Source organism: Actinomadura formosensis, assembly GCF_050948385.1.
GTDB lineage: Bacteria > Actinomycetota > Actinomycetes > Streptosporangiales > Streptosporangiaceae > Spirillospora > Spirillospora formosensis.
Window position 1 is genome coordinate 3500682 of the sequence record NZ_CP192011.1, and the last position, 110146, is coordinate 3610827.

The window sequence follows — 110146 nt, forward strand, 5'->3', positions numbered from 1 at the left end:
GAACAGGTACCGCAGCGCGCCGAGGCTCGTCACCGCGTACACGACCAGCAGGCCGATCACGCCGAGCGTGGCCCAGTAGAAGTACATGTCGAACGGCGAGGTACCGGCGATCGCGTGGGCGAGCGTGGCCACCACGGACACGGCCGCGACCGTGAGCAGTGCCGGGATCGGTGTGCCGCCGCGCCGGGGTTCCCGGCCCCAGGCGGCGAACCCGAAGCCGTCGCGGCCGAGCGCGAACAGGATCCGGCTCGCCGCGGTCACGCACCCCAGCGCCGCCGCGAACGAACTCACGGTCGCGGCGCCGGAGAACGCGGTGGCGACGGTACTTCCGGCGTAGGACTTGGCGACGTCCGCGAGTGGCGCGCCGGATTCACCGAACGCCTTCACCCCGGCCGCGTCCGTGCCGAAGCCGAGCGTCTGGGCCAGCATCACCACGAAGTACAGCACGCCGGTCAACAGCACCGCGCCGATGATCGAGCGCGGGATGTTGCGCCGAGGGTCACGGGTCTCCTCGCCGAGAGCCGCCGCGCCCTCGATGCCGGCGAAGGACAGGAAGGCGTAGACCGTGGCCGCCATGATCGCGCCGAAGGAGACTCCGCTCGGCACGAGCACGTCGGAGCTGAAGGTCTGCCCGCGCGGCGCGTCTCCCCCCGCGAGCTTGGCGAACACCACCACCACGATCACCAGCATGAGCACGATGCCGATGGACTCGATGGTCAGCAGCACGCGGGTCGCGTTGCGGGTGTCCATGGTGGCCAGATAGGTCGCGAACGCGAGTGTCGCCAGCGCGATGACCGGCCAGGGGATGTCGAGATGGACCCCGGCGTCGGCGAGGAACACCTTCGTGAACTGGGCCGTCGACCCCAAGGTGCTGATCGCGAGGGCGGTGTAGACGCCGAGGAGCGCGAACCCGCCGAAGAAGCCGGCCCGCGGCCCCATCGTCACCCCGGCCAGCGCGTACACCGAGCCCGCGTGGTTGAAGTAGCGGGTGAGCCGGACGAACCCGTACATCACCGCCGCCACACCGACGAAGCCGATGAGGAACACCAAAGGTACTGCGGAGCCCGCGAGCTTCGCGGGCAACGCGCCGTTGAGACCCATGGCCAGGGTGGGGGCGGTGATGGCGAGGGATAGCCCGAGCGCCCCCCACAAGGTGAGATTCCGACGCACGACTTGCCTCCTCAGCGGCTTGTGAGCTTGTGGGCGTACATATTTGTTTCGTTACAGGTTGCCTGTCAATAGGAGTCGATGTAATGATCTGCACCATGACGGAGTCCACCGAGCCGAGCCGTATGCTGGCCGAGCGGCTGCGCGCCCTCCTCGGCACGCTGCCCCCCGCCGAGCAGAAGGTCGCCCGTACGCTGCTGGCGGGCTACCCGACCGTCGCGCTCGAACCCGTCGCGGCGCTCGCCCGGCGGGCCACGGTCAGCGCCCCGACCGTGCTGAGACTCGCGCAGCGGCTGGGCTTCGCCGGTTACGCCGACCTCCAGACCGCGCTCAAGATCGAGCTACAGGACCGGCTGACCTCGCCGCTCACCCAGTACGACACCAGCTTCGGCGAAGCCGCGGGCCCGCGCTCGCGCGACGTGTTCAGCCGGGGGATACGCGAGACGTTCGGCCAACTGCCCGACGGGGAGCTGGAACGGGCGGCGGCGCTGCTCGCCGACGGCCGCCGGCCCGCGTGGACCATCGGGGGATACTTCAGCACGCTTCTCGCGCGCTATCTGGTCATGCACCTGCGGCAGTTGCGCCCGCGCGCCACGTACGTCTCCGGCGGCGTCCACGAGCACGCCGAATATCTGATCGACATCCGCCGGTCCGACACGGTCGTCGTGTTCGACTACCGGCGCTATCAGTCCGACATCGTCCGCTTCGCCGAGCAGGCCGCGGCTCGCGGCGCCAAGGTCGTGCTCTTCACCGATCCCTGGCTGTCCCCGGCGGCGGCGGTGGCCGACGTCGTGCTGCCCGCGACCGTCACCACGCCGTCGCCGTTCGACGCCCTGACCCCGGCGATGGCCCTGGTGGAGGCGCTCGTGGCCGCGATCGTCGACGAGATGGGCGAGGTGCCGCGCGAGCGGGTTTCGGAGTTCGACCAGCTTCTTACGGCCGACCGGGAGGTACGAGAATATTGACCAAGGACCTTGTCTGCGTCGCGACGAGCGATCTGGTGGCGGTCTGCCGCGGACGCACGTTCCCCGTCGAGGATCTGTCCGACCGGCTCACCACCGGGGTCGGCTGGGTGCCCGCCAACCTGGCGCTCACCGCCTTCGGTGAGATCGCCGACCCCAACCCGTTCGGCTCGGCGGGCGACCTGCGGCTGCGCCCCGACCCCGCGACCCGGGCCGAGATCGAGCCCGTGCCCGGCGGCGGCGCCCTCGCCCTCTACCTGGCCGACTCCGTGACCTGCGACGGAGAGCCATGGGACTGCTGCGCCCGTACGACGCTCCGCGACACGGTACGCGACTTCGAGGCGGCCACCGGGTTGCGCCTGCTGGTGTCGTTCGAGCACGAGTTCACCCTGGACGGCCACGAGCCGTACCCGGCATTCTCGATCCGTGGCCTGCGCGCGGCCGAACCCTTCGGTTCGACGCTGGTCGCGACGCTGGAGGCGGCCGGGCTCGAACCCGAGAACTGGCTGCCCGAGTACGGCACCAACCAGTACGAGGTCACCCTCCGGCCCGCACCGCCGGTGGCAGCCGCCGACCAGGCGATCCTGCTGCGCGAACTCGTCCGCGACGTCGCGGCGCGACACGGGCGACGCGCGTCGTTCACGCCGATGCCCGTCTCCGGGGGCACGGGCAACGGCGTGCACGTGCACGTGAGCCTCCTCCAGCCGGACGGGACACCCGCGACCCACGACCCGACCGGGCCGGGCGGGTTGTCCGCGCCCGCCGGGGCGTTCGCCGCCGGGATCCTCGACCACGCGCAGGCGCTGGTCGCGCTGACCGCGTCGAGCGTGATCTCCTACGACCGGCTACGGCCGCACAAGTGGAGCTCCGGCGGCGCCTTCCTCGGGCTGCGTCACCGCGAGGCGATGGTGCGGATCTGCTCGCCGCTGAACGGCGCGGCCGGCACCGCCAACCTCGAATACCGTGCCGCCGACGCCACCGCCAACCCCTGGCTGCTGCTCGCCGCGCTGATCCGGGCCGGCGCCGCGGGCATCGCCGGCGGCCTCATCCCACCGGAGCCGGTCACCGGGGAGGTCGGCGAGCTCACCGAGCACGGCCGGGCCGCCGCCCGGTTCGCGCCACTTCCGGCGTCGCTGCCCGACGCGCTGCGCGCGCTCGCCGCGGACGAGACCGTACGCGGTTGGTTCCCACCGCGCCTGCTCGCCTGCTTCGAGGCCGTCAAGCACACCGAGCTGGCGCTGGCCGAGACCACCAAAGACGTCCACGAGGTGCTCGCGCATGTCTACTGACTCCCTGGCCATGGTCGACCACCACTGCCATGGACTCGTCCGCACCGACCTGGGTCGCGAGGAGTTCGAGCAGCTCGCGACCGAGGCGACGACACCGCCGGCCCCGGGCACGAGCCACTTCGACAGTCCGGTCGGGCTCGCGATTCGGGCGCACTGCGCGCCGGTCCTCGGCCTGCCTCCGCACGCCGCGCCCGGCGACTACCTCGCCCGCAGGAACGAACTCGGCTGCGCCGAGGTGGCCAGGCGGCTGCTCGCCGCGGCCGGGATCGACACGTTCCTCCTCGACTGCGGATTCCGGGCGGCCGACCTGCTCACCCCGGCGGAGATGGAGCGGATCGGCGACGTCGGCACCCGCGAGATCACCCGGCTGGAGGCCGTACTCGAGAGCACCGCCTGGGAGGGGGCCGAGCACCTGGCGGACGGCTTCGGCGCGACGCTCGCCGCCAAGTGCGCCGAGAGCCGCAGCGTCGGGCTGAAGTCCATCATCGCCTACCGCCACGGGCTGGACTTCGACCCGGCGCGGCCCGGCCGCCGGGAGGTGCTCGCCGCCGCGGACGCCTGGCTGCGCGCCGGCGGGCGGGTCGAGGACCCGGTGCTGCTCCGGCACGCGCTGTGGTGCGGGGTCGACCTCGGGCTGCCGCTGCAGTTCCACGTGGGCTACGGCGACCCCGACATCGTGCTGCACCGCAACGACCCGACGCTGATGACGGAGTTCATCCGGGCCGTCTCCGTACCGATCATGCTGTTGCACTGTTACCCGTACCACCGTGAGGCGGGGTATCTCGCGGCCGTGTACCCGCACGTCCACCTCGACGTGGGGCTCGCCGTCAGTTTCACCGGCCCCTCGGCGGAACGGGTGATCGCCGAGTCGATGGAGCTGGCGCCCTACACCAAGGTGCTGTTCAGCTCCGACGCCTTCGGCCTGCCCGAGCTGTACCTGCTCGGCTCCCTGCTCTTCCGCCGGGGGCTGGCCGCGACACTCGCCCGATGGCAGGACGATGGGCACGTCGACGCCGCGGACGTCGCGCGGATCACATCCCTGGTCTGCGGGGGAAACGCGATTCGGGTCTACGGGCTGGATGTCCATGGGTGACCTGGCCGGGCGCCTGTTCGAGGCGCTCGGCGAGGAGATCCCCCAGGCAGTCGAGCTGCGGCGCCGCCTGCACGCCGACCCCGAGCCCGGCGGCGCGGAACGCGCGACGGCCGAACGGGTCGCCGCGTTCGTCCGCGAGCCCGGCGTCATGGTCGCCGAGACCGGCCGCCTGCTGCGGGTGGGGCCCGTCGGGCCCGCGATCGCGGTACGCGCCGAACTCGACGCGTTGCCGATCAACGAGCGCACCGGGGTGCCGTGGGCCGCACGCGACGGCTACATGCACGCCTGCGGCCACGACGTGCATCTCGCCGCGCTGGCCGCGCTGCTGCGGGCGGCCCGGCGTACCGGGCTGCCGGTGCTCGGCATCCTGCAGCCGCGCGAGGAGGTGTACCCCTCCGGCGCCCTCGACGTCGCCCGTGACGCGGCGCTCGCGGCACAGGCCGTACGCGCCTACATCGCGGTCCACGTGCACCCCGGCATCCCCGACGGCACCGTCGCCGTGGACGCGGGGCCGATCAACGCCGCCGCCGACGAGTTCACGATCACGATCGAGGGGCACGGCGGGCACGGCGCCTATCCGCACCTCGCCGCCGACCCGGTGCTCGTGCTCTGCCAGTGCGTGACCGCGATCCAGCAACTCGTCAGCAGGCACACCGATCCCACCCACGCCGCCGTGGTGACCGTGGGCGAGCTGTCCGCCGGGACCGCGCCCAACGTCATCCCGGAGGAGGCCCGGGCGCGCGGCACGATCCGGACCCTGCACCCGGACGACCGGGATCGGCTGCACAAGGACCTCGTCCGTACGGTCGAGCACACGGCGGCGGCGCACGGGTGCGCCGGTGTCGTCGAGGTGACGCCCGGCGAGCCGGTGCTGACCAACGACCCGGGTCTGAGCGCGGCCGTGCGGGAACGGCTGCACGCCCAGGCGATGCCGGTCAGCGCGCCACTGCGGTCCTGCGGCGCGGACGACTTCTCCTACTTCGGCGCACTGGCGCCCGCGGTGATGATGTTCGCGGGTGTGTCCTCGGCCGGCGCGGCGTTGCACCACGCGGAGTTCCTGCCCGCGGACGACGCGGTCGAGCTGACCGCCCGGGCCATGGCCGCCGGGGTGCTCGCCGCGCTGCCCCTCGTCGACGACGCCTGACAGTGATGATGTGAGTGGTGGTTCTGCTGATGCGTCTGCCCCTCCGCCTGACTGACGCCTTCGGCCGTCCTGTTTGGGATTTGTCGGCGTGTCGGCGGGGCCGCCACGCACGCGGCCGGACGGGCGTTTGTGACCTCATAGGAGCTTGGTCCAGAAGCCCCGTCACTGTCTTGTCCACCCGCCCGACCGGCGCGCGGCTGCGGCCCGGGGCGGACCTGTCGGATCCCCTGGCGGCGACCCGGGCGGCGCTGCGCCGCCTGGCCCGCCGGTACCAGGCGATGGACGCCGAGATCACCGACCTGGACGCCTAGATCGGCCCGCTGGTCCAGCAGGCCGCTCCCGTGCTGCTGGAGCTGTTCGGCGTCGGCGCCCGGACCGCCGGGCAGCTGCTGGCCTCGGCCGGCGACAACCCCGAACGGATGTGCTCAGAGGCGGCGTTCGCACACCTCGCCGGGGTCGCACCGATCCCGGCGTCCTCGGGCCGCACCCGCCGCCACCGCCTCGACCGCGCCGCCAACAACGCCCTGCACACCATCGTGCTGGTCCGCATGCGCCACGACCCGCGCACCCGCGCCTACGTCCAACGCCGCACCACCCAAGGGCTGTCGAAGAAGGAGATCATCCGCTGCCTAAAACGCTTCGTCGCCCGCGAGGTCCACCGCGCTCTGACCGGCACACCAACCGAACAAACCACTCAAAACGATCTCGCTCCTGCAGCTTGACATCTATAGGAGTCAGCCGTTCGCCTGCGGCGACGCCCCGCGGGCGTGAAAATTCGGTGCGGGGCTGCCCGCCGACGCCGCTTGATGTTTGGGTCGTGAGCCCGCATAGGAGTCTGGTGAGGGAGCCGTCCGAGGGGCCGCACACTGTCGCCTTGAGCACGCCGTTCAGCTTCTCCGTTTCCCCTCAGGCCCCCCGGGCGGCCCCGCCCGCACGATCGGCAAAGGGGAGGAAGACCATGCAGGAAACCGGAGAGGATCACGACGACGGAACGGTAGCCCGGGTCGCGGCGATCGATATCGCCAAGGCATCGGGCATGGTCTGTCTGCGAGTCCCGCACGACACCATCGAGGGCCGGCGGGTCCAGCAGGTCTGGAATGTCTCCTCGACCACGAACTCGATCCTGGAACTGGGTGACCGGCTGGTCTGCCAGGGCGTCCAACGCGTGGTGATGGAGGCGACGGGCAGCTACTGGCGGCCCTTCTTCTACCTTCTGGAGAACCGGGGGCTGGAGTGCTGGCTGGTCAACGCGCGTGATGTCAAGAACGTCCCCGGGCGGCCCAAGACCGACAAGCTGGACGCGGTCTGGCTGGCCAAACTCGCCGAACGCGGCATGGTGCGGGCCTCGTTCGTGCCCCCGAAACCGGTCCGTCAACTGCGGGACCTCACCCGCACCCGCACCGTCTTCGTCCAGGAACGCACCCGTCACAAGCACCGGGTGGACAAGGCCCTCCAAGACGCGCAGATCAAGTTGTCCGATGTCGTCTCGGACCTCTTCGGTGTTTCGGGCCGGTCCATGCTGGACGCACTGGTCGCCGGCGAACGCAACCCCCGGACTCTGGCGGACCTGGCCAAGGGCAGCCTGGTCAAAAAGACACAGCCCCTCACCGAGGCCCTCACCGGACAGTTCGAGGACCATCACGCCCACCTGCTGCGGATCCTGCTGGGCACCGTCGACCACCTCACCGCACAACTCGGCGAACTCGATCGGCTGATCACCCAGACCCTGGGAGAGATCACCGGCCCGCACGATGACGCCCCGGCCGCTATCACGTCCGGAACCGACACCACCCCTGGCCACACCGCAGCCGACGTGGCCGAACGCCTAGACAACATCCCAGGCGTCGGAGCGACCACCGCCCACATCATCCTCGCGGAGATCGGCCTGGACATGAGCCGCTTCCCCACTCCCGAGCACCTGGTCTCGTGGGCGAAGCTATGCCCCAGAACCATTCAGTCCGGAGCCAAGAACACCGCCGGTCCCGCCGGACAAGGAAACCCCTGGCTCAAAGGAGCCCTCGGCGAAGCCGCCACCGCCGCCGCACGCACCGACACCTTCCTCGGCGCCCGCTACCGGCGCATCGTCAAACGCCGCGGCCACGCCAAGGCCATCGTCGCCGTCGCCCGCTCCATCCTCGTCATCACCTGGCACCTGATCAACGACCCCGACACCCACTACCAAGAACTCGGCCCCGACTGGCACCAACGCCATCTCAACCCCACCCGCAAAACCCGCGACCTCGTCCGCCAACTCCAAGCCCTCGGCCACCAGGTCACCCTCGAACCAGCAGCCTGACCGCAGTTGAGCAACCGTTCCGCTCCCGCAGAACGGACGCTGACGCCTGCCCGGCTGGGGTTCCATTTTCCGTTCAGCATCCACCGGCCGCTGAGCCGCCGCTCGTGCGGCACCGCACCCACTGACCGCGTAGCGCGTTCCTTCCCGGGCACCATCACGCCATCGCGTTCACGCGGCGGGGTGCGATGGGCGACGCTTGGTGCCGGTATTGCCGTCACGTAACCCGCCGCCCTGTCTCACCGGGCGTACTTACGTCCGTGGCGGTTATGTCTTGCGTCACACCTTCCTGGAGGAGGAGAGATGACGCGATGGCCGAAGCTCCCCGAACTCGCCCGGGAGATGACGGCGGAGTTCGCCGGCACGCTGATCCTGATCCTGTTCGGCGTCGGCGTGGTCGCGCAGGTCATCGCGGGCGGGCCCGCCCTCGGCGACCACGACAGCATCGCCTGGGCGTGGGGGGTGGGCGTGACGCTGGGCGTGTACGTCGCCGCCAGGATCAGCGGTGGGCACATCAATCCCGCGGTGACGCTGGCTCTCGCCGTCTTCAAGGGATTCCCATGGCGCAAGGTGCTCCCGTTCTGGTTCGCGCAGACGCTCGGGGCCTTCGTCGCCGCGCTGATCGTCCGGTGGGACTACACCGAGATCCTGCACAAGTTCGATCCGGGCCTGACCATCAAGTCGCAGTTCGTGTTCTCCACGCTGCCCGGCAACGGCTCGCTGCCGGTCGGCACCTGGGGCGCGTTCCGCGACCAGGTCATCGGCACCGCCATCCTGCTCTTCCTCGTCCTCGCCCTCACCGACGTGCGCAACGCGCCGCCGCTGGCGAACCTGGCCCCGCTCATCATCGGGCTGGTCGTGGTGGGGATCGGGATGGCGTTCGGCAGCGACGCCGGGTACGCGATCAACCCGGCCCGCGACTTCGGGCCCCGGCTCGCCCAGTACCTCACCGGATACGAGAGCGCGTGGCGGGACCAGTACGGGAATTTCTACTTCTGGGTGCCCATCGCCGGGCCGCTGATCGGCGGCCCGCTCGGGGCCGGCCTCTACATCCTGCTCATCGGGCGGAACATCCCCGAAGAGGAGGAGGGCACCGGTATGACTGAGCCGAGGCCGGAATACGACGTTTCCTGACGGGGCCCGGCCCCGCCGGCAGAAAGGGAGAGCCATGGCCGACTTCGTCGGAGCGCTCGATCAGGGCACGACCAGCACCCGCTTCATGGTCTTCGACCACGGCGGCAACGAGGTCGTGCGCCACCAGCTGGAGCACGAGCAGATCCTGCCGCAGAGCGGCCGGGTCGAGCACAATCCGACCGAGATCTGGGAACGGACCCGCGCCGTCATCCAGTCCGCTTTGAACAAGGCGAACCTGAGCCATGGCGACCTGGCCGCGTTCGGGATCACCAACCAGCGGGAGACGACCGTGGTGTGGAACCGGCGCACGGGGCGCCCGTACTACAACGCGATCGTCTGGCAGGACACCCGCACCGACCGCATCGCGTCCGCGCTCGAACGCGACGGCAGGGGCGAGACGATCCGGTACCGCGCCGGCCTGCCGCCCGCCACGTACTTCTCCGGCGGCAAGGTCCAGTGGATTCTGGAGAACGTCGACGGCGTCCGGGAGGCGGCCGAGAACGGCGAGGCGATCTTCGGGAACATCGACACGTGGGTGCTGTGGAACCTCACCGGCGGGACGGACGGCGGCGTCCACGTCACCGACCCCACCAACGCCAGCCGCACCATGCTGATGAACCTGGAGACCCTCGACTGGGACGAGGAACTCCTGTCGTTCTTCGGCATCCCGCGCCCGATGCTGCCCGAGATCAGGCCGTCCTCGGCGCCCGAGCCGTACGGGACGACCCGCGCGGACGGCCCGCTCGGCGGCGAGGTGCCGCTGACCGGCATCCTCGGCGACCAGCAGGCCGCGACGGTCGGGCAGGTGTGCTTCGCACCCGGCGAGGCCAAGAACACCTACGGCACCGGCAACTTCCTCCTGCTCAACACCGGGGAGGAACTCGTCCGGTCCAAGGCGGGGATGCTCACGACCGTCTGCTACAAGTTCGGTGACCAGCCGGCCGTGTACGCGCTGGAGGGGTCGATCGCGGTGACCGGGTCGGCGGTGCAGTGGCTGCGCGACCAGCTCGGCATCATCTCCGGCGCCGCGCAAAGCGAGGCACTGGCCCGGCAGGTCGACGACAACGGCGGGGTCTACTTCGTGCCCGCCTTCTCCGGCCTGTTCGCCCCCTACTGGCGCTCGGACGCCCGCGGCGCCATCGTCGGCCTGTCCCGCTACAACACCAACGCCCACCTGGCCCGCGCCACCCTGGAAGCGATCTGCTACCAGTCCCGCGACGTGGTCGAGGCCATGCGCGAAGACTCCGGCGTCACCCTGGACGTACTCAAAGTCGACGGCGGCGTCACCGCCAACGAACTGTGCATGCAACTACAGGCCGACATCCTGGGCGTCCCGGTCTCCCGCCCCGTGGTGGCCGAGACCACCGCCCTGGGCGCCGCCTACGCCGCCGGCCTGGCCGTCGGCTTCTGGAACACCACCGACGAACTACGCCAGAACTGGAACGAAGACAAACGCTGGCACCCCACCTGGACCGACGAACAACGCAGAACCGGCTACACCGGCTGGAAAAAGGCCGTCGAACGCACGTATGGCTGGGTGGAGGTCGACTGAGGGTGCGCCTGCCGGGGGCGGGGGCGTCCTCTCGTCCCCGGCGGAGGCCGTGCGCTCACCCCTCCGCCAGCAGGCCCACGCGGAGCCGGTCGAGGGTGGCGCGGAGCAGCCGCGAGACGTGCATCTGCGACAGCCCGATCTGCTCGGCGATCTGCGTCTGCGTCTTGTTGCCGAAGAACCGCAGCAGCAGGATCGTCCGCTCGCGCTCGGGCAGGCCGTCGATCAGCGGGCCCAGCGAGTGCCCGTCGATGAAGGCGTCCAGCGCCGGGTCGTCCGACCCGAGATACTCGCCGACCGTGCCGCTCTCGCCGCTCGCCGACCCGTCCGCCGGCGCCTCCAGGGACAGCGGGCGGTAGGCGTCGCAGGCGATGATGACCTCGACCGTCTCGTCCTCGGTGATGTCCATGAGGGAGGAGATCTCCGCGGTCGTGGGGGAGCGGCCGTGCCCGCGGGTGAACTCCTGGACGGTGCGCTGCAGGATCGGCCGGAGCTCCTGGATGCGGCGCGACACCCGGATTCCCCACGTCTTGTCGCGGAAGTGCCGCTTCACCTCGCCGGTCACCACCGGGTAGGCGTAGGTGACGAACCGGTCGCCGACCTCGGGGTCGAACCGGTTGATGGCCTTCACCAGCCCCAGGTAGGCGACCTGCTGGAGATCGTCCAGGGGTTCGCCGCGGTGGGCGTACCGGCGCGCGACGCCACGGACCAGCGGGGCGTGGATGTCGACGATGCGCGCCCGCAGCCGTTCCCGGCGGGGATCGTCCTCCGCCAGCCGGTTCATCTCCGCCAGCAGGACCTCGGTCTGGCCGTCGTCGAACCGGGTGGTCTGCGCCGATGTCATACGAAGCATCTCCTTTGCAGACGAGTGCAGACGAGGGCTGGAGGGCGATTGTTCGGTCCCGTTTCTTTACCCGTCAATCAAGGGGTCACACGGCGCGGCCGGGGACCGGGCGGGTAGACGCATGTCAGGCGGGTAACGGGGCGGTGAACCAGGAGGTGGAGCCGTGAGCACGATCACCGAATCGGTCAACGTCACCGTCCCTATCCGCGCCGCCTACGACCAGTGGACGCAGTTCGAGACGTTCCCGGAGTTCATGGACGGCGTCCAGGAGATCCGCCAGCTCGATGACACGACCCTGCACTGGACGACGCGGATCGCCGGCGTCACCCGCGAGTTCGACGCGCGCATCACCGAGCAGCTCCCCGACGAGCGCGTCGCCTGGAAGTCCCTGAACGGCCCCACCCACGCCGGCGTGGTGACCTTCCACCGGCTGGACGAGACCACGACCCGCGTCACCGCGCAGATGGAGATCGACCCGGAGGGCCTCGCCGAGAAGGCGGGCGACCGGGGCGGCGCGCTGACCCGCCGCGTGAAGGGCGACCTGCAGCGTTTCAAGACCTTCATCGAGTCGCGTGGCGTGCAGACCGGAGGCTGGCGCGGCAGGGTCGACCGTCCCGAACCCTGACCCCGCTACACTCGGAAAGGCCCCGGCGGACGGGGACGCGGCGGTGGGGCCCGCCGTGCCCGATACGGGGTGAAACCGCGGACGACGTCCGCCAACGGTCCCTACCGGTGAACGCTGTCGCTACTGGTAGGAGTACGCCCATGGCCCGCCCTCCCGTGGACCCCGATGTCGATCTGCACGTCCCGCGGCAGCGCGCCGAGCTGCGGCAGGCGCCCTGGGAGACGCTGGGGGCGATCGCGGCGGGCGGGGCGCTCGGCGCCCTCGCGCGGTACGCGGTGAGCGGCGCGTTCCCGTACCGGCCGGGGGAGTTCCCGTGGGCCGTCTTCTGGATCAACGTCTCCGGCTGCCTGCTGATCGGCGTGCTGATGGTGCTGATCACCGAGGTGGGGGGCGCGCACCGGCTGGTGCGGCCGTTCCTCGGCACCGGGGTGCTCGGCGGCTTCACCACGTTCTCGGCCTACAGCGTCGACATCCAGCGGGCCGCGGCGCACGGCGCGCCTCGGGTGGGGCTGGCGTACCTCGTGCTGACGCCGGCCGCCGCGCTCGCCGCCGTCCTGGCCGGGGTGCGGCTGACCAGGTCGCTGGTCCGCCCGCGGACGGTGGAGGACGGCGAGTGACCGTCCTGCTGGTCGCGCTGGGTGCGGCGTTCGGTGCTCCGCTGCGCTACCTGGCCGACCGGGCGGTGCAGGCCGCGCACGATTCGGTGTTCCCCTGGGGGACTTTCACCGTCAACGTCGCGGGCTCATTCCTGCTGGGCCTTCTGGCGGCGCTGCCCGTGAACGGTGATGTGATGGCCTTCGCCGGGACGGGGTTCTGCGGCGCCCTCAGTACCTACTCCACGTTCGGCTACGAGACGTTCCGGCTGGCCGAGGACGGGGCCCGCTCCTCCGCGCTGCTCAACGCCGCCGCGAGCGTCGCCGCGGGCTTGGGGGCCGCCTACTGCGGCATGGTCGTCGCCGAGGCACTGCCCGCGATGTGAAGTCCCGGGGAGAAATGTGGTGCGGCCCAGGCTCGAAGGTCGGGGCACTTGGCTCCGAGCCGGCGAGTGGGCCGCGAGGTGACTGTGCCCATGAGCCCGTGTCCGTAAACCAGAAGGTGTCTGAAGTGTCACGCGAAGGGCAGGGCACCGTGCCACTCCGGCTTCGGACCGGCCGGCCTGGACCCCGACCACGCCGATCCCGCGTCCTACCCGCACCTGGTGTTCGCCTGCGGGCCGCTGCACGGCCCGCCGCCCGTGGAGGCGCCCCGGCACGTTAAGAACTGGACATAACGGGCAGTTCCTGCATCTCGGATATGCAGGAAGGAGCGTCCGTCATGCGGCACGAAGAGTTCATCGGACAGGTCCAGAACCGGGCCCGCCTCTCCGGCATGGGCGAGGCCGAGCGGGCGACCCGCGCGGTCCTGGAGACGCTCGGCGAGCGGATCCCCGAGGGGCTCGCCGACAACCTCGCGGCGCAACTGCCACATGAGATCGGCGAGCATCTGCGGCGCACCGAGGTCTACGGCGGCCGGGGCTCGGGGGAGCGGTTCGGCCGGCACGACTTCCTGGAGCGGGTGGCGGCCCGGTCCGGCGCCGACGAGCCGCGCTCGGCGTACCTGGCGCGCGTCGTGCTGGAGGTGACCGACGAGGCCACCCAGGGCGCCGTCGCGCAGAAGGTGCGCGACAGCCTCCCCGCCGACCTGCGGGACCTGGTGGGGGCCGGGCACACCGGCTGACCCGTCCGGCCGGGACAGGGCTCGCGCCCGTACGCGGCGACGGGCCGGCACCGGCGCGCCACCTCGTGCTCGCCGGGGCCCCAGGCGGGCACGTCGGCGGGCGCCGTGAGCGTGATCGTGGCGCCGGGCACCGCGCGCCGCAGCCCGCGCAGCACCAGGACGCGGCGGGCCGTTACGGCCACGACGGGTCCCGCGACGGGCAGACGACCAGTTCCCGCACCTCGCAGCCGGCGGGCTGGGAGAGCGCGAACGCGATGGCCGCCGCCACGTTCCCGGGCGGGTTCAGTTCGGCGTCCGGGCCCGGCCTGTACCGGTCGGCGCGGTCGTCGAAGAACGCGGTGTCCATCCCGCCGGGCACGATCATCGTGACGGCGACCCTCCCGGCCGTCTCGGCGGCGAGCGCCCGGGTGAACCCGACGACCCCGAACTTGGACGCGCAGTACGCGGTGGCGTCGCCCAGCGCGCGGAACCCGAGCGTGGACGCCACGGTGACGACCCGCCCCTGCGGCTCGTTCTCCAGATAGGGGAGCGCGGCGCGGACGACGGCGGCGGTGCCGAGCAGGTTGACCTGGACGACCCGCTCCCAGTCCTCGGCGGGAACCTCGCACAGCGTTCCGCACGCGTCGATGCCGGCGGCGGTGACGACGGCGTTCAGCCCGCCCGCGGCGCGCGCCAGGCCGTGCACGGCGAGTTCGGTGCGCCGCCGGTCGGCCAGGTCGGCCTGCATGTACTCGACGTCGTCCTTCGGCGGGTGCCGGTCGAGGACGAGAGGACGCCCGCCGTCGTCTGCGATCCTGCGCGCGACCGCCGCGCCGAGCCCGGAGGCGCCGCCGGTGATGAGGACGTTCATGACGCGTTTCCCTTCGTGGTCGACAACAGGCGCGTGGTGAGCGCCCTTCCAGCGGGGGAAGCAGCACGATCTCGCCGTCGTGGGCGCGGACCGTCTCCGCCTCGGGCAGCGCCGTCCCGGTGTAGGCCGTGCGCATGCCGCATCAGGACTCTCATGAGGTGGGGACCTCCTCGACCGATGCCACGATCTCTACCGCCGCGGCGACCTCGTCGGCGGTGACGGACGACAGGCAGGGGTGCCCGTCGACGGGGCAATCGCGGGCGCGGCTGTCCTTGCAGGGCGCCCGCTGGTCGCCGAGCAGCGCCAGCGGGACGCCGAACGGGGCCCACCGGGCGGCCGGCACGGTCGGCGCGAACAGCGACACGACGGGGGTGCCCACGGCCGCAGCCAGATGCGCGGGGCCGGTGTTGCCGGCGACGACGGCGCACGCGCCCGCCAGCACGGACGCCAGCTCCGGCAGCGTGGTGCGCCCGCCGAGGTCGAGACCGGCCTCCCCGGCGACGAGCGCGGTCAGTTCCTTCTCGTCCCCGTGGCCGGTGACGGCGACGCGGTGCCCGGCCGCGTCCAGCAGCCGGACCGCCTCGGCGCAGCGCCCCGGCGGCCAGGCGCGCGCGGGGACCGACGTCCCGGGATGCACCACCACGTACCCGGGCCCGCCGGTCAGGTGGCCGGTGTCGGGCAGCGGCCCCCGGACCCGCAGCCGGGTGTCGGCCGGGGACGGGAACCCGGCGTCCTCCGCCAGCGCCAGCATCCGCAGCGGCTCGGGGAGGTCGGTGTCAGGCCGGTGCCGCAGGTCGAGCAGCGACCCGGAGTAGTCCTCGCTGATGCCGCCGATCCACGGGGTCCCGGCGAGGCGGAGCAGCAGCGCCAGCGGCAGCGGCGACTGATGGAACGAGGTCAAGATCAGCGCCCGGTCGAACCCGCGCAGGTCGCGGACGAGCCGGTCGACCGCGGCCCGCTCGACGGGCACGTGGTCGGGGTCGATCCAGGGGGCGCGCCACTCCAGCACGCGGTCGACACCGGGCAGCAGGTCGGCCGCGGCGCGGCCGCGCGGCCCGCACAGCAGCACGACCTCCTCGGCGCGCCGGGCGACCGCCCGCACGGCGGGCCCGGCGAGCAGCACCTCGCCGATGTTGTCCTGGCGTGCGACGAGAACCCTCATCGGCGCCGCCCTCCGCCGAGGAGGAGATCGACGGCGTCCAGCGGCGGCGCCGTCCCCACCGCCGCGACGGCCCCGCCGCCCGCGACCAGCGCGGCGGCCGGGTCATGGAAGATCGCATTGATTCCGAGCACGCGCATGTGAGCCCCGTTCCGGCGCGGCATTCGGTGAGATGCCGATGGCTCCGTCGTAGACACCGGCTCTCGGCGGTCTCGCGCGAGTGAATCCCCTATGGGTAATTCGGCATTGCCGATAATCATGGACCTAAACGCTGAAGCCAGTAAGGTCGCCGACCGGGCGAAGTGCCAGGCAGTACGGGTACATGGAGGGCAGAGGCCGGGGACGCGCGGGCTCGTGCGCCGCACCGCCGTCATGACCCGGGGCGGGCGGTAGTCCCTCTGGCCGCCGCCGGGCGGGGCTCGCCTGCGTGCCGGAACCCGCCGTCCACCACCACCCGTCGCGGGAGGTCCGCAACCGGCTGCTGACCGCCTGGCCGCGCCGCCCGCTCCCGGCGGCCGCCCGCGCCCGTCCCGCCCACAGCCGAGGCGGCCCGGGCGCGGCCGGCGGGGCACTTGCGCGGTCAGGCCCGCGCCGGGGTCCGGCCGCGGGCCAGGAACAGGGCGCACGCGGCGCCGGCCAGGGTCGCGGCGGCGAGCGCCCAGCCGGTGCCGTACTCGGCGTGCCGGGTCGAGCCGCCGGACTCGGCGGCGGTCAGGAACAGCGTGCCGATGGTCGCGATGCCGATCACCTGTGCGAGCTGCATCAGCGTGAGCAGCAGGCCGCTGGCGTCGGCGGCGTCCCCGAGGGGGACGTGCCGCAGCGCGACCGTCATGATGATCGGCATCACGCCGAGGCCGGCCCCGATGACCACGGTGAGCGCCTCGTAGGCCGGGCCGCCGCCGGCGAGCGGGCCGATGCACAGGTAGCCGGCCGCCGCGAGCGCGAAACCCGCCGGGATCACCCAGCGTTGCCAGCGGTCGGGCAGCCGCTGCCAGTTCAGCCCGACCAGCGCGAACGCCATCACGCACGGCACGAACGCGAGGCCCGACCGCAGCGGCGACATCCCCAGATCGCCCTGCAGGTGCAGGGTGGTGGTGAACAGGAACGCGCCCCAGCTGCACGGCCCGAACACGATCGCCACGCAGGCCGGGACGAGCAGCGGCGCGCGCAGTACCCGCGCCGAGATCAGCGGGCGCCCGCCGGCGGCGCCGGCGCGGCGCTCCACGGCGACGAAGGCCGCCATGAACACCGCGCTCGCGGCCAGCGCCCCCCAGCCCCACAGCGGCCACCCCAGCTCGTGGCCCATGATCAGCGGGACGACGAACAGCAGCACCGCCGGCGCCAGCGTCAGCACGCCCCGCGCGTCCAGCCGGCCGCGGAGGTTCCCCGCGCCGGACGCGACCTCGTCCCGGGGCAGCACGCGCGGGCCGGCGAGCAGCAGGGCCACGCCGATCGGCACGTTGACGAGGAAGACCGTCCGCCAACCGGTGCCGAACAGGTCCGCGCTGACCAGCAGGCCCCCGGCCGCCTGCCCGACGACGACGCCGCCCGCGACCACGGCGGAGTAGAGGCCGAGCGCCCGCGCCCGGGCCTCGCCGGTGAAGTCCCGCTGGATCATCGACATCACCTGCGGCGTCAGCAGCGCCGCCGCCGTGCCCTGCAGGAACCGGAACAGCACCAGCGTGCCGGTGGACGGCGCCAGCCCGCACGCCAGCGATGTCACCACGAAGCCGGCGAGGCCGAGATGGAACATGCGGCGGTGGCCGGAGAGGGCGCCGAGCCGCGCGCCGGTAATGAGGAGAACGGCGTAGGAGATGATGTAGCCGGCCACGACGAGCTGCAGCCCCGCCCCCGAGGCGTGCAGGTCCGCGCGCATCGTCGGCAGCGCGACGTTGACGATGCTCACGTCGAGGATGGCCATGAACTGGCCGAGCAGGATGACGGCGAGCGCGAGGCCGCCGGACCCGTTCCGCGACCCCCGTTCGGGAACAGTCCCACGCAGATCGGTTGTCTGTGTCATGGGGTCAAGCGTGCAGCGACACCGGTACCCGTAACGAGAGCCTGCTGATACTGGTACTGACAGCACCTGGAACACATCGCCGACCGGAGGCAGGCTGGGGACGTGACGACGACCAGTGCGGAGAACACCGCCACCGGCGGACCGCTCGCGCGCCCGCGGACCGGGCCGCGCCGCCGCACCGAACTGGCGGCGTTCCTGCGCAGCAGGCGCGAGCGGATCACGCCCGAGGACGTGGGGATGGCGCCCGGGCCGCGGCGCCGCACGCCCGGCCTGCGCCGCGAGGAGGTCGCGCAGCTCGCCGGGGTCGGTGTCACCTGGTACACGTGGCTGGAGCAGGGGCGCCCGATCAACGCGAGCACGCAGGTGCTGGACGCGGTGGCCCGCACGCTCAGGCTGGACGGCGCCGAACGCCAGCACCTGTACCGGCTCGCCGACGTCCCCGACGGCACGGCCGGCGAGGAGGCCGGAAGCCTGCCCGAGGACGTCCGGGCGGTCCTGGACGCGCTCGTGCCGATGCCCGCCTCGGTGGTCAACGGCCGCTCCGACATCCTCGCCTGGAACGCCGCCTTCGCGGCGATCTTCCCGCACGTCATGACCGCGCGCCCGTGCGAGCGGAACTCGATGTGGATGGCGTTCACGCTGCCGCCGTGCTGCAACCCGATCGCGAACCTCGCGGAGACGGGGCCCCTGCTCGTCGCGACGTTCCGGCACCGCTACAGCCGCCACCTGGACGAGCCGGGCTGGAAGGAGATCGTCCAGCGGCTGCAGGCGGTCAGCCCGGAGTTCGCGCGGCTGTGGGCGTCGCACGACGTCGCGCTGCCGCAGTCGGGCACCAAGGTGTTCCGGCACCATGCAGCCGGGGAGATCCGGACCCGGACCATGAGCTTCGACATCTCCGCCTCGCCGGGCGCGCGGCTCATCACCTGCACCCCCACCGACGAGGAGAGCCGCGAGCGGGTCGCCTGGCTGCTCGCCCATCCGGAGGCCGCCGCCACCGACCACCGCCACTGACGGCCGAGCCCCCCGGGGCGCTCAGGAGCGGGCGCGCCTGGCGATGACGACCAGGTCGATCGCGGCGATGACGGCGACGGCCGCGCAGATGGCCGCCGCCGCCAAGGCCCCGTCGCCCCGCACGCCGACCGCGAACACGATCGCGGCGGCCGCCGCCGCGACCAGCGCGATCCCGGACAGGATCGCCCGCAGCCGCAGCGGGCTGCGGGCGTTCAGCGGCTCGCTGCCGCGCGGCTGCTCGTGCGGGTAGGGCCCGTGCGAGCCCGGCCCGTGCCACCCGGGCCCGTACGGCTCGGAACCGCGCCGCCCGGTGTCCCGCCTGTCAGGCCGGTGCCCGTCGGGCTCGTGCCGGTCGGGTCCGCGCCCGTCGGGTCCGCGCCGGTCGGGGGTGCCCATCACGTCACCTCGCGCGCCGGTGACCGCGCCGGCGGCATCGGCGTGTGCTCGCCGGACGCGGCGTTCCGCGGCGTCATCTCGTCCATGTGCTGCTCGTGCCCGGCCGTGCCGCGTCGATGCGCGGATGATCAGTCCGTGCTGGAGTCCGCCCAGATGTTGATGCCCGCCTCCACGGCGTCCCGGTCGATCGCGGCCAGCTCGTCCGCGGTGAAGCCGAGCCGGTCGAGGGCCGCGATGTTCTCCTCCAGCTGCGCGACGCTGCTCGCGCCGATCAGCGCGGAGGTGACCCGGCGGTCCCGCAGCGACCAGGCCAGCGCGAGCTGGGCGAGCGACTGGCCCCGCTCCTTGGCGATCTCGTTGAGGGCCCGGACGTGCCGCAGGTTCTGCTCGGTGAGCAGGCTGGAGGAGAACGACGTGTCCCTGCCGGCCCGCGACCCTTCCGGAATCCCGCCGAGGTACTTGCCGGTGAGCATGCCCTGCGCGAGCGGCGAGAACGCGATGCAGCCGGCGCCCTCCCGGCCGAGCGTGTCGAGGAGCCCGTTTTCGATCCAGCGGTTGAGCATCGAGTAGGACGGCTGGTGGATCAGCAGCGGCGTCCCCATCTCCCGCAGGATCGCGGCCGCCTCCGCGGTGCGCTCCGGGGAGTACGACGAGATCCCCGCGTACAGGGCCTTCCCGGACCGGACGGCCCGGTCCAGCGCGCCCATCGTCTCCTCCAGCGGCGTCTCCGGGTCGAAACGGTGGCTGTAGAAGATGTCGACGTACTCGACGCCCATCCGGCGCAGCGACTGGTCGAGGCTGGCCAGCAGGTACTTCCGGGAGCCCCAGTTCCCGTACGGGCCGGCCCACATGTCATATCCGGCCTTGGTGGAGATGATGATCTCGTCCCGGTACGGCGCGAGGTCCTCCCGCAGGATCCGGCCGAAGTTGATCTCCGCGGACCCGTACGGCGGCCCGTAGTTGTTCGCCAGGTCGAAGTGCGTGACGCCGAGGTCGAACGCGCGCCGCAGGATGGCCCGCTGGACGTCCAGCGGACGGTCGTCCCCGAAGTTGTGCCACAGCCCCAGCGAGATCGCGGGGAGCAGCAGCCCGCTGCGCCCGCACCGCCGGTAGGGAATCCGCTCGTACCGTTCACTGTCCGCCGCATAAGTCATGTTCAGGAGTATTTCAGGACATGCTGGGGACCTCGCCGACCCGGCCGTCATGTCCGCGGGGCGTGAGCGAGGCCCGAAGATGGCAGGAGGACTCACGAGACAGGGACGAGGAGCTTCCGATGGTCGTGCTGCGCAGTTATGTGTCGGGTTCATGGCGTGCTCCGGAGGACGAGGGGGCGCCGCTGCATGACGCCGTCACGGGGGAGGAGATCGCCCGGATCTCCTCGGCGGGGATCGACCTGGGCGCCGCCCTGCGCTACGGGCGGGCGGTCGGCGGCCCGGTGCTGCGGGAACTGACGTTCCACCAGCGTGCGGCGCTGCTGAAGGCGCTCGCCTCCCACCTCAGAGAGCATCGCGAGGAGCTGTACGCGCTGTCGGCCCGGACGGGCGCGACGCTGAACGATGCGAAGTTCGACGTGGACGGCGGCATCGGGGTGCTGTTCGGCTATGCGGGCAAGGGGAAGCGGGAGCTGCCGAACGACCGGGTGCTGATCGAGGGGGACGTCGAGCCGCTCGGCAAGGGCGGGACGTTCGTCGGGCAGCACCTGTGCACGCCGTCGCGCGGTGTCGCGGTGCAGATCAACGCGTTCAACTTCCCGGTGTGGGGCCCGCTGGAGAAGCTCGCGCCCGCGTTCCTCGCCGGGGTGCCGAGCCTGATCAAGCCGGCGAGCCAGACCGCGTACCTGACCGCGCGGCTGGTCGAGCTGATCGTCGAGTCCGGGATCGTGCCGGAGGGGACGGTGCAGATGGTGTGCGGGGAACCCCGCGACCTGCTCGACCACCTCACCGAGCAGGACATCGTCGGGTTCACCGGGTCGGCGTCCACGGCCCGGCTGCTGCGCACCCACCCGGTGGTCGCCGGCAACGCGGTGCGGTTCAACGCCGAGGCCGACTCGCTGAACTGCTCGATCCTCGGGCCGGACGCCGCGCCGGGCACGCGGGAGTTCGACCTCTACGTCAGCCAGCTCGTCACGGAGATGACCGTGAAGGCGGGCCAGAAATGCACCGCGATCCGGCGCGCGCTCGTCCCCGCGGCGCTCATCGACGACGTCGCCGAGGCCGTCCGCGGCCGGCTGGCGGAGGTCACGGTCGGGAACCCGTCCGACCCGGACGTCCGGATGGGCGCCCTCGCCACCCTCGACCAGCGTGCGGAGGTGCGGCGCTCCCTCAAGGCGCTCAGGGACGCCGGCCGTGTCGTCTTCGGCGACCCCGAGCACGTCGAGGTCATCGGCGCCGACGCCGAGCGCGGCGCCTTCATGTCCCCGATCCTGCTGCGCGCCGACGACGCGAACCGCGCCGAGCCGCACGAGGTCGAGGCGTTCGGGCCGGTCAGCACGCTGCTCCCGTACGAGGGCGCCGAGCAGGCCGTCGAGCTCGCCGTGCGCGGACGCGGCAGCCTCGCCGGGTCGGTCGTGACCGGCGACACCGGCTTCGCCCGGCACATCGTCCTCGGCACCGCGCCCTGGCACGGGCGCCTCCTCGTGCTGAACTCCGAGGACGCCGGGGAGTCGACCGGGCACGGGTCGCCGCTGCCGTCGCTCGTCCACGGAGGTCCCGGACGCGCCGGCGGCGGTGAGGAGATGGGCGGAATCCGCGGGGTCGTGCACCACATGCGCCGCACGGCCGTCCAGTCCGGGCCCGCGACGCTCACCTCGATCACCGGACGCTGGGTCCCCGGCACCGACCGCACCGTCACTCGCGAGCACCCGTTCCGCAAGTACCTGGAGGACCTGCGCGTCGGCGACACCGCCGTCGGCGGCCCCCGCACGGTCACCCTCGACGACATCGAGCACTTCGCGGGGTTCACCGGCGACACCTTCTACGCCCACATGGACGAGGAGTCGGCGAGGGCGAACCCGTTCTTCGGCGGCCGCGTCGCCCACGGCTACCTGGTCGTCTCGTTCGCGGCGGGGTTGTTCGTCGAGCCGTCCCCGGGGCCCGTCCTGGCGAACTACGGGCTGGAGAGGCTGCGGTTCCTCACGCCGGTCAAGCCGGGCGACGAGCTGACCGTCACCCTCACCGCCAAGCAGATCACGCCCCGTGAGGACGCGGACTACGGTGAGGTCCGCTGGGACACCGACGTCACGAACCAGGAGGGGGCCTCGGTCGCCAAGTACGACGTGCTGACGCTGGTGGCCAAACGGCCGAGGCACGACTGACCCTTTGCGAGAATCTCCCCATGGCCGATGTCCTGCTGCTTTCCGCGGCCGACGTGCGCGCGGTGTTCGACCTTCCGGCGGCGATCGCCTCGCAGCGCGCCGCGTTCGGCGCGCTCGGCCGCGGGGAGGCACGGCTCGCGCCCCGGGTGCTGCTGGACGGCCCGGACGGCGACGTCGCGTTCTGCTACGTCTCCCGGCTGCCCGGCACCGGTGCCGTCTCCAAGTTCGGCAGCGTCAATCCCGGCAACGCGGCGCGCGGGCTGCCGACCGTGGCCGCGCTCGTGACCGTCCAGGACCCGGTCGACGGGCGGCCCGTCGCGATCATCGAAGGCGAGGCCGTCACGACGCTGCGCACGTCGGCGGCGAGCGCGGTCGCCGCCGACCATCTGGCGGTGCCGGACGCGTCCCGGCTCGCGGTGATCGGGTGCGGCGTGCAGGGGCGCGCCCACGTCCGGGCGATGGCGGCGGTGCGTCCCATCGGCCGGGTGCGCCTGGTGTGCCGCCACCCGGACACGTGCACCGCCGCCGGGCTCTCGGACGAGCTGGGGATTCCGGTCGAGCACGCGGCGTCCGTCCGGCGGGCCGTCGAGGACGCGCAGCTCGTCGTCACCGCCACCACCAGCACCGAACCGGTCGTCCTCGGCGCGTGGCCGCCCCCCGGCTGCACGGTCCTGAGCGTCGGCTCCTTCGCCCCGGACCGGACGGAGGTGGACGGCGGCGTCCTCGCCCGCGCCGCCGCCGTCGTCGTGGACGACGTGCCGACGGCGCTCGATCATGCCGGGCCGGTCGTGGCCGCCGTCCGCGCCGGGCGCCTGAGCCCCGGCGACGTGCGCCCCCTCGGACCCATCGTCGCGGGCCTGGCCCCCGGCCGGGACGGCGCCGGCGACATCGTCTTCTACAACAGCGTCGGCGTCGGCGTGCAGGACACGGCGGCGGCCTCCGTCATCGTCGAACGCGCCCGCGCGGCCGGCGTCGGCCGGCACGTGGACCTGTGACGCGGATCAGCCGACCCACACCGCCTTGGTGTTGCAGAACGCGCGCAGGCCGTCCGCCGACAGCTCGCGCCCGTACCCGGACCGCTTCACCCCGCCGAACGGCAGCTCCGGATACGACGTGGTCTTCCCGTTGACGAAGACCTGGCCGGCGTCCAGTTCCCGGACGAAGCGCTCCCGCTCGATGTCGTCCCGCGTCCAGGCGTTGGAGCCGAGGCCGAAGCCCGTCGCGTTCGCGAGCTCGACCGCCTCGCAGACCCCGCGGACGCGGAACAGCGACGCGACCGGCCCGAACACCTCCTCGTGGTACATCCGCATCTCGGGTGTCACCCCGCCGAGCACGGTCGGCGGGTAGAACCAGCCCGGCCCGTCCGGGCGCCGCCCGCCGCACAGCACCGTCGCGCCCTTCGCCACCGCGTCGGCGACCAGCTCCTCGACCTCGGCGCGTCCCCGCTCGCTGACCAGGGGGCCGACGTCGGTGGCGTCGTCCATCGGGTCCCCGACCCGCTGCACGCGCATGTGCCCGACGAACAGCCGCTCGAACTCGTCGGCGCAGCCGATGTCGACGATGAACCGCTTCGCCGAGATGCAGCTCTGCCCGTTGTTGAGGCACCGCGACTCCGCCGCCGTCCGCGCCGCCGCCCCGATGTCGGCGGACGGCATCACCACGAACGGGTCGCTGCCGCCGAGCTCCAGCACGGTCGGCTTGATCTCGTCGCCGGCGATCGACGCGACGGACCGCCCGGCGGGCTCGCTGCCGGTCAGCGTCGCGGCCTTCACCCGCGGGTCGCGCAGCACCCGCTCGACCTCGGCCGAGCCGATCAGCAGCGTCTGGAACGCGCCTTCGGGGAACCCGGCGCGGCGGAACAGGTCCTCCAGGAACAGCGCCGTCTGCGGGACGTTCGAGGAGTGCTTCAGCAGCCCCACGTTGCCCGCCATCAGCCCCGGCGCCGCGAACCGGATCACCTGCCAGAGCGGGAAGTTCCACGGCATCACCGCCAGCACCGGGCCGAGCGGCTGATAGCGGACATAGGCGTTGGACGCCCCCACGTCGGCCGGGTCGGCGGGCCGCCGGTCGGCCAGGAACCCCGCCGCGTGCTCGGCGTAGAACCGGCAGGCCGTGGCGCACTTGCGCGCCTCCGCGACGGCGGCCTTCAGCGTCTTGCCCATCTCCGTCGTCAGCATCGCGCCGATCCGCTCGGCCTCCCGGTCGAGGATGCCGGCCGCCGCGTTCATCCACTCCGCCCTCCGCTCCACCCGCGTCGTCCGGTAGGAGGCGAACGTCTCGGCCGCCCGCGCGATGCGCCGGTCGATCTCCTCGCCGGTCAGCGCGTCGAAGGTCTTCTCGACCCGCCCCGTCGTGGGATTGGTCGTGGCGATCGGTGTCATGTCGGGATACTCCCTGGATGTCCGGCCTGTTGCCCGGGAGGTTCCCGCGCGCCCCCGCAGGAAACGCCGCTCGGGGCCGGGCGGCCGCCTGCGCGGCGGGGGGACGGCCTGATACGGTCACGCGCGGTCGACCTATGATCGCCGGGGGACGGCGCCCGGGGGATTCGGCGCCTCCCGCGAGGAGATGAGAGAGGCATGGCAGATATCACCGAGTCGCCCGAATGGTCCGCGCTGGCCGAGCATCACGCGACGCTCGCCGGGCGGCATCTGCGCGAGCTGTTCGCGGACGATCCGGGCCGCGTCGACCGCATGACGGTGACCGCCGGGGACCTCCACCTGGACTACTCCAAGCACCGGGTCACGAGCGAGACGATGACGCTGCTCGTGGCGCTCGCCGAGCGGGCCGGGCTGCGCGCCCGGATCGAGGCGATGTTCACCGGGGAGCACATCAACGTCAGCGAGGACCGCGCCGTCCTGCACACCGCGCTGCGCCTCCCGCCCGGTGAGGCCCTGACCGTGGACGGGCAGGACGTCGCCGGCGACGTGCACGCCGTCCTCGACAAGATGGCCGATTTCGCCGCCCGCGTCCGCTCGGGGGAGTGGACGGGCTTCACCGGCAAGCGCATCACCACCGTCGTCAACATCGGCATCGGCGGCTCGGACCTCGGCCCCGCCATGGCCTACGAGGCCCTCCAGGACTTCGCGGTTCTCCCCGGCGGAGCGGCTCCGGACGGTCGGCCCGGCGCGGGCGTCTCCTGCAGGTTCGTCTCCAACATCGATCCCGCCGACATCCTCGGCAAGCTCGCCGGGCTCGACCCCGAGCAGACCCTCTTCGTCATCAGCTCCAAGACGTTCGGGACGCTGGAGACCCTCACCAACGCCAAGGTCGCGCGGCGGTGGCTCACCGAGCGGCTCGGCGACGACAAGGCCGTCTCCCGGCACTTCGTCGCCGTCTCGACGAACGCCGAGCGGGTCGCCGGCTTCGGCATCGACCCCGCCAACATGTTCGGCTTCTGGGACTGGGTCGGCGGGCGGTACTCCTTCGACGGCGCCATCGGCCTGTCCCTGATGATCGCGATCGGCAGCGAGGCGTTCCGCGAGATGCTCGCCGGGTTCCGCGAAATCGACGAACACTTCCGCGGTGCGCCCTTCGAGGCGAACATGCCCGTGCTGATGGGGCTGCTCGGCGTCTGGTACACCGACTTCTTCGGCGCGCAGACCCGGGCCGTGCTGCCCTACAGCCAGCGGCTGTCGCGCTTCCCCGCCTACCTCCAGCAGCTCACGATGGAGTCCAACGGCAAGTCGGTGCGGGCCGACGGCGCGCCCGTCGTCGCGCAGACCGGCGAGATCTTCTGGGGCGAGCCCGGCACCAACGGCCAGCACGCCTTCTACCAGCTGCTGCACCAGGGCACCCGGCTCGTCCCGGCCGACTTCATCGGCTTCGCCGAGCCGTTCGAGGACCCGGCCGTGGACGGGGCGGCCGGCATGCACGACCTGCTGATCGCGAACATGCTCGCGCAGACCTCGGCGCTCGCGTTCGGCAAGACCGCCGAGGAGATCGCCGCCGAGGGCACGCCCGCCGCGCTCGTCCCGCACAAGGTCATGCCGGGCAACCGCCCGACCAGCACGATCCTCGTGCCGAAGCTCACCCCGAAGACCCTCGGCTCGCTCGTCGCGCTCTACGAGCACATCGTGTTCGTCGAGGGGACGATCTGGGGCATCGACTCCTTCGACCAGTGGGGCGTCGAACTCGGCAAGGTCATGGCGATGGACCTCGCGCCCGCGCTCACCTCGCCGGAGCCGCCGTCCGGGGCGCCCGACCCGTCCACGGCCGCACTCGTCCGCCGGTACCGGGAGCTGCGCGGCCGCCGGGTCTGACCCGCGCACGAGAAAGGGCCCGCCGGCCGCGCCGGCGGGCCCGCCCGCCGATCAGGCGCGGGCGCCCGGCAAGGGCCCCTCGGCCCAGCCCTGGGACTTCAGGATCGCGCGGAACTCCTCGTAGGAGATGAACCCGTCGAGGTTGCCGTCCGCCCGCTCGAACCTGTCCTGGGTCTCGGCACGCGTCCAGGCGAGCCCGAGCTCGTCGAGCACGAGCGTGAACTCCATCAGGTCGAGCTTCTGGTCGCCGCCGAGGTCCGCACGCGTGAACAGCGCAAGAAGGTCGTCCTCGGTCGGTCGTGTCGTCATCTCGCTCCTCGTTCCGTCTGAATGTAGCCACGCATCATGTCACAGGGAGCGAGCCGGACCCTATGCAAAACGCCGCAGGAAGACCCCCGTTCCCCGGCTATTCATCCCCGGTCAGTTCGGGGACGCGGTGCCGGTAGCGGGCCAGCAGCGCGGCGTTCCCCTCGTCGCCGCCGGGGACGTTCGCGCTCGTCCAGCGCGGCAGGTCCACGCCGCGCGCCGCCGCGAGGTCGTCGAGGTCGGCCAGTACCCGCGCCCACGCGTACGCGGCGAGGACGGTGGACACCGCCGCGGTGCGCGGCGCCGCCGCCGGATGCAGCACGTCGCCGGGCGGGACGCGGGTGTCCAGCACGATCTCGGCGTGGTCGGCCAGCGTCGTCCGCGTCCGCGCCGCCGCGCCCTGCGACGCCCGCGCCGAGGTCACCGCGATGACCGGCACGCCCCGCGCCGCGCACTCCGCCGCGACCTCGACCGGATACGGGTTGCGGCCGCTGGTGGAGAACACCACCGCCACGTCGGGCGGGGCCGGCGCCGCCCGGCCGGCCACGGCGCGCCCCACCCCCGCCTCCCGCTCCATGCGGGTGCTGCGCACCGCGTCGTCGAGCGGGAGGCCGGACGGCGACGGCCCGGGAAGCCCCTACAACGTCGACGTCTACGACAACGACGGCGCCTATTTCGCCGCGATGGGCGGCCCGGCGTTCCGCGAGCAGCTCACCAAGATGAAGATGTTCCGCAAGTCGTTCACGTTCGGCAAGCGCGGCTGGCTCACCGCCGAGCTCGCCGCCCGTGACCACGACGGCGACGGCAGGCCGGACCGGCCGCCGGCGCTCACCTCCCGCGAGGGCGTCGCGCACCTGGAGGAGCCGAGCCATCAGGCGGGCGTCGTCTTCGGCGGGCGGCGGGGCGGCTCCTGGGACTACCCGGACGGCCGGATCAACGGTTACTCGCCCGCGGGCTGCAAGACCAACTTCCCGTGGGCCTCGGGCGGCGACTTCGCCAGGCCGGAGTGCGAGTGGGCGGACGTCCGCACCGACTCCAACGGCTTCTACTACATGTCGATCATGGACTACCGGCAGGTGGCGCCGCACAACAACGTCTTCGTCCACGGCCACCGGAAGGTCGCCATGGACGGCTACAACCGGTACAAGTACCGGGGCTCCGGCCTGCTGTACTGCAACCTGGCCACCGGCAAGTACGAACCGTACTCCGCCGGGACGGGCAACGGCGTCAACGCGATCTTCATGACCGACGACCGCCGGTATGCGGCGATGCCGGGCACCGAGTACCTGATGGAGAGCGAGTGCGGCCTCAAGAAGGGCGGCGCGATCGTCTCGACGGTCGACCTGCGGCCCGAACTGCTGCCGTCGGAGCCTTACACGTTCGCGGTCGAGCGGCGCGGCGGCGCGTACACGATGGAGATGTCCGGAGTGTTCGCGCACGCCGGCCGCGCCACCTTCCGGTACACCCGCGCGTTCGTGCAGGACGGTGAGCCGATCTGGCACTACAACCAGCGGCCGGAGGAGTACGACGGCCGGTTCAACGCCGACTGGAAGTGGGAGGGCCGCGGCGGGACGCTCATCGACCGCGACACCTGGCCCGCCGGATCCGGCTACCCGGACCGGTTCATGATCGGTGATCCGCACATGAACTTCTACGAGGGAAGTGCCCAGGTGGACGACATCCGCCTGTACGTTCCGAGGTAGCAACCGGATATCGAAGGCGCGGGCCCGGAGCCCATGGCGATGTGCCCGCGCCTTGCCTTGGGGGCTTCGTGACTCAGCAGACCGCGCCCGGCCGGGCGCCCCAGCCGTCCGTCGCCGACCCCTGCGCCGAGCGGGGGCCGGCGGGGGAGCGGCTGCGCGGGGATGGTGCGGGCCCGCCGCTCGATGTGTTCCTGTCCGGCCGGGTCTTCATGGACATGATCTTCACGGGGCTGCCCGGGCCGCCGCAGCCCGGCGCCGAGATCGCCGCCGGCGGGCTCGGCTCGGCGCCGGGCGGCGCGGCCAACATCGCGGTCGCGATGAGCCGGCTCGGCCTGCGGGTCGGCCTCGCGGCGCCGTTCGGCGACGACATGTTCGGCGCCTACCTGTGGCGGACGCTCGCCGAGCAGGAGGGCATCGACCTCGGGCCGTCGCGGCGGGTGCCGGGCTGGTCCACGCCGGTGACGGTGTCGATGGCCTACGACTCCGACCGCAGCATGGTGACGTTCGCGCAGCCCGACCCGTGCCCGCCGGGCGACCTCGGCGGGCCGCCGCCGGCCGCGCGGGCGTGCTTCGTGGACGTCGACCGCCCCGTGCCGCCGTGGGCGGCGGGGATGCGCGAGCGCGGCGCGCTGGTATTCGGCGACCTCGGCTGGGATCAGACCGGCGCCTGGCCGGCCGAGGTCCTCAACCGGCTCGCGCACGTGGACGTGTTCCTCCCGAACGCCGCCGAGGCGATGTCCTACACCCGCACGCGGACCCCGGCGGACGCCGCCGAGGCGCTCGCCGAGCGGGTGCCGCTGGTGGTGGTCAAGCGCGGCGGTGACGGCGCCATCGCGCTGGACGCGGCGACGGGGGAGCGGGCCGAGGTCGCCGCGCTGCCCGTCGAGGCGGTCGACCCGACCGGCGCGGGCGATGTGTTCTCCGCCGGGTTCGTGTTCGCCACCCTCGCGGGACTGCCGCTCGCCGAGCGGCTCCGGTTCGCGAACCTGTGCGCCGGGCTGTCGGTGCGGCACCTCAGCGGCTCGCTCGGCTCGCCCTGCTGGGGGGACATCGCCGCGTTCGGCGAGTCCGGGGAGGTGCCCGAGTCCGTCCTGGCGGAGTACGCGTTCGTGGTCCCGTTCATCCCGGACACCGCCGGTGACCCGGTCGTCCGCGCCGAGCCCACCCTGCGGGGAAAGCGCTGACCGCGGCTACGGCGCGGGGTACGGCTCCGGGACGGCGCGGTACTCCTGCGGGCTGACGCCGTGCTCGCGCTTGAACGCCGTGCTCAACGCGAACGCGGTGGCGTAGCCGACCCGGCGCGCCACCGCGTCCAGCGTCGCGTCGCTCTCGCGCAGCAGGTCGGCGGCCTGCGCGAGCCGGACGCCGGTCAGGTACGCCATGGGCGGCTCGCCGACCAGTTTCGTGAACCGCTGCGCGAGCGCCGCGCGGGACGCCCCGACCCGGGCCGCCAGCCCGGCGACGGTCCACGGGTGCGCCGGGTCGGCGTGCAGCAGCCGCAGCGCCGGGCCGACGACCGGGTCGCCGTGGGCGCGGTACCAGCCGGGCGCCTCGGCGTCCGGGCGGGCGAACCAGGCGCGCAGCGTCTGGATGAGCAGCAGGTCGAGCAGCCGGTCGAGGACGACCTCCTGGCCGGGCTCGTCCCGGCCGATCTCGTCGGCGAGGACGCCGGCGAGCGGCGACCGGAGGGCATCGCCGGGCACGACCGCGATCGGCGGCAGCGCGGCCAGCAGCCGCCGGGTGACGGCGCCGCGCATCGGATAGGTGCCGATCAGCATGACCGCCGGCCCGTCCGGGGCGTTGCCCCAGGCCCGGACGCCGAGGGCCATCTCCCGCGACAGGCTCGTCCCGTCCGGGGCGGTGCAGACCTGCCCGGGGTGGACGACGACCCGCGGCTCGGTCGCCGGGTCGTCGCTGACCGTGTACGGGTCCGGCCCCCGGAAGATCACCATGTCGCCCGGGCGGGCGCGCCGCGGCTCCCCGCCGTCCGGGATGAGCCACGCGTCGTCCCCGACCATGGACATCAGGGTCAGCGGCGCCTCGTCCTGGATCCGGATCGACCAGGGCGGGGCGAGGGTGGAGCGGAGCAGGAACGCCCCCCGGGCGCGCGGACCGTCGAGGAGGTCGGCCAGAGCGTCCATGCGGCAAGCGTAGACGCTCGCGTATGCGGGCGAGCGCCTCGGCGATGTCCGCCGGGACCGCCCGCCGGTTGACTCGGGGACATGACGAACACCGTGATCGAGACGGAAACCGCCGCGACCGGCAGCTGGAACACCTGATCGGAAGAGCCTCCATGAAATTCTCCTTCGCCGCCGTGTCGGCGGTCCTGTCCATCGTCATGGCGGCCGGAATGGCCGGGACGTTCTTCGGCTTCTCGTCCGGGGTGATGCCGGGCCTGAACGCGGCGAAGCCGGGCTCGGCGATCGACGCCATGCAGGGCGTCAACCAGAAGATCCAGAATCCGGTCTTCATCGCCGCGTTCCTGCTGGTGCCGGTGCTGGCGATCACGGCGGGAGCACTGCTGCTGTCCCTCGGCCGCAAGCCCGCGGCCGCCCTCTTCTTCGCCGCCGCCGCGGTGTACCTCGCCGGCGCGCTCCTCCCGAGCTTCGCGGTGAACATCCCGATGAACGAGAGCCTGGACCGCGTCACGGTTCCGGGTGACCCGGCCGAGGCGGCACGGATCTGGTCGGACTACGCGGGCCGCTGGACGGCCTGGAACACCGTCCGCGCCCTCGCCTCCTGGGCGAGCCTCCTCGCGATGAGCCTCGGCCTCTACCTCTGGGGCGCCGACACCTGACCGGCCGCCGCCGCGGGGACGGGGCTTACGATCACGGGATGGGCGGTGTCTACGCAATCAGCGATCTGCACGTGGGCTTCCCGGAGAACCGCGCGTTCGTCGAGGGGCTGCGACCGGCCGCCGGCGGCGACTGGCTGATCGTCGCCGGCGACGTAGCCGAGCGGTTCTCCGACGTGGAGTGGGCGCTCCGCACGCTGCGCGAGCGGTTCGCGACCGTGATCTGGACGCCGGGCAACCACGAGCTGTGGACCGTGAAGGACGACCCGGTGCGGCTGCGCGGCGAGGCCCGCTACCGCGGGCTCGTCGACATGTGCCGCGCCGCGGGCGTCCTGACCCCGGAGGACCCGTATCCGGTGTGGGAGGGCGACGGCGGCCCCGTGACGATCGCGCCCCTGTTCGTCCTGTACGACTACACGTTCCGGCCCGAGGGGACGTCCACCAAGGAAGAGGCCCTGGCGGTCGCGCACGAGGCGGGCGTCGTGTGCACCGACGAGGTCTATCTTCACCCGGACCCGCACCCTTCACGGGACGCCTGGTGCGATGCCCGCGTCACCTACACCGAGGCGCGGCTGGCCGCCCTGGAGCCGGGGACGCGGACCGTGCTCGTCAACCACTGGCCGCTCGTCCGCGAGCCCACCCGCGTCCTGTGGTACCCGGAGTTCGCGCAGTGGTGCGGCACCGAGCGCACCGCCGACTGGCACGACCGGTTCGGGGCGGCGTCGGTCGTCTACGGGCACCTGCACATTCCCCGGACGATCTGGACCGGCGGCGTCCCGCACATCGAGGTGTCGGTCGGCTATCCCCGCGAATGGCGCAAACGGGGAGGGGCGCCGCGCGGGCCGCGCCGTGTCCTGCCCGTCCCGGAGACGGGCTGACCTACCGCCTGCCCGGCACCATTCCGGTGGCGGCGAGCGACAGCAGCCGGCCCGCGGCCTCCGGTTCCCGCTCGGTGACCGCCGCGATCGCGCCGGTCAGCCACAGGACGTCGGTGAACGCCGCGTCCGCGGGCGCGTCCCCGGACCGCTGCGCGCGGGCGAACAGCGCCTCGCCCGCCTCGCACATCGCCCGGCGGGACGGCTCGGGCCGCTCGTCGCGCAGCGACACCACCGCCGAGGCCGCCATGCCGCGGAACACCGTCACCTGTGAGATGAACGCCCGCAGCCACGTCATCAGCGCCTCGCCGGGGGCGGGGGAGAGCAGCAGGTCGCGGGCCGCCGCGGCGAGCTCGGCGTAGACGTCCGCGAGCAGCGCCTCCAGGAGGTGCTGGCGGGTCGGGAAGTGGCGGTAGAGCGTCCCGATGCCGACGCCGGCGAGCCGGGCGACGCCCTCCAGGGACGCATCGGCCCCGTCGCGCTGGAACGTCTCGCGGGCCGCGGCGAGCAGCCGCGCGCGATTGCGGCGCACGTCGGCGCGCACCGCACGGGCGGGGGCCTTCGGCGTGTCGTCGCTGGTCACGTGGGTCGTCGGTCCTTTCCCGGCGGGGCTGGGGTCTGCGGCGGTACAAGGGAATCCGCGGCTTTGGAACGGTCCCTCGATACTATCCGCGCCGACAGCCCCGGCCCGCGCCGGGATGCGCGGGTCCGCCGCGGACGCCACCGCGGCGGACCCGCGCGGCCGTCAGGAGCCGGACGGGGAAAGCGGCAGGTAGACCTGCCCGCCCGCGGCCTTGAACTCCTCGGCCTTCTCCCGCATCCCGGCGGTGAGTGCCTCGCCGGCGGCCAGCCCGCGCTCGTCGGCGTACCGCCGGACGTCCCGGGTGATCTTCATCGAGCAGAAGTGCGGGCCGCACATCGAGCAGAAGTGCGCGGTCTTCGCCGGCGCCGCCGGCAGCGTCGCGTCATGGAACGCGCGGGCCGTGTCCGGGTCGAGGGACAGGTTGAACTGGTCCTCCCACCGGAAGTCGAACCGCGCGTCCGACAGCGCGTCGTCCCACGCCTGCGCCCCCGGATGCCCCTTCGCCAGATCGGCGGCATGCGCGGCGATCTTGTAGGCGATCACGCCGGCCTTGACGTCGTCGCGGTCCGGCAGCCCGAGATGCTCCTTCGGCGTGACGTAGCAGAGCATCGCGGTCCCGTACCAGCCGATCATCGCGGCGCCGATCGCCGAGGTGATGTGGTCGTAGCCGGGCGCGATGTCGGTCGTCAGCGGCCCGAGCGTGTAGAACGGCGCCCCGTCGCACCACTCCTGCTGCAGGTCGACGTTCTCCTTGATCTTGTGCATCGGGACGTGGCCCGGCCCCTCGTTCATCACCTGGTTGCCGTACTCGGCCGCGATCCTCGTCAGCTCGCCCTGCGTGCGCAGCTCGGCGAACTGCGCCTCGTCGTTGGCGTCCGCGATCGAGCCGGGGCGCAGGCCGTCCCCGAGCGACCAGGTGATGTCGTAGGCGGCGAAGATCTCGCACAGCTCCCGGAAACGGGTGTAGAGAAAGTTCTCCTTGTGGTGCGCCAGGCACCACGCGGCCATGATCGACCCGCCCCGCGACACGATCCCGGTCTTGCGCCGCGCCGTCAGCGGCACGTACGGCAGCAGGACGCCGGCGTGCACGGTCATGTAGTCCACGCCCTGCTCGGCCTGCTCGATCACCGTGTCGCGGAAGACCTCGTAGGTCAGCTCCGCCGGATCACCGCCGACCTTCTCCACCGCCTGATACAGCGGGACGGTCCCGACCGGCACCGGCGAGTTCCGCAGGATCCACTCCCGTGTCGTGTGGATGTCCCTGCCGGTCGACAGGTCCATGATCGTGTCGGCGCCCCACCGGGTCGCCCACGTCATCTTCTCGACCTCGTCCTCGATCGACGACGCCACCGCCGAGTTGCCGATGTTGGCGTTCACCTTGACGAGGAAGTTCCGGCCGATGACCATCGGCTCGATCTCCGGGTGGTTGACGTTCGCGGGCAGCACCGCCCGCCCCGCCGCCAGCTCGTCGCGGACGAACTCCGGCGGCACGCCCTCCCGCAGCGCGGCGAACTCCATCTCCGGCGTGATCTCCCCGCGCGCCGCGTAGGCGCGCTGTGTCACCGCGCCCCCGGTCGCCCGCCGGGGCCGGCGCGGCGGGAAATGCTCGCGGGCCCCCTGCGAGGTGCCGCCCTGCGCACCCCCCGCAGGAGCGGTCCGGGCGGGTGACGGCCGCCGCCCGTCGTCCTCGGGCCGCACGGCCCGCCCGTCGTACGGGGCCGTGTCGCCGCGCTCGGCGATCCACGCCTCCCGCAGCGCGGGCAGCCCCCTGCGGACGTCGGTGTCCTGCTCCGGATCGGTATACGGCCCCGACGTGTCGTACAGGACGACGACGTCCCCGTTGGTCAGCGGCACCTCCCGCATCGGAACCCGGATGTCCGGGCGCGAACCCTGAAGGTAGGTCTTGCGGGCGGCTGGAACCACACGTTCTGTCATGACGACTCGATCTCTCCCTACGCCGGCATTACCCGGTCAGGTTCATGCGGTCAGCGGCCGTCCCAGCCGCTATCTCAGCCCGGTTCGCCGGGCCCCCGCGATCTGTCGTGCCCGACGCTAACCCGGCACACCCCGGTTGCCGCAACCGCCGATCATGGGATAGAACGCGCCCGCGCGACGGCCTGAGAGGATCACCTCATGTCCGACCTTCACCAAGAGTTCACGCTGACCCCGGTGGGGTATGTCTCCTCGCCGCTGACCGACCGGGCGTCCGCGCCCAAGCAGGGAACGGAGGGCGCCCCCGAGGCGTGGCTGGTCTTCGAGCCGGACGTCCTCCCGGCGCTGGAGGGCCTGCGCGCGGGCGACCGGATCTTCGTGCTGACCTGGCTGCACCGGTCGGCCCGCGACGTCCTGCGCGTCCACCCGCGCGACGACGCGCGGGCTCCGCTGCGCGGCGTGTTCGCGACCCGGTCCCCGGACCGCCCGAACCCGATCGGCCTGCACCCGGTCGAGGTCCTGCAGGTCACCGGCCACCGCGTCCGCGTCCGCGACCTGGAGGCCCTGGACGGCACCCCCGTCCTGGACGTGAAGCCGATCCTCGCCCGCGAGCCGGGCACGTGACGCCGGGCGGCCGCGCCCGCGCCCGCGGGCGCCGTCAGCCCACCGCGGCAAGGTAGAGCAGACCCGCCAGGGTGGACGCCGAGCCGATCTCCCCGCGCGCCGCGAGCGCGGGGACCGATGCCAGCGGCACCCACTCGATCCGCTCGGCCTCCACGTCGGCCGGCTCGCCGACGCGCTCGGCGCCGTCCGCCCGGTAGATGTGATGGATGCCATCGTGAACACCCGGTGAGGGCCGTACGTCGAGCAGGTGCCGCAGCGTCCCGGCGCGGTATCCGGTCTCCTCGATCAGCTCCCGCGCGGCCGCCTCGGCGGGATCTTCGCCCGGTTCGACCCGTCCGCCGGGAATCTCCCAACCCCATTGGCCGGTGATGAACCGGTGCCGCCAGATCAGCAGGACCCGGCCGTCCCCGTCGACCGCCGCGACGCCCGCGGCGGGCCGCACCCGCAGGAGGTGGTGGTCGAACCGGCGTCCGTCCGGCAGTTCGACATCGGCCAGCCTCACGCTCATCCAGGGGCTGTCGTAGACCGACCTCTCCCCGTGCACCGTCCAACGCATGGACGGACGCTATCGGGGTCTTTCGAACCCTTACCGGTAGGGTCAGGATCTAGGGGGAGCTGGGGGAGGCGAACGCGTCGGTGAGCACAGTGCAGGAGGCCCCGCAGGACCGGATCTTCACGGTGCCCAACATGCTCAGCATGGCACGGCTCGTGGGTGTCCCGCTGTTCCTTTGGCTCATTCTGGTGGAGGCGGACTGGTGGGCGCTCGGCGTGCTGGTGTTCGCCGGCCTGTCCGACTGGCTGGACGGGAAGCTGGCGCGGGCGCTGAACCAGACCAGCAGGCTCGGCGTGGTGCTCGACCCGGCCGCCGACCGCCTCTACATCCTGGCCACGCTCGTCGGGCTCACCATCCGTGACGTCATCCCGCTGTGGTTGGTGCTGCTGCTGGTCGCCCGCGAGTTCGCGATCCTGCCGATAGCGCCGATCATCCGGAGGCTGGGGTACGCCAGCACGCTTCCCGTCCATTTCATCGGGAAGGCGGGCACCATGTGCCTGCTGTACGCCTTCCCGCTGCTGCTGCTGGGCGACCATGACGGCGGTGCGGCGACGGTGGCGAAGGTCATCGGATGGTCCTTCGCCATCTGGGGAACGGGCCTGTACTGGTGGGCGGCCGTCCTCTACTGGACGCAGACGCGGCAACTGGTGCTGGCCGGCCGCGGCTCGTCCCCGGCCCCCGAGCCGGTACCGGGGGCGGGGCCGGCACGAGAGCCGGACGGCCGGGGCGTCCCGCGCGCGGAACCGCCGGCCGGCGACCAGAAGGGAGCTGAGACCCCCCGATGAAGGCCGTCGTGATGGCGGGTGGCGAGGGGACGCGGCTGCGTCCGATGACCGCCAACCAGCCCAAGCCGCTGCTGCCGCTGGTCAACCGGCCGATCATGGAGCATGTGCTCCGGCTGCTGAAGAAGCACGGGTTCACCGAGACGGTCGTCACCGTCCAGTTCCTGGCCGCGCTGATCCGCAACTACTTCGGCGACGGCGAGGAACTCGGCATGTCGCTCAGCTACGCGACGGAGGAGATCCCGCTCGGTACGGCCGGCAGCGTCAAGAACGCCGAGGAGGCGCTGCGCGACGAGCGGTTCCTCGTCATCTCCGGGGACGCGCTCACCGACATCGACCTCACCGACATGGTGCGGTTCCACAAGGAGAACGACGCGCTCGTCACCATCGGGCTCAAGCGGGTCCCCAACCCGCTGGAGTTCGGCATCATCATCGTGGACGACGAGGGCCGCGTGCAGCGGTTCCTGGAGAAGCCCACCTGGGGCCAGGTCTTCTCCGACACCGTCAACACCGGCATCTACGTGATGGAACCGGAGGTCCTCGAACACGTCGCCGAGGGCGAGCCGGTCGACTGGTCCGGTGATGTGTTCCCCAAGCTGCTTTCCGAAGGCGCCCGCCTGTTCGGGTACGTGGCCGACTGCTACTGGGAGGACGTCGGCACCCACGAGAGCTACCTCAAGGCCCAGGCGGACATGCTGTCCGGTCAGGTCGGCATCGACCTGGGCGGGTTCGAGATGTCCCCGGGCGTGTGGGTCGCCGAAGGCGCCGAAGTGGACGCCGAGGCCGTCCTCAAGGGCCCCCTCTACATCGGCGACTACGCGAAGGTCGAGGCGGGCGTCGAACTGCGCGAGTTCACCGTCCTGGGCAGCAACGTCGTGGTGAAGGAAGGCGCTTTCCTGCACCGGGCCATCGTCCACGACAACGTGTTCGTCGCGCCGTCCACGAACCTGCGCGGCTGCGTCATCGGCAAGAACACCGACATCATGGCGGGCGCCCGCGTCGAGGAGGGCGCGGTCATCGGGGACGAGTGCGTCATCGAGGCGGAGGCGTACGTCTCCAGCGGGGTGAAGGTCTACCCGTTCAAGACGATCGAGGCCGGCGCGGTCGTCAACACCAGCGTCATCTGGGAGTCGCGCGGGCAGCGCAACCTGTTCGGGCCGCGCGGCGTGTCCGGGCTCGTCAACGTGGAGATCACGCCGGAGCTGGCGGTCCGGCTCGCCAGCGCCTACGCGACGACGCTGAAGAAGGGCTCGACGGTCGTCACCGGACGCGACGTCTCCCGCGCCGCCCGCACCCTCAAACGCGCGGTGAACAGCGCCCTGACCGCCAGCGCGATCAACGTCAACGACCTGGAGGCGACACCGCTGACCGTCACCCGGTTCGAGACCGGGCGGGAGGACGCCGCCGGCGGCATCTACATCCGCACCACGCTCGGCGACCCCCAGGGCGTCGACATCCTGTTCCTCGACCCGGGCGGCGCCGACCTGTCGCTGGCGGCGCAGCGCAAGCTGGAGCGCGTCTTCGGCCGCCAGGAGTACCGGCGCGCGTTCCCCGGCGAGATCGCCGAGCTGACCTACCCGCCGCGCGTCGTGGAGAGCTACACCCGCGACCTGCTGCGCCGCGTCGACATGCGGGGCGTCCGCGAGGCCGAGCTGAAGATCGTCCTGGACTGTGCGGGCGGCGTCGCCTCGCTCGTCCTGCCGAACCTGCTCGGCAAGGTCGGCGTGGAGGTCCTCACCCGCAACGCCGGGCTGGACGAGGCCAACCCGACCGAGACGCTCGCCGAGCGGATGCGCGACCTGGAGCGGCTCGGCGTCCTCGTCTCGTCGGCGCGGGCCGCGTTCGGCGTCCGGTTCGATCCGGTGGGGGAGCGGATCTCCCTGGTCGACGAGAACGGCGAGCTGGTCGGCGACGAGCGGGCCCTGCTGGTGATGCTCGACCTGGTCGCGGCGGAGCGGCGCGGCGGCAAGGTGGCGCTGCCGGTGACGACGACGCGGGTCGCCGAGCAGGTGTGCCGGTTCCACGGCGTGCAGGTCGAGTGGACCTCCACCTCCCAGGACGTCCTGACCAAGGCCGCCGCGCAGCCCAGCGTGATCTTCGCGGGGGACGGCCGGGGCGGCTTCCTGATGCCCGAGTTCAGCGGCACCGTGGACGGGATCGCGGCGTTCGTCCGGCTCGTCGGGCTCGTGGCGCGGACGCGGCTGACGCTGTCGCAGATCGACCGCCGCATCCCCGCGGCGCATCTGCTGCGCCGTTCCGTCCCGACGCCCTGGGCGGCCAAGGGCAGCGTCATGCGGCACGTCGTCGAGGCCGCCGGGGTGCGCACGATCGACACCACCGACGGCGTCCGCGTGGTCGAGGACGACGGACGCTGGACCCTCGTCCTGCCCGACCCGGCCGAGGCGGTCACGCACCTGTGGGCCGAGGGGCCGGACGCGGACGCCGCCCAGGCGCTGCTGGAGGAATGGGCCGCCGTCGTCGAGCGCGCGGGCACCTGAACGCCCGCGGCGCGGCGCCGGGTCAGTCGACGGGGAAGTCGTCGGGGCCGCCCGCGGCGATCTCGGCGAGGACGTCCAGCGCGTGCGCCAGGGTGTCCCGCGGCGGTGAGGCGAGGCCGATGCGGACCGCGCGGGGGGCGGCGCCCGTCCCGGCGACGAACGCGGCGGCGGGCGTGACGGCGATCCCGCGCCGCGCGGCCGCCGCCACGAACGTCTCCGCCCGCCACCGCGGCGGCAGGTCCCACCAGCAGAAGTAGGAGCACGGGCCGGACCGGACGGCGGCGCCCGCGAGACGTTCGGCGACGATCCGCCGCCGGGCGGCGGCGTCCGCGCGTTTGGCGCGCGTCACCGCCTCGACCGTGCCGTCGGCCATCCACCCGGTCGCCGCCTCCAGCGCGAAGCGCGAGGGGCCCCACGCGCCCGACCGCAGCGCGGCGGCCACCCGCCCGGCCAGCGGCGCGGGCGGGACGGCGAACCCGAGGGTCAGGCCGGGCGCGAGCCGCTTGGACAGGCTGTCGACCAGCACGGTGCGCCGCCCGGCCAGGGCCGCCAGCGGTTCCGGCCCGTCCGCGCGCAGGAACGCCCAGACGCGGTCCTCGATCGCGTGGAGGCCGAGCCGCTCCAGGGCGGCGGCGAGTTCCGCGCGGCGCCGCTCCGGCATCGTCGTCCCCAGCGGGTTGTGCAGCGTCGGCTGGACGTAGAGGGCGCCGAGCGGGGCGGCGCGGTGCGCGGCGGCGAGGGCGTCGGGGCGCAGCCCGTGCTCGTCGGCCGGGATCGGGACGAGCGTGACGCCGAGCCGCGCCGCGATGCCCTTGATCACCGGATAGGTCAGTGCCTCGACGGCGAGCCGGCCGCCCGGCGGGACGAGCGCGGCCACGGCGCCCGCGAGCGCCTGCCGGCCGTTGCCGGCGAACAGGATCCGGGACGGCTCGGGGGCCAGGCCGGGCGTGGCCAGCAGCGCCGCCGCGGCCTCGCGGGCGGCGGGGGTGCCCGCGACGCCGGTGGGGCCGAGCGCGGCGGCGAGGACGTCCGGGCGCAGCAGCCGCTCCATCCCGGCGGCCGGCAGCGTGCCCTGTTCGGGCACCAGGGGATAGCTCAGCTCAAGGTCGACGGGCGCACCGGCCGGCTCCGCCAGCGCCGGGACGGCGGGGCGCTCGGCCGCGCGGACGAACGTGCCGCGCCCGACCTCGCCGACCACGAGGCCGCGCCCGGCCAGCTCCCGGTACACGCGGCTCGCCGTGGAGGCGGCGATGCCCCGCTGGCGGGCGAACGCGCGCTGCGGCGGCAGCCGGTCACCGGGGCGCAGCCGGCCCGCCGCGATGTCGGCCGCCACCTGATCGGCGACCCGGCGAAAGTCCTCCACCCGTCCTCCATTTATATTGCACCGAGATCAATTTAGATTATTGCACCGAGAAAGGAGGAGTTCTAGCATCGGATCATTCGACTTCATCGGGAGTGCAATGATCTCGCTCAGCGCCGCCGCGGCGATCGCCGTCGTCGCCCTCGGCCTCGTTCTCACGCCCGGACCCAACATGATCTACCTCGTATCGCGGTCGGTGGCGCAGGGCCGCCGCGCCGGGCTGATCTCCCTGTGCGGCGTCGCCGCGGGATTCCTCGTCTACCTCGCCGCCGCCACCGCGGGCATCACCGCGGTCTTCACGCTCGTCCCGGCGCTCTACACGGCGGTCAAGCTGGCCGGCGCGGGCTACCTGCTCTGGCTCGCCTGGCAGGCGCTGCGGCCGGGCGGGACGACCGCGTTCGCGCCGAAGGACCTGCCCGCCGACCCGCCCCGCCGCCTGTTCACCATGGGCCTGGTCACCAACCTGCTCAACCCGAAGATCGCGATCCTGTACGTGTCGCTGCTGCCGCAGTTCCTCGACCCGGAGCGCGGCCACCTCGCCGCGCAGAGCCTGCTCCTCGGCCTCGTCCAGAGCGTCATCGCGCTCATCGTCAACGGCCTCATCGTCCTCGGCGCCGGCGGCATCGCCGTCTTCCTGGCACGCCGGCCCGGCTGGCAGCGCGTCCAGCGGTACCTGATGGGCTCCGTCCTCGCCGGACTGGCCCTGCACATCGGTCTCCGCCCCGCCACCACCTGACCCGTGTCCGGTTCGCCGGTCCTTGCCATCATGGGGCGGTGCATGATGAGGCGGTGAACGCACGACGGGACGACCTCGGTGACCCCCGTCCGGACGGACCGGCACGCCCGCCCGCCCGGCGGCGGCCCGACGCCTCCATGTCGCTCCTGGCCGACCTGTTCGCCGGGAAGCTGCTCGACCACGGCTACGCGGAGGCCGCCGCCCGCCGCGCCGCCGGCGGCACCGGGCCGCGGGCCGGGCGGCTGCGGGGCGCCGGGGTCCTGCTCGTCCTCGTCCTCACCGGGACCCTGATCGCGGTCGCCGTCGCCGAGGTGCGCCGCAGCGAGCCCGTGGCCGCCGAGCGGCGGTCCCGGCTGGTCGAGGCGATCCACGCGCGCACCGCCGAGACGGACGCTCTCCAGCGCCGCCTCGACCGGCTGCGCGCCGACACCGAGCGGACCCGGACCGCCGTGCTGGCCCGCAGCGACACCGGGCGCCGCGTCCGGGGCCGGCTGGCCCGCGCCGCCGCCGCGGCGGCCGCGCTGCCCGCCGCCGGGGCCGGGATCGTGGTGACGCTCGCCGACGCCCCGCGTCCCGATCCCGCCGGGCGAGACCGCGCCGCCGGCGGCCGCGTCTACGACCAGGATCTCCAGGTCCTGGTGAACGGGCTCTGGGCGGCCGGCGCCGCGGCCATCGGCGTCAACGGGCAGCGGATCACGCCGACCACCGCGATCCGCGCCGCCGGCGAGGCGATCCTCGTCGACTACCGGCCGCTCACCGGGCCCTACGAGGTGACGGCGCTCGGCGACCCCGCCCGGTTGCGGGACGCCCTCGCGGGCTCGGCCGCCGACCGGCGGCTCGGCGCGCTGCGCGAGCGGTTCGGGATCCGGTACGAGGTGCGCCGCACGTCCGGGGCGCGGCTGCCCGCGGCGGGGACCGCCCGGCTGCGGTACGCCGCCCCCCGTACGGAGGACGGCCAGTGAGCGGGGGAGAGGTGACCCGGCGATGATCGCGCTGATCGGTCTCGTCATCGGCGTGGCGCTGGGCTTCATGCTCCAGCCGGACGTTCCGCTCTGGCTGGAGCCCTACCTGCCGATCGCGATCGTCGCCGCGCTCGACGCCATGGTCGGCGGTGTCCGGGCCCGGCTGGAGGGCATCTTCGACGAGAAGGTCTTCGTGGTCTCCTTCGTGGGCAACACCGTCATCGCGGCGCTGATCGTCTTCCTCGGCGACCAGCTCGGCGTCGGCTCGCAGCTGTCCACCGGCGTCGTGGTCGTCCTCGGCATCCGGATCTTCTCCAACGTGGCCGGCATCCGGCGGAAGCTGTTCGGCGCATGACCGGCGGTGAGCGCGAGGAGGAGCGCGAGGAGGAGCGCCGGGAGGAGCGCCCGGCCGGGCCGAGGGGCCCGCGCGGACTCCTCGCCCTGCTGCGTCCGCGCGCCGGCGCCGGCCAGATCGCGGGCGGGCTGCTGTGCCTCGTGCTCGGCTTCGCGGTCGCCGCCCAGGTGCAGTCGACCAAGCACGACACCACGTTCGCCACCGCCCGGCAGGACGAGCTCGTCGGCGTCCTGGCCGATCTGGGCCAGCGGTCCGAGCGGCTGAGGGCCGATCTGCGCGATCTGGAGGACACCAAGGCCCAGCTGGAACGGGACGCCGAGGGCGGCACCGCGCTGGAGGACGCACGCGAGCGGGCGACCACCTACGGCCTCCTCGCCGGGACGCTCCCGGCCGAGGGCCCCGGCATCGAACTGCTGATCGGCGACCCCGGGCACGGGGTCAAGGCGATCGACCTGCTGGACGCGCTGCAGGAACTCCGCGACGCCGGCGCCGAGGTCGTCCAGGTCAACGACGTTCGCGTCGGCGTCGACACCTACTTCCTGGACGGCCGGAACGGCGTCCAGGCGGACGGGGAGTCCCTGTCCGCCCCGTACCGCTTCCTGGCCATCGGCGATGCCCATACGATGACCACGGCGCTCAACATCCCGGGCGGCCTCGTCCGCACGCTGCGGGGCGCCGGGGCCACCGTCCTGATCACACCGCGCGCGAAAGTGACCATCGGCGCGGTACGGTCTCCCTAGAGGGAGCGGGGAGCAGCGAAACTCGGGTCGCCGGCCCGGGCGCCGCGATCGCGGCGGTCCGCGCGGCGGCGTAGATCTGCGATCATCGGGGAAGGTAGTTTGGTCCAGCCGGTTCACCGCTCCGGTTGACCCCTCGGGTGATCCCGCGTAAGTTGCGGCGACCGTCGCGTGAGCGGGCGGTGAGTTGGACCGTTGCCGGGGCGGGTCCCCGGCGTGGGTTGGGTGAAGGATGCGCGTGGCGCAGGCGGCCCCCGCTGCGGCGGGAGGTCCGCGGGCGGCACGCCGATGGTAGGAGGCCGAGCCGATCGATGCCGAGCGTCTACTGCACGCAGTGCGGTCACGCCAACCCGGATGATGCCCGCTTCTGCTCGAACTGTGGCACTCCGCTGACCCGGGGGCCGGCCGCGCCGCCGCCGTACCGCGAGTCGCCCGGAGAGTCCACGTCCACCATCTCCATCGGCGGGTTCGAGGCCCTGGACACCGACACGGGCGCCGAGGAGCAGCCGGTCGGCCCCGACCAGATGGCGATGGAGGCGCTCCCCCCGGGCACCGCGCTCCTCGTCGTCAAGCGCGGCCCGAACGCCGGCAGCCGCTTCCTCCTCGACAAGGACCGCACGTCCGCCGGGCGGCACCCCGAGAGCGACATCTTCCTGGACGACGTCACCGTGTCCCGCCGGCACGCCGAGTTCGCCCGCCAGGGCGGCACCTTCTCCGTCCGGGACGTGGGCAGCCTCAACGGCACCTACGTCAACCGGCAGCGGATCGACCAGGCCGGCCTGTCCGGCGGCGACGAGGTGCAGATCGGCAAGTTCCGGCTGGTGTTCCTCACCAACCCGGCGCACGGCTGACGGAACGGGAGGGGCGTTGAAGGCGGAGCCGGCCCGGTCCCTGATGACGATCGGGGACGTGCTCGGGCTGCTCAGGCCCGAGTTCCCCGACATCACCATCTCCAAGATCAGGTTCCTGGAGTCCGAGGGGCTCGTCGAACCGCAGCGCAGCCCCTCCGGCTACCGCAAGTTCGGCGCCGCCGACGTGGAACGGCTCCGGTTCGTCCTCACCGCGCAGCGCGACCACTACATGCCGCTGCGGGTGATCCGGCAGCACCTGGAGGCGCGCGACCGCGGCGAGAACGTCCCGCCGCTCGGCGCCCGCGAGCCGCTCGGTGCCCGCGAGCCGTCCCGGCGCCGCCCCCGCACCCTCGTGGCGGCCGACACCACCGCGGCGGACCCGGCCGTCCGCCTCACCCGCCGCCAGCTCCTGGACGGCGCCGGCATCGACGAGGCGCTGCTGACCCGGCTGGAGGAGTACGGGCTCGTCCACCGCACCGGGGGCCACTACGAGGGCGAGGCGCTGAACATCGCGCGGATCGCCGCCGCGCTCGGCGAGTTCGGCTTCGAGGTCCGGCACCTGCGCGCCGTGAAGGCCGCCGCCGACCGGCAGGTCGGGCTGATCGAGCAGATGGTCGCGCCGCAGCTGCGCCGCCGCAGCAGGGGCGCCCACGAGCAGGCCGCCGAAACCGCCCGGGAGATCGCCGCGCTGTCGGTCAGGCTCCATGCGGCGCTGGTCAACGCGGGTCTCCGTGAAAGCCTCGACCATTGATCATGGCCGCCGCGGAGGATATTCCCGCGCCTGCGGCACGACGAGGTGCCCGAGCCGGGGTGTACGTTGGCTACAGGGTTCGGTCAGGGATCGATCCGCTGCACGTGGTGATCGAGACAGCGAGAACCAGCAGGGAGCCGCAGTGAAGCAGATGGAGGTCGTCGGCGTCCGGGTCGAGATGCCCTCCAATCAGCCGATCGTCCTGTTGAAGGAGACGGAGGGCGATCGGTACCTGCCCATCTGGATCGGGGCGGTCGAAGCGACCGCGATCGCCTTCGCGCAGCAGGGGGTGCTGCCCGCCCGGCCGCTCACCCACGACCTGTTCCGCGACGTCCTGGACGCCCTCAGCGTCCAGTTGCGCACCGTCAACATCACGGCCCTGCGCGAGGGCATCTTCTTTGCCGACCTGATCTTCTCCAACGGCGTCGAGGTGAGCGCCCGCCCGTCCGACTCCATCGCCCTGGCCCTGCGCACCGGCGCCACGATCTTCGCCAGCGACGACGTCCTCGAAGAGGCCGGCGTCGCCATTCCCGACGAGCAGGAGGACGAGGTCGAGAAGTTCCGCGAATTCCTCGACACGATCTCGCCGGAGGACTTCGGCCGGGCCGGCTGATCGCCCGGGCCGCGCGGCGCCCTCCCCGGCCGCTCGCCTGACCGCGTGGTGGTCCCGGGCGTTGTGCATGCGTGCGAAACCCCTGGTCGAGGGGTGGAAAGACGGGCCGGCGAGACCCTGATCGCGCGCCTTGCCCCGGCCCAGAACGGCGCTCCAGCGCCCGGTGCGAGGGCAAAGCAGGAGAATACAGCGGTTTTCCGTGGGGGAGCATCGGGGTAGGAGTGCGTTGGCGGCCAAGGTGCGCGGTTTGCCCACGTGAAGCCGGTTCATCCGGGCATGCGACGCGCCGACGGTGAACGTTGACCACACTCTGACCGGCACCTACCGTGCTGGTGGAACACCCGTGGTGTAATTCGTCAAACCCCCTTGACGAAGCGCCACGGGATGATAGAAGCCGGAGGTCCGCGTGGCGGTGAGCAGCGGCGAGGGCAAGGCGACCCCCGACAGGCACATGGCGTCCCGCCGTGCCGGAGAGCAGGGTCTGCTCTTCGACACGCAGGTGTCGGTGCCGCCGGAGGATGTCGGCTACCGCGGCCCGACGGCGTGCGCCGCGGCGGGGATCACCTACCGGCAGCTCGACTACTGGGCGCGGACGAAACTGGTGGAGCCGAGCGTGCGCGCGGCGCACGGGTCGGGCAGCCAGCGGCTGTACAGCTTCCGCGACATCCTCGTGCTCAAGGTCGTGAAGCGGCTGCTGGACACGGGCGTGTCGCTGCAGCAGATACGCACCGCCGTGACGCACCTGCGTGATCGCGGGGTCGAGGACCTCGCGCGGATCACGCTGATGAGCGACGGCGTGAGCGTCTACGAGTGCACGTCGGCGGATGAGGTCGTCGATCTCCTCCAGGGCGGCCAGGGCGTGTTCGGCATAGCGCTCGGCCGGGTGTGGCAGGAGGTGGAGGGCAGCCTGGCGGAACTCCCCGGGGAACGCGCGGCCGCGGACCCTACGGAACACCCCCACGATGAGCTCGCCGACCGGCGGCGGGCGCGCCGCACCGGCTGACCCTCACAGCACCTCCCTGCGCTGCAGGAACGTGAACGACCCCCAGCCCGGCAGTACCGGCAGCCACAGCGTGAAGAGCCGGTAGAGCAGCACGGCCGATGTCGCCGTGTCCGCCGGGAGCCCCGAGATCGTCAACGCGAGCGTCAGAGCGCCCTCGACGGCGCCGAGACCGCCCGGCGTCGGCGCCGCCGACCCCACCGCGTTCGCGGTGAGGAACACCAGCACCACCGTCGTCCAGGGCAGGGAACCGCCGAACGCGCGGATCGACGCGTCCAGGCACAGCACGAACGCCAGCGTCAGCAGCAGCGTTCCGCCCATGCCGGTGGACAGCTTCTTCGGCGACTGCAGGACGTCCACCAGCCGCGGCACCACACCCGAGAACATGCTCTTCAGCCGCGCCGTGACCACCCGGCGGACGCGGGGGACCGTCATCGCCAGCCCGGCGAGCAGGCCCAGCACCAGCACCGCGAGCACGATCGTGCGGGACGGCGCCAGATCCTGCGTCGCCTTCGCCGTCGACCCGGTCAGGAACCCGAACAGGACCAGCAGCAGGATGTGCGTGACCATCCCGACCAGCTGGGACGCGCCGACACTCGCCACCGCCAGGGTCGGCCGCACCCCGGACCGCTGCAGGTAGCGGGTGTTGACGGCGACGCCGCCCACGGCCGCCGGCGCGACCAGCTTCACGAACGACGCCGCCACCTGCACCAGGACCGTCCGCCACAGGGGCAGGCGCTCCGGGACGAACCCCATCAGCATCAGCGCCGCCGCGACATAGGTCAGGGCCGCCGCGCCGAGGGCCGCCGCCACCCAGTGCCAGCTCGCCGTCGCCGCCAGATAGCCGACGTCCAGGCTGGTCACCTGCGGGATGACGATGTACGCGGCGATCGACAGCGCCACCACGCTGACGATCGTGCGGGGGCGGAAGCGCTCCAGCCTGGCCGGTGCCGCCTCGGTCTCCGGCTTCAGCCGGACGATCTGCTCCCGGATGCGGGTCAGCAGCTCCTTGTCGTGCCGCAGCGCGTGCCGGGTCGCCCGCGACAGCGCCACCCGCTGCAGCAGCGGCACCGCGCCGCCGAGGGCCTCCTCGCCCAGCACGTCCGCGGCCGTCCGGACCGCCCGCTCCGGGCCCGTCCGCAGCGCCAGCGTGGTGAGCAGCTGCGCCAGGTCGAGCCGCAGCGCCAGATCGCCCGCCGCGGTCTCCCCGGACCGCAGGTCGGTGATGTAGGCGAGACCGTCCTCACCGACGAGGATCGCGCCGTCCTGCAGCCGCCGGTGCGCGAGCCGCCCCGCCTGCAGCGACCGGAACTGCCGCCAGATGTCGGTCAGCAGCGCGTCGGTGATCTCGGCGTCGGGGACGTCGCCGAGCCGCCGCCCCGGCACGTGCTCGTAGGCCAGCAGCGCCGCCTCCGTGCCGACCTCGCACGTCCCGGCCAGGTGCGGTGTCCGGGCGCCCGCCGCGTCCACCGCGTACCCCATCAGCGATTCCTGCTCCAGGGAGCGGCGCAGCGACCGCAGCGTCCGCCCGGTCGTCGCGGCGCGCAGCCGCAGCAGCCGCCAGATCCGGTACAGCAGCCCCGCGGTCTGCTGGTCGCGGTCCAGGACGCGGACCTCCAGGTCCCAGTCGCCGTGGACGCCCCGGCCGGCGGGAATCCGGGCACCGTACCCGTTGCCGGGGCAGTGGGCGAGGACGACGCCGTAGCGGCGGCCGTCCTCGGTGTCGTCGGCGGGCTCGTCCAGCCGGGCGCCCCGTTGCGGCCGCAGCCCGAGCCGTTCCAGCGCCGCGACGACCGCCGTCCCCGGCGGCCGCGGGTTCGGGGTGCCGACGGCGTACAGGGTGCCGTGGCCGATGGCGCGTCCCAGCAGGTAGGTGGCCGCCAGCGCGGCGACGGACGCGTAGGACGCGGTCAGCCCCGTCAGCGCCGCCAGCCCGATCATGGTCCAGGTCGCGGCCTGCCAGCGGGCGCGTCCCGCCATGCCGACCGCGGTGACGAACGCGATCACCGGGGCGATGTCGGTGTGCACGGGCGCGGTCGCGGTGCCGCCCCAGATCAGCGAGTCCAGCACCCCGCCGGGCGCCGCCCGCACCACCAGGTCGTCCAGCCCGATCGTGATGCCGGACGCGATCCCGGCGGCCAGCAGCGCGATCGCGACGCGGGTTCCGTCCTTGTTGAACAGCCGCTCGATCGCGAACGCGATCGGCACGGCCAGCACCCCGAAGCTGGACACCAGCGTCGCCAGCGTCAGCAGCAGGCGGGGCGCGTGCGCGGTGCCCTCCGCGATGTCGGTCTGCAGGCCGTGCGTGGTCTGCTGCGCGATCGACACCAGCAGCATCACCACCGCCAGCCCCGCCACCGACGCCGCGAACCTGATCGCGTCGGAAGGCCGGCGGATCCGGTCCGGCTGGGCGGGCTCGTCGACGGGCACACCGGCGGGCACGCCCTGCCGCGGGCGCACCGTGCCGTCGTGGGTTCGCGTCACGCCGTACCGCCGCCCTGACCATCCGTCATCGTGATCAGCGTCCCAGAACCGGCGGGGCGCCGTCGAGTGCCGGGCCGGCATCCGGCCGGTCGCGCGTGCACCTCGCAGCCCCATCTCCGCCCCGTGGCCCGAGGTCCGCCTTGTCCCAGGTGAGTGAGCACATCCTACCGGCCGGTACCGCCCCCGCGCCGTGGCGGCGGCCCCCTGGTCGATGGGGGTCGGAACGACCGCCCGGACCCGTCTTTGGGTAGGGTTTATCCAGGACATGCCGTCGACCCTGTGCGGGAGAGATCCCACGCTGCCACCGTGGGACGCCGAAGGGGCAACCTCCCCGGAACCTCTCAGGCAAAAGGACCGCTCGGGCGAGGCACCTCTGGAAAGCAGGCGCCGATCCCCGCACCCGGGGAGGGGCGGCTCACCGAAGGGGAAATCCCGCCGCGCGGGGGAAGCTCTCAGGTGCCGATGACAGAGGGGGAGACCCGGCCGCCGGCCCGCGCCGGCGGTGGCCCTGAGCGACCGCAGCAGCCAGGAGGCTCTCCATGACCGCCCAGTTCTTCGCCCCCGTGGCTTCGCCGCAGCATCCGCGCACCGTGTTCGCCGACCGGCACATCGGCCCCTCCCCGGACGAGCACGCCCGGATGCTGGCCGCCATCGGCTACTCCGGTGCCGAGGCGCTGATCGACGCCGCGGTTCCGGCCGCGATCCGGACCGCGCGCCCGCTGGACCTGCCGCCCGCGCTGAGCGAGGCCGCCGCGCTGGACCGGCTCCGCGAGCTCGCGTCCCGCAACACCGTCCTCACGTCCATGATCGGGCTCGGCTACCACGGGACGATCACTCCCGGCGTGATCATGCGGAACGTGCTGGAGAATCCCGGCTGGTACACCGCCTACACGCCCTACCAGCCGGAGATCTCGCAGGGCCGGCTCGAGGCGCTGCTGAACTTCCAGACGGTGATCGCCGACCTGACCGGGCTGCCCGTCGCGAACGCGTCCATGCTGGACGAGGGGACCGCCGCCGCCGAGGCCATGGCTCTCGCGCACCGCGTCTCCAAGCGCAGGGAGCCGGGGGCGTTCCTGGTCGACGCCGACGCGCTCCCGCAGACGATCGAGGTCATCCGGACCCGTGCCGTCCCGCTCGGCATCGAGGTCGTCACCGCCGACCTGTCCGGCGGGCTGCCGGACGGCGACTTCTTCGGCGTGCTGCTGCAGTACCCGGGCGCGTCCGGGGCCGTCCGCGACCTGGAGCCGGTGATCGCGCAGGCGCACGAGCGCGGCGCCAAGGCGGTCGTGGCCGCCGACCTGCTCGCGCTGACGCTGCTGCGCCCGCCGGGCGAGTCCGGCGCCGACATCGCCGTGGGGTCCGCGCAGCGGTTCGGCGTCCCGTACGGGTTCGGCGGCCCGCACGCCGGCTACATGGCGGTCGGCGAGGGCATCCAGCGGCAGCTTCCCGGACGGCTCGTCGGCGTGTCCGTCGACGCGGACGGTGCCACCGCCTACCGGCTTGCGCTGCAGACCCGCGAGCAGCACATCCGCCGCGAGAAGGCCACCAGCAACATCTGCACCGCCCAGGTGCTCCTCGCCGTCATGGCGAGCATGTACGCGGTCTACCACGGCCCCGAGGGGCTCGCCGCGATCGCGCAGCGGACGCACCGCCGGGCCGCCGAGATCGCCGCGGGCCTGCGCGCCGGCGGTGTCGAGGTCGTGCACGGCGCGTTCTTCGACACCGTCCTCGCCCGCGTGCCCGGCCGGGCCGCCGAGGTCGTCGCCGCGGCCCGCGAACACGGGATCAACCTGCGCCAGGACGGCCCCGACCGGGTCGGCGTCGCCTGCGACGAGACCACGCTGCCCGAGCACGTCACCGCCGTCCTGGAGGCGTTCGGCGTCGCCCCCGCCGGCGACGCCGCCGAGGCGATCCCGGGCGCGCTGCGCCGCGAGAGCCCGTACCTCACCCACCCGGTGTTCCACGCGCACCGCTCCGAGACCGCGATGCTGCGCTACCTGCGCCGCCTCCAGGACAAGGACATCGCGCTCGACCGGTCGATGATCCCGCTCGGCTCCTGCACGATGAAGCTGAACGCCACCGCCGAGATGGAGCCGATCACCTGGCCGCAGTTCGCGAACATCCACCCGTTCGCGCCGATCGACCAGGCCGCCGGGTACGTCGAGCTGATCGGCGAGCTGGAGGGCGCCCTCGCCGAGATCACCGGGTATGCGAAGGTCTCCGTCCAGCCGAACGCCGGCTCGCAGGGGGAGCTGGCCGGCCTGCTCGCCATCCGCGGCTACCACGCCTCCCGCGGCGAGGAGCACCGCGACATCTGCCTGATCCCGTCGTCCGCGCACGGCACCAACGCCGCCAGCGCCGTCATGGCGGGGATGCGCGTCGTCGTCGTGAAGTGCGACGAGGGCGGCAACATCGATGTGGACGACCTGCACGCCAAGATCGCCAAGCACGGTGACCGGCTCGCCGCGATCATGGTGACGTACCCGTCCACGCACGGCGTGTTCGAGGAGACGATCACGGACGTGTGCGCGGCCGTGCACGAGGCGGGCGGCCAGGTCTACGTGGACGGCGCCAACCTCAACGCGCTCGTCGGCCTCGCCCGTCCCGGCGAGTTCGGGTCGGACGTCTCGCACCTCAACCTGCACAAGACGTTCTGCATCCCGCACGGCGGCGGCGGGCCGGGCGTCGGCCCGATCGGCGTCCGCGAGCACCTCGTCCCGTTCCTGCCCAACCACCCCCTCCGCCCGGAGGCGGGCCCGGGCACCGGCGTCGGCCCGATCTCGGCGGCCCCGTGGGGCTCGGCGGGCATCCTGCCGATCTCGTGGGCGTACATCGCGATGATGGGCCCGGACGGCCTGCGCGCCGCCACCGAGGGCGCGATCATCGCCGCCAACTACCTCGCCGCGCGGCTCGCCCCGCACTACCCCGTCCTCTACACCGGACGGAACGGTCTCGTCGCGCACGAGTGCATCGCCGACCTCCGCAAGATCACCAAGGAGACGGGGATCACCGCCGAGGACGTCGCCAAGCGCCTCATCGACTACGGCTTCCACGCCCCGACCCTGGCGTTCCCGGTCGCCGGCACCCTGATGATCGAGCCCACCGAGTCCGAGGACCTCGCCGAGATCGACCGGTTCTGCGACGCCATGATCGAGATCCGGCGCGAGATCCAGCGTGTCGCCGACGGCGGCTACGACCGCGAGGACAACCCGCTGAAGAACGCCCCGCACACCACCGCCTGCCTGCTCTCCGAGGACTGGAAGCACCCCTACACCCGCGACGAGGCCGCCTACCCCGTCCCGTCCCTGCGCGAGAACAAGTACTGGCCGCCGGTCCGCCGCGTCGACCAGGCCTACGGCGACCGCAACCTCGTCTGCTCCTGCCCGCCCCCCGAGGCGTTCGAGGACTGAGGGAGGACCGCGCGTCTCCCGGGGGACCGGGGGGCGCCCCCGGGAGATAACTGATCTTGGTGGGGTTTCGGGGTGTCGTCGCGGGACGCGGAGAGGGCACCTCGCTAGGCTCGGTGCGACCCCGAACCCCCCAGAGGGCAGAAGAGCGATGAGCGAGTCCCCGGACGCGGTATCCGACGACCCGGCGCAGATGTGCGAGGAGGCCCGGAACCTCGCCGAGAACGGCGAGGCCGACCGCGCGGCGCCGCTGTTCGAGAAGGTGCTCGCCATGGGCGAGACGCCCTGCCGGGCGCAGGCCGCGCTCGGGCTCGCCGTCGTCCTCGACGACGCGGGGGAGGTGGAGCGGGCCCGGGAGGCGGACCGGGACGCGATCGCGACCGGCGACCCCGAGTACGGGCCGCGCGCCGCCTACCACCTGGCGCTCACGCACGAGCGTGCCGGCGAGCCCGAGCGGGCGGCGCCCGCCTGGCGGACGGTGGTCGGGTTCGGCAACCTCGCCTACCTTCCGCCCGCCCACCTGGCCCTCGCCCGGATCGCCGACGACACCGGTGACTTCGACGCGGCGCGGGAGCACTGGGAGGCGGTGATCGAGACGGGGGACGCCGAGTACGGGCCGCTCGCCGCGCACGACCTCGCGCAGCGGCTGCTGGAGCGCGGTGACCCGGCACGGGCGCAGCGGGCGCTGGCCACCGGGCTCCGGCTGATCGACCGCGATGCCGCCCCGCACGCGTACGCGCGGCTCGCCGTCGCGCTCGGCATCGCCTACCTCGACCAGGCGATCGGCGCGTTCGGCGCGGCGCTGGGGGAGGACCCGCCCGATCCGGAGGTCGGGCCGCTCGCCACCGAGCTGCTGGCGCGGACGCTGCCGCTGCGGGGACGCGGCGGCGAGGCGGGCGAGGTGTGGCGGCGCGGGCTGGCCGATCCGGGCCTCGCGGGGCAGGTCCGGGCCCGGCTCCGCCGCGACTTCGGCGAGGACGACGGCGGCGCCGACCTGTGGTGGGAACCGGTCGTCGAGCACGCCGTGTCGGACGGGACGCTCCCCGCCCTCGCCGGGGAGGCGTTCGGCGCCCTCGACCACATGTACGCGCTGCTGGCCGTCCGGTACGCCGAGCGCAGGGGAGACGAGGCGCACGAGGTGCTCGGCAGGGCGGTGCGGGTCCCGAGCGATTATCCGTGGGGCCCGCTGCTGCACGAGAGCTTCGCCGAGCGGCTGCGCCTGGCGATGGGCACACCCGCTCCCGGCCGGCCGGAAGACCGGTGACGGGCGCCGCTACGGTGGGCGCATGGAGGTCGTGACGCCGCACGGGCCCGCCGAGGTGACGCTGGACGAGACCGGCGGCCCGGCGTTCCTGCTGGTCCTGACGCACGGGTCGAATGGGAGCGTGGACGCGCCCGACCTGCTCGCCGTCCGGGAGGCCGCGCTCGGGCTCGGCGGCGCCGTGGCGCGGGTGACGCAGCCGTTCCGGCTCGCCGGCCGCCGGGCGCCCGGCCCGCCGGCCAGGCAGGACGAGGCGTGGCTGGAGATCATCGGGGTGCTGCGGGAGAGGTTCGGGGGCGTCCCGCTCGTGCAGGGCGGCCGCAGCAACGGCGCGCGGGTGGCGTGCCGGACGGCGCGGGCCGCCGGCGCGGTGGGCGTGGTGGCGCTGGCGTTCCCGCTTCACCCGCCCGGAAATCCGCAGAAGACGCGGGTGGACGAGCTTCGTTCGGCGGGCGCCCCGGTCCTCGTCGTCAACGGCGCCCGAGATCCGTTCGGCGTGCCGGACCCGGCGGACGCGGCGCACGTGACGGTGCTGCCGGGGGAGCGGCATGAGCTGAACAGGGATCCCGCCGCGGCCGGGAGGGTGGCGGAGCCCTGGCTGAGGAAGTGGGCGCTGGAAAAGCCGGTGGCCCGTCCGGTGCGGACGGGCCGGTAGTAGCGGTGTCCGGGCCCGCTGCGGGCCCGGAGGTCAAGGACAGGTGGGCGTGCCCCCGAGGATGATCACCCGTTTGAACTAGTCCCCCCATGGGACCGCTCAAGCGGCGGACGGCGTCTTCATGTCCGTCGGCCGGTGCGGTGCGATGACTCCCCCGTCGGGCAGCAGCTCACCGGTGTCCTCGAAGAGGACGACACCGTTGCACAGCAGGCTCCACCCCTGTTCGGGATGTGCGGCCAGCGTCCGGGCGGCGTCGCGATCGGGTGCGTCGTGCGAGGGACAGGGCGGCTGGTGTGGGCACATCGTGTGCCTCCGGTCTCGGCTACGGGTCGGTGGTGCTTTCCTTTATTGACGCACCCCAGTGTGGAGTGGTTCGTCCCCACCGGCCATAGTCCGTTGGGACGGTTGTCCACTGGCACCGGAGTACCGGAACGGTGTGATCACTCTCACCCTGAGGTGTCAGCCACAGGGTCCCGCCCGCGTGATGAGTGATGGAGAACGACACGCCGTGGCGGCGCGAAACCCCTACCATGTCGCCGGGGGAACGCCTTCGGGCGTGGGGGGAGTGAGGCCGATGCGGGTCGCGTTGTCCGTCGCATGCTTCGATGACGCGCTGTTCCCGGGAACGGGGAGAGCCGTGACCGCTCTTTTGGAACGCCTGGGGCACGAGGTGACATTCCCGCCCGGGCAGACATGTTGCGGGCAGATTCACTGGACGTCCGGCTACCATCGCGAGGCCGCCGATCTCGCCCGCGCCTACACCGCGGCGTTCGCGGGCGGCGATGTCGTGGTCGCGCCGTCGGCGTCCTGTGCCGCCGCCGTCCGGGACGCCCATCCGAAGATCGCGCGGGCGGCCCGGGATCCCGGCCTGGCGCGCGCCGCCGAGGGCCTCGCCGTCTACGAGCTGACCGAGTTCCTCGTGGACGTCCTGGGCGTCGTCGATGTCGGCGCGTACTTCCCGCACCGGGTCACCTACCATCCGTCCTGCCAGTCCCTGCGGACCCTCGGGATCGGCGACCGGCCGCTGCGGCTGCTGCGCGCCGTGAAGGGCATCGACCTGGTCGAGCTGCCCGCCGCGCAGGAGTGCTGCGGGTTCGGCGGCGCGTTCGCGATGAAGAACGCGGACGTGTCGGTCGCGATGGTCGCCGACAAGATCCGGCACGTCCGCGAAACGGGCGCGGACGTGGTGTGCGCGGTCGACGGCTCCTGCCTCGCCCACATCGGCGGGGCGTTGTCCCGGCTGCGCAGCGGCGTCCGGACCATGCACTTAGCGGAGATCCTCGCCGAAACGGGGCCGTCGTGACCGGCCCCGCGCCGGGCGGCCCCGTCCCGCCGCCGATGCCGAAGTTCGCCGCCGCCGCGCGGCCCGCGCTGGCCGACACCGGTCTGCGCCGCACCCTGCGCGGCGCGACCGCGACGCTCCGGGAGCGGACGGCCGCGGCGGCCGCCGAGACCGCCGACTGGGAGGACCTGCGCGAGGCCGGCCGCGCCGTCGGGGAGGGGGCGCTGCTCGGCCTCGACACCCATCTGGAGGAGCTGGAGCGGGCCGTCACCGAGGCCGGCGGCACCGTGCACTGGGCGGTGGACGCCGCCGACGCGCGCCGCGTCGTCACCGGCCTGGTGCGGGAGACCGGCGCGACGGAGGTCGTGAAGTCGGCGTCGCTGGCCGCCCGGGAGATCGGCCTGAACGACGCGCTGGCCGGGATGGGCGTGACCGTCCGCGACACCGCGCTCGCCGACATGGCCGTCCAGTTCGCCGGGGACGAGCCGTCCCACCTGCTGTCGGCGGCGGCCCACCGGGACCGCGCGCAGATCGGGGAGCTGTTCCGGCGGGAGATGCCCGCCGCCGGGCCCGATCCGGCCGGTGATCCCGAGGACCTCGCCGCCGCGGCCCGCGCCCACCTGCGGGAACGGTTCCTGCGTGCCCAGGTCGCGATCACCGGCGCGAACTTCCTGGTGGCGGAGACGGGCACGGTCGTGGTGGTGGAGTCCGAGGGCAACGCGCGGATGTGCCTCACGCTCCCGGAGACGCTGATCTGCGTCGCCGGTATCGACAAGGTCGTCCCGGCATGGGATGACATGGAGGTGTTCCTCCAACTGCTGCCGCGTTCATCGACCGGTGACCGGATGACGCCGTACGTCTCCTCCTGGACGGGGGTGACACCGGGCGACGGGCCGCGCGCGTTCCATCTGGTGCTGCTCGACAACGGCCGCACCAGGGCGCTCGCCGACGAGATCGGACGTGCCGCGCTGCGCTGCATCGGCTGCTCGGCCTGCCTGAACGTCTGCCCCGTCTACGAGCGGACGGGCGGGCAGCCGTACGGGCCGGTCCACCCGGGGCCCATCGGCGCGATCCTCACCCCGCAACTGCGCGGCGTGGAGAGCGCCGCCGTCGCGTCGCTGCCGTACGCGTCCACGCTCTGCGGCGCCTGCGCCGACGTCTGCCCGGTGAAGATCGACATCCCGGACGTGCTGGTCCATCTGCGCGGCGCGGTGGTCGAGTCGCGGCGCAGGCGTCCCGTCCCGACGCCCGAGATGGCGCTGATGCGCGGCCTCGCCTGGACGATGGCCGACCCGCGCCGCCACGAGACCGCGCTGCGGCGCGGCGTCCGCTGGGCGCGGCTGCTGTCGCGCGGCGGCCGCATCCGCCGCCTGCCCGGCCTCCTCGGCATGTGGACCGAGGCCCGCGACCTGCCGGCGCCGCCGGCCGAGAGCTTCCGCGCCTGGTGGAACAGGACCCGGCGATGAACGCGCGCGAGGAGGTGCTGCGGCGGGTGCGCGAGGCGCTCGGCGGGTCGCGCGGGACGCGGCCGCCGGTGCCGCGCGGCTACGCCCGCCGGCTGAGCGAGGCGGAGGCCGCGACGCGGGCGGACGTCCTCGCCCTGTTCACCGAGCGGGTCGCCGACTACCGGGCGGCGGTGCGGCACGTCGGCGCGGACGAGCTCGGCACCGCGGTCGCCGCCGCGCTGTGGGGGCGGGAGGCCAAGCAGATCGTCGTCCCGGCGGATCTGCCGTTCGGGTGGCTCGCCGAGCTGGACGGCGTCCGCGCGCTCGCCGACACCCCGGCGGTCGACATCGACACCCTCGCCGCCGCGGACGGCGCGGTGACCGGCTGCGCGGTGGCGATCGCGCAGACGGGCACGGTCGTCCTGGACGGCGGCCCGGCGCAGGGCAGGCGGGCGCTGACCCTCGTGCCCGGTTACCACCTGTGCGTGGTGCGCGCGGACCAGATCGTCGGAACGGTCCCGGAGGCGGTGGCGCGGCTGGACCCGGCGCGTCCGCTCACGTGGATCAGCGGCCCGTCGGTGACCCACGGCATCGAGATGACCCGGGTGGAGGGCGCCCACGGCCCGGTCCACCTGGAGGTCCTCGTCGTGGAGGACTAGCGCACCCCGCCGATCACCAGGTCGAGGCCGGCGGTGAAGCGCGCGTCCCAGCCGGCCGCCCGGTCCGCGCCGGCGTCGTCGCCGGTGCCGCGCACCTCCAGGGCGGTGTGGCCGATCACGTAGCCGAGCAGGGTGTGCGCGGTGACCGCGGCGGTGTCCTCGGCGATGCCGCCGCGGCGCAGGACCTCGCGCAGGGACGCGGCCGTACTGGTGAGCGCGGCGGGGTTGCGGCGGGTGACGACGAGGGGCAGGACACCGGCGTGCGTCATCAGCCGCGCCCGGTAGTCGCCGGCCCAGGCGCGCAGGACGTCCTGCCAGGGCCCGGTCGCCGAGGTGTCGGCGGGGGCGGAGGCGACATGGGTGACGAGACCGTCCAGGAGCTGCTCCTTGCCGCGGGGGAGGTGGTGGTAGATCGCCATCGCCTCGACCTCCAGCGCGTCGCCGAGGCGGCGCATGGTGAGGCGGCCGAGGCCCTGGCCGTCGACGATCCGCAGGGCCTCCTCGATGATCCGCTCGGTGGACAGCGGTGCGCGGTGCTGGGCGTTGATGCTGGGTTGCCGGACCATGAGAACTGACCTTACTGTGTAAAGGGCCGCTGCCGGGTATCCGCTGCCACGACACGCCGGAACCCCGCGTACGCTTACCTGGATCGCACAGTGCAGACCTTCGAGGGAGTACCACCATGCCGCTGGGCCGCCGGGTGAGCAAGGACGTCGCGGAGCGGTACGAGGCCGACCAGCGGCTGGCCGCCGAGTACGAGGACCGGCTCGCGGCGGCCGGTGAGGCGGAGCGGGCGCTGCGCGAGGCGCAGGCCGCGGACGTCACCGGTCCGGAGCTGCGCGCGCTGACGGTCACGTTCGACAGGGCGATGACGGCGGTGCTCGCCGCCGCCGAGGCGTCCGAGCGGGTCGCGATGGGCCCGAAGGTCTACTCGGCCGACACCCAGGACGCCGAGACGCGCCGGGCCGCCGAGATCGCCTACCGGAAGGCGAAGGCGCGCCCGGAGGTGCGCCCGTGGACCGACGAGGTCGACCGGCTGCGCACCGCCCGCGAGGCGCACCGGCTCAGCTTCAGGACGGTGCCGGCCGCGCTCGGCTGAGCCGCCGCGCGGTGTGACGACATCGCGTCACATTTGCGTCACCCGGTGGCACCGTCCGCCGGAACTTTGAGATTCTGCCCTCTCGGGGAACGCCGGGCTGTCCCGCGCCGCCACGCGGCATCGTGCGCGCGGACGCATCCCGGCGGAGAGGGCACACGGTGCTCTGGACGTTGGGGGAGTACACGTGGAGAGCACGCCGCCGGACCGGGGCCGCGTACTGGAGTCCTACCAGGACGGGGTGAGGGCGATCCGCACGCTGGCGGAGGGCGTCGGTGACTGGGACGTGCCGACGCCCTGCGCCGACTGGCAGCTGATCGATCTCGCGGGGCATCTGCGGTGCGTCGCGGAGAACTTCCTGGAGTACCTGCAGGAAGCGCCCGACAGCCGGCTGGCGACGCTGTTCGCGCGGAAGGCGGCGACGGCGGTGCTGATCCGGCAGCAGGCGCGGCAGAACGCGGCGGAGCTCGCCGTGCTGCCGTCCGAGCCCGGCCCTGACCGGATCATGGCGTTCGGGGTGGCGGCGGGCGCGTACGCCGACCTGCTGCCGGACATGTGGGACCGCACCCAACTGATCTACCGGGGCACCAAGTACACCGTCGGTGACCATGCGGGCGCGGCCTGCGTGGAGTGGCATCTGCACGCCTGGGACATGGCCCGCGCGGCCGGCGCCGACTACCGTCCGCGCGACCCGGACCTGCTGGTGTGGGCGTGGCACTGGGGCGTCCCGCATCTGCCGCTGGAGCGGGGGGACGCATGGGAGGCGGTGCTGCGCTCGTCGGGCCGGTCGCCGCGCTGGCCGGAGCCCGGCCGACCGGCCCGGCCGGACGGTCCGGCTGTCAGACGCCGTCCGGCCTCCCCGGACGGGCTCGCAGGTAGACCAGCCAGGTGAGGGCGCAGCACACGGTGTAGAAGGCGATGAACGCGAGGTAGGCGCCGTCGCCGGTCCCGTAGGTCAGGAACGACTGCCGGAAGGCGATGTTGACCAGGACGCCGCCGGACGCGCCGACGGCGCCCGCGATGCCGATCAGCGCGCCGGACAGGCGGCGCGCCTCCTGCTCGGCCGCCACCGGGTCGAGGCCGCCGGCGACGCCGCGCCGGGCCCTGGCCCGGAAGATGGCGGGGATCATCTTGTAGGTGGAGCCGTTGCCGATGCCGCTGAACGCGAACAGCAGGACGAAGCCGGTGAGGAACAGCGGCAGAGATCCGCGCAGCGACGCGGCCAGCACGAGGCCGGCGGAGGCGGCCATCGCGACGAAGGTCCAGAGGGTGACCGCGGCACCGCCGGCCCGGTCGGCGAGCCATCCGCCGGCCGGGCGGACCAGCGACCCGAGCGCGGGGCCGAGGAACGTCAGGCAGGAGGCCTTGACCGGGGTGTCGAAGCCGTCCGCGAACTGCACCTGCAGGACCTGCCCGAACGCGAACCCGAACCCGATGAAGGACCCGAACGTGCCGAGGTAGAGCACCGACATGATCCAGGTGTGGGCGTCCTTGCAGACGTCCCGCATCGCCCGCCGGTCGTTGCGCGCCTGCGCGAGGTTGTCCATGCGCAGCGCGGCGCCGAGGGCGGCGAGGACGATCAGCGGGATGTAGACGCCGGCGACGAGGCCGGGACGGTCCCCGCCCGCGGTGGCGAGGACCAGCAGCCCGACGAGTTGGGCGACGGCGACGCCGAGGTTGCCGCCGCCGGCGTTGACGCCGAGTGCCCGGCCCTTGAGCCGCTGCGGGTAGAACGCGTTGATGTTGGCCATCGAGGACGCGAAGTTGCCGCCGCCGACGCCCGCGACGGCCGCGAGGACCAGCAGTGTGGTGAACGAGACGCCCGGCCTGACCAGGAACGCGGCGAGCACCGCCGGGACGAGCAGCAGCGCCGCGCTGAAGATCGTCCAGTTGCGGCCGCCGAACCGGGCGACGGCGAGCGTGTAGGGGATGCGCAGCGCCGCGCCGACGAGGGCGGGGACGGCGGTGAGGGTGAACTTGCCGGCCGGGTCGATGCCGTAGGAGGGGCCGAGGAACAGCACCAGGACCGACCAGAGCGTCCACACCGAGAACCCGATGTGCTCGGAGAAGATCGAGTAGATCAGGTTGCGGCGGGCGATGCGCGCGCCGCGTGCCGTCCAGAAGACGGGGTCCTCGGGGTGCCAGTCCTCGATCCAGCGGCTCTTCGCCGGCCGGGCGCGGTTCCCGCGCGCGGCTCGGGTGGTGACGGTCATCAGGCGCTCTCCCTGGTCGGCTCGGACGGGCCGACCGTAGGAGGGCGGGGTTTCGCGCGTGTATGACCGGTCGTACGCCGGTGATAACTCCGCCGCACAGCGTGTCCCCGCCGGTTGTGAGGCGGGGTAGATCCGGGCCGTGGCGGGTAGGCAGGTGTTCGCGGGGCGGCGGGGGAAAGGGAGACGGAACTGATGGCGACCTGTGAGGTCTGCGGCAACGAGTACGAGATGTCCTTTGAGGTGCACGCGCAGGGCGAGGTGCACACGTTCGACTCTTTCGAGTGCGCGGTCACCCGGATGGCGCCGATCTGCGAGCACTGCCAGTGCCGCATCATGGGACACGGCGTGGGGGTGAACGGGCACTTCTACTGCTGCGCGCACTGTGCCCGCACCGCCGATCCGGAGGGGGCCCGGGAGATCAGGGACGCGGTTCCGGCCTGACGGCCTCCGGCCGCCCGCGGGCCCGGCCGAACGGCTGCTCGCGGCCGTCCTCCAGATAGACGGTGCGGCCGGTGGCCATGGCCCGCAGGCTGGGGTCCATGCGGCGGGCGACGTGCGGCGGGGCCAGCTCGGGGATCTTCTCCGGGGCCACGAGGATGTGGTCGGACAGTTCCTCGGGCGGCAGCCGGATCGCCGCGATCTCCGCTCCGGTGATCGTGCCGCCGAACACGAACACGTTGACCGCGTCGACGCCGTCGTCGCGCGGCGAGCCCCAGTCGACGCAGGCCAGGCCGTCCAGGCGGGGGACGAGGCCGAGTTCCTCCTGGCATTCGCGCAGGCACGCCGACAGCGGGGACTCGTCGGCCTCGATGACCCCGCCGGGCAGGTACCAGCCCTCGCTGTAGGTGGGCTTGACCAGCAGGATCCGCCCGAGGTCGTCCAGGAGCAGTGCCGCCGCGGCGCCGCGGGCGCGCGGCAGGGAGGCGTAGTAAGCAAGATCGGGCATGTACCGAGGGTAGGTGTGATCACCGCGGCGTGATCAAGGCCGGGCGGGGGCGGAGGCCGCATCCGTCCATGGGATCGCCGGGTCACCGTGAATCCGTTCGGCACCTCGGGCAAAGCCGACGAACCGCCCATTGACAGGGGTCGACAACACTTGACGCGCGTCCGTCAAGGCGGTGGGCGGCGTACGGCCCGCCGTTCTGACCTCGGTGGGCGTGACGCGTGAACGGCATTTAACGCCGGGGTCACGCCGGGGACTTGCCCGTGAAACGGCGCCCGCCGAGTCTCGGCGCATGAACGGGACTCCCACGCACTGCCCGTATTGCGCGCTGCAGTGCGGCATGACCCTGCACACGTCCGGTGCCGGCGCCGTCCGGGTCGTGCCGCGTGACGATGTGCCCGCAAGCGGCGGCGGGCTGTGCCAGAAGGGCTGGACGGCCGCGGAGCTGCTCACCGCCCCCGACCGGCTGAACACGCCGCTGATGCGGCGCGGCGGGGACGCGCCGCTGGAGCCCTGCACCTGGGACGCGGCGTTCGACCGCGTCGCCGCCGAGGCCGCCCGGCTGCGGGCCCTGCACGGGCCGGACGCCGTCGCGGTCTTCGGCGGCGGCGGGCTGACGAACGAGAAGGCGTACCAGCTCGGCAAGTTCGCCCGTGTCGCGCTGGGCACGTCCCAGATCGACTACAACGGGCGGTTCTGCATGTCGTCGGCCGCGGCGGCGTCCGGCCGGGCGTTCGGCGTGGACCGCGGGCTACCGGGCCCCGTCACGGACCTGGCGGCGTCCGGTGCGATCCTGCTCGCGGGCGGCAATCCCGCCGAGACGATGCCGCCGTTCATGCGGCATCTGGCCGGGATGCGGGACGGCGGCGGAGCCCTCATCGTCGTCGATCCGCGCCGCACCGCCACCGCCCGCCAGGCCGACCTGCACCTCCAGCCGGTGCCCGGCACCGACATCGCCCTCGCCAACGGGCTGCTGCACCTGGCGCTCGCCGAGGGGCTCGCCGACGAGGACTACATCGCCGCCCGCACCGGCGGCTTCGACGCCGTCCGGACGGTCGTGAACGCGTACTGGCCGGACCGGGCCGAGCGGATCACCGGCGTGCCCGTCCCCGTGATGCGCGAGGCCGTCCGGCTACTGGCCCGTGCCGAGCGCGCCCATGTCCTGACCGCGCGGGGCGCCGAGCAGCACGCCCGCGGCACCGACATGGTCACCGCGTTCATCAACCTGGCGCTCGCGCTCGGGCTGCCCGGCCGTGCGGGCTCCGGGTACGGGTGCCTGACCGGGCAGGGCAACGGCCAGGGCGGACGGGAGCACGGGCAGAAGGCCGACCAGCTCCCCGGCTACCGCCGGATCGACGACCCGGCAGCGCGCGCGCACGTCGCGGCGGTATGGGGCGTCGATCCCGGCGACCTGCCCGGGCCCGGACGGTCGGCGTACGAGCTGCTGTCGGCGCTCGGCACCGTCGGCGGCCCGAGGGCGCTGCTGCTGTTCGGGTCCAACCCGGTGGTGTCGGCGCCGCGCGCCGCGCACGTGGAGGACCGGCTCGGCGCCCTCGACCTGCTGGTGGTGGCCGACGTCGTCCTCTCGGAGACCGCGCGGCTCGCCGACGTCGTGCTGCCCGCCGCGCAGTGGGCCGAGGAGTCGGGGACGATGACGAACCTGGAGGGCCGGGTGCTGCGGCGCCGCCGGGCCGTGTCCCCGCCGGACGGCGTCCGCACCGACCTGGAGATCATCGGGGCGCTCGCGGAGCGCCTCAGGGCACCGGGGAAGTGGAGCACCGACCCCGAGACGGTGTTCGCCGAGCTGCGCCGCGCCGGCGCGGGCGGCACGGCCGACTACTCCGGCATCACCTACGCGCGGATCGAGGCGGAGGGCGGGGTGTTCTGGCCCTGCCCGTCCACCGGCCATCCGGGCACGCCGCGGCCTTACCTGGACCGTTTCCCCACGCCGGACGGGCGGGCCCGGTTCGTCCCGGTCGAGCATCACGGCCCCGCCGAGGACGTGGACGCCGCCCGCCCCGTGTACCTGACCACCGGCCGGGTCCTCGCGCAGTACCAGTCGGGTGCGCAGACCAGGCGCGTGCGGGCGCTGGCCGAGGCCGCGCCGGGCCCGTTCGTCGAGCTGCATCCCGATCTGGCCGGGCGTCTCGGCATCGAGGACGGCGCGGATGTGCGGGTGGAGAGCCGCCGGGGCGCGGTGACGGTGCGGGCGCGGCTGACCGACGCGATCCGCGACGACACCGTCTTCATCCCCTTCCACTGGGCGGATGAGGGGCGGGTGAACCTGCTCACCAATCCGGCCCTGGACCCGGTGTCGCGGATGCCGGAGTTCAAAGTCTGCGCCGTCCGCCTCCGTGCCTGACGGTGAGGGCCTTTTAACACGGCGGTGACAAGGGAGACCCAGCCGCGAAACCGCTCCCGCGGAGGATCAGGTCATGACCACGACACCCGAAGCGACGATCACCGGGGACCGGGCGGGCCGCCCGGCGGCCCGCTGGTTCGACATCTGCTCGTACGCCGGCCTGCTCCCCGAGCGCGGCGTCTGCGCGATGCTGGACGGCACGCAGGTGGCGATCTTCCGGGTCTTCGACGGCACCCTGTACGCGCTGTCGAACCTCGACCCGTTCAGCGGCGCCCACGTGCTGTCGCGTGGCATCCTCGGCACCCGGAACGGGACGCCGACGGTCGCGTCCCCCATGTACAAGCAGGTGTTCGATCTGCGGACCGGGGTGTGCCTGGACGACCCGCGGGTGGTGCTGCCGGTCTTCCCCGTGCGCCGCGCCGGGGGCCGGGTGGAGGCGGCGCTCACCGATGAGCGCCGGCGGTGAGCCGCCGGCCGGGCCCGCCGGCCCGCCGGTCGGCCCGCTGGCCGGGTTCGCGGTCGGCGTGACCGCGGCCCGCCGCCACGAGGAGCTCGCGATGCTGCTGGAGCGGCGCGGGGCCAGGGTCGTGCCGGCCCCCGCCATCCGTCTCGCTCCGCTCGCCGACGATGCCGAGTTGCTGGAGGCGACCCGGGCATGCGTCGGCGCGCCCCTGGACCATGTCGTCGTCACGACGGGGATCGGTTTCCGGGCGTGGCTGGAGGCGGCGGACGGGCACGGGCTGCGGGACGCCCTCGTCGCACGGCTCGCCGGCGCGGAGATCGTGGCGCGCGGCCCGAAGGCGCGCGGGGCGATCCGGGCCGAGGGGCTGCGGGAGGCGTGGGCACCGGAGTCGGAGGGGTGCGCCGAGGTGGTCCGGCATCTGCTGGAGCGGGATCTCGCGGGTGCGCGGGTCGCCGTCCAGCTGTACGGGGAGCGGCGGCCGGAGCTGGCCGGGGCGCTGCGCGGCGCGGGCGCCGGGGTGATCGAGGTCCCGGTGTACAGGTGGTCGCGCACCGGTGACCCGACGCCGCTGCGCCGTCTCGTCGGCCAGGCCGTCGCGGGCACGGTCGACGCGATCACGTTCACCAGCGCGCCCGCGGTCGCCGCGACGCTGGCCGTCGCCGCCGAGGACGGGCTGGAGGACGCCCTGCTGGAAGCCATGCGCACCCATGTCGTGGCGGCGTGCGTCGGGCCCGTCACCGCGAGGGTGCTCACCGGCCGGGACGTCCCGACCGTCCAGCCGGAGCGGGCCCGGCTCGGCGCGCTCGTCCGGGCCCTGGCCACCGATCTGCCGCGGCGCCGGGCGCGGCGGCTGCCGGTGCGCGGGTCGTCGCTGGAACTGCGCGGGCACGCCGTCGTGCTGGACGGGCGGCTGCGGCCGATCGCGCCCGCGCCGATGGCGATCCTGCGGGCGCTCGCGCGCCGCCCGGGGCACGTGGTGTCGCGGGCGGAGCTGTGCGGGGTGCTGCCGAGCCGGCTCACCGGGGACGGGCGGGGCCGGAACGCCCGGCCGCGGGCCGACGAGCACGCGGTGGAGATGGCGGTGGCGCGGCTGCGGCGCGGTCTCGGCCGGCCGGGGATCGTGGAGACGGTCGTCAAACGCGGCTACCGGCTGGCGTGCGATCCGCGGCCCGCCGGCCGGCCCGCGGCGGGCGCCGGGGGCTGACCGGGGCCGTCCGGCACGGTGAACCGCTCGTCGTGGTGGGCGAGGACCCGCAGCATCAGTTCCTTGAACAGCCGGATCTCGCCGGGGGCCAGCGGTTCGAACAGCGTCTCGTTGAGGCGGGTGCGGTCGTCGAGGCTCCGGCCGAGGAAGAGCCGCCCGTCCTCGGTGGCCTCCAGCGCGTAGCGGCGCCGGTCATCGGGGTCGCGGCGGCGCTCGAGGTGGCCGGCCTCCTCCAGGGCGTCCACGATGCCGACGAGGTCGCCCGGGTCCATCCGCAGCCGCTCGGCGACCTCCCGCTGCGACAGCGGCCCGAGCTGCGCGACGCACGACAGGACGAGCAGGTGCGGCAGCCGGAGCTGTCCGGGGTACATCCGCGTCGCGGTGCGGCGGACGAGCCGCACCATCTCGAACAGCAGGTAGGTGGGCGACTCGTGCAGCGGGTCGGGCCGGTGCTCCACGGCTGCTCCCAGGCATCGTCGGGGGTTTGCGTTGGGACTTCTAATTTCTCTTGACGTGAGAGATAGGGTACACCTAACGTTGGATGGTCCAAAATATGGGTGTGCGCTCCGTATGGAGGGGAGGCCCCATGCCGGACGGGGGACCGGCCGTCGAGGTCGTCGGCCTGACCAAGAGGTTCGGCGACGTGGAGGCCGTGCGGGGGATCGACTTCACCGTGCGGCCGGGGGAGATCTTCGGTTTCCTCGGACCGAACGGCGCGGGCAAGTCCACGACCATCAACATGCTCTGCACGCTGCTGCGCCCGACGTCGGGCAGCGCCCGGGTCGCCGGGTACGACGTGGTGGCCGAGCGCGACAGCGTCCGCCGCAACATCGGGCTGGTGTTCCAGGACCCGACCCTCGACGGCTACCTGTCGGGGGAGCAGAACCTGCGCTTCCACGCCGAGCTGTACGGGGTGCCGCGGTCGGTCACCGGCGCCCGCATCCGCCAGGTGCTGGAGATGGTCGGCCTGTGGGAGCGGCGCGGCGATCTGGCGCAGACCTACTCGGGCGGCATGAAGCGCCGCCTGGAGATCGCGCGGGGCCTGCTGCACTCCCCGCGGGTGCTGTTCCTGGACGAGCCCACCGTCGGCCTGGACCCGCAGACCAGGGCGTCGATCTGGGAGTACATCCGGCAGCTGCAGGCCGCCGAGGAGATCACGATCTTCATGACGACCCACTACATGGACGAGGCCGAGTTCTGCGGGCGCATCGCGATCATGGACTCGGGGCGGATCGTCGCGCTCGACACCCCCGAGGCGCTCAAGGCGGGCGTCGGCAAGGACCGGGTCCGCATCCAGACCGCCGACGACGCGGCGGCGATCGCCGCGATCAAGGAGCGGTTCGACCTGGAGGCGGTCGTGTCGGAGGGCGCGGTCACGTTCTCGGTGGCCTCCGGCGAGGCGTTCGTGCCGCGGCTGTTCGCCGAGCTGGGCGTCCCGATCCGGTCGGTGAACGTGGCGCGGCCGTCCCTGGACGATGTGTTCATGTCGTTCACCGGCTCCACCATCCGGGACGCCGAGGCGTCCGCGAGCGACCACATGCGCATGGCGATGCGCGCGGCGAGGAGGTGACGATGGCGCGCACGGCGGAGACCGCCCAGGCGCCGGACACGGCGGCGGTCACCGAGGTCGTCCGGGTCAGGGTGCCCGAGCGCGGTCTGCGGCAGGACCTGCGCGCGGTGAAGATCGTCCTGCACCGGGAGCTGATCCGGTTCTGGCGCGACAAGCTGCGGATGGTGTCCGGGTTGGTCCAGCCGGTGCTGTGGCTGCTGGTCATGGGCACCGGCCTGTCCAGCCTGATGGCCGGCGGCGGCGGCCCGGCCGGGGCCGTGAACCTGAAGACGTTCATCTTCCCGGGCGTCTGCGCGATGTCGGTGATGTTCACCGCGATGTTCTCCGCCGGGTCGATCGTGTGGGACCGCGAGTTCGGGTTCCTGCGCGAGATGCTCGTCGCGCCGGTCAGCCGCAGCGCGATCGTCGTCGGCAAGTGCATCGGCGGTGCGTTCGTGGCGACCCTGCAGGGCGCGGTGATCGTGCTGCTGGCGGGCCTGGCCGGCGTCCCCTACGACCCGGTGCTGCTGCTCCAGCTGCTCGGCCTGATGTTCATCGGGGCGTTCGCGCTGACCGGTTTCGGCGTGATGATGGCCGCGCGGATCACCAGCATGCAGTCGTTCTTCGGCCTCATGCAGATGGCGATGATGCCGATGATGTTCCTGTCGGGCGCGCTGTACCCGCTGAACGGGCTGCCGGCGTGGCTGACCGTCCTGACCCGCCTCAACCCGCTGACCTACGCCGTCGACCCGCTGCGGCATGTGGTGTTCTCGCACCTGGATCTGTCGCCGCAGTTGCTGCGGACGTTCGACCCGGGCGTGACGTGGGGCGGCTGGACGGTGCCGATGTGGCTGGAGATCCTCATCGTCCTGGGCATGGGGTTCGCCCTGATGGGGGTGGCGATCGCGGAGTTCAGCCGCGCCGACTGACACCGGACGCCAGGAGGCCCGCCCGACCGTTCGGGTCGGGCGGGCCTCATGGCGTTGCGGAGCGGGTCAGACGGCGAAGTCCAGCAGCGGGCGGGCGTTGCTGGGGTGGCGCAGCTTGGACAGCGACTCCTTCTCCAGCTGGCGGATCCGCTCGCGGGTCAGCCCGAGCGCCTTGCCGATCTCGTCCAGGGTGCGCGGCGTCCCGTCGTACAGCCCGAACCGCATCGCCATGATCTTGGCTTCGCGGGGGGACAGGATGTCGAGGGTGCGGCGCAGCTGGTCGGCCATGAGCTGGCGGTCGACGAGCTCGGACGCCTCGGGGCTGTCGGTGTCCTCGATGAGGTCGCCGATGCGGGTCTCGCCGTCCTCGCCGATGGTGGAGTCCAGGCTGATCGGCTGGCGGCTGGTGCGCAGCAGCTCGCGGACCTGCTCGGGGCTCTTGTCCAGCTCGGGGGCGAGCTCCTCCGGGGTGGGCTCGCGGCCGAGACGCTGGTGCATGTCGCGCTCCACGCGGCTCAGCTTGCTGAGCATCTCCAGGACGTGCACGGGCAGCCGGATGGTGCGGGCCGAGTCGGCGAAGCCGCGCTGTATGGCCTGCCGGATCCACCACATCGCGTAGGTGGAGAACTTGTAGCCCTTGGAGTAGTCGAACTTCTCCACGGCGCGGATCAGGCCGAGGTTGCCTTCCTGGACGACGTCCAGCAGCGACAGGCCGCGGTCGGAGTACTTCTTGGCGACCGACACCACGAGCCGGAGGTTGGCCTCCAGCATGTGGGCCTTGGCGCGGCGGCCGTCGGCGGCGATCCATTCCAGGTCGGCGCGCAGGCTGGGGGAGAGGTTCTCGGTCTCCAGCTTGTGCTCGGCGTACAGCCCGGCCTCGATGCGCTTGGCGAGGTCGACCTCCTGCTCGGCGGTGAGCAGCTGGCGGCGTCCGATGGCCTTGAGATAGGTGTGGACCGAGTCGCCCATGGTGGTCGACTGGTCGTCCAGGTCGGCGGGTGCGTCGGCCTCGACCTCGGTGACCTCGAACCCCTCGTCGGCGGGCGCGTCGGCGTCCCCGGTGGTCCTCGCGGCCGTACCGGTGACCGTGCCGGTGACCTTGGCGGCGGTCCTGCGGGAGGTGCGTTTCCGCGCGGTGCCGGACAGGGCGCTCCCGGCGGTGGCCTGGGCGGTCTCGCCGCCGTCGTGGTCGGCGGCCGCGGCCATCTTGCGGACGGCGTCGGCCTCGCCGGCCAGGTTGATGCCGGCCTCGGACAGCTCGCGCAGGATGGAGCGGCCCTGGGCCGGGCTGATCCCGGCGGTCTCGAAGGCCCCCCGCACCTCGTCGAGCGAGAGGCGCCCTTGGGCACGGCCACGCTTCAGGAGGTCGTTGAGCGCGGGGCCCGCCGACTCCGTGAGCGGGGTCTCGACGGCGCTTCGCGGCATGGGGACACCCCCCCTTCGGTGTGTGAGTGCGGCGCGGATTGTGTTCGGGATGGTGTTCGCTCGTGGCGCACGCACTTAACGGAACGTCGCACGGCCGGGGCATTGTTCCCACGGCCGGTGGAGCGGCGGCCCGCGGCCGGATCGCGGAGGAACGATCCAGACGCGCATCGTGCCCGGAAAGGACTGCTTCATACCGTCCTTCCTGAGCCGACGTGACCTTACTGCGTAAAGGCATCGGCCGGTGCGACGTGACGAAGACCACTGCCGGAAAACGAGGCTCAACGGACGGAGACGCGGAGGCGGGCGCGGTCGGGCTTGCCCGACGCCAGCAGCGGGATGGCCTCCACCAGTTCCAGCTCGCGGGGGGCGGCGTAGGCGGGCATCGTCTCGCGGACGAAGGCGCGCAGCTCCGGCAGCTCCGGCGTGGCGGGGGCCGCGGGGACGACGACGGCGGTGACCCGCTCGCCCCATTCGGGGTCGGGCCGTCCGACCACGACGACGTCGCGGACGCTCGGGTGCCGCGACAGCGCGGCGGCGACCTCGCCCGCGACGACCTTCTCCCCGCCGGTGTTGATCACATCGTCGGCGCGGCCCCGGACCCGGAGCCGGCCGTCCTCGATCGCGCCGAGGTCCTGGGTGACGAACCACTCGCCGTCCCTGACCTCGGCGGTCAGCCGGGGCCGCAGCCGGTAGCCGGTGAACAGCGACGGGCCGGCCAGGCGGATCCGGCCGCCGTCGCCGAGGGCGACGCGCATGCCGTCCAGGGGCGCCCCGTCGTAGACGCAGCCGCCGCACGTCTCGCTCATGCCGTAGGTGGTGAACACGCGGGCGCCGCGGTCGCGGGCCTCGGCGAGCAGGCCGGGTGCGGCGGCGGCACCGCCGAGGATGATCGCGCCGAGCCGCGACAGGTCGGCGCCGGTGTCCAGCAGGCGGCGCAGCTGGGTCGGGACCAGGGAGACGTGCAAGCCGCCCGCCTGTGCGACGGCGGCGGCGTCGAAGCGCGGTGCGATCACCGGGTCGGTGCCGGCGACGAGGGAACGGACGAGGACCTGGACGCCGGAGATGTGGCTGGTGGGCAGGCAGCACAGCCACCGGTCACCGGGCGCGGCCTCGATGCGGGCCAGGGTCCCGGCGGCGGAGCGGCGCAGCGCGCCCGCGGACAGCTCGACGAACTTGGGGGCGCCGGTCGAGCCGGACGTGGCGATCAGCACGGCGGTCCCGGCGTCGACCGGTTCGCGGCCGGGGGAGCGGGGGGTCAGCCCGCCCGGTGTCTCGACGACGTCGGGGGCCAGGGCGTCCAGCAGATCACGGAGCGCGGGCTCGGGCAGGTCCGGGGACAGCGGGCAGATCGCGGGGCCGCCGTCGAGCGCGTCCGCCAGGGCCCGCAGCAGGCGGGGGCCGGGCGGCAGGACGACGGCGTGGAGCGGGCGATCCATGACCCGTCAGCGTAGACGACCCCGCTGAACGCGTTCAAACAGGGAACCGGTTGAATGGGGCACCGGTCGCCGCGACCCGCCGGCGCGGTCGTTTCAGGGGAGAGGAACACATGGTCTCGGAGCTGTTCGACGCGGACGCGTGGAAAGAGGTCGAGGGGTTCGGTTTCACCGACATCACCTACCACCGCGCCGTGGACCACGGCACCGTGCGGGTGGCGTTCGACCGCCCGGAGGTGCGCAACGCGTTCCGTCCGCACACGGTGGACGAGCTGTACCGGGCGCTGGACCACGCGCGCATGTCCAGCGACGTCGGGTGCGTGCTGCTGACCGGGAACGGGCCCTCGCCCAAGGACGGTGGGTGGGCGTTCTGCTCGGGCGGCGACCAGCGCATCCGCGGCAAGGACGGCTACAAGTACGCCGAGGGCGAGACGTCGGACACGATCGACCCGGCGCGGGCGGGCCGGCTGCACATCCTGGAGGTGCAGCGGCTGATCCGGATGATGGGCAAGGTCGTGATCTGCGTGGTGCCGGGCTGGGCGGCCGGCGGCGGGCACAGCCTGCACGTGGTGTGCGATCTCACGCTGGCCAGCCGCGAGCACGCCAGGTTCAAGCAGACCGACGCGGACGTGGCGAGCTTCGACGGCGGATTCGGGTCGGCGTATCTGGCGCGGCAGGTGGGGCAGAAGTTCGCGAGGGAGATCTTCTTCCTGGGCGAGACGTACGACGCGGAGGCCGCGCACCGGATGGGGATGGTCAACGCGGTCGTCCCGCACGCCGAGTTGGAGGCGACGGCCCTGGAGTGGGCGCACAAGGTCAACGGCAAGAGCCCGACGGCGCAGCGGATGCTGAAGTACGCCTTCAACCTGATCGACGACGGCCTGGTCGGACAGCAGGTGTTCGCCGGTGAGGCGACGCGCCTCGCCTACGGCACCGATGAGGCCGCCGAGGGGCGGGACTCGTTCCTGGAGAAGCGCGACCCCGATTGGTCTCGTTTCCCGTGGTACTACTAATGTCCGGACGCACGGTGTGATCCGGACTACCGTGAGTCGGCGGCCAGGTCAGGGGGTCTAGCGGGTGCGGGTCTACTCCATCCCGATGCGGACGCGATTCCGTGGTGTGACGCGGCGGGAGGGCGCCCTGATCCAGGGCCCTGCCGGCTGGGGGGAGTTTTCGCCGTTCGCCGAGTACGGCCCGGCCGAGTGCGCCCGGTGGCTGGCCGCCGCCAGGGAGGCCGCGTACGACGGCTGGCCGGCGCCCGTCCGCGGCCGGATCCCGGTGAACGTGACGATCCCGGCGGTCGGCCCGGACCGGGCGTTCGAGATGGTGAAGGAGTCCGGCTGCCGCACCGCGAAGGTGAAGGTCGCCGAGCGCGGTCAGCGCGACGCCGACGACATGGCGCGGGTGGAGGCGGTGCGCGCCGCGATCGGGCCGGACGGCCGGATCCGGATCGACGTGAACGGCGGCTGGGACGTCGACCACGCCGCCCGGATGATCAGGTCGCTGGACCGCTGGGAGCTGGAGTACGCCGAGCAGCCCTGCGCGACGCTGGAGGAACTGGCGCGGGTGCGGCGGATGGTGGACGTGCCGGTCGCGGCGGACGAGTCGATCCGCCGCGCCGAGGATCCGCTGAAGGTGCGGGCGGCGGATGCCGCGGACGTGGCGGTGCTGAAGGTGCAGCCGCTCGGCGGGGTCGCGGCGGCGCTGCGGGTCGCGGAGGCGTGCGGGCTGCCGGTGGTGGTGTCGAGCGCGGTGGAGACGTCGGTGGGGCTGGCGGCGGGGGTGGCGCTGGCCGCCGCGCTGCCGGAGCTGCCGTACGCGTGCGGGCTGGCGACGCTGTCGCTGCTGGAGGGCGACGTCGCCGGTGACCCGCTGCGGCCGGTGGCGGGGGAGATCGAGGTGCGGCGGCCGGTGGTGGACGAGGAGGCGCTGCGCCGCTGGGAGGTGCCCGCGGCCGGGTGGCGGCGCCGGGCGCTCGCCGCGCAGGAGCATATGGACGGTCCGCCGGTGATCGAGGTGGGGCCGTGAACCCGGCGACCGCGCTGGCGACCGTCCTGGTCGACGAACTGCTGCGCTGCGGGATGACCGATGTGGTGCTGGCGCCGGGGTCGCGGTCGGCGCCGCTGGCGCTGGCGCTGCAGGCCGCCGAGGAGGCGGCCCGGGTGCGGCTGCACGTGCGGATCGACGAGCGGTCGGCGTCGTTCCTCGGCCTCGGCCTCGCGAAGCGGTCGGGGCGTCCGGTGGCGCTGGTGTGCACGTCGGGGACGGCCGCGGCGAACTTCCACCCGGCGGTGATCGAGGCGCACGAGTCCGGTGTGCCGCTGATCGTGATCACCGCGGACCGTCCGCCGGAGCTGCGCGACACCGGCGCGAACCAGACGATCGACCAGGTGAAGCTGTACGGGACGGCGGCGCGGTGGAGCACCGAGATCGGCGTCCCGGAGAACCGGCCGGGGATGGTGGCGTACTGGCGGTCGCTGGTGAGCCGCGCGTGGGGGGTGGCGCAGGCGCCGTCGCCGGGGCCGGTGCATCTGAACGCGGCGTTCCGGGAGCCGCTGATCCCGGACGGGGACGAGACGTGGTGCGAGCCCCTTGACGGTGATGTGACGGGCGCGTGGACGAAGGTGCGTCCCGCCACCCCCGGCTCGGTGCTGCACGTCCCGCCGACGCGCCGGGGCGTCCTGGTGGTGGGGGACGGCGCGGTGAACGTCAAGCGGTACGTGGCCGCGGCGTCGATGGCCGGCTGGCCGGTGCTGGCCGAGCCGAACGGCAACGCCCGTTACGGTGACCACGCCCTGTCGTCGCATCATTTCCTGCTGGGCGTCCCGGAGTTCGTGGAGCGGCACCGTCCCGAGGTGGTGGTGACGCTGGGCAAGCCGGGGCTGTCGCGTCCGCTGCTGTCGCTGCTGCGCCGCGCGGAGGAGCACATCGTCCTCGCGCCGGATCTGGCGCACTGGCCCGATCCCGTCCGGTCGGCGACGCAGGTGGCGCCCGAGGTAGAGATCCCCGTGGTGTCGGGCGACGACGCGTGGCTGAAGTCGTGGCGGACCGCGGACCTGGCCGCCGCGGCGGCGGTGGACGCGGTCCTGGACGCGGTGCCGGAGGTGACCGAGCCGCGGCTGGCGCGTGACCTGGCCGCCGGACTGCCGAGCGGGTCGCTGCTGTTCACGGCGGCGAGCATGCCGATCCGCGACCTGGACCAGGTGATGCGGCCGCGCCGCGGCATCCGGATCATGGCGAACCGGGGTGCGAGCGGGATCGACGGCCTGATCTCGACGGCGATGGGCGCGGCGCTGGCGCACAGTGGCCGCTCCTACGCGCTGCTGGGTGATCTGGCGTTCCTGCACGACCAGAACGGGCTGATCCTCGGCCCGTACGACCGGCGCCCGGACCTCGCGATCGTCGTGGTGAACAACCGGGGCGGCGGGATCTTCTCGCTGCTGCCGCAGGCGGCGCTGCACGGCCCGTTCGAGCGCGTTTTCGGCACCCCGCACCGGGTGGATCTGGAGGCGATCGCCGCCGCGCACCGCCTCCCGTACCGGTGCCTGGACGCCGCCGCGGACCTGCCGAAGGCGATCGCGGGGGAGGGGCTGCGGATCATCGAGGCCCGCACCGACAGGGAAGCGAACGCGGTGCTGCACGCCGACCTCCGCAAGGCCGCCCAGGCGGCCGTCCGCGACGTCCTGGCCTGACCTTCTCGAACCCCGGTGGTCCCCACTCCCGGCGACGTCCCAACCTTGAACTTACAATGTAAAGATGTGGGGCTGGTAGCCCACCCACCAGCCAAAAACCAGTCTCAAAACCACTCACCCACCGGGTGGGGCCGCTGTCCTTGTCGGCGGTGTTACGCGGACAGGAGGCGGTCGCGTAGGGCGTGGGTGTCCTCGTCGGTCCAGCCGTGGCCGGACAGCCAGCCGAGGGTCCCGTCGAACTCCTCGTCGATGCGGGCGAGGAGTTTCTCCATGATGGCGGCGTGGGGCCGGTGGGTGTCGGCGGGCCGGGAGTCCAGGTCGGCGGCGTAGGTGTCGCTGGCGCGCAGACGGCGCAGGATCGCCGCCAGCCGTTCACCGGTCTGGGCGTAGTCGGCGACGATCGCCTCGCGGGTGACGCCGGCGACGTCGAGGGCGAGGGCGCAGACGACTCCGGTGCGGTCCTTGCCGGCGGCGCAGTGCACCAGTGCGGAGCCGTCGGTGCGGGTCATGACGCGCAGGGCGGCGACGATGGAGTCGCCCCGGTCGGCGAGGTAGCCGAGGTAGTGGCCGGTCGAGCGGTCCTCTTCGGGGTCGTCGGCGGGACGTTCCTGCCAGGGGAGCGCCTTGTCGACATCGGCGGCGACGTCGGTGTGGCGGCCGCCTTCGGGGAACAGTGACAGATGGTGGACGGTCACGGACGGTATCCGGGTGAGGGGGCCGGGTCCTTCGAGGCGTACTTCAGCGTCGCTGCGCAGGTCGATGACGTTCTTCAGGGCGTAGCCGTCGAGGAGGAGGCGGACGTCGGTGACGGTGAGGTCCTGGAGGTTGTCGGAGCGCAGGAGGCGCCCGAGCCGGGTGGTGCGGCCGTCGGCGGTGGGGAGGCCGCCGAGGTCGCGAGCGTTGACTGCACCGTCCAGTTCGATCCATCGCGAGCCATCGTCCATGACTTGTGACCTTATAGGGCCGCGGTGGCCGGGCTTTTGCGCAGGGTCCCGTTCTCCTGGGAAGACCGACCTGGGAGATGAGGCGGGTATGCCGCGACCGGGACCTGCGAGCCAGAGCGAAGTTGGCTCCACAGCGGGGCGACCGTGCGGTTTCACGCTCCGTAGCTTTCGAGTAGTCGTTTCGGCCCTGTTGGGAATGGAGATTTCATGACCGTCACTCTCTCCGTGTCCGCTCCGCCCCGTTCGTCCGGTAGTGAGTTCACCGTGCTGGCGCGGCGGGTCCGCGAGAGCGGGCTGCTGGAGCGCCGCCGCGGCTACTATGCGCGGGCGATCGGGCTGAATCTGGCCGCGACGGCTGCGGTGTGGGGTGCGGTCGCGTGGGCGGGGGACGGCTGGTGGACGGTCCTGCTCGGTGTTCCGCTGGCGGTCGTGGCGGCGCGGACGGCGTTCCTCGGGCATGACGCGGGGCATCGGCAGATCGCGCGGAGCGCCCGGGCGAATCGGTGGCTCGGGTTGCTGCTGGGGAATCTGCTGCTGGGCATGGGGCACGGGTGGTGGAGCGACAAGCACAACCGGCATCACGCCAATCCGAACCTTGTGGGGAAGGATCCCGATGTAGGGGAGGGGGTTCTGGCGTGGACGCGGGAGCAGGCCGGGCGGAAGCGGGGGGTGGCGCGGCATCAGGCGGTGCTGTTCTTTCCGCTGCTGACGCTGGAGGGCGTCAATTTGAAGGTGGGGAGCCTGGTGTTCCTGCGGGGGCGGCCCGGGCGTGACCGTCTGGTGGAGGGCGGTCTGCTGCTGGCCCACGCGGTGGGGTATCTGACACTGGCGTTCACGTTGCTGCCGGCGGGCAAGGCGGTGGCGCTGATCGTGGTGCAGCACGCGCTGTTCGGTGTGCATCTGGGGGCGGTGTTCGCGCCGAATCACAAGGGCATGGCGATGCCGGGGCCGGGGGAGCGGTGGGGTCATCTGCGGCGGCAGGTGCTGACGTCGCGGAACGTGCGGGGCGGGGTGGTCACCGACTGGCTGATGGGCGGGTTGAACTACCAGATCGAGCATCATCTGTTCCCGGGGATTCCGCGGTGTGGCCTGCGGCGGGTGCGGCCGCTGGTGATGGAGCACTGCGCGGCGGTGGGCGTCCCTTACACCGAGACGGGGTTGTTCGCGTCGTATCGGCAGGCTCTTGGTCACATGCGGGCGGTCGGGGGGTCGTCGCGGTAGGGACGGGGCTATGCTCCGGCCATGCCGGAGGGACACACGATTCATCGCCTGGCCGTCGAGCATCAGCGGATGTTCGGCGGTCTCACCGTTTCCGCCACGAGCCCGCAGGGGCGTTTCGCCGAGGGGGCGCGGCGGCTGGACGGGCGGGTGCTGTCGGTGGCGGACGCGCATGGCAAGCATCTGCTGCTCGGGTTCGACGATGAGCTGACGCTGCACGTCCATCTGGGGATCTATGGGCGGTGGGTGTTCGGGGAGTCGCCGGCGGTGGCGCCGGTGGGGGTGGTGCGGTTGCGGCTGGTGGGTGGCGGGCATGTCGCGGATCTGCGGGGTCCCAATACGTGTGAGGTGCTGGAGCCGGGTGAGGTGAAGCGGCTTCGGGATCGGCTGGGGCCTGATCCGTTGCGGGTGGATGCCGATCCGGAGGTGGCGTGGCGGCGGGTGAGCCGGGCGCGGACGCCGATCGCGGTGTTGCTGATGGATCAGTCGGTGGTGGCGGGTCCGGGGAACATCTACCGGGCGGAGGTGCTGTTCCGGCAGGGGATCGATCCGCTGTTGCCGGGGCGGCGGGTGACGGCGGAGCAGTGGTCGGCGCTCTGGGACGATCTGGTGCTGCTGATGGCGGAGGGTGTGCGGGTGGGGCGGATCGACACGGTTCGCCCGGAGCACACGCCGGAGGCGATGGGGCGTGCGCCGCGGGTGGATGATCATGGTGGTGAGGTGTATGTGTACCGGCGTGCGGGGCAGCCGTGCCTGGTGTGCGGGACGCCGGTGGCGGCGGTGGAGTTGGCGGGCCGGAACCTGTTCTGGTGTCCGGGCTGCCAGCCGTCCGCCGTTTGAGCACCGGCCTCGGGTGGAGCGGAACGCGTGCGTACGGTGTCGCTCGGACCGGTGCGCACCGCCATGTGGGAGTCGCCCGACGGTTACGGTGCCCAGCTCGCTGCCTCACTCGGGCTGGCGCGGGAGCAGCTGGTGGCCGGGCTGCCCGCGGCGATGGGCATGACCACGGGACGGCTCGTGGAACCGGCAGAGGTCGCCGCCCTGGTCGCCTGCCTTGCTTCCCCGCTCGCGGCGAGCACCACCGGAGCCGACCATCTCATCGACGGCGGGTGGGGGCCGTTCGGTTGCTGCTTCAGGCCCTCTCGCCGGCGGGGGCGGGTCTGGAGGGGAGGGGGACGTCGTCGTCGGTCTGGGGTGTGCGGCGTTGTGCGCGCCGGTGCCGCAGGCGGGCGGCGGCGGGTTCGGCGGTGCGGGCCAGCAGGGGGCCGGCGATGGCGAGGATGAGGACGTAGGCGGCGGCGAGGGGGCCGAGGCGCGGGGTGGTTCCGGCGCTGACGGCGAGTCCGGCGATGACGATGTTGAATTCGCCGCGGGGGATGAGGGCGGTGCCGGCGCGTAGTCGTCCGGTGGTGGCGATGCCGGCGCGGCGGGCGGTGATCCAGCCGGTGGCCATCTTGGTGAGGATGCCGGTGGCGGCGAGGGCCGCGGCGGTGCCGAGGACGGGGAGCAGGTCGGCGGGGTCGGTGTGCAGGCCGAAGAACACGAAGAAGACGGCGGCGAACAGGTCGCGCAGGGGGGTGAGGAGCCGCTGTGCGGTGTGGGCGAGGGTGCCGGACAGGGCGATGCCGACGAGGAACGCGCCGACGGCGGCCGACACCTGGAGCCGCTGGGCGATGCCGGCGACGAGGAGGGTGAGGCCGAGGACCTTGAGCAGGAGGACTTCTTCGCTGGGGCTGGTGACGAAGCGTTCGACGAGGGTGCCGTGGCGGAGGGCGATGTAGAGGATGGCGGTGATGGTGGCGGCGGCGATGGCGAGGGCGGTGGCGCCGCCGAGCAGGCCGGCGCCGGCGAGCAGGGTGGTGAGGATGGGCAGGTAGGCGGCCATGGCGAGGTCTTCGAAGACGAGGACCGAGAGCACGGAGGGGGTTTCTCTGTTGCCGAGCCAGCCGAGGTCGCCGATGACTTTGGCGGTGATGCCGGAGGAGGTGACGTAGGTGATGCCGCCCATGGCGACGGCGGCGACGGGGCCCCAGCCGAGCAGGAGGGCGGCGGCGACGCCGGGGGCGGCGTTGAGGGCGAGGTCGGCGAGGCCGACGGGTGCGGAGGTGCGCAGGGTGCCGACGAGTTCGCCGGCGGTGTATTCGAGGCCGAGGCTGAACAGCAGGAGGATGACGCCGACTTCGGCTCCGACGGAGACGAAGTCCTCGCTGGTGGTGAGGGGGAGGATGCCGCCGGAGCCGAAGGCGAGGCCGGCGATGAGGTAGAGCGGGATGGGGGAGATGGAGAAGCGGACGGAGACGGCGCCGAGCAGGCCGAGGGCCAGGATGATCGCGCCGAGTTCGATGAGTTGGACGGCTGAGTGCATGCGTGGTCAGCCGTCGGTGAGGATCTGGGCGACGGCGGCGGTGCCCTCGCCGGTGCCGACGACGACGATGATGTCTCCGGCGGTGAAGGTGAAGTCGGGGCGGGGGCTGGCGATGACCTCGCCTCCGCGGACGACGGCGACGATGGAGGCGCCGGTGCGGGTGCGGGCGCGGGTGTCGCCGAGGGGACGGCCGTCGTAGGGGGAGCCGGCGGGGATGGGGAACTGTTCGGTGACGAGGCCGTCGACCTGGCGGTGGAGTTCGGCGAGGTGTTCGACGATGCGTCCGGTGCCGAGGAGTTCGGCGACGGCGGTGGCCTCGTCGGGGGTGAGGGCGACGGTGGCGATGCAGCTGTCGGGGTCTTCCCTGTCGTAGATGACCAGGTCGCGGCGGCCGGTGCGGTGGGAGATGATGCCGATCTGGCGGCCTCGTGCGGTGGTCATGACGTGCTGCAGGCCGATTCCGGGCAACGCGGTCCGTTCGACGTCCACGGTGCTTCGTCCTCCGTTTCGCTGTGCCGGGTCGTTGGTGACCGTCCCGGGCCGTGGTGGGGTGGGGCGCCGGGTATGGCCGGTCATCATCGCAGATGGGAGGCTTTTGAAGCGTACCGGGTGGCGAGTGCGCGGACGGTTTCGGTGATCATGTCGCGGAGTTCGGGCGGGTCGAGGGCTTCGGCGTCGGCGCCGAGTTTGAGGATTTCGACGTGGGCGTGGCGGACGGATTCGATGGGGAGGGTGGCCTGGACCCATCCGTCCGGTCCGGGGGCGGTGGCGGTGGTGTGGGCGGCGCGGGCCATGACGGGTGGGAGGAGGATCGCGGCGCGGGCGAGGCCGTTGGGGGAGAGCCGGATGGTGGCCTGGCCGGGGTAGGAGTCGGCTTCGAAGCGTTGGGTGTAGGCGGTCCAGTGGGCGGCGAGGTCGAATCCGCCGGGGCGGTCGAAGTGTTCGGTGAGGGTGTGGAGGGTGAGGACGCGGGAGATGCGGTAGGTGCGGGGTTCCGGCGGGCCGGGGTGGTCGGGGTCGGGGTGGGTGGGGCGGGCGATGAGGTACCAGGTGCCCGCCTTGAGGACGACGCCGAGGGGGTCGAGGGTACGGGTGACGTGCTGGGGGTGTTTCCAGCGGTGGTAGCGGACCTGGATGCGGTGCTGGTTCCAGACGGCGTCGGCGATGGCGTGCAGGTGGGGGACTTGGTCGGGGGTGCGGAACCAGCCGGGGGCGTCGAGGTGGAAGCGTTCGCGGATGCGGGTGGCGCGGGTGCGCAGGGCGGGTGGGAGGGCGGCGAGGAGTTTGAGTTCGGCGGCCAGGACGTCGCCGAGGCCGAGTTGGGTGGCGGGGCCGGGGATGCCGGACAGGGGGAGTGAGGCGGCTTCGGCTTCGGTGAGGCCGGTGAGGCGGGTGCGGTATCCGCCGAGGAGGCGGTAGCCGCCGTCGGGGCCGCGGTCGGCGTAGATGGGGACGCCGGCGGCGCTGAGGGATTCGACGTCGCGGTAGATGGTGCGGATGGAGACTTCGAGTTCGGTGGCGAGTTCGCGTGCGGTCATGCGTTCGCGGGTCTGCAGGAGCAGCAGGAGGGACAGCAGCCGGCTCGCGCGCATCGTCTTAGTCTGCCGCGTCCTGGTCTGTCGTTTGTACTGGTCTGTCGTTTGTGCCGGGCGGCGGGTCAGCCCTGGAGTGCGTACTGCATGGGGCGGAACTTGGTGTGGGCTTCGGCGAGTTCGGCGGCGGGGTCGGAGTCGGCGACGATGCCGCAGCCGGCGAACAGGCGGGCGCGGGTGCCGTTGATCTCGGCGCAGCGCAGCGCGATGCCCCATTCGCCGTCGCCGCGGGCGTCGACCCAGCCGACGGGGCCGGCGTAGCGGCCGCGGTCCATGCCCTCGAGTTCGCGGATGAGGTCGAGGGCGATGTCGGTGGGGGTGCCGCAGACGGCGGGGGTGGGGTGCAGGGCGGCGACGACGTCCAGGACGGACCGGTCGGCGGCCAGGTGCCCGGTGATGGGGGAGGCGAGGTGGATGACGTTGGGGAGGGTGAGCAGTTCGGGTTGGTCCGGGACGGTCAGGTGGGCGCACAGGGGGGCGAGGGCGTCGCGGACCATTTCGGCGGCGTAGCGGTGTTCTTCGCGGTCCTTGGCGGAGGTGAACAGGTGCCCGGCGCGGGCCTGGTCGTCGGCGGGGGTGGCGCCGCGGGCGGTGGTGCCGGCCAGGACGAGGGATTCTATGTCGCCGCCGGTGCGGCGGATGAGGAGTTCGGGGGTGGCGCCGACCATGCCGGCGCAGGAGAAGGTGTAGCAGCCGGGGAAGCGGGCGGCGAGGCGTCGCAGCAGGACGCGGGCGTCGATGGGGGTGGTGGAGCGGGCGGTGAGGTCGCGGGCGAGGACGACCTTGCCGAGGTGTCCCTGCCTGATGCGGTCGACGGCGGTGGCGACGGCCTGTTTCCAGTCGTGCCCGGGGAGGGCGCCGCAGCTCCAGCGCAGGTTTTCGGGGGGCCGGGGCGGGTTGGCGAGGGTGAGGGGGTCGGTGTCGTCGCCGATGGTGGTGAGCCATGCCGTGCCGTCGCGGCGGCCGAGGATGCGGCGGGGGATGATGAGGGTGGAGTCGGGGGATTTGGGGTCGAAGCCGAAGGCGCCGAATGCGACGGGCCCGGAGCCGGGGACGGCGACGGGGTCGTCGACGTCGGCGGCGCCGAACAGGTCGGTGAGCAGGCGGGTGGCGGCGGTGAAGCGGTCGTCGCCGCCGGGGAGGGTGAGGCGGGCGGCTTCGCCCCAGCCGACGATGCCCTCGCCGTGCCGGATCCAGGCGAGGGCGGAGGGGTGCGGAAGCCGCGCGATGAGGTCGCCCGGGTCGGGGACCGGGACGGTGCGGACGGTGAGTCGGTCCGGTGCTGTCACGGCGAGCTTCACGAGGCCACTGTACGCCAGATTTGAACCTGTTCAAATGGTCGGGGCGGGGGAGCGGTGTGAGGTGTGCGCCACACGCTCGATCCCCGGGCGGCCCGTGGGCGGCTCGCTGATGTGCGGGGTGCCTATGCCCGTCCGTCCCGTTCCCATGCGCGGGGACGGGACGGACGGGCGGGCGGGTCAGCCGCGGTGGCCGGCGCCGGTGAGCTTCCAGGCGGCGGGCAGCAGCGCGGCGGCCAGCAGCACCTTCAGCGCGTCGCCGGCCAGGAACGGGGTCATGCCGAGGTCGATGGCCTTGGCGAGGTCGACGTGCAGGGCGGCCATCAGGTAGGGGACGCCGGCGGCGTACATGATGACGGTGCCGGTGAGCATGGTGCCGACGGTGCGCAGCGGGGTGCGGTCGCCGCCGAGTTGGGCGAGGCGCCCGACGACGGCGGCGGCGATGACGAAGCCGATGATGTAGCCGAGTGTCGGGAATCCGGTGCCGGAGGCGCCGTCGGTGAACCAGGGGACGCCCGCCATGCCGGCGAGCAGGTAGACGAGCATGCCGAGGGCCGCGCGGCCGAAGCCGAGGGCGGCGCCGGCGAGCAGGACGGCGAAGGTCTGCCCGGTGACCGGGACGGGGGTGCCGGGCAGCGGGACCGCGATCTGCGCGGCGATGCCGACGAGGGCGGCGGAACCGGCGACGAGGGCGGCGTCGCGGGCCAGCGAGCCGGGCAGCAGGTCGCCCAGGACGGCGGGGCGCCGCTGGGCTGCATGGGCAGTAGCCACAAATCCTCCCAAATAGGTTTTGCTAGGCCGAAACTTAGCGAATGGGTTTTCCGAGGTGGGAGCGGGTGGGGCTACAGAAACCTGCCGGCCCGGTTTGTCGGGTCACTCCCCGGTGCGCGGCTGCGCGGCCAGGTAGACGACGTCGGGCTCGCCGCGCGGCACCGGGACCGGGCGGGCCCGCACCCGCGTGAACCGTTCGCGCAGCAGCGCCTCGAACGCCGGTGCGGCGTTCGCGCTCCACACCGCGAGGACGCCGCGGGGAGTCAGCAGCCGGGCGAGCAGGTCCAGGCCGGTGGGGGCGTAGAGGCGGGCGTTGCCGGGGGTGACCGTCCAGTCGGGGCCGTTGTCGATGTCCAGGCACAGCGCGTCGAAACGGCCGGTGCCGGGGGCGGCGACGACGTCGAGGAGGTCGGCGCGCCGCACGGTCACGCGGGGGTCGTCCAGGGCGCCCTGCGACCAGGGCCGCAGCAGCGTGCCGTGCCAGGTGATGACGGCGGGTTCGCGTTCGACGACGGTGACGTGCGCCACCTGCGGCAGGGTGAGCGCCTCGGCGAGGGAGAACCCGACGCCCAGGCCGCCGATGAGCAGCCGCACCGGCCCGTCCAGCCCCTGCAGGGCGGTGCGCACCAGCAGCCGCTCGGACTCGCCGTTGCGGGTGTCCATGAGGAACACGCCGTTGCTGATGATCTCGTAGTCGGTGCCGGCGCGGCGCAGCACCAGCTCACCGCCGACGCCGGCGGCGCGCTCCACCACCACCGGCTCCCCTGCCACAGCGATTCCCATGCCCCGCACCCTAGCCCCACCGCGCCCCCGCCCCGCCCGGGGCAGGGCGTGCGGGGTGCCCTACGACGTGCTGGCCTGGACCCAGGAGTGGTACGTGCGCGAGGACACCCTGCGCGAGGCCAACACGGTGATCGTGAACTATCACCACTCGCTGGAGTCGTCCTTGTCGGGCGGGAGGCGGGTCAAGGTCATGGCGGTCCGAGCGTCCTGGCGTCGGGTGTACGTACGGGGTTCCCTTCCGCACGCAGCATCCGCTTGGCGTGGTGGTGAACCGGCCCTCGGTGTGGCCTGACCGATGATTTTTCCGCGCCGTGCTGGTCTGTACGCCGAGTACCGGCTCACAGGAGGCTGACGCCATGCGGAAACTGACCTACGGCATGAACCTGAGCCTGGACGGCTACATCGCCGCGCCCGGCGACGACCTCGGCTGGAGCGTACCGAGCGACGAGCTGTTCCAGTGGTGGTCCGACCGGGTGGGGGCGACCGGCCTGGCGCTGTACGGGCGCAAATTGTGGGAGACGATGAGCTCCCACTGGCCGACCGCCGACCAGCAGCCCGGCGCCACACCGGCGGAGATCGAGTTCGCCCGCCGCTGGCGGGACATGCCGAAGGTGGTGTTCTCCTCCACGATCAGCACGGTCGACTGGAACACCCGCCTGGTCACCGGCGACGCGGTCACCGAGATCACCCGGCTCAAGGCCGAGGATGGCGGCCCCATGGACATCGGCGGCGCCACACTTGCCGCAGCGGCGATGCGGGCCGGGCTGATCGACGAGTACGTGCTGGTCACCGCACCGGTCTTGGTGGGCAGCGGCACGCCGTTCTTTACGGCCCTGGACAACTGGGTGAACCTGACCCTGATGGAGACCCGGACGTTCCCCGACGGCGTACTCCTGACCAGGTACGAGACCAGGCGCTGAGTACCCCACCTCGGCGCAGCGCCCGTTCCACGGTCGACGTCGACACCTCGTAGCCGTCGGCGCGCATCATCGCGGCGATCTTGCGGTGTCCCCGGGCAGACCAGTCCGCCGCGTACTTCGCCGCGACAGCCTCGACCTGGTCGACCTTCGGAGCCGGCCACGGCCCCTTGACAGAAGTCCTTCCGATCGCGGTCCTCTGCGGGCGAGGCCCGGTCGAACGACTGACGGCCTGGTTCGGTGATCGGTGGAACCACCGGGCGGCCGCGACCTTCAACCGGCACCTGGACGCCCTGCGCTCGGCCATGTCCTTCTGGATCGACCAAGGCTGGCTCAGCACCGATCCGACCCGGCGGCTCCGCCGGCGCGGCCACGCCCCCGGCCGCACCCGGGCACTGTCGACCACCGACATCGACGCCCTCTTGGACCTGGAGGCGCCGCTGTTCGCCATCACCCAAGACACCGTCATCGCCTACGTCGCCGACTGGCCGGGGCCGGTAACCCGCAATCCCGATCTCGACGAACCACCCGCCCCGGCGACGAATGACGCGCTGCCCGCGCCAACACCGCTGATCCCAGCTCTCGGCATCAGTGCAGGTCAGGGATATCCGTTGGTTTTTCGGCGCATACTCCTGGGATCCCCGGTCCCCGCGGACCGGTGGGGGAACAGCCCTTCCGCCCGGATGGTTAATGTGTAATGTTGTAATCATTCGGGAGGTCGTCATGGACGAGACCGAGCCGCTGGACGCCTACTCCCGCGTGGTGTCCGGGGTCGCCCGCGAGCTGACACCGCGCGTGGCGGCGCTGCGCGTCCGGCACCACCGCGGGGAGGGCGCCGGGTCGGCGGTCGTGTTCACCGGCGACGGGTTCCTGCTCACCAACGCCCACGTCGTCGGCTCGGCGTCCGGCGGGCAGGCCGCGTTCGCCGACGGCACCACGGCCGCGTTCACCGTCGCCGGCAGCGACCCGCTGTCGGACCTGGCCGTCGTCCGCGCCGAGGGGCCCGTCCCCGGACCGGTCATCCTCGGCGACGCCGACGCCCTGGTCGTCGGGCAGCTGGTCGTGGCCGTCGGCAACCCGCTCGGCCTGGCCGGGTCGGTCACCGCGGGCGTGGTGTCGGCGCTGGGCCGGTCCCTGCCGACCGCGCAGCCCACCCGCTCCGGCACCGCCGTCCGCGTCATCGAGGACGTCATCCAGACCGACGCCGCCCTCAACCCGGGCAATTCCGGTGGCGCGCTCGCCGACGCCCGCGGCCGTGTCGTCGGTGTCAGCACCGCCGTCGCCGGGATCGGCCTCGGCCTGGCCGTCCCCGTCAACGCCACGACCCGCCGCATCATCGCCGCGCTGATCGGCCACGGCCGCGTCCGCCGCGCCTACCTCGGCCTGGCCGCCGGGCCCGTCCCCGTCCCCGCGCCGCTGCGCGCCCGCCTCGGGCAGGACGGCGCGCTGCGCGTCGCGCAGGTCGTGCCAGGCAGTCCCGCCGAGCGTGCCGGGCTGCGGCGCGGCGACCTGGTGCTGACCGCCGGCGGCGCCCCGGTCGCGCACGCCCAGTCGCTGCAGAGGCTGATGTTCGCCGAGGCCATCGGCCGGCCCCTGCCCATCACCGTGCTGCGCAACGGTGCCCTGGTCGACGTCATCGCCGAGCCCGTCGAACTCGACGCCGAGCACGCCTGACCGCCGCGCGCCGCGAAACCCCGTGCCGGGGGGACGGCGCCGGTGGCGGATGTGGCCCGAGCATCGCAACGGGTGCGTAACAATGGGCGGCTATGGCATGGCGATCTAGGACCCGGGCAGTGGCGGCGGCGGTGACGGCGGGAGTGTCGGCGGGTGCGCTCGCCGCCTGCGGCATCCCCACGCTCGGCGGCACCGGCGAACGCGGGGGAGGCGGGGCCGTGCCCCCCGGAGCCAAGGCCGAGTGCGCGCGGATCTCCGCGCCCGGCGACTCCAAGGCCCGGCGGCTGCGCGGCATGTGGATCACCACCGTCGGCGGCACCGACTGGCCCAAGAACGCCGGCGCGGACGCCGACGCGCAGAAGAGGCAGTTCGTCAAGCTCCTCGACACCGCGACCGTGATGAACATGAACGCGGTGTTCGTCCAGATCCGCCCCAACTCCGATGCGTTCTACGCCTCGCCCTACGAGCCGTGGTCGCAGTGGATCACCGGCACGCAGGACAAGGACCCCGGCTACGACGTCCTGGCGTTCATGCTCAAGGAGGCCCACGCCCGCAACCTGGAGTTCCACGCCTGGTTCAATCCCTACCGGGTGTCCCGCCAAGGCGATGTGAGCAAACTGTCGCCCAAGAGCCCCGCCCGCCGGCACCCCGACTGGGTCCGCCGCTACGGCGAGGGCCTGTGGTACGACCCGGGCCTGCCGCAGGTCCGGGACCTGGCCACCCAGGCCGTCATGGACGTCGTCACCAAGTACGACATCGACGCCGTCCACTTCGACGACTACTTCTACCCCTATCCCGAGGACGGCGACTTCCCCGACGAGGCCACCTACAAGACCTACGGCAAGGGCATGAACCGCGGCGACTGGCGCCGCAAGAACGTCGACACCCTCGTGGAGTCGCTGTCGCGCAAGATCCACGGCGCCAAGCCGTGGGTCCGGTTCGGCATCAGCCCCTTCGGGGTCTGGCGCAACAGGACCAGCGACCCCGCCGGATCACCCACCCGCGCCCTGCAGAGCTACGACGACATCTACGCCGACACCCGCACATGGATCAAAAAGGGGTGGGTCGACTACATCACCCCCCAGCTGTACTGGCCGATCGGCGACCCCCGCGCCGACTACGCCAAGCTCGTCGCCTGGTGGGCCGACCAGGTCAAGGGCACCGGCGTGCAGCTGACCATCGGGCAGGCCGGATACCGCGTCGGCGCCGACGCCACCTGGAGGAACCCCGCCGAGCTGTCACGGCACCTCACCGTGAACGCCCGGTACCCGCAGGTCCGCGGTGACGTGTTCTTCAGCGCCTCCGACATCGCCGCCAACCGCCGCGGATTCGCCGCCCGCCTCCGCGGCGACCACTACAGCCGTCCCGCCCTGCGGCCCGTCGCCGGCAGTGGCACCGCGCCCCCGCCCGTCCACGGCACCACCGCCGCCCCAGCCGCAGGCAAGGGCGTGCGGGTCGGCTGGCGCCCCTCCCAGGGCGCCACGTCCTACGCCGTCTACCGCGCCGACGGCACCCGCCCCGGCTGCGCCCCCGTCGACCCCCGGGACCTCATCGCCGGCATCCGCGGCGGCGGCATCATCGACCCCACCGCCAAACCCGGCCGCACCTACACCTACTACGTCACCGCCCTCGACCGGCTCCACCACGAAAGCGCTCCCGCACGCGGCGCGACGGTCACCGTCCCGAAGGGATAATGATCATGATCTTGGGGGATGAACCAGACACCTGATCACCCCCCGGAGGTTGCAAGCATGGCGCTGTCGATGGAGGAGCAGCGGATCCTCACCCAGATCGAGGTCCGCCTGAGCGAGGACGATCCCCGGCTGGCCCAGCGCCTCGCCCGCCTCGGCACCCCCCGCACGTACCGCATCCGCATCCGCACCATCGTCCTGGCCGCCACCGCCGTCATCCTCGTTCTCGCCGCGGCCGGCGCCGCGGTCGCGGCAGCCGTCCTGTAGCCCCCCGTCCCCCGCAGAACCCCTGCCAGAACCTCCCCGCCCGCGGACACGCGAACGCCGAGGCCCCGGCGAGATCGATCTCGCCGGGGCCTCGGCGTTCAAGCCGGTGTGGTGGTCGCCTCACGGCGAAAGGCACAACGAAGCTCCAGCCCGGACCGCATGGGACCGGCGGTATTCCCCGAAGGCGTCAGGTAGAGCCCGGGGGACACATGCCACACCGACGCATCCACTGTAACGGCTCCCGGCGGGTGCCTCCTCCACCGCCGCCCCGCGTGTGTCGCTCACCTCACCCCCGGGTGAGGGTTGCCTGCGCCCGTGCACCACCCCTCGGCCGCACGCGTCCTGACTATGACCGCGCGGCTGGGGGCCGCCGCCCGCGGCCGTATACCGGACATGCCGCAGAAAACGGGGGACAGTGCAATGAACACCACGGACACCGCGACCGCAACACCCGCCGGCACCGCGGCGGACGGCGAGCAGGACGGCGGGCAGGACGGTGGGCAGGACGGCGCGGACGGCGCCGCCGGCGGGGCGGCGGTCTGGGCGCTGGCCGCCGAGACCCGCGCCGCCTCCCGCGCCCGCGACCTCACCGCCCGGACGCTGCGGCGCTGGCACGTCACCGACCCCGCCGAGACCGGCGACATCGTCCTCATGGTCGACGAACTCGTCACCAACGCCGTCGTGCACGGCACCGGGCCCGTCCGCCTCGCCCTGTGCATCGACGGCGCCGTCCTCACCGCCGAGGTCGGCGACGCCGACCCGGCCGCGCCCGCCGCCCCCGCCGCGCCGCCCGGCGTCCCGGACTGGTCCGAGGGCGGCCGCGGACTGCTCCTTGTCGCCGCCCTCGCCACCGAGTTCGGCGCCCGGCCCGCGCCGCCCGGCAAGACCGTCTGGTTCACCCGCCACCTCACCCCCCGCACCGCACCCGCCCGCTGACCCCGGCCCCGCGTCACGGCTCCCCAGTGAGTGCCGTCAAGACCTTCGCCCCGCTGATCGTCATGACGGCCTGGCAGGCGAACCGCCCATCAACTCTCAGGCTGACACCCGTAGGAGGCGGCGATCGCGGCGGCGCGGTCGCGCAGGGCGGCGCGCAACCACTGCGGGGCCAGGGCTTCGGCGCTCGCGGCGAGCCGCCACAGCGCCCATTCGGCGTGTCTCGGATCTTGGAAGGTCACCTCCAGCCGCAGCCTGCCGTCCGCGTCGGTTTCTTCGGCGCGGACGGCCAGCGCGGTGCCCACCAGGTCCTCCCGCCGCGCCGGGTCCATCCGTACCAGCACGGTGACCTGGTCCCCGCCGGTCCGGAACCGCGTGCTGCGTTCCTGCCAGGCCCGGTCCAGATCGACCCGGTCTGGACGCTGTGCGGGTTCGGCGAGTTCCTCGGCGGCCAAGACCCGGGACAGCCGGTAGGTGCGGTCCGCGCCCGACCTCGTGGCCAGCAAGTAGCCCTGGTCGCGTACGGTGACCAGGCCGATCGGGTCCACCGTGCGCCACTTCGGGGTCTGACCCGCGGCCGCGTAGTAGATGCGCAACTTGCGTCCGGCGAACACCGCGCGCCGAACCTCGGCCACTACGGCGTCAGGCACCTCCTCAACGACCAGCCGGCGCGAGAGGAGATCGGTCTCCGGGTCGATGAGCAATCGCTCGGCCGCGCCGGCCGCGGTGTCCCGATAGCTTTCGGGTAGCGCGTCGACCACCTTGAGCATCGCCGAAGCGAGCGCCGAGCCGAGACCGAATGCCTGCGCGCCGCGCCGCGATCCGGCGACCAGCAGGGCAAGGGCCTCGTCGTGGTTCAGCCCGGTGAGCTCGGTCCGGAAACCGGGCAGCAACGCGAAACCGCCGTGCCGGCCGCGTTCGGCGTAGACCGGGACGCCGGCCGCGGACAGCGCCTCGATGTCGCGCAGCACGGTGCGGGTGGACACCTCCAGCTCGCGGGCCAGCGCGGCCGCGGACAGCCGACCGTGCTGCCGCAGCAGCAACACCAGCGAGACCAGCCGATCGGCGCGCATGCGAGAACTTTATCGAAATACACGACACAGGATGTCGTGATTTGTTGGGAGGCTCATCAGCGCCACCAAAAAGATGGCGGCCACCGAACTGATCGGCATGCGTAATGTCGACGAATCGAATGGAGCGAATGCGGCAATGGAGCGAACGGCGGTCAACCCGTGGGCGTGGTCGGTGGAGATGGGGTACCACCAGGGTGAGATCGTCTCCGGGCACACCCGGACCCTGTACTGCGCCGGGCAGACCGCGATGAGCGGCGACGGCAAGCCCCAGCACACTGATGACATGGCGGCGCAGCTGGCGCTGAGCCTCGACAACCTGGAGGCCGTGCTCGGCGAGGCCGGCATGTCCCTCGCGAACCTGGTCCGGCTCAACGTCTACACCACCGACGTCGATCGGCTCTTCGAGCACTACGGCGTGCTGGCGTCGCGGTTGGGCGCCGCCGGGGTGGCACCGTCCACCACGATGCTCGGGGTGACACGGCTGGCGATCCCCGACCTGATGGTCGAGCTTGAGGGGACCGCCGTCGCGTGATGCGGCCTCGCCGCCTCCGGCAGGGCTGCCGGAGGCGGCACGAGTAGCGGGCGGGTGGGCGATTTCCGGTGCTCAGGATGGGGATCGCGCGTGCCGCGGCTACATTTCCGCTAGTCCCTGGCCATCACGGTGAAGGTGAATCCGGTACTCGTCGGACGGCGCAGCGGAATGTCGCATTTGATCCGGCGCAGTACCTCGTTCCTGCTGAGGCCGAGCCCTTGCGCGATGAGCCGTTCCGGGCGCACCGGAACCGGGTCCTCGAAGACGACCTCCACCGGGACCGGCCACGCCTCCTCGAACCATGCCGACGGGGTGTCCAGCCACCAGGCCCCCGTCCAGTCCAGGGCGAAGCGGTTGCGCCGGGCGAGCAGCGGATCCAGCAGCCTGGACGCCACCAGTTCCGGATCGTTGACGCGGTAGCCGTGGAGCTCGGCCGGATCGAAGGATCTGACCGGCGCCCGCTCGCGCACGGTGAGCTTGCTCGTCCGATCGCAGGATACGCAGCGGACCAGCAGCCACACCTCCAGCAGCTTGCCGTTGGCGTTGACGCGGAACCTGCCCTCGCCGGTGGTGGCCGACTCCGACCGGCAGCCCACGCACCGCAACGACAGCAGAGGCAGCCTGGTCCGACGAACAGCCCAGGGCAGCACGGTATGAGGTTGTGAAGACATGATCTCTCTAGACCTGACACGAGGCCGATTACGCGCGACCTCGAACGCTGTATGACCGGGCGCACAAGGGCAGCCCGGCAGAACCGGCGGGAACGTCGGCTACAGGTGAGCGGAAGAAGGTGTCAGGTCTAAAGAGCAGGCGGGGTCACGCGGTTTTGTCCTCTGTCCTCACTGCGATGGGCCGCAGGCAACGTACAGGAACGCAGAAGGAAGGCTCAAACGGTTTTCCGGCGACTGACCAGCAGCGGCTGAGGCTTACCGCCGGTTCCAAGAATCACAGTTCCGATGTTCCTCAACCCCCGTCACGCCTGCAGGGGGCAGCGGTCCACGATCCACACGTCCTCGTCCTCGTCGCCCAGCGGCAGCGGCGGCTCATCGGCGAGACGGTCCAGATGCCACTCGATGTGGGCGAGGGGGCCGCGCCGGCCCGCCAGCAGATCCGCCAGCGGGCGCGGCGGACCCGGCGGGCCGTAGGGGCGCGGATCGGGCAGCTCGCCCTCCCACAACCCGTCGTCGCAGTCCGCCGCCCAATGCGCCACCGCCCTCAGGACCTCCTCCAGATCGCGCGCCAGCTCGCCCAGCGACCGCAACGCCATCGCGTCCTGGATCATCCGCTCCCGCGCGTCATAGGCCAGCTCCCGGTCGAACACCGGCGGGAACAGCGGGCGGCGCCCCGCGAGCACCGGCTCCTCACCCGTCGCCGCCGCCCGGATCGCCGCCGCCTGCCAGCGCGTCCACTCCGCCAGATGCCCCAGCACCCCGCGCAGCGCCGCGGCACCGGCCCCGCCGCCGCGCGCCTCGGCGGTGGCCTCGCGCAGCCGCGACCGCACGAACTCCAGCCGGTCCAGCGTCCACGCCCGGGCCCGCGCCGCCCCCGCCGGGCCCCGCGGGCCCGCACCCGCACCCGCCCGCGGACGCGGCACCGGCACCCGCAGCACCGCCAGCAGCTCGTCCAGATCCCGCACCTGCCCGCTCCGCCCCGCCAGGAACGCGGCCCCGATCCGGTCCAGCCGGAACATCCGCGGCCCGTCCCGCATCCGGCACCACCCCACCAGGTACTCCCCGTAGGGGGCGATGACCAGGCCGTGCGCCTCCACGTCCCGGAAGCTGCGCGCCCCCGCCTGGTCGGTGTAGGCGAGCCGGACGACCCGGCGGGGGCGGACCGCCTCGGCGAGCGTCTCGCGCACCGGCCCCATCAGCGACTCCACCTCGCTCAGCGGCGCCGGGCCCGGCGGCTCGGGCAGCACGTAGCCGCGGCCCTTCCGCGCCCGCACCGGCAGCCCGCCGTGCGTCAGCAGCTCCAGGTCACGGCGGACGGTCCGCTCACTGACCCCCAGCCGCGCCGCCAGGACCGGCGGGTCCAGCGGCTCGGAGCGGGCGGCAGCAGCCGGTCGATGCGATCCACACACTCATCGTGACCCCGCCCACCGGCATTTCACCGCCCCCGGGACCCAAAAACCTCCCGGCACGGTGAACCGGGCGGGCACGGCGAACCGGGCAGGCGGCGGGGTCAGCGGCCCGACAGTTCCGCCGCCAGCCCCTCGAAATCGGCCGCCGTCAGCGACAGTGCGCTGCCGATCGCCTGCGTCGCCTCCGCGCTGCCCAGATGCCGTGTCGCGGCACGGTCCAGGTAGGACTCCACCAGCCGCGCGCCGGTCAGCCGCCCCCGCGGCCGCAGCGACCCCACCTCGCGGTCCACCACCGCCTGCGCGTCGGCGCTGAGCCGCAGGCTGCGTTCCTCGGCCAGCAGCCGCACCAGCGCCGCCCGTGCCCGCGGATCGGTCAGATCCGGCAGCCGCACCGCCCGCAGGTCCGCCGTCAGCTCCGGCGACGCCGCCGTCAGCTCCCCGACCCGGTCCGGCTCGCACGTCCCCAGCAGCGCCGTGTCGTTCACGCCCTCCAGCCGCGTCCGGTACAGCACGGAGGCGTAGGCGGCGCCGTCGGCCTCGTCCAGGATCAGCCCGTCCAGGCCGTCCAGCAGCAGCACGTGGCCCGCGTGTTCCATCAGCGCGGCGCGCAGCCCGTCGGGGCCGTGCTCACGCAGATCCTCGGCGTGCACGCCGTGGACCTCGCCGCTGGAGGCCTCCACCTCCGCCAGCGCGCGCGCCACCATCCGGGCCAGCCGCCGCTGCCCGCTGGACGGCGCGCCGATCAGCAGCAGCGCCGGCGCCGACGCGCTCGACACCTCCTGCCCGCGCAGCCGCCGTGCCCACTTGCCGCGCCTCCGCACCTCGGTGACGACGCGTTCGATGTCGTCGGCGCCGCACAGGAACCGGATCCCGTACGCCTCGGCGACCTGCGGGACCTGCGCGGGCACCGGGGCGGGCGGCACCGGCGGGGGCGGCTCGGGCACCGGCACCGGCGGCGGCGGAAGATCCGCCTGCGGGGCGGGGTCGAGCGGCGGTGACGGCGCCGGGACCGGCGGTGCGGGAGTGCCGGTGCCGGGCCATGCCGGGCCCGGATCGAGCTGGGTCCTGAACGCGTCGGTGTCCAGCTGCGTCCGCTGCGGCTCCGCCGGCCACACCGGCTCGGGCCCCGGTGGCGGCGCGGAGGGCTGCGCGGGGACGACGGGGGCGGGCGGCGCGTCGGCCGTCGTCGCGTCCGGCCGCGGCCACGACGGCGGCTCGGGCACCGGACCAGGTGGTGGACTGGGCGGCTGGGCCGGTGCCTGCGGCCGGGGCTCGGGCACCGCCGGGGCAGGCGGAGGCGCGATCCGCGGCGGCGGCGCGTCCGCGGCGAACGGATCCGACGGCGCGGGCGGCGGGGACGGCTGCTCGTGGTGGGCCCGCGGCGCTTCGGGCGGCACCGGCGGGGGCGCGGCCGGGGGAGGGGCGGGCGCCACCGCGGGCGGCGGGCCCGGCGCGTCCTGCGCCGGCTCGGGCACCGGCGCGACCGGCTGGTCGGTGCCCGACATGGCGCGCTCGGCGGCCATGTGGGCGCGGGCGGCCTTGATGATGTCCCACGCCGACAACTCGTCGGTGGACGGCGGGGTGTGCATCGCCGGGGACGTCAGTTCCGCCGCGACCGCCTGCGGCACCGCGAACCCGCTCGCCGGCGGCGGGACCTGCGCGAGCCGGCACCACGTCAGCCCGAGGGTGTAGGTGGTGGCCAGCAGCGCGGCCAGGGCGTCGGCGTCGGCGCTGCGCAGCGCGTCGGACAGCCGCCCGTCGCGCGGCCACAGCGACCGCAGCGGATTGGCCGGGTCCGACAGGACGGCCTGCAGGGTGCGGGTGCTGTCGGGGTCCAGCCAGCGCTGCAGCGCCGGCAGCGCGCCCGGCGCGGCCTGCAGGTCGGCGGCCAGCACCGCGATCCCGGCGCGGCGGACCTCGTCGTGGCTGCGGCCGGGCGCGGCCGGGCGCGGCCCGGTCAGCCCCGCGACGATCTCCTGCAGGTCGTACAGGGCCAGGCGCAGGTACTCGCCGGGCGCGGTGTCGCGGACCATCGGGATGGCGTACTCGGCGGGGCAGCGGCGCCGCCATTCCTGCAGAACGGCGTCGGGCCCGTACCGGACGGTGGCCATGTCCTGGTTGACCATCCGCAGCGACGCGGCGGTGACGGCGGCCAGGGCGTCGGCGCCGGGCCGGAACCGGGGGTCGGCCTGCAGCCCGGCGGCCACCTCGTACATGACGCGGGCGATGTGGGCGGCGCCGCCGCCGTCGCCGGCGCCGAGCCGGTGGATGTAGTAGCCGGCCAGGGTGGCGAAGTCGGGCGGCATCATCCAGTGCAGCCGGTCGGCGGAGGTGGTCAGGAACGGGATGAACGACTCGATCAGCGGGTGCTCGGTCAGCACGACCGGGGACCCGGCGCACCACAGCAGCGCGCCCCACGCGGCGGCGACGGTGCTGGGCGTGCCGGGCTGGAACATCGGGTCGCGCTGGGCGAACTGCTGCGGGTCGACCGCCAGCGCGGTGGTGAGGGCCTGGGAGATGCGCGCCACGACGGCGGTGTCGGGGACGGGCCCGAGGAACCCCAGCGGCGCCACCCGCCCCGCCGACAGGTCGGGGCCGGTGGGGAACAGCTGCGGCGGGACCGGCGGGGTCCCGGCGCCGCGCGGCGCGGGGACCGCGACGCGGCGGTCCTCGAACTCGGCCGGGGGCGGGCAGGGGTGCCAGGCGCCGTCCAGGCCGCACCGGTACCAGCGTCCCCAGGCGCCGTAGAGCCACCATTCGCCGGCGCCCCACAGCATCCGCGCGGCGACCTGGGCCGCGCGGTCGGCGGGCGGCGCGGCCCGCCACCACGGTGAGGCCACCAGCTCGCGCACGTTGCCCTCGACCGAGGCGAACAGGTCGCCGCTCGGACCGCCTCCGGTTCCGCCGGGCCCCGCCCCGGCCGCCTGCCAGCTCATCCGGCGAATAGTAGTCGCCCGGTGCGGCCCCGCGGCATCGCGGGAGTCACGGGCCGGTATCCTCCCCTCGGCCCGTAAGGACTGTTGTGGCAGGATGCTCATTAGCCGCCGCGAGGGCGGGCGCGTGACGGGGGTGGTGGATGGACGGCGCGGCGCGCACCCGCGGCCTCGGCCTCGGACTGGCGGTGTTCTCCTCGGTCTGCTTCGGCGCGTCCGGGCCGTTCGGCAAGGCCCTCATCGAGGCCGGGCTCGGCCCGCTGCAGGCGGTGTGGCTGCGGATCGCGGTCGCGGCGCTGGTGCTGGCGCCGCTGGTGGCGGCCCTGCGGGGACGCGCAGTGCTGCGCGGCCTGCGCCCCCACGCGCGCGCCCTGGTCGTCTACGGGCTGACCGGCGTCGCCGGCTGCCAGGCGTGCTACTTCGTCGCCGCGTCCAGGCTGCCGGTCGGCGTGGCGATCCTGCTGGAGTTCAGCGGCCCGGTCATCGTGCTGGGATGGCTGCGGCTGGTGCGCCGCGTCCCCGTGCACCGCACGGCCGCCGCCGGCGTCGCGATCGCCGTGACCGGGCTGGCGCTGGTCGTGCAGGTGTGGGCGGGCCTGGCGCTGGACCCGCTCGGCCTGGCCGCCGGGCTCGGCGCCGCCGCCTGCCAGGCCAGCTACTTCCTCATCGTCGACCGGCTCGCCGGGCAGGTCGACCCCCTGGTCATCACCGGTTCCGGCTGTGTGGTCGGCGCCGCCGTCCTGGTCCCGCTCGCCGCGCCGTGGACGCTGCCGTGGGGCGTGCTGCCCGCGCACGTCCCGCTCGCCGGGCACACCGCCCCCGGCTGGGTGCTCGTCGCCTGGATCGGGATCGTCAGCACCGTCCTCGCCTACCTCACCGGCGTCGCGGGCCTGCAGCGGCTGTCGGCGCAGGTCGGCGGCGCGATCTGCTACACCGAGGCCGTCGCCGCCGCCCTCATCGCCTGGGCCGTGCTCGGCGAGCGCCTCACCCCGGTGCAGCTGACCGGCGGCGCGATCGTGCTGGCCGGCGCCTACATCGCCCAGCGCGCCGCCACCGCCCGCCCGGACGTCCCGCCCGCCCCGCCGCCCTCCGGGTCGCCGGACCGCCGCCTGGGCGCCGACCCGGGAGCCGTGCCCCTGCCCTCGTGACGCCCCCGCCCTCGTGACGCCCCTGCGAAATCCGCCGTCGTGACGGCCGCCGGGGTCAGGCGTTCTCGCGGCGGAAGCAGCGGGCGCCCAGCGTCACCGACACCACCAGCAGCACCACCGCGACCAGCGTCCCCTCGGCGACCGCGGCGGTCGCGTAGTCGCCGAGGAACGCCGCCCGCGCCGCGTCCACCACGTACCGGAACGGCGTGAACCGCGACACCACGTCCAGCCAGCCCGGCGCCAGGCTCATCGGCAGCAAGATCCCCGACAGCAGCATCAGCGGCAGCGTCACCGCCGACAGCAGCGGCGCGAACGCGTCCTCGGTGCGGGTCCGCAGCGCCAGCACATAGGACAGGGACGCGACGCTCACCGCGAGCGACACCACGAACAGCAACCCGACGGCGATGCCGCCGGCCGGGGCGCGCAGCCCCAGCGCCAGCCCCGCCCCCACCAGCAGCACCCCCTGCAACGCCACCACCACGGTGTCGCGCAGGACGCGGCCCAGCAGCAGCGCGGTGCGGCTGGCCGGGGTGACGCGCAGCCGCTCCACCACCCCCGACCGCAGATCGGCGATCAGCCCGAACCCGGCGAACCCGGCGCCGAACAGCGCGAGCTGGATCAGCACCCCGGGCACGAACACCTGCCAGGCGCCGCCCGCGCCGAATCCGCGGACCTGCACCAGGTCCGACAGCAGTGGGCCGAACAGCACCAGATACAGCAGCGGCTGCAGCGCCCCGAACACCACCGCGACCTTGCTGCGCAGCGTCTGCCGCAGGTACCGCAGGAAGATCAGCCGGGTGTCGGACATCGTGCGCGTGAAAGACATCTGCATTCCTCGTGTACTCCTGGTTCAGGCGGCGTCGCGCAGGGAGCGGCCGGTGACGGTGCGGAACACGTCGTCGAGGGTGGGACGCGACAGGCTCAGCGACGCCAGCTCCACCCCGGCGCCGTCCAGGGCCCGGATCAGGCTCATCAGGGCCTTCTCGCCGTCCTCGACGGTGAGGCGCACGCCGCGCCCGGTGACCGTGGCCTCGCGGACGGCCGGGTGCGGCGACAGGGCCCGGCGGGCCGGTTCGGCGCCGGACGCGTCCGCCAGTTCCAGGGTGAGGACGTCACCGGCGACCCGGCGTTTCAGCTCGGCGGGGGTGCCCTCGGCGACGATCCGGCCCCCGTCGATGATCAGCAGCCGGTCGCACAGCGCGTCGGCCTCGTCCAGGTAGTGGGTGGTGAGGAACACCGCCGTGCCGTCCTGCTCGCGCAGGGCGCGGATGTGGTCCCACAGGTCGCCGCGGCTCTGCGGGTCCAGGCCGGTGGTCGGCTCGTCCAGGAACAGCAGCGGCGGGCGGTGCACCAGCCCGAGCGCGATGTCCAGGCGGCGGCGCTGCCCGCCCGACAGCGACCCCGCCGGGCGCGCCTCCAGCCCCCGCAGGTTCAGGCGGGCGCACAGCGCGGCGATCCGCTCACCGCGGCCGGGGACGCCGTAGAGGCGGGCCTGCAGGTCCAGTTCCTCCCCGGCCGGGACGGCCGGGTCGGTGCCGCCGCCCTGCGCGACGTAACCGATGCGGCGGCGCACGCCCGCCGGGTCGCCGCGCAGGTCGCACCCCGCGACGGCCGCGGTTCCCGCGGTCGGCGCCAGCAGCGTCGTCAGCATCCGCAGCGTCGTGGTCTTCCCGGCGCCGTTGGGGCCGAGGAACCCGACGATCTCGCCGGGCGCGACCGCCAGGTCCACGCCGCGGACGGCCTCGACCGTGCCGTGCCCGGTGGTGAAGGTGCGGGCGAGCCCGCGTGCGTCGATCACATGACCTCCTCAAGACGACCCCGACACAGTAACCCCAATTTTGCAGTCACACCAAGTTTTCAGTTACTCCAGTGAAGGTATATTTTCCGGTATGGGAGAGGAGCTCGCCCCCGCCGGGCCGCAGCCGGGGCTGCGCGAACGCAAGAAGCGCGAGACGCGGCGGCGCATCAGCGACATCGCCACCGGGCTGTTCCTGACGCGCGGCTTCGACAACGTCACCATCGCCGACGTCGCCCGCACCGCCGACGTGTCGGTCAACACCGTCTTCAACTACTTCAAGACGAAGGAGGACCTGTTCTTCGACCGGCAGGACGAGATCATCGAGCAGGCCTCACGCGAGTTCCGCGGCCGCCGCCCCGGCGAGGGCGCCGCCGCGCTGTTTCGCCGCCGCTTCTTCGAGGGCCTGGACGCGGGCGCCTACTGGACCGCCTTCCACGAGGGCTCGGAGGCGTGGACGCAGACCGTCCGCGACAGCCCCGCCCTCACCGCCCGCCAGCGCGAGATCGGCCGCCGCGCCCAGGACCACCTCGCCGACCTCATCGCCGAGGACACCGGCGCCGGCCCCGACGACATCGCCCCCCGCACCGCCGCCGCGATGATCTTCGCCGTGCAGACCGTGCTCATCGAGCAGATCGCCGACCGCAAACGCGCCGGGGAGACCCTGCAGGAGATGCGCGAGGACGTCTACGCCGCCGCCGCCCGCGCCTTCGACCTCCTCGAACACGGCCTCGGCGACTACGCCGCCCGCCCCGCCACCGGAAACCGAACGGCCACCGGAAACTGAATGCCGGCCGCCGCGGCTAGGCGTTCCCGGCCGCGAGTCCGGCCGGGGCGGCCGCGCCGCCCGCCCCGTCCAGGTGGGCCTCCAGCACCGACCTGACCCGCGTCGGCATCTCCTTCTTGGCCTTGGACGCCGGGTCGATGAACACGTGCCGCACCTCCCCGTCGGCGATGAGCCGCCCCTCCACCCGGAACACCGGCCGCACGATCAGGCTCGTCGTCCCCAGATGCGCCACCGGCATCGCGATGTCCAGCAGCTCGTCGAACCGGGCGCCCTCCCGGTAACGGATCCGCGCCTCCGCCACCACCAGGTCGCAGCCGTTCTCCACCATCCGCGCATAGTCGCCGAACAGCGCCCGCCACATCTCCGTCAGCGCCACGTCGTAAAAGAACAGGTAGTGGCCGTTGAAGACCACGCCCTGCTGGTCGCACTCGCTGTAGCGCACCCGCAGCCGATGCGTGAAGAGCTCGCTCATACCCGGCATCCTGCCTCATCCCGGCAGACCCGCCCTTCACCACATGGCATAAGCGCTGCTTCTGGCTCGCAGAACATCCATCTCTTGGACTTCTGGACGGGCTGTGACCAGGATGGACGGTGAAACCGGCAGACACCCATGGAGGAAGCCATGACCCACTACGCCAAGGCCATGCGGCCCGAGGACCTCACACGGCTGTTCGTCGAACGCTCCAACGCCGGCGACGCGGCCGGCGTCGCCGCGCTCTACGAGGAGAACGCGGTGCTGGCCTACCCGCCCGGCTCCCAGACCGTGGGCCGCGACGCCATCCGCGCACTGTGGGAGAAGGTGCTGGCCGCCCGTCCCCGCTTCGAGCCGGAGGAACCGCTGCCGACCCTGATCAGCGGCGACCTCGCCCTCACCTCCACCCCGCCCGCCGACGGGACCGGGGCCCGCGCGCAGGTCGCCCGCCGCCAGCCCGACGGCAGCTGGCTCCGCGTCCTCGACCAGCCCGAATTCACCCCGCCGCCCGGCGCCACCCCTCCCGCGGGCGCCTAGGACACCGGCGGCCCCGCGGGCCAGGGGAGGGCGGCGAGCTTGCGTTCCAGGACCGTCCGCTCGCGGTCGTTGCCGCACAGCCGCAGGGCGCGCTCCAGTTCGGTGCGCGCCTCGGCGGCGCGTCCCAGGCGGGTGAGCAGTTCCCCTCGCACGGCCGGCAGCAGATGCGAGTTCGGCAGCGCCCCGGCCGCCGCCAACCCCTCCACGATCGGCAGCGCCGCGGCCGGCCCCTGCGCCATCGAGACCGCCACCGCCCGGTTCAGCTCGATCACCGCGGAGGGCGCGAGCCGGCCGAGCGCCTCGTACAGCAGGACGATGCGCTCCCAGTCGGTGGCGTCGGCCGACGCGGCGACGGCGTGGCATTCGGCGATCGCCGCCTGCAGCCCGTAGGCGCCCAGGCCCCGCCCGGCCCGCTCCGCGCGGGCCAGCGCGGCGCGCCCCCGGCCGATCGCGGCCCGGTCCCAGCGGCCGCGGTCCTGCCGCTCCAGCAGCACCGGCTCGCCGTCCGGCCCGATCCGGGCGGGGAACCGCGCCGCCGTCAGCTCCAGCAGCGCCAGCAGGCCGTGGACCTCCGGCTCGTCCGGCACCAGCCGCGCCAGCACCCGCGCCAGGCGCTGCGCCTCGCCCGCCAGGTCCAACCGGATCAGCTCGCGGCCCGAGCCGGCCGAGGACCCCTCAGTGAAGATCAGGTAGATCACGTTGAGGACCGAGCCGAGCCGCCGGGCCCGCTCCCCGGGCGGCGGCACCCCGAACGGCACCCGGGCCGCGCCGAGCGTCTTTTTCGCCCGGGTGATGCGGGCCTGCACGGTGGCGGTCGAGGCCAGGAACATCCGGGCGATCTCATCGCTGGTCAGGCCGCCGACCACCCGCAGCGTCAACGCCACCCTCGCCTCCCGCGACAGCACCGGGTGGCAGGAGATGAACATCAGCGCCAGCACATCGTCGTCGATCCGGTCCGGATCCCACAGCAGCCCGTCCCCGGGCGGGCCTGCGGGCGCGGCCCCCGAGGCGATGCCGCCCTCGCCCAGGTCGCGGGCGAGGGCGGCGTACCTGCCGTCGCGGGCCGCGCGCCGCCGGAACGCATCGATCGCGCGGCGCCGCCCGACCGTCAGCAGCCACCCCGCCGGGCTGCGCGGCACACCCTCGCGCGGCCAGGTCACCAGCGCCTCGGCCAGCGCCTCCTGCGCCAGGTCCTCGGCCAACGCGAAATCGCCGGTGTAGCGGGCGAGCGCGCCGACGATCCGCGCGGACTCGATCCGCCACACGGCGGCGACGGCCTCCCGGCCCGCCGGATCGGTCATCGCCCCTTGCTCACAGCTGCCCGGTGGCCTCGCGCCACTCCCGCTCCTTCTTGATCCACTCGTTGTCCTGCGGGAACTCGTCGATCGTGGTGACCCGCCGGATCTCGATCTTGAAGCCCCAGCCGGTGACCGGCGACCGCCTGGCCCACTCGACGGCCTCCTCCTTCGAGGCCACGTTCAGGATGTAGAACCCGCCGAACAGCTCCTTGGTCTCACCGTAGGGGCCGTCGGTGACCACGGGCGGCTCGGAGGAGAAGTCGACGACCACGCCCTCGGCGGGGTCGGCCAGCCCCTCGGCGGCCAGCAGCACCCCCGCCCGGATCATCTCCGTGTTGAACCTGCCCATGGTCTCCAGCATCTTGGTGAAGTCGATGTCCGCCATCCCCGCGAGCGCCTCGTCGGTGGCGCGCATGATCAGCATGTACTTCACGATCGGTCTCCCTGCGATCTCCGGGTCCCTGTTCCCGGACCCTCTCATCCCTAGGTCGAACGGGCGTCGCCGCGGATCGACACGGCCCCGGATTTTTTCAGCGAACCCCCGCGGCCTCGGCGGGCCGGACGCGGGCGGCTGAAAATCCCGGCAAAAGTTCGGGCGGGAATGGGGCACGATGACCGGAATAGGGGGTGGGGCGCGGTTAGCGTGCGGAGATGCCGCAGACGCCCGGCGAGACCTCCGCCTACGCGCCCGCAGACGTCCCACCCGACGCCCCAGCCGCGCACCCCGCCGCCCCCGCACCGCGCCACATGCCGCCGTGGCTGCCGAGGGCGTTCGTGCTCGCCGGCGGTGTCGTGCTGGCGTTCATGGCGGGACTGTGGCTGCTGGGACGGCTGCGAGGCCTGCTGATACTCCTGCTCACCTCGCTGTTCCTGGCGTTCGCGATCGAACCGGCGGTGAACTGGCTGGCCCGGCACGGGTGGCGGCGCGGCCCGGCGACCATGCTGATGTTCATCGTCGTCGCGATACTGGGCGCCGGGTTCCTCGGCGGCATCGGGTCGCTGCTGGCCACCCAGGCCAGCCACCTCATCGACGGGTTCCCCGGATACGTCCGCGAGTCCATCCGCTGGATCAACGGCACGTTCGGGACGCACCTGTCGCAGGACACCCTGTTCCAGCGGCTCCCCACCGTCACCGGCACCCTGTCGCGGCACCTGTCGTCGCTCGCGCAGAACGTCTGGGGGATCGGCGCCACCGCGTTCGGTGTCGTGTTCAAGGCCCTCGGCGTCCTGCTGTTCACCTTCTACCTGTCGGCCGAGGGGCCGCGGTTCCGCCGGACGGTCTGCTCCCTGCTCCCGCCCCGCCGCCAGCACGAGGTGCTGCGCGCCTGGGAGATCGCCGTCGACAAGACCGGCGGCTACATCTACTCGCGCGGGCTGCTGGCCCTCATCTCCGCCGTCGCCCACTACATCGCCATGGCCCTCCTCGGAGTGCCGTACGCGGCGATCCTGGCACTGTGGGTCGGGGTGGTGTCGCAGTTCATCCCCGCCGTCGGCACCTACCTGGCGGGCGCCGTCCCGCTGCTGATCGCGCTGACGGTCTCTCCGACGACCGTGCTGTGGCTGTTCTTGATCATCGTCGCCTACCAGCAGCTGGAGAACTACCTGCTGCACCCCCGCATCACCGCCCGGACCCTGGACATGCACCCCGCGGTCGCGTTCGGGCTCGTCCTCGCCGGAGCCGCCGTCGCCGGCCCCATCGGGGTGCTGCTCGCGGTGCCGCTCGGCGCCAGCCTGCAGGCGTTCAGCGGCGCCTACCTCCGCCGCTACGACGTGGAGGACCACCCGCTGACGGTGCCCGACCCGCCCGGCGCACGCTGGTGGCGGTGGCTGCGCCGCTCCTGACCCCGCACCGCGCGTCCCGTCCGCCGCGCGTCAGGCCCCGTGCGCGTCAGACCCTCCGCGCGTCGATCGACTTCATCAGCGCCGGCCAGATGAAGGCCGCCTCACGGGTCCACGCGGGCCAGTTGTGCCGGCCGTCGCCGTAGAAGTGCGCCGTGTAGGGGATCTTCAGCCCGTCCAGCCGCCGCTGGAAGTCCTTGTTGCTCGCGCCGGCCGCGGCCTCGCCCAGCAGGCCGGCGTCCCACGGCGGCACGTCCGGGTCGCCCGGGCCCGGACGGCCCGTCGTCCCGGTCGAGAAGAAGATCCGGGTGCCGCGGAGCCCGGGCGCCAGCGCATACGGGTCGTGCGCCGCCCAGTTGGCGTCGTCGACCCCCGGGATGCCCCAGATGGCGAACGGGTCCTGCCCGATGCCGGCGTTGATGAACATCAGCATCGCCGGTATCCCGACCGAGCGCATCGACAGGACGCCGCTCAGCGACGCCACGTGCTTGAACATCCCCTGATGCCGGGCCGCGTACGCCATGGCGCCCGCGCCGCCGGAGGAGATCCCGAGCGCCGCGCGCCGCGCGCCCGCGCCGTAGTTGCGCTCCACCAGCTGGCGCACCTCGGCGGTGTGGAAGGTCTCCCACCGGGGTGTCCCGCCCTTGCCGTAGTTGTACCAGTCGGTGTAGGAGCCGTTTTCGCCCTCCGGCATGACGACCAGGACGTTGTACCTGGCCGCCCACGCCTCGATGTCGGTCTTCCCCGTCCAGGCGGTGTAGTTGTCCCGCCCCCCGTGGAAGGCGTACAGGACCGGCCACCTCCCCGCCGCGCCCCGCCTCCAGTTCGCCGGCAGCAGCAGGCGGGTCTTCACCGACTTGCCGAGCGCCGGGGAGGCGATCGTGATGTCGACCGTGCGGGGGCCGACCTTCTTCTCCGCGGTGATGCGCGCACCGTCGTCGGCCCGGACCGGGCCCGCCGCCTGCGCCGATCCGGTACCCGCCGCACCGAGCCCGGCGACGAGGACGACACCGACGGAGCCGGCCGCCAGCGAACGCCGCCGGTGCGTCCGGTGCGATCGAGGGCGGATGGGGGGTGTCATCTGCTCACCTCGCGGATCAGGCCCGGCCACCGTGGCCGCGCGACTCCGGGAGAGTGTCCCCGTCCCCAGCCGAAACGATCTACGGGAGCGGGTGACAAGAAACGCCCGCGGGGCTGTGGAGATGTGAGTGCTCGCCGCAGCGGGTCATCCGGGCGGTGATACCGCTCAGGAGCCGGTGCGGGCGTCCCACTCGTGGCGCAGCATCGCGTAGATGACCTCGTCGGTCCACTCGCTCTTGACCATCTCGTTCTGCAGCAGGTGCGCCTCGCGGCGCATCCCGAGCCGCTCCAGCACCCGCGCGGACGCGGCGTTACGGCCGTCCAGGCGTCCGCAGACACGGTGCAGATCCAGGCCCTCGAACCCCAGCCGCAGCACGACCTCGGCGGCCTCGGTGGCGAATCCCTTGCCGTGGTAGGCGGGGTTGAAGACGTAGCCGATCTCGCCCTGCCGGTGCTCCCGGCTACGCCACTGCAGGTTGACCTCGCCGATCAGGTCGCCGGTCTCGCGCCGCACCACCGCCAGGACCAGCCAGTCGCCCTCCCTCTCCACGATGGAGGCGCTCATCTTCTGCTTCAGGAACGACCGCGACTCCTCCAGCGTTCGCGGCTCCCAGTACAGGAACCGCGCGACCTCCGGGAGGGACTGGTAGGCGTACAGACCCTCCAGGTCGCCCTCGTGGAACGGCCGCAGGGTGAGCCGCTCGGTCTCGATCGGGTAAGCGGGACGGAGCATGCCTGTGATCCTATTCCCGATCTTCGGTCCCCTGCGACCCGCGAACGCACACCCGTGAGACCCCCGCCCGGGGGGCCGGTCTCAGGACGGGCCCCCCGCCCCGCGGCGCGTTTCCGGCGCGGCCCCCCGCTCCGGCGCCGCCGAGGTATCGGAGTCCTTGTCCTTGTCCTGGTTCTTGTCCTGGTTCTTGTCCAGGCCGACCTCGCGGCGCTCCTCCTCGTCGAACCCGCGGGTGTCGCGGAACTCGACGTAGGGTTCCTTGTCGGGAGGCGTGCCGGCGGCGATGGCGCGGCTGCGCTCCAGTTCGGCGTTCAGCTCCGCGCCCAGCAAGATCGCGATGTTGGTGATCCACAGCCACACCAGGAAGATGATCACCGCGGCGAGGCTGCCGTAGGTCTTGTTGTAGGAGGAGAAGTTCGCCACGTACAGGGCGAACAGGGACGACGCCGCCAGCCACAGCAGGATCGCCAGGACCGCGCCGGGGACGACCTGGCGCATCCCGCCCTTGACGTTGGGCGCCGACCAGTACAGCAGCATGAACAGGAACGCGACCACGATCAGCAGCACCGGCCATTTGACGATGTTCCAGACGGTCACCGCCTGCGAGCCGACACCGAGGACGTCGCCGGCCTTGCGGGCCAGCGGCCCGGTCACCACCACCGCGATCACCGACGCCGACAGCAGCACCAGCGTGACCAGCGTGACGCTCACCCGGACCGGAACCGTCTTCCAGATCGGGCGCCCCTCGGGGATGTCGTAGACGATGTTGGAGGCGCGCATGAAGGCGCCGACGTAGCCGGACGCGGACCACACCGCGCCCAGAAGGCTCACCACGGCGATGACGCCGGCGCCGCCGGTGCCGCCCTGCAACTGCCGCACCGAGCTGACCAGCAGGTCGCGGACGGCGCCGGGCGCCAGCGTCCCGATGTTCTTGATCAGCTCGTCGGTGGTGGACTGGCCGGCCAGGCCGACCAGCGACACCACCACCAGGATCGCCGGGAAGATCGACAGCACCGAATAGTAGGTGAGCGCGGCCGCCCAGGCGGTGAGCTCGTCGGACTTGAACTCGGCGACGGTGCGTTTCAGCGCCCCTCGCCACGATGTCGCCGGTGCGTCGGCGATGACGCCAGGGGTGCGCATGATCGTCCTCTCCGTGCCCCGTCAGCGTTTTGTGCGGTGTACCTTGACGGCGCGTTTGCGTCCGGTGCGGACGCGGACCTGCACCGGCCCGATCCGCGTGGTGGACGGGCGGCGCCGCCGGCGCATCCACACCGCCGCCGCCGTGACGGCGCCGGCGGAGACGACCACCAGGCCGCCCTGCCGCATCCGGGCCATGTTCTCCCGCGACCCGGCGGACTGCCAGGCCGACGCCGCCGCGTCGCGTGCCCTGCTCCTGGCCTGCTCGGCCTTCTCCCGGGCCAGCGCCTTCACATCGGCCTTGGCGGCCAGTTGCTCGACGGTCTCGCCGAGCTCGTGGCGCGCCCGGTCGACCTCCTGGCGCAGTTCCTCGGTGCCGGCCTCGGCGCCGTGCTTGCCCTGCATGGTCATCGGTGCGTCGCCCTCTCCTTCAGCTCGGCCACGGCCTGCCTCGCCTCGTCCATGGCCTTCTCCGGCTTGGCCGGTGTGGCGCGCCTGGTCTGCGAGCGGCCCATCATGGCCAGCACCCCGGCGACCACCATCAGGAACGCGCCGATGATGAGCGCGGCGGCCCACACCGGCAGCGCCACCGCGATCGCGGCGATCGCCGCGGCCAGCAGCGCCCCCACCCCGTACAGCGCCACCAGCGCGGCGCCGCCGAACATCCCGGCGCCGGTGCCGGCGTGGCGGCCCTTGTCCTTCAGCTCCGCCACCGCCAGCCGCAGCTCGGCGCGCATCAGCTCCGACACCTGCTGGGCGGCCTGCCGGACCAGCTCCCCCGTGCCCGCCTCCGGTCGTTCGCGGTGGAACTCCGGCGCACGCGCCTGCTCCTGCCGGATCACGTCCATGCTCTCGGCCTCGGTTTCGCCGTCATGCGTCGGCCGCACGATGCTCATAGCCCTCAGCCCCCTCCGCGTGTCGTTTCGAAGCCTCCAGGAGGCGTTCCCCCTCGGGAGCGGCTAAACGTGGCCGCATCCCGACAAAGGGTGAACATGCGCGCGGGATCGGGCCGGGCCGTGCGGGGGCGAGGTCGTGGTCGCCCGGCTGGAGCCGGAGCCCCTCGATGCGCCGGGTCCGGGGGTACTTGCGGAGCATGCCGGCCGTTCTCGATGAGCGCCGCCGATCACGCCGACCGGTTTTCCGGTCCTTTCGCGGGCGGGGACGCGGCGGGTCAGCTGACGGTGACGCGGGCGAGGGCGCCCGACTCCAGCGCCACCCACAGCGCGCCGTCCGGGCCGGTCGCGATGCCGTGCGGTTCACAGCCGGGCCTCGGCAGCGGATGCTCGAAGACGCGGCCGTCGAGGGTGACGCGGCCGACGTGGGCGGTGCCCCATTCGGTGAACCACAGGTCCTCACCGGGGCCGGCGACGATGGCGTGCGGGCGCGCGTCCCGGTCGGGCAGCGGGAACTCGGTGACCTTCCCGTCGGTGGTGATCTGCCCGATGTGGCCCGCGCCGATCCCGGCGAACCACAGCGCGCCGTCGGGCCCGGCGGTGATGCCCACCGGCGCCGAGCCCTCGGTGGGCAGCGCGTGGACGACGACGTCGCCGTCCGAGGCGATGCGGCCGACGGCGTTGCCCTGGTTGAGGGTGAACCACAGCGCCTCGTCCGGCCCGGCTGTGATCATCGACGGCATCGTGCCCGCGCCGGGCAGCGGGAACTCGCCGACCCGGCCGTCGGGGGTGATGCGGCCGATGCGGCCGGCGTGCATCTGGGTGAACCACAGCGCGCCGTCGGGCCCGGCCGCGATCCCGCACGGGCCGCAGCCGCCGGGCAGGGGGAACGCGGTGATCTCACCGCCGGTGGTGATCCGGCCGATCGCGTGGTCCTGGAACGCGGTGAACCACAGCGCGCCGTCCGGGCCCGGCGTGATGATCAGCGGGCCGCCGGGGACGGGACCGTAAAGGGTGAGGTCGCCGTCGGTGGTGAGCCGGCCGATGCGGCCGGCGTGCACGAGCGTGAACCACAGCGCGCCGTCCGGTCCGGCGGTGATGCCGTACGGGCCCGCGTCCGGGCCGGAGACCGCGTACTCCCTGATCGTGGCGTGCGAACCCTGCGGCATTGATCGTCCCCCCTCGTCCCTCAAGCTGTTTCCGCCCGGCGGCGAGGTTAACGCAACCGATGTTGCGTTACGATCGGTGCGTGGGAAGTGACCGGCCGAGATCCGGGCGGCACCGGGGGACCGGCGCGTGACGGGCACCGCGCCCGGGACCGTCCGTCCCGGCGGACGGTCGGCGAGGGTACGCGACGCCGTCCGGGAGGCCACGCTCGCCGAACTGTCCGAGCACGGCTACCGGGGCCTCACCGTGGACAACGTCGCGGCCCGCTCCGGCGTGCACAAGACCACCGTCTACCGGCGGTGGGGCAACGCCGACGGGCTCATCGCCGACGCCCTCGACCGCGCCGCCGCCGAACCGTGGCCCGTTCCCGACACCGGCACGCTCGCCGGCGACCTGCGGGTGCTCGCCCGGCTCGTCCTGACCGGCTTCACCGACCCCCGGCAGGGGCCCGTCGCCCGCGCGTTCGTGCTGGCCGCCATGCAGAGCGACGCCGCCGCCCGCGCCCTGCGCGCCTTCTACGCGCGCCGGTACGAGCAGGCCGCGGTCATCGTGCGGCGCGCGGCCGGGCGCGGCGAGATCCCCGCCGGGACGGACGCCGCCGAACTCGTCCGCGCCGCCGTCGCGCCGCTGTTCCACCGGCTGTTCATCACCGGCGAACCCGCCGGCGGGGCCGACGCGGACCGTGCGGCCGACGCCGCCTGCGCCGCCGCCCGCATCGGCGCCTTCGTCATCTGAGCCCGGGGACGGCCGGCAGGCCGTTGCACGCGGCGAAACAGGTGGCCGGACCGGTCAGGAATCGAGAAGCGCCGCCCGCCGGACCGTGGATAGCGTGATCGTCAACGACGCTT

The 110146-nt window shown here is 73.2% G+C and carries 110 protein-coding genes, 1 pseudogene and 3 riboswitches (1 of these 114 running past the window's edge); of the genes and pseudogenes, 65 read left to right on the forward strand and 46 right to left on the reverse strand.

Annotation, left to right across the window (positions count from 1 at the left end; all coding sequences use genetic code 11):
* Positions 1-1170, reverse strand: partial view of an APC family permease gene (locus ACQP1N_RS16465; RefSeq protein WP_433232330.1) — the 5' portion only. It extends 258 nt beyond the left edge of the window; the window shows 1170 of its 1428 coding nt (coding positions 1-1170); the start codon lies at positions 1168-1170; its stop codon lies off the left edge, out of view.
* Positions 1171-1265: 95 nt separating this feature from the next.
* Between ACQP1N_RS16465 and ACQP1N_RS16470 the strand changes: the two genes are divergently transcribed.
* From ACQP1N_RS16470 to glpK, 9 genes are all read left to right on the forward strand, one after another.
* The gene (locus ACQP1N_RS16470; protein WP_165488478.1) at positions 1266-2132 is read left to right on the forward strand and encodes a MurR/RpiR family transcriptional regulator; all 867 of its coding nucleotides are present in this window, start codon (positions 1266-1268) and stop codon (positions 2130-2132) included.
* Positions 2129-3418: a glutamine synthetase family protein gene (locus tag ACQP1N_RS16475; protein WP_433232334.1), complete on the forward strand. Its 1290-nt coding sequence runs from the start codon at positions 2129-2131 to the stop codon at positions 3416-3418. Before ACQP1N_RS16470 ends, ACQP1N_RS16475 begins: the two co-directional genes overlap by 4 nt.
* On the forward strand, positions 3408-4511 hold the full coding sequence (locus ACQP1N_RS16480) for an amidohydrolase family protein (RefSeq protein WP_433232337.1): 1104 nt from the start codon (positions 3408-3410) through the stop codon (positions 4509-4511). The genes ACQP1N_RS16475 and ACQP1N_RS16480 overlap by 11 nt, the downstream gene beginning before the upstream one ends.
* The gene (locus ACQP1N_RS16485; RefSeq protein ID WP_067805364.1) at positions 4498-5655 is read left to right on the forward strand and encodes a M20 metallopeptidase family protein; all 1158 of its coding nucleotides are present in this window, start codon (positions 4498-4500) and stop codon (positions 5653-5655) included. Before ACQP1N_RS16480 ends, ACQP1N_RS16485 begins: the two co-directional genes overlap by 14 nt.
* A 170-nt stretch (positions 5656-5825) precedes the next feature.
* Positions 5826-5966, forward strand: a complete 141-nt coding sequence (locus tag ACQP1N_RS16490; RefSeq protein ID WP_433232340.1) for a hypothetical protein — start codon at positions 5826-5828, stop codon at positions 5964-5966.
* 30 nt (positions 5967-5996) lie between these two features.
* A complete protein-coding gene (locus ACQP1N_RS16495) occupies positions 5997-6377 on the forward strand; it encodes an IS110 family transposase (protein ID WP_433232343.1) in 381 nt (126 codons plus the stop codon).
* A 236-nt stretch (positions 6378-6613) separates the two neighbouring features.
* Positions 6614-7951, forward strand: coding sequence for an IS110 family transposase (locus tag ACQP1N_RS16500; protein ID WP_067808169.1), 1338 nt, complete (start codon positions 6614-6616; stop codon positions 7949-7951).
* A gap of 300 nt (positions 7952-8251) precedes the next feature.
* A complete protein-coding gene (locus ACQP1N_RS16505; RefSeq protein WP_067807222.1) occupies positions 8252-9082 on the forward strand; it encodes an MIP/aquaporin family protein in 831 nt (276 codons plus the stop codon).
* 34 nt (positions 9083-9116) lie between these two features.
* Positions 9117-10634 carry a glycerol kinase GlpK gene (gene glpK / locus ACQP1N_RS16510; RefSeq protein WP_433232345.1) on the forward strand — a complete coding sequence of 506 codons (1518 nt, stop codon included), beginning with the start codon at positions 9117-9119 and terminating at the stop codon, positions 10632-10634.
* A gap of 55 nt (positions 10635-10689) precedes the next feature.
* Here the strand turns inward: glpK and ACQP1N_RS16515 are convergent, their stop codons facing one another.
* Positions 10690-11475, reverse strand: coding sequence for a SigB/SigF/SigG family RNA polymerase sigma factor (locus tag ACQP1N_RS16515; protein WP_067807217.1), 786 nt, complete (start codon positions 11473-11475; stop codon positions 10690-10692).
* A gap of 163 nt (positions 11476-11638) precedes the next feature.
* Between ACQP1N_RS16515 and ACQP1N_RS16520 the strand changes: the two genes are divergently transcribed.
* The 4 genes from ACQP1N_RS16520 (at position 11639) to ACQP1N_RS16535 (ending at position 13816) form a co-directional block, all read left to right on the forward strand.
* The gene (locus tag ACQP1N_RS16520) at positions 11639-12100 is read left to right on the forward strand and encodes an SRPBCC family protein (protein ID WP_067807213.1); all 462 of its coding nucleotides are present in this window, start codon (positions 11639-11641) and stop codon (positions 12098-12100) included.
* A gap of 140 nt (positions 12101-12240) precedes the next feature.
* Positions 12241-12717, forward strand: a complete 477-nt coding sequence (locus tag ACQP1N_RS16525; RefSeq protein WP_433232348.1) for a fluoride efflux transporter FluC — start codon at positions 12241-12243, stop codon at positions 12715-12717.
* Positions 12714-13079, forward strand: coding sequence for a fluoride efflux transporter CrcB (crcB, locus tag ACQP1N_RS16530; RefSeq protein ID WP_433232350.1), 366 nt, complete (start codon positions 12714-12716; stop codon positions 13077-13079). Before ACQP1N_RS16525 ends, crcB begins: the two co-directional genes overlap by 4 nt.
* 335 nt (positions 13080-13414) lie before the next feature.
* Positions 13415-13816 carry a DUF2267 domain-containing protein gene (locus ACQP1N_RS16535; protein WP_067807207.1) on the forward strand — a complete coding sequence of 134 codons (402 nt, stop codon included), beginning with the start codon at positions 13415-13417 and terminating at the stop codon, positions 13814-13816.
* A 172-nt stretch (positions 13817-13988) separates the two neighbouring features.
* Here the strand turns inward: ACQP1N_RS16535 and ACQP1N_RS16540 are convergent, their stop codons facing one another.
* The 4 genes from ACQP1N_RS16540 to ACQP1N_RS16555 all read right to left on the reverse strand — a co-directional run bounded on the left by ACQP1N_RS16540 (position 13989) and on the right by ACQP1N_RS16555 (position 17845).
* Positions 13989-14666: an SDR family oxidoreductase gene (locus ACQP1N_RS16540; protein ID WP_433232354.1), complete on the reverse strand. Its 678-nt coding sequence runs from the start codon at positions 14664-14666 to the stop codon at positions 13989-13991.
* Between the two features lie 151 nt (positions 14667-14817).
* Positions 14818-15828 (reverse strand): glycosyltransferase family 9 protein, encoded by a 1011-nt coding sequence (locus ACQP1N_RS16545; protein WP_067807200.1) that lies wholly within the window; start codon positions 15826-15828, stop codon positions 14818-14820.
* On the reverse strand, positions 15825-15965 hold the full coding sequence (locus tag ACQP1N_RS16550; RefSeq protein ID WP_157419356.1) for a hypothetical protein: 141 nt from the start codon (positions 15963-15965) through the stop codon (positions 15825-15827). The genes ACQP1N_RS16545 and ACQP1N_RS16550 overlap by 4 nt, the downstream gene beginning before the upstream one ends.
* Positions 15966-16405: 440 nt before the next feature.
* Complete coding sequence (locus ACQP1N_RS16555) at positions 16406-17845, reverse strand: MFS transporter (RefSeq protein ID WP_433232356.1); 1440 nt, start codon at positions 17843-17845, stop codon at positions 16406-16408.
* Between the two features lie 102 nt (positions 17846-17947).
* On the opposite strand from ACQP1N_RS16555, the gene ACQP1N_RS16560 reads away from it, so the two are divergent.
* Positions 17948-18856 (forward strand): helix-turn-helix transcriptional regulator, encoded by a 909-nt coding sequence (locus ACQP1N_RS16560; RefSeq protein WP_433232359.1) that lies wholly within the window; start codon positions 17948-17950, stop codon positions 18854-18856.
* 21 nt (positions 18857-18877) lie between these two features.
* Here the strand turns inward: ACQP1N_RS16560 and ACQP1N_RS16565 are convergent, their stop codons facing one another.
* The gene (locus tag ACQP1N_RS16565; RefSeq protein ID WP_067803793.1) at positions 18878-19252 is read right to left on the reverse strand and encodes a DUF6343 family protein; all 375 of its coding nucleotides are present in this window, start codon (positions 19250-19252) and stop codon (positions 18878-18880) included.
* A 128-nt stretch (positions 19253-19380) separates the two neighbouring features.
* Complete coding sequence (mgrA, locus tag ACQP1N_RS16570; RefSeq protein WP_433232361.1) at positions 19381-20406, reverse strand: L-glyceraldehyde 3-phosphate reductase; 1026 nt, start codon at positions 20404-20406, stop codon at positions 19381-19383.
* A 119-nt stretch (positions 20407-20525) separates the two neighbouring features.
* Here mgrA and paaZ point away from each other — a divergent pair, with 119 nt between their 5' ends.
* Both paaZ and ACQP1N_RS16580 read left to right on the forward strand, forming a co-directional pair.
* Entirely contained in the window at positions 20526-22565 is a 2040-nt protein-coding gene (gene paaZ, locus ACQP1N_RS16575) for a phenylacetic acid degradation bifunctional protein PaaZ (protein ID WP_433232364.1), read from the forward strand.
* 20 nt (positions 22566-22585) lie between these two features.
* A complete protein-coding gene (locus ACQP1N_RS16580) occupies positions 22586-23560 on the forward strand; it encodes an ornithine cyclodeaminase family protein (RefSeq protein ID WP_084263289.1) in 975 nt (324 codons plus the stop codon).
* A 6-nt stretch (positions 23561-23566) separates the two neighbouring features.
* On the opposite strand, the gene ACQP1N_RS16585 is transcribed toward ACQP1N_RS16580, so the two are convergent.
* Positions 23567-24946: an NADP-dependent succinic semialdehyde dehydrogenase gene (locus ACQP1N_RS16585; protein ID WP_433232368.1), complete on the reverse strand. Its 1380-nt coding sequence runs from the start codon at positions 24944-24946 to the stop codon at positions 23567-23569.
* A gap of 195 nt (positions 24947-25141) precedes the next feature.
* Between ACQP1N_RS16585 and pgi the strand changes: the two genes are divergently transcribed.
* Positions 25142-26824 (forward strand): glucose-6-phosphate isomerase, encoded by a 1683-nt coding sequence (pgi, locus tag ACQP1N_RS16590; protein WP_433232371.1) that lies wholly within the window; start codon positions 25142-25144, stop codon positions 26822-26824.
* 51 nt (positions 26825-26875) lie between these two features.
* On the opposite strand, the gene ACQP1N_RS16595 is transcribed toward pgi, so the two are convergent.
* Positions 26876-27133: an EF-hand domain-containing protein gene (locus ACQP1N_RS16595; protein WP_067803810.1), complete on the reverse strand. Its 258-nt coding sequence runs from the start codon at positions 27131-27133 to the stop codon at positions 26876-26878.
* 97 nt (positions 27134-27230) lie between these two features.
* Positions 27231-27689: an SIS domain-containing protein gene (locus tag ACQP1N_RS16600; protein ID WP_433232375.1), complete on the reverse strand. Its 459-nt coding sequence runs from the start codon at positions 27687-27689 to the stop codon at positions 27231-27233.
* Positions 27690-27705: 16 nt separating this feature from the next.
* On the opposite strand from ACQP1N_RS16600, the gene ACQP1N_RS16605 reads away from it, so the two are divergent.
* A complete protein-coding gene (locus ACQP1N_RS16605) occupies positions 27706-28833 on the forward strand; it encodes a hypothetical protein (protein WP_433232378.1) in 1128 nt (375 codons plus the stop codon).
* Between the two features lie 68 nt (positions 28834-28901).
* Positions 28902-30017, forward strand: coding sequence for a carbohydrate kinase family protein (locus ACQP1N_RS16610; protein ID WP_067803819.1), 1116 nt, complete (start codon positions 28902-28904; stop codon positions 30015-30017).
* A 6-nt stretch (positions 30018-30023) separates the two neighbouring features.
* On the opposite strand, the gene ACQP1N_RS16615 is transcribed toward ACQP1N_RS16610, so the two are convergent.
* Positions 30024-30974, reverse strand: coding sequence for a cupin domain-containing protein (locus ACQP1N_RS16615; protein ID WP_433232381.1), 951 nt, complete (start codon positions 30972-30974; stop codon positions 30024-30026).
* Positions 30975-31126: 152 nt separating this feature from the next.
* Here ACQP1N_RS16615 and ACQP1N_RS16620 point away from each other — a divergent pair, with 152 nt between their 5' ends.
* Positions 31127-31630 (forward strand): DUF1772 domain-containing protein, encoded by a 504-nt coding sequence (locus ACQP1N_RS16620; protein ID WP_433232384.1) that lies wholly within the window; start codon positions 31127-31129, stop codon positions 31628-31630.
* A 38-nt stretch (positions 31631-31668) separates the two neighbouring features.
* A complete protein-coding gene (locus ACQP1N_RS16625) occupies positions 31669-32505 on the forward strand; it encodes a metallophosphoesterase family protein (protein ID WP_067803828.1) in 837 nt (278 codons plus the stop codon).
* Between the two features lies 1 nt (position 32506).
* Here ACQP1N_RS16625 and ACQP1N_RS16630 read toward each other — a convergent pair whose 3' ends face one another.
* Positions 32507-33085 carry a TetR/AcrR family transcriptional regulator gene (locus ACQP1N_RS16630; protein ID WP_433232388.1) on the reverse strand — a complete coding sequence of 193 codons (579 nt, stop codon included), beginning with the start codon at positions 33083-33085 and terminating at the stop codon, positions 32507-32509.
* 162 nt (positions 33086-33247) lie between these two features.
* Positions 33248-35020: a phosphomethylpyrimidine synthase ThiC gene (thiC, locus tag ACQP1N_RS16635; RefSeq protein WP_433232391.1), complete on the reverse strand. Its 1773-nt coding sequence runs from the start codon at positions 35018-35020 to the stop codon at positions 33248-33250.
* Positions 35016-35129: riboswitch (TPP riboswitch) on the reverse strand. (Overlaps the previous gene by 5 nt.)
* Positions 35130-35218: 89 nt before the next feature.
* Here thiC and tsaA point away from each other — a divergent pair.
* On the forward strand, positions 35219-35641 hold the full coding sequence (tsaA, locus tag ACQP1N_RS16640) for a tRNA (N6-threonylcarbamoyladenosine(37)-N6)-methyltransferase TrmO (RefSeq protein WP_067803834.1): 423 nt from the start codon (positions 35219-35221) through the stop codon (positions 35639-35641).
* Positions 35642-35675: 34 nt separating this feature from the next.
* Here tsaA and ACQP1N_RS16645 read toward each other — a convergent pair whose 3' ends face one another.
* Positions 35676-36197 (reverse strand): NUDIX hydrolase, encoded by a 522-nt coding sequence (locus tag ACQP1N_RS16645; RefSeq protein ID WP_067803837.1) that lies wholly within the window; start codon positions 36195-36197, stop codon positions 35676-35678.
* Between the two features lie 131 nt (positions 36198-36328).
* Here ACQP1N_RS16645 and ACQP1N_RS16650 point away from each other — a divergent pair, with 131 nt between their 5' ends.
* On the forward strand, positions 36329-36979 hold the full coding sequence (locus tag ACQP1N_RS16650; protein WP_433232732.1) for a CDP-alcohol phosphatidyltransferase family protein: 651 nt from the start codon (positions 36329-36331) through the stop codon (positions 36977-36979).
* The gene (locus tag ACQP1N_RS16655) at positions 36976-39474 is read left to right on the forward strand and encodes a sugar phosphate nucleotidyltransferase (protein WP_433232396.1); all 2499 of its coding nucleotides are present in this window, start codon (positions 36976-36978) and stop codon (positions 39472-39474) included. Before ACQP1N_RS16650 ends, ACQP1N_RS16655 begins: the two co-directional genes overlap by 4 nt.
* A 22-nt stretch (positions 39475-39496) precedes the next feature.
* On the opposite strand, the gene ACQP1N_RS16660 is transcribed toward ACQP1N_RS16655, so the two are convergent.
* A complete protein-coding gene (locus tag ACQP1N_RS16660) occupies positions 39497-40837 on the reverse strand; it encodes a PLP-dependent aminotransferase family protein (protein WP_433232399.1) in 1341 nt (446 codons plus the stop codon).
* 97 nt (positions 40838-40934) lie between these two features.
* Between ACQP1N_RS16660 and ACQP1N_RS16665 the strand changes: the two genes are divergently transcribed.
* The 8 genes from ACQP1N_RS16665 (at position 40935) to ACQP1N_RS16700 (ending at position 46842) form a co-directional block, all read left to right on the forward strand.
* On the forward strand, positions 40935-41570 hold the full coding sequence (locus tag ACQP1N_RS16665; RefSeq protein ID WP_067808201.1) for a LysE family translocator: 636 nt from the start codon (positions 40935-40937) through the stop codon (positions 41568-41570).
* Between the two features lie 53 nt (positions 41571-41623).
* The gene (locus ACQP1N_RS16670) at positions 41624-42532 is read left to right on the forward strand and encodes a DUF881 domain-containing protein (protein ID WP_433232403.1); all 909 of its coding nucleotides are present in this window, start codon (positions 41624-41626) and stop codon (positions 42530-42532) included.
* Between the two features lie 22 nt (positions 42533-42554).
* Positions 42555-42887, forward strand: coding sequence for a small basic family protein (locus ACQP1N_RS16675; RefSeq protein ID WP_067804234.1), 333 nt, complete (start codon positions 42555-42557; stop codon positions 42885-42887).
* Entirely contained in the window at positions 42884-43627 is a 744-nt protein-coding gene (locus ACQP1N_RS16680) for a DUF881 domain-containing protein (RefSeq protein ID WP_067804237.1), read from the forward strand. Before ACQP1N_RS16675 ends, ACQP1N_RS16680 begins: the two co-directional genes overlap by 4 nt.
* Positions 43628-43935: 308 nt before the next feature.
* Positions 43936-44475: an FHA domain-containing protein gene (locus tag ACQP1N_RS16685; RefSeq protein ID WP_067804240.1), complete on the forward strand. Its 540-nt coding sequence runs from the start codon at positions 43936-43938 to the stop codon at positions 44473-44475.
* 16 nt (positions 44476-44491) lie between these two features.
* The gene (gene ftsR / locus ACQP1N_RS16690; RefSeq protein WP_433232408.1) at positions 44492-45226 is read left to right on the forward strand and encodes a transcriptional regulator FtsR; all 735 of its coding nucleotides are present in this window, start codon (positions 44492-44494) and stop codon (positions 45224-45226) included.
* Positions 45227-45368: 142 nt separating this feature from the next.
* Positions 45369-45839 carry a bifunctional nuclease family protein gene (locus tag ACQP1N_RS16695; protein ID WP_067804246.1) on the forward strand — a complete coding sequence of 157 codons (471 nt, stop codon included), beginning with the start codon at positions 45369-45371 and terminating at the stop codon, positions 45837-45839.
* 406 nt (positions 45840-46245) lie between these two features.
* Positions 46246-46842: a MerR family transcriptional regulator gene (locus ACQP1N_RS16700; protein WP_174548891.1), complete on the forward strand. Its 597-nt coding sequence runs from the start codon at positions 46246-46248 to the stop codon at positions 46840-46842.
* Between the two features lie 3 nt (positions 46843-46845).
* Here the strand turns inward: ACQP1N_RS16700 and ACQP1N_RS16705 are convergent, their stop codons facing one another.
* Positions 46846-49323: a lysylphosphatidylglycerol synthase transmembrane domain-containing protein gene (locus ACQP1N_RS16705; RefSeq protein WP_067804249.1), complete on the reverse strand. Its 2478-nt coding sequence runs from the start codon at positions 49321-49323 to the stop codon at positions 46846-46848.
* 272 nt (positions 49324-49595) lie between these two features.
* Positions 49596-49690: riboswitch (glycine riboswitch) on the forward strand.
* Positions 49691-49802, forward strand: a riboswitch (glycine riboswitch).
* Between the two features lie 60 nt (positions 49803-49862).
* On the opposite strand from ACQP1N_RS16705, the gene gcvP reads away from it, so the two are divergent.
* The 3 genes from gcvP (at position 49863) to ACQP1N_RS16720 (ending at position 54646) form a co-directional block, all read left to right on the forward strand.
* A complete protein-coding gene (gene gcvP / locus ACQP1N_RS16710; RefSeq protein ID WP_433232413.1) occupies positions 49863-52733 on the forward strand; it encodes an aminomethyl-transferring glycine dehydrogenase in 2871 nt (956 codons plus the stop codon).
* A 148-nt stretch (positions 52734-52881) separates the two neighbouring features.
* Positions 52882-53994, forward strand: coding sequence for a tetratricopeptide repeat protein (locus ACQP1N_RS16715; protein ID WP_067804255.1), 1113 nt, complete (start codon positions 52882-52884; stop codon positions 53992-53994).
* Between the two features lie 22 nt (positions 53995-54016).
* Positions 54017-54646 carry an alpha/beta hydrolase family protein gene (locus ACQP1N_RS16720; RefSeq protein ID WP_433232417.1) on the forward strand — a complete coding sequence of 210 codons (630 nt, stop codon included), beginning with the start codon at positions 54017-54019 and terminating at the stop codon, positions 54644-54646.
* A gap of 99 nt (positions 54647-54745) precedes the next feature.
* On the opposite strand, the gene ACQP1N_RS16725 is transcribed toward ACQP1N_RS16720, so the two are convergent.
* Positions 54746-54949 (reverse strand): DUF5999 family protein, encoded by a 204-nt coding sequence (locus ACQP1N_RS16725; RefSeq protein WP_067804263.1) that lies wholly within the window; start codon positions 54947-54949, stop codon positions 54746-54748.
* Between the two features lie 271 nt (positions 54950-55220).
* Between ACQP1N_RS16725 and ACQP1N_RS16730 the strand changes: the two genes are divergently transcribed.
* The 3 genes from ACQP1N_RS16730 to ACQP1N_RS16740 are packed head-to-tail and all read left to right on the forward strand — an operon-like array spanning position 55221 to position 58032.
* Entirely contained in the window at positions 55221-55949 is a 729-nt protein-coding gene (locus tag ACQP1N_RS16730; protein WP_067804266.1) for a (Fe-S)-binding protein, read from the forward strand.
* Positions 55946-57394, forward strand: a complete 1449-nt coding sequence (locus ACQP1N_RS16735; protein ID WP_433232422.1) for a lactate utilization protein B — start codon at positions 55946-55948, stop codon at positions 57392-57394. Before ACQP1N_RS16730 ends, ACQP1N_RS16735 begins: the two co-directional genes overlap by 4 nt.
* Positions 57391-58032 (forward strand): LutC/YkgG family protein, encoded by a 642-nt coding sequence (locus ACQP1N_RS16740; RefSeq protein WP_067804268.1) that lies wholly within the window; start codon positions 57391-57393, stop codon positions 58030-58032. Before ACQP1N_RS16735 ends, ACQP1N_RS16740 begins: the two co-directional genes overlap by 4 nt.
* Here the strand turns inward: ACQP1N_RS16740 and ACQP1N_RS16745 are convergent.
* Positions 58029-58598, reverse strand: coding sequence for a TetR/AcrR family transcriptional regulator C-terminal domain-containing protein (locus ACQP1N_RS16745; protein WP_067804271.1), 570 nt, complete (start codon positions 58596-58598; stop codon positions 58029-58031). The two genes, ACQP1N_RS16740 and ACQP1N_RS16745, sit on opposite strands and share 4 nt — an antisense overlap.
* A gap of 116 nt (positions 58599-58714) precedes the next feature.
* On the opposite strand from ACQP1N_RS16745, the gene ACQP1N_RS16750 reads away from it, so the two are divergent.
* A complete protein-coding gene (locus ACQP1N_RS16750; RefSeq protein WP_067804277.1) occupies positions 58715-59131 on the forward strand; it encodes a plectin in 417 nt (138 codons plus the stop codon).
* Between the two features lie 184 nt (positions 59132-59315).
* Positions 59316-60020, forward strand: coding sequence for a maleylpyruvate isomerase N-terminal domain-containing protein (locus tag ACQP1N_RS16755; protein WP_433232427.1), 705 nt, complete (start codon positions 59316-59318; stop codon positions 60018-60020).
* On the opposite strand, the gene ACQP1N_RS16760 is transcribed toward ACQP1N_RS16755, so the two are convergent.
* Positions 59968-61341, reverse strand: coding sequence for a nitrate/nitrite transporter (locus tag ACQP1N_RS16760; RefSeq protein ID WP_433232430.1), 1374 nt, complete (start codon positions 61339-61341; stop codon positions 59968-59970). The genes ACQP1N_RS16755 and ACQP1N_RS16760 overlap by 53 nt on opposite strands.
* Positions 61342-61533: 192 nt before the next feature.
* On the opposite strand from ACQP1N_RS16760, the gene ACQP1N_RS16765 reads away from it, so the two are divergent.
* A complete protein-coding gene (locus ACQP1N_RS16765; protein WP_067804285.1) occupies positions 61534-61782 on the forward strand; it encodes a hypothetical protein in 249 nt (82 codons plus the stop codon).
* On the opposite strand, the gene ACQP1N_RS16770 is transcribed toward ACQP1N_RS16765, so the two are convergent.
* Positions 61760-62287: an NUDIX domain-containing protein gene (locus ACQP1N_RS16770; protein WP_067804288.1), complete on the reverse strand. Its 528-nt coding sequence runs from the start codon at positions 62285-62287 to the stop codon at positions 61760-61762. The genes ACQP1N_RS16765 and ACQP1N_RS16770 overlap by 23 nt on opposite strands.
* Positions 62288-62576: 289 nt before the next feature.
* On the opposite strand from ACQP1N_RS16770, the gene ACQP1N_RS16775 reads away from it, so the two are divergent.
* The 3 genes from ACQP1N_RS16775 (at position 62577) to ACQP1N_RS16785 (ending at position 66313) form a co-directional block, all read left to right on the forward strand.
* Complete coding sequence (locus tag ACQP1N_RS16775; RefSeq protein ID WP_433232435.1) at positions 62577-64646, forward strand: molybdopterin oxidoreductase family protein; 2070 nt, start codon at positions 62577-62579, stop codon at positions 64644-64646.
* Between the two features lie 73 nt (positions 64647-64719).
* Positions 64720-65112 carry a nitrite reductase small subunit NirD gene (nirD, locus tag ACQP1N_RS16780; RefSeq protein WP_067804296.1) on the forward strand — a complete coding sequence of 131 codons (393 nt, stop codon included), beginning with the start codon at positions 64720-64722 and terminating at the stop codon, positions 65110-65112.
* Complete coding sequence (locus ACQP1N_RS16785) at positions 65096-66313, forward strand: uroporphyrinogen-III synthase (RefSeq protein ID WP_433232437.1); 1218 nt, start codon at positions 65096-65098, stop codon at positions 66311-66313. The genes nirD and ACQP1N_RS16785 overlap by 17 nt, the downstream gene beginning before the upstream one ends.
* Here ACQP1N_RS16785 and ACQP1N_RS16790 read toward each other — a convergent pair.
* A complete protein-coding gene (locus tag ACQP1N_RS16790) occupies positions 66253-66771 on the reverse strand; it encodes a MarR family winged helix-turn-helix transcriptional regulator (protein ID WP_067802736.1) in 519 nt (172 codons plus the stop codon). The genes ACQP1N_RS16785 and ACQP1N_RS16790 overlap by 61 nt on opposite strands.
* A 128-nt stretch (positions 66772-66899) precedes the next feature.
* On the opposite strand from ACQP1N_RS16790, the gene ACQP1N_RS16795 reads away from it, so the two are divergent.
* Positions 66900-67883: an ATP-binding cassette domain-containing protein gene (locus ACQP1N_RS16795; protein ID WP_067802733.1), complete on the forward strand. Its 984-nt coding sequence runs from the start codon at positions 66900-66902 to the stop codon at positions 67881-67883.
* Positions 67884-67885: 2 nt separating this feature from the next.
* Positions 67886-68791 carry an ABC transporter permease gene (locus tag ACQP1N_RS16800; RefSeq protein WP_084263225.1) on the forward strand — a complete coding sequence of 302 codons (906 nt, stop codon included), beginning with the start codon at positions 67886-67888 and terminating at the stop codon, positions 68789-68791.
* Positions 68792-68857: 66 nt separating this feature from the next.
* Here the strand turns inward: ACQP1N_RS16800 and ACQP1N_RS16805 are convergent, their stop codons facing one another.
* Positions 68858-70216 (reverse strand): RNA polymerase sigma factor, encoded by a 1359-nt coding sequence (locus ACQP1N_RS16805; RefSeq protein WP_433232442.1) that lies wholly within the window; start codon positions 70214-70216, stop codon positions 68858-68860.
* Positions 70217-70494: 278 nt separating this feature from the next.
* Positions 70495-71652, reverse strand: coding sequence for an AMP-binding protein (locus tag ACQP1N_RS16810; RefSeq protein ID WP_433232444.1), 1158 nt, complete (start codon positions 71650-71652; stop codon positions 70495-70497).
* A gap of 110 nt (positions 71653-71762) precedes the next feature.
* Here ACQP1N_RS16810 and ACQP1N_RS16815 point away from each other — a divergent pair, with 110 nt between their 5' ends.
* The 3 genes from ACQP1N_RS16815 (at position 71763) to menD (ending at position 75341) form a co-directional block, all read left to right on the forward strand.
* Positions 71763-72662: a 1,4-dihydroxy-2-naphthoyl-CoA synthase gene (locus ACQP1N_RS16815; protein ID WP_067802725.1), complete on the forward strand. Its 900-nt coding sequence runs from the start codon at positions 71763-71765 to the stop codon at positions 72660-72662.
* Positions 72663-72747: 85 nt separating this feature from the next.
* Positions 72748-73677, forward strand: a complete 930-nt coding sequence (locus tag ACQP1N_RS16820) for an o-succinylbenzoate synthase (RefSeq protein WP_242608898.1) — start codon at positions 72748-72750, stop codon at positions 73675-73677.
* Positions 73674-75341 carry a 2-succinyl-5-enolpyruvyl-6-hydroxy-3-cyclohexene-1-carboxylic-acid synthase gene (gene menD / locus ACQP1N_RS16825; protein ID WP_067802718.1) on the forward strand — a complete coding sequence of 556 codons (1668 nt, stop codon included), beginning with the start codon at positions 73674-73676 and terminating at the stop codon, positions 75339-75341. Before ACQP1N_RS16820 ends, menD begins: the two co-directional genes overlap by 4 nt.
* Before the next feature lie 152 nt (positions 75342-75493).
* On the opposite strand, the gene ACQP1N_RS16830 is transcribed toward menD, so the two are convergent.
* Positions 75494-76285 (reverse strand): tyrosine-protein phosphatase, encoded by a 792-nt coding sequence (locus ACQP1N_RS16830; RefSeq protein ID WP_067802715.1) that lies wholly within the window; start codon positions 76283-76285, stop codon positions 75494-75496.
* 207 nt (positions 76286-76492) lie between these two features.
* On the opposite strand from ACQP1N_RS16830, the gene ACQP1N_RS16835 reads away from it, so the two are divergent.
* The 3 genes and pseudogenes from ACQP1N_RS16835 to ACQP1N_RS16845 form a co-directional block, all read left to right on the forward strand.
* Entirely contained in the window at positions 76493-77506 is a 1014-nt protein-coding gene (locus ACQP1N_RS16835) for a fatty acid desaturase family protein (protein ID WP_433232449.1), read from the forward strand.
* Positions 77507-77527: 21 nt separating this feature from the next.
* Positions 77528-78343, forward strand: coding sequence for an Fpg/Nei family DNA glycosylase (locus tag ACQP1N_RS16840; protein ID WP_067802707.1), 816 nt, complete (start codon positions 77528-77530; stop codon positions 78341-78343).
* 63 nt (positions 78344-78406) lie between these two features.
* Positions 78407-78556, forward strand: a pseudogene (locus tag ACQP1N_RS16845) (3-oxoacyl-ACP reductase); the annotation flags it as partial.
* A 79-nt stretch (positions 78557-78635) separates the two neighbouring features.
* Here the strand turns inward: ACQP1N_RS16845 and ACQP1N_RS16850 are convergent.
* The 6 genes from ACQP1N_RS16850 to ACQP1N_RS16875 all read right to left on the reverse strand — a co-directional run bounded on the left by ACQP1N_RS16850 (position 78636) and on the right by ACQP1N_RS16875 (position 84312).
* Positions 78636-79868, reverse strand: coding sequence for a cation:proton antiporter (locus tag ACQP1N_RS16850; protein ID WP_067802704.1), 1233 nt, complete (start codon positions 79866-79868; stop codon positions 78636-78638).
* 6 nt (positions 79869-79874) lie between these two features.
* Positions 79875-80357 carry a cation:proton antiporter regulatory subunit gene (locus ACQP1N_RS16855; RefSeq protein WP_433232452.1) on the reverse strand — a complete coding sequence of 161 codons (483 nt, stop codon included), beginning with the start codon at positions 80355-80357 and terminating at the stop codon, positions 79875-79877.
* 86 nt (positions 80358-80443) lie between these two features.
* Entirely contained in the window at positions 80444-81460 is a 1017-nt protein-coding gene (locus ACQP1N_RS16860) for a helix-turn-helix transcriptional regulator (RefSeq protein ID WP_433232454.1), read from the reverse strand.
* Positions 81461-81525: 65 nt separating this feature from the next.
* On the reverse strand, positions 81526-82761 hold the full coding sequence (locus tag ACQP1N_RS16865; protein ID WP_433232456.1) for an isochorismate synthase: 1236 nt from the start codon (positions 82759-82761) through the stop codon (positions 81526-81528).
* 177 nt (positions 82762-82938) lie between these two features.
* Complete coding sequence (locus ACQP1N_RS16870) at positions 82939-83529, reverse strand: biotin transporter BioY (protein ID WP_067802693.1); 591 nt, start codon at positions 83527-83529, stop codon at positions 82939-82941.
* Positions 83530-83631: 102 nt separating this feature from the next.
* On the reverse strand, positions 83632-84312 hold the full coding sequence (locus ACQP1N_RS16875) for a spermidine synthase (RefSeq protein ID WP_067802690.1): 681 nt from the start codon (positions 84310-84312) through the stop codon (positions 83632-83634).
* 55 nt (positions 84313-84367) lie between these two features.
* On the opposite strand from ACQP1N_RS16875, the gene ACQP1N_RS16880 reads away from it, so the two are divergent.
* From ACQP1N_RS16880 to ACQP1N_RS16910, 7 genes are all read left to right on the forward strand, one after another.
* On the forward strand, positions 84368-84604 hold the full coding sequence (locus tag ACQP1N_RS16880; protein WP_433232460.1) for a Tn3 family transposase: 237 nt from the start codon (positions 84368-84370) through the stop codon (positions 84602-84604).
* Positions 84605-84668: 64 nt separating this feature from the next.
* Positions 84669-85232 carry a dihydrofolate reductase family protein gene (locus ACQP1N_RS16885; protein ID WP_067802688.1) on the forward strand — a complete coding sequence of 188 codons (564 nt, stop codon included), beginning with the start codon at positions 84669-84671 and terminating at the stop codon, positions 85230-85232.
* A gap of 167 nt (positions 85233-85399) precedes the next feature.
* Positions 85400-85927, forward strand: coding sequence for a hypothetical protein (locus ACQP1N_RS16890; RefSeq protein ID WP_433232463.1), 528 nt, complete (start codon positions 85400-85402; stop codon positions 85925-85927).
* 25 nt (positions 85928-85952) lie between these two features.
* Entirely contained in the window at positions 85953-86903 is a 951-nt protein-coding gene (locus ACQP1N_RS16895) for a S1C family serine protease (RefSeq protein ID WP_067802685.1), read from the forward strand.
* A gap of 119 nt (positions 86904-87022) precedes the next feature.
* Entirely contained in the window at positions 87023-88597 is a 1575-nt protein-coding gene (locus ACQP1N_RS16900; protein WP_433232467.1) for a family 10 glycosylhydrolase, read from the forward strand.
* Positions 88598-88654: 57 nt separating this feature from the next.
* The gene (locus ACQP1N_RS16905; protein WP_067802680.1) at positions 88655-88861 is read left to right on the forward strand and encodes a DUF3040 domain-containing protein; all 207 of its coding nucleotides are present in this window, start codon (positions 88655-88657) and stop codon (positions 88859-88861) included.
* 420 nt (positions 88862-89281) lie between these two features.
* The gene (locus ACQP1N_RS16910; protein WP_433232469.1) at positions 89282-89797 is read left to right on the forward strand and encodes an ATP-binding protein; all 516 of its coding nucleotides are present in this window, start codon (positions 89282-89284) and stop codon (positions 89795-89797) included.
* A gap of 89 nt (positions 89798-89886) precedes the next feature.
* Here ACQP1N_RS16910 and ACQP1N_RS16915 read toward each other — a convergent pair whose 3' ends face one another.
* Positions 89887-90867: a helix-turn-helix transcriptional regulator gene (locus ACQP1N_RS16915; RefSeq protein ID WP_067802675.1), complete on the reverse strand. Its 981-nt coding sequence runs from the start codon at positions 90865-90867 to the stop codon at positions 89887-89889.
* A 136-nt stretch (positions 90868-91003) separates the two neighbouring features.
* Between ACQP1N_RS16915 and ACQP1N_RS16920 the strand changes: the two genes are divergently transcribed.
* A complete protein-coding gene (locus ACQP1N_RS16920) occupies positions 91004-91399 on the forward strand; it encodes a RidA family protein (RefSeq protein WP_067802671.1) in 396 nt (131 codons plus the stop codon).
* Positions 91400-91509: 110 nt separating this feature from the next.
* On the opposite strand, the gene ACQP1N_RS16925 is transcribed toward ACQP1N_RS16920, so the two are convergent.
* From ACQP1N_RS16925 to ACQP1N_RS16935, 3 genes are all read right to left on the reverse strand, one after another.
* Complete coding sequence (locus ACQP1N_RS16925; RefSeq protein ID WP_433232473.1) at positions 91510-91995, reverse strand: DUF1062 domain-containing protein; 486 nt, start codon at positions 91993-91995, stop codon at positions 91510-91512.
* A gap of 377 nt (positions 91996-92372) precedes the next feature.
* Complete coding sequence (locus tag ACQP1N_RS16930; RefSeq protein ID WP_433232476.1) at positions 92373-93479, reverse strand: helix-turn-helix transcriptional regulator; 1107 nt, start codon at positions 93477-93479, stop codon at positions 92373-92375.
* Between the two features lie 101 nt (positions 93480-93580).
* Positions 93581-96415, reverse strand: a complete 2835-nt coding sequence (locus tag ACQP1N_RS16935; RefSeq protein WP_433232479.1) for a hypothetical protein — start codon at positions 96413-96415, stop codon at positions 93581-93583.
* A 140-nt stretch (positions 96416-96555) separates the two neighbouring features.
* Between ACQP1N_RS16935 and ACQP1N_RS16940 the strand changes: the two genes are divergently transcribed.
* Positions 96556-97560, forward strand: coding sequence for an EamA family transporter (locus tag ACQP1N_RS16940; protein ID WP_067798284.1), 1005 nt, complete (start codon positions 96556-96558; stop codon positions 97558-97560).
* A gap of 55 nt (positions 97561-97615) precedes the next feature.
* Here ACQP1N_RS16940 and ACQP1N_RS16945 read toward each other — a convergent pair whose 3' ends face one another.
* Together ACQP1N_RS16945 and ACQP1N_RS16950 are read right to left on the reverse strand one after the other, a co-directional pair.
* Entirely contained in the window at positions 97616-98386 is a 771-nt protein-coding gene (locus tag ACQP1N_RS16945) for an ABC transporter permease (protein ID WP_207394149.1), read from the reverse strand.
* 24 nt (positions 98387-98410) lie between these two features.
* Positions 98411-99358, reverse strand: coding sequence for an ATP-binding cassette domain-containing protein (locus tag ACQP1N_RS16950; protein WP_067798288.1), 948 nt, complete (start codon positions 99356-99358; stop codon positions 98411-98413).
* A gap of 91 nt (positions 99359-99449) precedes the next feature.
* On the opposite strand from ACQP1N_RS16950, the gene ACQP1N_RS16955 reads away from it, so the two are divergent.
* Complete coding sequence (locus tag ACQP1N_RS16955) at positions 99450-100142, forward strand: TetR/AcrR family transcriptional regulator (RefSeq protein WP_067798291.1); 693 nt, start codon at positions 99450-99452, stop codon at positions 100140-100142.
* Between the two features lie 16 nt (positions 100143-100158).
* On the opposite strand, the gene ACQP1N_RS16960 is transcribed toward ACQP1N_RS16955, so the two are convergent.
* Entirely contained in the window at positions 100159-100614 is a 456-nt protein-coding gene (locus tag ACQP1N_RS16960; RefSeq protein WP_067798294.1) for an acyl-CoA thioesterase, read from the reverse strand.
* Positions 100615-100764: 150 nt separating this feature from the next.
* Here ACQP1N_RS16960 and ACQP1N_RS16965 point away from each other — a divergent pair, with 150 nt between their 5' ends.
* On the forward strand, positions 100765-101151 hold the full coding sequence (locus tag ACQP1N_RS16965; RefSeq protein WP_067798377.1) for a YybH family protein: 387 nt from the start codon (positions 100765-100767) through the stop codon (positions 101149-101151).
* On the opposite strand, the gene ACQP1N_RS16970 is transcribed toward ACQP1N_RS16965, so the two are convergent.
* Positions 101148-102452: an RNA polymerase sigma factor gene (locus ACQP1N_RS16970; RefSeq protein ID WP_067798297.1), complete on the reverse strand. Its 1305-nt coding sequence runs from the start codon at positions 102450-102452 to the stop codon at positions 101148-101150. The two genes, ACQP1N_RS16965 and ACQP1N_RS16970, sit on opposite strands and share 4 nt — an antisense overlap.
* A 10-nt stretch (positions 102453-102462) precedes the next feature.
* On the reverse strand, positions 102463-102882 hold the full coding sequence (locus ACQP1N_RS16975; RefSeq protein ID WP_067798300.1) for a YciI family protein: 420 nt from the start codon (positions 102880-102882) through the stop codon (positions 102463-102465).
* Positions 102883-103100: 218 nt separating this feature from the next.
* Here ACQP1N_RS16975 and ACQP1N_RS16980 point away from each other — a divergent pair, with 218 nt between their 5' ends.
* On the forward strand, positions 103101-104291 hold the full coding sequence (locus ACQP1N_RS16980; protein WP_067798303.1) for an AI-2E family transporter: 1191 nt from the start codon (positions 103101-103103) through the stop codon (positions 104289-104291).
* A 46-nt stretch (positions 104292-104337) separates the two neighbouring features.
* Here ACQP1N_RS16980 and ACQP1N_RS16985 read toward each other — a convergent pair whose 3' ends face one another.
* The 6 genes from ACQP1N_RS16985 to ACQP1N_RS17010 all read right to left on the reverse strand — a co-directional run bounded on the left by ACQP1N_RS16985 (position 104338) and on the right by ACQP1N_RS17010 (position 109300).
* Complete coding sequence (locus ACQP1N_RS16985) at positions 104338-105369, reverse strand: alpha/beta hydrolase (RefSeq protein ID WP_067798306.1); 1032 nt, start codon at positions 105367-105369, stop codon at positions 104338-104340.
* Positions 105370-105534: 165 nt separating this feature from the next.
* On the reverse strand, positions 105535-106101 hold the full coding sequence (locus tag ACQP1N_RS16990) for a GNAT family N-acetyltransferase (protein ID WP_067798309.1): 567 nt from the start codon (positions 106099-106101) through the stop codon (positions 105535-105537).
* Between the two features lie 81 nt (positions 106102-106182).
* Entirely contained in the window at positions 106183-107241 is a 1059-nt protein-coding gene (locus ACQP1N_RS16995) for a YihY/virulence factor BrkB family protein (protein WP_433232487.1), read from the reverse strand.
* A 21-nt stretch (positions 107242-107262) separates the two neighbouring features.
* Positions 107263-107649, reverse strand: a complete 387-nt coding sequence (locus ACQP1N_RS17000; protein WP_067798312.1) for a DUF3618 domain-containing protein — start codon at positions 107647-107649, stop codon at positions 107263-107265.
* Entirely contained in the window at positions 107646-108134 is a 489-nt protein-coding gene (locus tag ACQP1N_RS17005) for a phage holin family protein (protein WP_084262900.1), read from the reverse strand. The genes ACQP1N_RS17000 and ACQP1N_RS17005 overlap by 4 nt, the downstream gene beginning before the upstream one ends.
* Before the next feature lie 275 nt (positions 108135-108409).
* Positions 108410-109300 carry a Vgb family protein gene (locus tag ACQP1N_RS17010; protein WP_067798314.1) on the reverse strand — a complete coding sequence of 297 codons (891 nt, stop codon included), beginning with the start codon at positions 109298-109300 and terminating at the stop codon, positions 108410-108412.
* Between the two features lie 127 nt (positions 109301-109427).
* On the opposite strand from ACQP1N_RS17010, the gene ACQP1N_RS17015 reads away from it, so the two are divergent.
* Positions 109428-110033: a TetR/AcrR family transcriptional regulator gene (locus ACQP1N_RS17015; RefSeq protein WP_067798317.1), complete on the forward strand. Its 606-nt coding sequence runs from the start codon at positions 109428-109430 to the stop codon at positions 110031-110033.
* The last annotated feature ends 113 nt before the right edge of the window (positions 110034-110146 follow it).

What these genes read in the sequence shown, in the direction of transcription:
- ACQP1N_RS16470 (WP_165488478.1), top strand. Translation starts at nt 1,266, where the DNA reads ATGACGGAGTCCACCGAGCCGAGCCGTATGCTGGCCGAGCGGCTGCGC.
- ACQP1N_RS16480 (WP_433232337.1), top strand. Translation starts at nt 3,408, where the DNA reads ATGTCTACTGACTCCCTGGCCATGGTCGACCACCACTGCCATGGACTC.
- ACQP1N_RS16485 (WP_067805364.1), top strand. Translation starts at nt 4,498, where the DNA reads ATGTCCATGGGTGACCTGGCCGGGCGCCTGTTCGAGGCGCTCGGCGAG.
- ACQP1N_RS16500 (WP_067808169.1), top strand. Translation starts at nt 6,614, where the DNA reads ATGCAGGAAACCGGAGAGGATCACGACGACGGAACGGTAGCCCGGGTC.
- ACQP1N_RS16505 (WP_067807222.1), top strand. Translation starts at nt 8,252, where the DNA reads ATGACGCGATGGCCGAAGCTCCCCGAACTCGCCCGGGAGATGACGGCG.
- glpK (WP_433232345.1), top strand. Translation starts at nt 9,117, where the DNA reads ATGGCCGACTTCGTCGGAGCGCTCGATCAGGGCACGACCAGCACCCGC.
- ACQP1N_RS16515 (WP_067807217.1), bottom strand. Translation starts at nt 11,475, where the DNA reads ATGACATCGGCGCAGACCACCCGGTTCGACGACGGCCAGACCGAGGTC.
- ACQP1N_RS16525 (WP_433232348.1), top strand. Translation starts at nt 12,241, where the DNA reads ATGGCCCGCCCTCCCGTGGACCCCGATGTCGATCTGCACGTCCCGCGG.
- ACQP1N_RS16535 (WP_067807207.1), top strand. Translation starts at nt 13,415, where the DNA reads ATGCGGCACGAAGAGTTCATCGGACAGGTCCAGAACCGGGCCCGCCTC.
- ACQP1N_RS16540 (WP_433232354.1), bottom strand. Translation starts at nt 14,666, where the DNA reads ATGAACGTCCTCATCACCGGCGGCGCCTCCGGGCTCGGCGCGGCGGTC.
- ACQP1N_RS16545 (WP_067807200.1), bottom strand. Translation starts at nt 15,828, where the DNA reads ATGAGGGTTCTCGTCGCACGCCAGGACAACATCGGCGAGGTGCTGCTC.
- ACQP1N_RS16550 (WP_157419356.1), bottom strand. Translation starts at nt 15,965, where the DNA reads ATGCGCGTGCTCGGAATCAATGCGATCTTCCATGACCCGGCCGCCGCG.
- ACQP1N_RS16555 (WP_433232356.1), bottom strand. Translation starts at nt 17,845, where the DNA reads ATGACACAGACAACCGATCTGCGTGGGACTGTTCCCGAACGGGGGTCG.
- ACQP1N_RS16565 (WP_067803793.1), bottom strand. Translation starts at nt 19,252, where the DNA reads ATGGGCACCCCCGACCGGCGCGGACCCGACGGGCGCGGACCCGACCGG.
- mgrA (WP_433232361.1), bottom strand. Translation starts at nt 20,406, where the DNA reads ATGACTTATGCGGCGGACAGTGAACGGTACGAGCGGATTCCCTACCGG.
- paaZ (WP_433232364.1), top strand. Translation starts at nt 20,526, where the DNA reads ATGGTCGTGCTGCGCAGTTATGTGTCGGGTTCATGGCGTGCTCCGGAG.
- ACQP1N_RS16580 (WP_084263289.1), top strand. Translation starts at nt 22,586, where the DNA reads ATGGCCGATGTCCTGCTGCTTTCCGCGGCCGACGTGCGCGCGGTGTTC.
- ACQP1N_RS16585 (WP_433232368.1), bottom strand. Translation starts at nt 24,946, where the DNA reads ATGACACCGATCGCCACGACCAATCCCACGACGGGGCGGGTCGAGAAG.
- pgi (WP_433232371.1), top strand. Translation starts at nt 25,142, where the DNA reads ATGGCAGATATCACCGAGTCGCCCGAATGGTCCGCGCTGGCCGAGCAT.
- ACQP1N_RS16595 (WP_067803810.1), bottom strand. Translation starts at nt 27,133, where the DNA reads ATGACGACACGACCGACCGAGGACGACCTTCTTGCGCTGTTCACGCGT.
- ACQP1N_RS16605 (WP_433232378.1), top strand. Translation starts at nt 27,706, where the DNA reads ATGCGGGTGCTGCGCACCGCGTCGTCGAGCGGGAGGCCGGACGGCGAC.
- ACQP1N_RS16615 (WP_433232381.1), bottom strand. Translation starts at nt 30,974, where the DNA reads ATGGACGCTCTGGCCGACCTCCTCGACGGTCCGCGCGCCCGGGGGGCG.
- ACQP1N_RS16620 (WP_433232384.1), top strand. Translation starts at nt 31,127, where the DNA reads ATGAAATTCTCCTTCGCCGCCGTGTCGGCGGTCCTGTCCATCGTCATG.
- ACQP1N_RS16625 (WP_067803828.1), top strand. Translation starts at nt 31,669, where the DNA reads ATGGGCGGTGTCTACGCAATCAGCGATCTGCACGTGGGCTTCCCGGAG.
- thiC (WP_433232391.1), bottom strand. Translation starts at nt 35,020, where the DNA reads ATGACAGAACGTGTGGTTCCAGCCGCCCGCAAGACCTACCTTCAGGGT.
- tsaA (WP_067803834.1), top strand. Translation starts at nt 35,219, where the DNA reads ATGTCCGACCTTCACCAAGAGTTCACGCTGACCCCGGTGGGGTATGTC.
- ACQP1N_RS16645 (WP_067803837.1), bottom strand. Translation starts at nt 36,197, where the DNA reads ATGCGTTGGACGGTGCACGGGGAGAGGTCGGTCTACGACAGCCCCTGG.
- ACQP1N_RS16650 (WP_433232732.1), top strand. Translation starts at nt 36,329, where the DNA reads ATGCTCAGCATGGCACGGCTCGTGGGTGTCCCGCTGTTCCTTTGGCTC.
- ACQP1N_RS16655 (WP_433232396.1), top strand. Translation starts at nt 36,976, where the DNA reads ATGAAGGCCGTCGTGATGGCGGGTGGCGAGGGGACGCGGCTGCGTCCG.
- ACQP1N_RS16665 (WP_067808201.1), top strand. Translation starts at nt 40,935, where the DNA reads ATGATCTCGCTCAGCGCCGCCGCGGCGATCGCCGTCGTCGCCCTCGGC.
- ACQP1N_RS16675 (WP_067804234.1), top strand. Translation starts at nt 42,555, where the DNA reads ATGATCGCGCTGATCGGTCTCGTCATCGGCGTGGCGCTGGGCTTCATG.
- ACQP1N_RS16680 (WP_067804237.1), top strand. Translation starts at nt 42,884, where the DNA reads ATGACCGGCGGTGAGCGCGAGGAGGAGCGCGAGGAGGAGCGCCGGGAG.
- ACQP1N_RS16685 (WP_067804240.1), top strand. Translation starts at nt 43,936, where the DNA reads ATGCCGAGCGTCTACTGCACGCAGTGCGGTCACGCCAACCCGGATGAT.
- gcvP (WP_433232413.1), top strand. Translation starts at nt 49,863, where the DNA reads ATGACCGCCCAGTTCTTCGCCCCCGTGGCTTCGCCGCAGCATCCGCGC.
- ACQP1N_RS16715 (WP_067804255.1), top strand. Translation starts at nt 52,882, where the DNA reads ATGAGCGAGTCCCCGGACGCGGTATCCGACGACCCGGCGCAGATGTGC.
- ACQP1N_RS16720 (WP_433232417.1), top strand. Translation starts at nt 54,017, where the DNA reads ATGGAGGTCGTGACGCCGCACGGGCCCGCCGAGGTGACGCTGGACGAG.
- ACQP1N_RS16725 (WP_067804263.1), bottom strand. Translation starts at nt 54,949, where the DNA reads ATGTGCCCACACCAGCCGCCCTGTCCCTCGCACGACGCACCCGATCGC.
- ACQP1N_RS16730 (WP_067804266.1), top strand. Translation starts at nt 55,221, where the DNA reads ATGCGGGTCGCGTTGTCCGTCGCATGCTTCGATGACGCGCTGTTCCCG.
- ACQP1N_RS16740 (WP_067804268.1), top strand. Translation starts at nt 57,391, where the DNA reads ATGAACGCGCGCGAGGAGGTGCTGCGGCGGGTGCGCGAGGCGCTCGGC.
- ACQP1N_RS16745 (WP_067804271.1), bottom strand. Translation starts at nt 58,598, where the DNA reads ATGGTCCGGCAACCCAGCATCAACGCCCAGCACCGCGCACCGCTGTCC.
- ACQP1N_RS16750 (WP_067804277.1), top strand. Translation starts at nt 58,715, where the DNA reads ATGCCGCTGGGCCGCCGGGTGAGCAAGGACGTCGCGGAGCGGTACGAG.
- ACQP1N_RS16760 (WP_433232430.1), bottom strand. Translation starts at nt 61,341, where the DNA reads ATGACCGTCACCACCCGAGCCGCGCGCGGGAACCGCGCCCGGCCGGCG.
- ACQP1N_RS16765 (WP_067804285.1), top strand. Translation starts at nt 61,534, where the DNA reads ATGGCGACCTGTGAGGTCTGCGGCAACGAGTACGAGATGTCCTTTGAG.
- ACQP1N_RS16770 (WP_067804288.1), bottom strand. Translation starts at nt 62,287, where the DNA reads ATGCCCGATCTTGCTTACTACGCCTCCCTGCCGCGCGCCCGCGGCGCC.
- ACQP1N_RS16775 (WP_433232435.1), top strand. Translation starts at nt 62,577, where the DNA reads ATGAACGGGACTCCCACGCACTGCCCGTATTGCGCGCTGCAGTGCGGC.
- nirD (WP_067804296.1), top strand. Translation starts at nt 64,720, where the DNA reads ATGACCACGACACCCGAAGCGACGATCACCGGGGACCGGGCGGGCCGC.
- ACQP1N_RS16785 (WP_433232437.1), top strand. Translation starts at nt 65,096, where the DNA reads ATGAGCGCCGGCGGTGAGCCGCCGGCCGGGCCCGCCGGCCCGCCGGTC.
- ACQP1N_RS16795 (WP_067802733.1), top strand. Translation starts at nt 66,900, where the DNA reads ATGCCGGACGGGGGACCGGCCGTCGAGGTCGTCGGCCTGACCAAGAGG.
- ACQP1N_RS16800 (WP_084263225.1), top strand. Translation starts at nt 67,886, where the DNA reads ATGGCGCGCACGGCGGAGACCGCCCAGGCGCCGGACACGGCGGCGGTC.
- ACQP1N_RS16805 (WP_433232442.1), bottom strand. Translation starts at nt 70,216, where the DNA reads ATGCCGCGAAGCGCCGTCGAGACCCCGCTCACGGAGTCGGCGGGCCCC.
- ACQP1N_RS16810 (WP_433232444.1), bottom strand. Translation starts at nt 71,652, where the DNA reads ATGGATCGCCCGCTCCACGCCGTCGTCCTGCCGCCCGGCCCCCGCCTG.
- ACQP1N_RS16815 (WP_067802725.1), top strand. Translation starts at nt 71,763, where the DNA reads ATGGTCTCGGAGCTGTTCGACGCGGACGCGTGGAAAGAGGTCGAGGGG.
- ACQP1N_RS16820 (WP_242608898.1), top strand. Translation starts at nt 72,748, where the DNA reads ATGCGGACGCGATTCCGTGGTGTGACGCGGCGGGAGGGCGCCCTGATC.
- ACQP1N_RS16830 (WP_067802715.1), bottom strand. Translation starts at nt 76,285, where the DNA reads ATGGACGATGGCTCGCGATGGATCGAACTGGACGGTGCAGTCAACGCT.
- ACQP1N_RS16835 (WP_433232449.1), top strand. Translation starts at nt 76,493, where the DNA reads ATGACCGTCACTCTCTCCGTGTCCGCTCCGCCCCGTTCGTCCGGTAGT.
- ACQP1N_RS16840 (WP_067802707.1), top strand. Translation starts at nt 77,528, where the DNA reads ATGCCGGAGGGACACACGATTCATCGCCTGGCCGTCGAGCATCAGCGG.
- ACQP1N_RS16850 (WP_067802704.1), bottom strand. Translation starts at nt 79,868, where the DNA reads ATGCACTCAGCCGTCCAACTCATCGAACTCGGCGCGATCATCCTGGCC.
- ACQP1N_RS16860 (WP_433232454.1), bottom strand. Translation starts at nt 81,460, where the DNA reads ATGCGCGCGAGCCGGCTGCTGTCCCTCCTGCTGCTCCTGCAGACCCGC.
- ACQP1N_RS16875 (WP_067802690.1), bottom strand. Translation starts at nt 84,312, where the DNA reads ATGGGAATCGCTGTGGCAGGGGAGCCGGTGGTGGTGGAGCGCGCCGCC.
- ACQP1N_RS16885 (WP_067802688.1), top strand. Translation starts at nt 84,669, where the DNA reads ATGCGGAAACTGACCTACGGCATGAACCTGAGCCTGGACGGCTACATC.
- ACQP1N_RS16895 (WP_067802685.1), top strand. Translation starts at nt 85,953, where the DNA reads ATGGACGAGACCGAGCCGCTGGACGCCTACTCCCGCGTGGTGTCCGGG.
- ACQP1N_RS16905 (WP_067802680.1), top strand. Translation starts at nt 88,655, where the DNA reads ATGGCGCTGTCGATGGAGGAGCAGCGGATCCTCACCCAGATCGAGGTC.
- ACQP1N_RS16910 (WP_433232469.1), top strand. Translation starts at nt 89,282, where the DNA reads ATGAACACCACGGACACCGCGACCGCAACACCCGCCGGCACCGCGGCG.
- ACQP1N_RS16915 (WP_067802675.1), bottom strand. Translation starts at nt 90,867, where the DNA reads ATGCGCGCCGATCGGCTGGTCTCGCTGGTGTTGCTGCTGCGGCAGCAC.
- ACQP1N_RS16920 (WP_067802671.1), top strand. Translation starts at nt 91,004, where the DNA reads ATGGAGCGAACGGCGGTCAACCCGTGGGCGTGGTCGGTGGAGATGGGG.
- ACQP1N_RS16935 (WP_433232479.1), bottom strand. Translation starts at nt 96,415, where the DNA reads ATGAGCTGGCAGGCGGCCGGGGCGGGGCCCGGCGGAACCGGAGGCGGT.
- ACQP1N_RS16940 (WP_067798284.1), top strand. Translation starts at nt 96,556, where the DNA reads ATGGACGGCGCGGCGCGCACCCGCGGCCTCGGCCTCGGACTGGCGGTG.
- ACQP1N_RS16945 (WP_207394149.1), bottom strand. Translation starts at nt 98,386, where the DNA reads ATGTCTTTCACGCGCACGATGTCCGACACCCGGCTGATCTTCCTGCGG.
- ACQP1N_RS16955 (WP_067798291.1), top strand. Translation starts at nt 99,450, where the DNA reads ATGGGAGAGGAGCTCGCCCCCGCCGGGCCGCAGCCGGGGCTGCGCGAA.
- ACQP1N_RS16960 (WP_067798294.1), bottom strand. Translation starts at nt 100,614, where the DNA reads ATGAGCGAGCTCTTCACGCATCGGCTGCGGGTGCGCTACAGCGAGTGC.
- ACQP1N_RS16965 (WP_067798377.1), top strand. Translation starts at nt 100,765, where the DNA reads ATGACCCACTACGCCAAGGCCATGCGGCCCGAGGACCTCACACGGCTG.
- ACQP1N_RS16970 (WP_067798297.1), bottom strand. Translation starts at nt 102,452, where the DNA reads ATGACCGATCCGGCGGGCCGGGAGGCCGTCGCCGCCGTGTGGCGGATC.
- ACQP1N_RS16980 (WP_067798303.1), top strand. Translation starts at nt 103,101, where the DNA reads ATGCCGCAGACGCCCGGCGAGACCTCCGCCTACGCGCCCGCAGACGTC.
- ACQP1N_RS16985 (WP_067798306.1), bottom strand. Translation starts at nt 105,369, where the DNA reads ATGACACCCCCCATCCGCCCTCGATCGCACCGGACGCACCGGCGGCGT.
- ACQP1N_RS16990 (WP_067798309.1), bottom strand. Translation starts at nt 106,101, where the DNA reads ATGCTCCGTCCCGCTTACCCGATCGAGACCGAGCGGCTCACCCTGCGG.
- ACQP1N_RS16995 (WP_433232487.1), bottom strand. Translation starts at nt 107,241, where the DNA reads ATGCGCACCCCTGGCGTCATCGCCGACGCACCGGCGACATCGTGGCGA.
- ACQP1N_RS17000 (WP_067798312.1), bottom strand. Translation starts at nt 107,649, where the DNA reads ATGACCATGCAGGGCAAGCACGGCGCCGAGGCCGGCACCGAGGAACTG.
- ACQP1N_RS17005 (WP_084262900.1), bottom strand. Translation starts at nt 108,134, where the DNA reads ATGAGCATCGTGCGGCCGACGCATGACGGCGAAACCGAGGCCGAGAGC.
- ACQP1N_RS17010 (WP_067798314.1), bottom strand. Translation starts at nt 109,300, where the DNA reads ATGCCGCAGGGTTCGCACGCCACGATCAGGGAGTACGCGGTCTCCGGC.